This is a genomic window from Lachnospira pectinoschiza (genome assembly GCF_900103815.1).
GTDB classification, from domain to species: domain Bacteria; phylum Bacillota; class Clostridia; order Lachnospirales; family Lachnospiraceae; genus Lachnospira; species Lachnospira pectinoschiza_B.
This window is the reverse complement of record NZ_FNHZ01000001.1, coordinates 230,686-346,028: the sequence shown is the minus strand read 5'-3', so window position 1 is coordinate 346,028 and position 115,343 is coordinate 230,686. Positions and strand designations below refer to the sequence as shown.

Here is a 115,343-nt window from a genome sequence, read left to right as displayed (position 1 = left end):
CAAACATTAATACTGCAAATCCAAGTAGAATATTTCCAACAATCTTTTTCTTTTCACCATTCTTGCTAGTCATTACACAAATTATACCAATGGCTGCAAGTATTGGTGAAAAAGAACTTGGCTTAAGCAAGTTAATAAATACATTTCCACCACTAATTCCTGTTAATGATAAAATCCAAGATGTGATTGTTGTGCCGATATTAGCACCCATAATGATTCCAACGGCCTGTGTAAGCTTCATGATTCCTGAGTTTACAAAACCTACTACCATTACTGTTGTTGCTGATGATGACTGTATAACTGCTGTAACAAAAGCACCGAGTAAAAGTGCCATAATTCTCTTTTTAGTTAACTTCTCTAGTATCTTTTCTAGCTTTCCTCCTGAAAGCATCACAAGACCATCGCCCATTGTATTCATTCCGTAAAGGAAAAGAGCGAGGCCACCAATCATAGTTAATACTCCAAAAATATCCATATAAACTACCTCTTTTTCTTTCTACGATTTGATTTTAATTCTCTTCTGTAAACAAAAAGGGGTGGTCTATGTAAAATCTATGTAAAATTTCTGGGGTTTGTGCCTGCTTGCTTTAAAATCTATCGATAAAGGCACAGGATCCGGAGGAATCTGCAACTCACGGCTGCTTCCAACTTGCTTCTTTTTGACTTTATTACTTAGATTCCTATGTTATAGCCAACAAAATCTCCAATTACACAATTCTAGCTTTTAAAGCTTGTGCTTTAATTTCCGCTAGCCCTTAGAAAAGGCACAGGATTACTAATTCCCGTAAAGTACTATTTGATTTCTTGTGACTATACTGTTCTTAATCTCTTCTTCTAGCCACAAATCCTTATTATTTTCCTAAAAGATAGGAAAAAGCGTGTGCCCTAGATTTAAAATACATATCATAACAGGCACACAAGATGCTTTTCCCAACTATTTATTAACTTTTTCTCTTTTGTTTCTTCTTCATTCCAACTAATCCCTATAGACTATAGTAATTCCCTGAACATCTTTCTTATCCCTTTTATATCTAGCGGGCTATCCTCTGTTTCGTAAGTGAATAGCAAATTCTTACCTAAATAAATTCCATTGTTTCTGTACTCATCAAGCTTTAAAAGATTGCTGCTTAAATACAGCTCATCGTCTAACAAGCCAAAATGCTCAATGTAAACTTCTTGTCTTGTCTTTTTATTTAACACAGTGAAATCTGGAAATTTGATTGTTCCATTTTTAAGGACTAAAGCCTTTTCGTACTTGTATGGAATTTTCAATTCATAAAGAATATCAGCAATTATTGCTTCGGATTTAGAACGTACCATTTCTCCTCTTTTTGTTGAATAAACCTTGCATTCCGGCAAGTAATTACTTGTTTTATAACTTTCTTCCTGCCAGTTTTTAGCATAAATATTGTCTGGTAAAATGTAGGGATTTACTAGATTTTTTCTAGTAAGGGATAATTTGTCATAGGACATATCAGAATTGTTTTTTGATAAATGTGTGATTACACTTTGTAGATAAAGGATTTCAGATTCTGCCATTTTTATAAATTTTCTATTGTAACTTTTCTGGGCTAGTTCTCTAGCAAATTGGTGGTTATCTTTCTTGATGTACTCACCTAAATCGGAGGCCTTTTGATTCATCCAATAATATCTAACTCTTTTGTTACTTGTTGAAACTCTGAGTGAACCCTCGGGAAAATCTTGATCTTTCTTTGCCAACCTTAATGCGCAGTTTAAGTTTGCTAATCTAGCCTCTAGCATCATTAGTAATTCATCCATAGTGAATCTCCTTATTTAGTTTCTTTAGTGATGGGATTAATCGGCAATGAATTTTGCCTTTGTTTGTATTGGTTTTCTTTTGTCTAATATCTTTTTCTCTTTTGTAAAAAATTTACCTGACCATGGTTTCTTCTTTTGTAAAAATTTCTTGGATAGTGTAACATGCTTTTTTTCATTTGTCACGAAAAACTTTGCTTAAAGTAAATTAATTATACTAATAAACGTAGAATTTCTCTAGCTTTAAGACTTGAAAAAAAATTTTGATTTCTAATTTTTCTCTTGTGCCCGATATATCACTTTTCAATTTATTTAGGCACTAACTTTTGAAAATGCGACATCGCCACTCAACTTTTTACAAGCCCAATTTTGGCTACAAGACCCACAAACTTATCAAAAAGGCACAAGAATACTATGAATCAAAGGCCTCCTAAAAAAGCTTGTGCTCTATTATCTAGATTAAATCAATAAAGGCACAGGATCCGTAAGTTCTTCTTAAACTCACAAAATATCCTGTGCCTTATATTAGTGGAATGTATTGTTATAGCCAATTTTAAAAGATTTCCTAGCAGCGTCCCAGAAATTTCTTGTGCTTAAATCAAGAGGTAAACTCCCTCACAGGCACAAAAGCCTGAATTCTGGCAAGCTTAACGCACTCTCCGGGATAAAACTCCCTATCTATAACGGCAATTTGCACCACTCTATCATAAATTTCCAATAACCCCGCCCCACTACATAAACACTATCTCATACTCTTCAAAGTCCCCTAAGAACTTCTCAATTAAGAGCTTTAGATTGTCCTCTGCTTTTGTATAGATTCCATCGTTTTCAACTTCTTCAAGTCCTTTTTCTTCAATTTCAGATATCAACTCCTGATACTGAGAAAAGTCGATAGGGTTTAGAATGTTGTTCTCTTCGCTACAATTCATTGTGTCCCAAATCACATAGTTATCATTAACTCTAGCTTCTGGGATGGAGATAAAAATCTTTTTGTCAGCTTCTGCCACCTCTACATTTATAGAATCAAGATCGTAACCTACCTTTACAACGCCTTCACACTCTATTGTTATGTTGTTGCTGGTAAATGGAATTGCGAATTTCTCCAACAATTCTCTTGTCTCTTTTTTTCCATAAGTTATTGAATAAGTTCCTTGGTATGTGCTAAGCTCTCCAATTTCCTCTAACTTTACCTTTACCTCTTCCACGGTTACCTCTCTTACTTCTGTTTCCCCTGGAAGGCTTAAACCATCATCACTAGTTGTTGAAACCGTCTCTGATTTCACCATCTTAAAGCCAACTGAAATCATAACTATAAAAGTTACAAGACAGCCTAGTACAAAGCAGATAATTCTTGTTAGAATTCCTATATTCCTATTTTTTATATTAATTTTAATAGTTTCATTATTCTTAGTTTCAACAGTTTCACCAGCTTCATTATTCTTATTATCAACTGCTGCATTAGCTTTATTTCTTTTAAACATTCTGCCACCTCCTAGTCAGTCTAATCTATATATCGTGTCTCTTTTTTACAATTCTAATACAAGCTCTGATAACATAGCCTATGCATCTTCAAACCAAAAATTCCAGTTACCTCTTCAAGATAAAAGCCATAGCTTAAGTAACAAGCCTTATCATAAATCTTTTTTGTTGTATCAATTGTCTCTGTTCTTCCGTCGCTATATTCAAAATCAACTTCGTAAACTCTAGAACGATGCCTACCGCCTCGAATATATGTGTCAGAACCGGTAACTGTAACATTTTCATAAGAATATGTAGCTGTTATATTAACCAAAGAAACGGTTAGAATCACTGATACAAATAACACAACTATAAAGGCTGTAAAGTTAACCCCAAACTTCTTTGTATCTAGGATTTTTACTAGATGCAAGAAAACCAGAAAAGCAACAGATATGGCAAGGACGACAATTGCCCATCTTAATAAATTGGAAAAACTATAAAGATTTATCATAGCTAAAACTATAATCATTGCCAAAGCTAGTTCTAATAAGAAAATGTCACAATTTATGCGATTTTTTCTCACTTCGCCTTCTTTTTTATATTTTCTTTTAGTACTCTCTTTTGAATAAATTTTACCTCTATAAATAATGCAGAAAATCACATCTACAGTCACAATCATAATTGTTATTGCTGAAACGCCGAAAAATATTTGATTGTAGCTAATATTTATATCAAATTTTTTTGAAAATACAGTGAATATGAAAAATGCAACATAAGCAAGTACGCCAAGTAAAGCTAGAATATATGCAAGTCTTTGGCCATGTTCAGCTTCCTTAACGTCTTCATAGTACTGCTTACTAAAAGGTATATTCGTATTCTTATCTTCTTTCTTATTTTTATTATATTTAATTTTTTCTTTCCTATTAAAAGTCATCTGCCAACTTCTCCTTTATATCCAAGCTGTGATCAACACAAGTAAATAAAATAACGCAATCACTGCCACTAAAGTAATAACTATCTTCTTTAATAATTTCATGCCTATCTCCCTTCGCCAAATCACTAACTAGAATAATATAAAAAAGCGAGTTAGACAAGCATTTATCTAACTCGCAGCTACTAAGCTCCATGTCTTGCAAGCTTCACCTCTCGCAAACTTAACCTCTCACAAGCCTTGGCTATTCATATTAAATTATTAGATAATCTGTCATGCCATCTAATTCCACAGTCTTTATTTTGCAATCAAAGACTTTCTCAATTACCCCTGATTCTATGCAAGCCTTCGGACTATTAGTCGCTACTATTTTTCGATTCTGCATAATCACAAGTTCATCAGCTATTTTAAGGGCCTGACTAATATCATGCATTACAATAACTATGGTCTTTCCCTTGCCTACTAGCTTCTTAATTAAGGAATACATATCCCTTTTGCTTGAAAAATCCAGGAAATTCATAGGCTCATCCATTACCATATATTGACTGTTTTGAGCTAACTGCATACTTAAAAAAACTCGCTGTCTAAGACCTCCTGATAATTCTGAAACCATGCAATCCTTATAGTCTAAAAGATTAGTATAATCTAGGGCTTCCATAATAGCCTTCCTGTCTTCGCGACTCATTTTCCTAGAAAAACCCATATAACAAAATCTGCCATGCTCCACTAGCTTTTTAACAGATATGTTAAGGCTGCTGTCTCTAAACTGAGGCATAAAGGAAAGCCTCTTTGCCCTTTCCCTAAAAGCAAGGCTTAAAAAATCCTCGTCATTTAAAAGAATCTGTCCTGAAGTAACCTTACTCATACCATTAAGGGTTTGTAAAAGTGTGGTTTTTCCACATCCGTTTGGACCAATAATTGCTGTGATTTTTCCCTCTTTAAAGGAGACGGAAATATCCTCAAGAATCGGAGTTCTAGAGACTTCCACATAAAGATTTTCAAATTTAAGCATTAAGTCTTCTACCTCCTTTTCTCATAAGTAAATACAAGAAGAATGGGCCACCCGCTAAGGATAACAAGATTCCTACTGCCATTTCGTATGGTGAAAATATTACTCTACCTAAAAGATCAGCAAATAATACCAATACTGCGCCAATAAGCATAGATGTTGGTATAAGCACTCTTGCATCATTTCCGAAAATGTTTCTAGCTATGTGAGGCACAATTAAGCCCACAAAGCTTATTAAACCTGCAAAACTAACAACAAGTCCTGCAAGAAAACTTGCAATTAATACAAAAAGAATTCTAAATACATTTACCGGTAAGCCAATAGAACAAGCCACTCCATCCCCTAAGGCAAGTATATTTAAGCCCTTAGATAAAAGGATTGTGATAATAATGGCTAAAATAATTCCTATTGCTGGTAAAAAGATGGAATTCATTGTTACTCCTGAAAGTGAACCAATTAGGAAATCCGTTGCATTTACATTAATATCTGAATCTAGAATTTTAATCATACTCATACCTGCAGTTAAAAAACTAGAAATTGTAACACCTGCAAGAATTATAGTAATTCTTGATTTCTCAGCCACATAAGCCAAGGATAATATTACAAGTGATGTTATGAAAGCACCAAGGAAGGCCATTACTGGCTTTAAAAATAAATTGCCTGGTGCAAGTAACATTGACAGCATTACAAAAAAGCCAGCACCTGAATTTACACCTATTGTATTAGGACTTGCTAAAGCATTATTCATAACGCTTTGCAATATAACACCAGAAACTGCCAATCCAGCCCCTGCAAGTATTGCCCCAATTACTCTTGGTAATCGCACTGACCATATGATTGTTGCAAACTTTGAGGACTTATCTTTTAAAAATAATACCCCAAATACATCTTTTAAAGGAATGTTTACGCTTCCATAAACCAAACCTAAAATCGATAAAAGTAGCAACAAAATCACAATAAAAATAATAATTGTCCGTTTACAAATTTTAGTTTTGACCATAATAAAACCCTATGCATTAAATATTTTATTTAGCTAACACCCTATTTGTCTTTATCTAATAATGAATTTGCTAAGTCGATTAAATACTTACGTCTCTTTGCAGGATCTTTTATTGTCTCCTTTGCCTCAATCCTTGCTTTAGCTAGAATATCTAGAGTTTCCTCTATATCACTAGGAATTGTTTCTTCTATTTCCTTTCTAAGTCTGATAGCAACTTGAGGGCCAGCCCCACTAGTAGAGACCCCCACGACTAGTTTCCCTCTTTTCATAACAGAAGGAAAGATAAAATCGCACAAATCCGGCACATCCACTACATTTACAAGCAAATTTAGTTTTTTAGCATCTTTATATATTAGCTCATTTAATTCAGTATTGTCTGTGGCCGCAACCACATAATCTGCATTTTTTAAAATGTCACTATAATACTTTTCTTCTACTAATTGGATTCTATCTCCATATTCCTTAATTTCCTCACAGATTTTATCTGCAATAACTGTAAGCTTTGCATCAAAGGCAAGTAATCTTTCCACCTTTTCCAAGGCGATATTACCGCCGCCAATTACTAAGCCCTGTAAATTAGTTACATCTACAAAAAATGGAAAATATGCCATTTACTCTACCTTTCCCCTTTAATCATTAGGATAAATAATATCTGCTAAGCCTTGGTAAGCCTCACCCCATCTAGCATTAGGCTTAGCATTATATAACATTTTATCTAGAACATAATAATTATTATTCTTAACGGCTGTAAGTGTACTCCAGGCCGGATTGCTAATTAAAAGCTCATTTACATTTTCAAGAGCTGCATCTACATCCGAGCCTTGTACTGTTACAAAAATGTAATCAGGATCTTCAAGTATAATTGCTTCCATGCTTAAATCCTCGAGACTTGAATTCGAATCTGCAATATTTACTGTATCTAGATCCTTTAAAATTTCGCCAGCCACAGTTCCTGTACTAGTTTTTACCTTAACAGAAGAGGCTGCTGCACGAATAAGTAAAACCTTTGGTTTTCTGCCATCCACCTGATTTTTTGCCTCATCAATTGTTTCCTTAACCTCAGTCACATTCTGAGTATATAAATCACTTCTTCCAGTTATTTTTGTAAAAATTTCCATGGTCTTTGAATAATCTTCAAAATTATCCACATTAAAATAAGCTACTGTAATGCCAGCATTCTCCAAGGTTTCTTTTATTTCCACCTGACCATCTAACTTACTTGAAGCAATAACCAAATCTGGCTCTAAATTTATAATAGTTTCCACGTCAGGTTTTAGATTACTGCCTGTATTAGCTACATTTTCATCAAAATCAAAATCATAACTTGTAAAGGTATCGCTAGCAGTTCCAACAACGCTGCCACCTGCTGCCATCCACTCATCACAAAAACTTCCTAAAAGTGTTACGACCCTTTCGGCCTTAGTTACTGTAAGCTCTCGTCCAAGAGAGTCAGTAAATGTCACGCCTTCCTCGTTATCTATAATACTAATATCCTCTTTATTAGAGCTAGTTTTACCCGTGTTCTTGCCACATCCAGCCAATGCCACAACTAGACATAGTGCTAGAGTTAAAAATATCTTTCTCTTCATAATTCTCCTTTTTAATTGTCTCTAATCTTTGTTATAATTTTATCACTTTAAAAAGCTTATGTAAATAAAGGAGAAATATGCTGCTAAAGTAAAGCGGACATTCGGACATTCGGAATCCGCTTCGCTACTTACCTATGAACGCAGTGGCACTGCGTTCAAGCTACCCCAAAGAAGGCTTTTAGTTTATCAAAACCATTTCCATCAAGCTCATAATTTTCTTTTAGAGCACCCTTCTCGATTCTAATTATTGAGTCGCATACATTTGCTATAAACTCGTAATCATGAGTGACTATTAAAATGTAACAATCCTCCTTGGATAACTCTTTTATTAAGCTAGCTGTTTTACACATATGATAATAATCTAGACCACTTGTTGGTTCATCAAATAAAAGAATCTTCTTATTACTATATTTTGCAGAGGCTATTATTACTCTCTGTTTCTGACCACCAGATAAAGTCATAGGATGTCTATCTTCAAGGCCTGTAAGATCAAGATGATCCATTAGATTTTTAAAATCCTCTTCGGATTTATCTCTTTTATAAGCAGAGGCTACCACCTCTTCTTTAACAGAATCCATAAATAGTTGGTGGTTGACTTCCTGCATAACGATATAACTTTCCTTTAAACGCTGTCGCTTTGTTATAACATTTGACTCTATTAGAGAATAGCCGTCGCTTTTTTTAATAATGCCTGATAGAGTTGATAAAAATGTGGACTTTCCCGCACCGTTATGGCCTATGATACCATAAATTTTTCCAGAACTAATTTTTAAATGATCAATCTCTATTGCCTTTCTTTTACCATAGTAACCAGAAAGATATGTAAGATACATGTCTTTTTTATTCAAAAGATTCTCTGTATTTTCCAATTCTACCTTTCCTAAATCAAGCATTCTAATACCAGTTTTTATATGTTCCTCTTTTGACATATTTTTCAAATCTTCCCTAGAATACTCACGATTTATTTCCCCATCCTTCATATAAATAGCTCTATCAAAAATCTCTGCTAGATAAAATAATCTGTGTTCAGCAATTATAATAGTTTTGCCTGCCTTCTTTAAAAGCTTTAGAATTCTTTTTATCTTATTTATTGCAAAAAAATCAAGATTAGCTGATGGTTCATCAAGTAAGTAAACATCAGGGTTCATAGCATAAATTGAAGCAAAGGCAATGATTTGTTTTTCACCACCTGAAAGTTCAAAGATGCTTCTATTCATTAGATTTTCAATATCTAAATCCTTAGCAGTTCTTTCAACTCTTCTCTTTATTTCCTCTCTATCAAAGCCCATATTTTCAAGTCCAAAAGCAATTTCACTTGTAGTATTTACTGTATAAAACTGAGTTCTAGGATTTTGAAATACAGTTCCTATGCCCTTTGCAATTTCATACATAGACATTTCTGTTAGTCGCTTTTTTTCAAAAAATAAATCTCCTGAGATTTCACCTTCATAAAAGCTTGGAATCATGCCGTTAAAAAGTCTAATTAAAGAACTTTTGCCACAGCCACTTTTTCCGCACAAAATAATACACTCGCCAGCCTTTATAGATAGGTTGATATTTTTTAGATTTGACTTTGATGTCTTACTAGATGCACTCAACTCCTTAGCTCTAGAAGTGTTATCTTCATCAGAACTATCATCACTCCTACTGTATTCAAAATTTAAATTTCGAACTTCTATAATATAATCTTTTTCTGCATCATAATTTCTTTCTGCAGTTGATTTTGCTTTTACATTTTCAAAAGTCTTATTCATTAACTAATAACACCTACTCCCTTTAAAGTGCAGGTTAGACAGACTATGATTAGGAAAATGCCTAGAATTAGGTAGTCTATACCATGCATCTTAATTTCTATTAATGAACTATGTTTGCCAGGGTTATCAAGGCCTCGACAAAGGGCTGCAGCGGAGAGCTCCTCACTTACCATAACAGCAGAGAAAAGTAGGGGCACCATGACATGCTCGAAAGAAAGTCGAAAGCCCCTTATTTTCATAGCGCTGCGGATTGAATTCCACTCCTCTTTAATTGTAGGAAAATATCTAAAAACCACAGAAAGAGGGATAATTACTGATGTTGGAAGTTTTAATTTCCACATAGTTGCTACGAAGTCAGATACTTCTGTAGTTTCTAGAATCCATTTTCCTACAATTAAACAAGGTAAAAATCTTCTAAGCGCGTAAGCGATGAAATTGATTATAGTAAAGTAAAAACCTGATAAATACACTGATAAGCCCCTATCAATATATAATAAAACTAAAAAGATTATTAGATATTTCAAGGCGCTTTTATATTTTCTATCTATTAAAATTACTCCAAGGGAGAACGAAACTAGGATGATTTCAACTAATAAGGAGTGACTTACTAAAAATAGTAAGTTCACCCCTAGAAGTAATATGAATTTCGTTCTCGGATCTAGTCTGAGAGCCTTATTCATTATGCAATTCCTGCCTTCTTAAAATGTTTACTAAACATATTAGTGCTAATTAAATTTCCAACTAATGCAAGAAGAATTGTTGCAATGACAATGACGAATAAAATCCAAATTGGTGTCATGGCTTCAAGCTTGTCTACGAAGTCCTGGCTCATACCTCTTTCAAGAGTGCTTGAAAAATATTCATCTCTCATTATCCAAATTGGTAAAAAGCCACCAAGGAGATTAAGGGAAAATACTAAATAGCTAATTTTATTTCTTGTTGCATTTTTATAATTACCACTTGCAGCGATTGCTTCAGCTGCAACACCTGCAATGATTCCTGTTACTACTACAATCCAGATATTTCCCATAAGAAGTAGGAATAGACAAGGTAAAATAGCTGCGATTGTAATTGCACCACGAACTGGAGCCTTAATTAAAAGCATCTCATAAACTGGTGCAGCAAAAAGCGCAATAATAGGTAACATAGCAAGGTAAAGAGGTGGAATTGGCATACATATTGTTCCGATTACCGCAAATACTACGAAGTAAAGTGCGATAAAGATACCTGCTGATACTAAATTTTTTGATTTTTTTACATTAGATTGTTTACTCATATTTTTCCTCCCTTTAAGCAATCTTCCATTTTTTACTATCTTCTTGCAAGTTATAAAGTCTTGCATAAAGACCATTTCTTAATAGTAGCTGTGTATGTGTTCCAGACTCAGCTAACTCGCCCTTATCAAGCACTAGGATATTATCCACATCCACGATTGTGCTTAATTTATGAGCAATGACAATTACTGTCTTTCCTTCTACTAGACTACTAATAGCAGCCTGAATGTGTATTTCATTTTCCGGATCAAGAGCGGCTGTTGCTTCATCAAGTAAAATAATTGGTGCATCCTTTAAAATTGCTCTTGCAATGGAAATTCTCTGTCTTTCACCACCTGAAAGAGTGTTTCCGTTTTCACCAAGTACTGTGTTATATCCTTCAGGCATTTTTTGAATAAATTCGTCACACTGGGCAAGCTTTGCGGCTCTCATAACTTCCTCATCACTTGCATTTACATTTCCAATTCGAATGTTATTTAAAACTGTATCGTTAAATAAGGTTACATCTTGGAAAACAATAGAGAATAAACTCATTAAATTTTCAGGATCAATATTTTTTATATCCTTACCACCAATACAAATCCTTCCTGCATCTACATCCCAGAATCTGGCAATCAACTTAGTTAAAGTACTCTTTCCGCTTCCTGAAGGTCCTACAAGGGCTGTAACTTTTCCCTCTGGAATTTCAAGGGAGAGATTGTTTATTACCTTTGTTTTTTCGTAGGCAAATGTTACATTTTCAAGACTAATATCATAAGCATCAGGAAGTGTTTCTTCCCCTGTCATTGGCTTAATTGCAAGTAATTCCTTAATTCGTCTTGTTGATACCAAAGTGTGCTCTAGCATTGGAAGCAAAGTTAAAATTGAAAGAATCGGACCATAAACTCTGCAAACAACAACTAGAGATAAAAGCATTGGAAGTAGTGCAATACTTCCTCCTGTAAAGAGGTTTGTACCTACAAATACAGTAATTCCAATGCCTGCCTGTAAAACAAACTGGGCAACAGATATTACTACTCCTGTTTTCATCTCAAGATTAATTGAAGAATCCTTTAGGCTTCTAAGGGCTTTTTCAAGCTCAACTGACTTATTACCTGCAAGATTGTAGGACTTAATAAGTTTGATACCTTCAAGATATTCCTGAATTTTTTCTGAGGCCTTTAACTTATCTGTTAACTGTCTTTGAGATAATTTCTTCTGCAATTTTTTATTTGCCAAGATAATCAAGAAGGAAATTGGTAGTGTACAAAAGATTGAAACTGCCATTCGCCAATCAAAGAAAATAAGGCAAATACAGACAATTGTTGCCGAAATTGTGTCTGCAATTAATGGAGGCACAATATGGCTTAGGGAGTGTTCAATGCTTGCGCAATCTCCCATAATGTTAGTTGTAAACTCTGCAAGGCTCTTTGAATTAAATACGCTCATTGGAAACTTTCTAACAGTTTCTGCAATACGAAGTCTTGAATCCTCAGCCGCTGTATAACAAGAAACATAAGTTTTTCTATAATCATTTCTTGCAGCAAAATAATTTACAATAGCAAGTAGGATTCCAACTAAAAGCATTAACCACATCTTGTTCCAAGAAATTTCTTCATTATCCAAAGGTCTTAAAATTTCAGAAAAAATGTTAACTACTACCACAACAGATAACAAACTAACAATGTTTGTTAGCGTTACTGCAAGTATTCCCTTTTCTAGATTTTTACTTGCTTTATCTGATAACTGAAATAAATCTTTTAAAGTCTTCATCTATGCCCTTCCTTTCAGTTTCCATACATTTGCTGCATTGTAGTTTTCCCAAAGCTTATAGAAACGTCCATTTTTTTCTAATAATTCATTAAACTTTCCACTTTCTATTATCTTGCCATCTTCTACAACCAAGATATTATGGGCATTCATAATAGTAGATAGTCTGTGGGCAATCATAATGACTGTCTTGTTTTTCATTAATTCATTTAAAGCCTGCTGGATTAAGTATTCATTTTCTGCATCTGAAAATGAAGTTGCTTCATCTAAAACTAAAATTGGTGCATTTTTTACAATTGCTCTAGCAATGGCGATTCTTTGAATCTGTCCACCAGATAACTTAGTTCCCTTAGCACCGTAAATGCTGTCATATCCATTAGGAAGTTTTTCAATAAATTCATCACATCTTGCTGCCTTAGCGGCTGCCTTAACTTCCTCTACTGTTGCATCCTTGCGACCCATTCTTATATTTTCTAAGATAGAAGTCTCAAATAGGAAATTATCCTGGAATACAAAGCTTACTTCATCCATAAGCTTTTCCATCTTCATATCCTTAATATTTACGCCACCAATAAGGATTTCTCCATCCTTTGGATCATAAAATCTAGGAATTAAAGATGCTATTGTACTTTTTCCACCACCTGAAGAACCAACGATGGCTGTAACTTTGTTTTCCATAGCCTTAAAGCTAATGTTATTTAAAACCTGCTTTTTATCATCATAGGAAAATGTTACATTTTTAAACTCAATCTCATGACCCTTAGGAGATAGATTCTTTCCGCTATCCTTAATCTCACTCTCCATTAAAACTTCATCTATTAAATCCACATTACCTGCGATATTTGCAGCATTTGCCATGGCATAGATTAGCTTCATTAAAATGTTTCCAATGGCCGGTACAAATATTAAATAAAAGATAAAGGAACTAGCATAGCTACGGTAATTACCTGTATGCTGGCCTATTAAAATCCCCACTGGAATAAGGACGAGATACATTGCTGATAGAAGGGTTGTTAGGGTTGCTGTCATATTTTCCTGACTAAGTGAATATGGAATTACTGCTGCCATATATCGCTTAATTGCATCGTTTAAACGGTGGAAGGACTGGGCAGTTTGCTTGAAGGCTTTTACAACTGTAATACCTCTAACATACTCTGTTGCTGCATTTCCCATATCCTGTAGAGCTTCCTGATAATCCTTCATAAGCTTGTTTGTAAGCTCTTGTTTTTGAGTCATGCCATAACCCATGAAGGCTATGATGATTCCAAGAAAGGCTGCAATACCGAATCTAAAATCCACTGCAAATATCATTACAAGCATAATTAGAGGTGCTGTAAATGCTGATACCATATTGGTTAGATCATGAGCTATAAATCCTTCTATACTTTCAATGTTATTATCAAGAATTTCTCTTAACTTACCTGTTCCTGACTTGTAGAAAAAGCCTAAAGGTAGTTTTGTTATATGCTCAATAAAATCAATTTTTAACTGATACAAAGTTCCGTATGCAGCCACGTGAGCTAGAGCTACAGAAATTGTATAAAAAATAAGATTAATAAGTACGCCTGCCACAGCAAGCACTGCATATTGACCCATTGCGCTCTTATCTAATTCTGAAATGTTAGGATAAACCCTGACGATTTCCTTGATTACCATGTAAATTGCAAGATATGGTATAAAGGATGCAATTGTTGATAAAAAAGACATAAGCATGGCTGTTAGCATACATGCCTTTTTATACATGGCAAGTTCCATAAGTCTTGCAAGGCCAGTTTTTTGCTTGGCCTCTTCCTTAGGCAAGGCTTTCTTTTCTGTTTGAATTCCGCTTAATTCAACATTATCCATTTTTTAACCTCTTTTTGTCATAATCATTTTAGCTATATTTTTTGGTTTCTCGAAATCCTCTAGGTTTAATTCATCTAGATTAATTGTTATAGAAAATGTATCTTCTATCTTTTCTAACATCTTAATAACCTCATACGAATCCATAAAACCTGAGGCTATTAAAGATGTATCTTCTTTTAAATCAACATCCTCTAATTCTTCTACATTTTCCTTTAAAAGTTTATAAACTTCCTCTATCACAGACATTCCCTCCTTTCATAAGCTCTATATTCAATCCTAATTTGTCCAAAGATTCTTTTATTGCCGACTCAAATATTGGACTATTAGAAATTGTTAACGCTCTTTCCCTAGTCATTTCACCATTTCTTACTAGTTCGCTAAGTTCTACTTCATGCTGAGCAAAACCATATTCCTTCTCAACCATGTATTGGGAAACATGATTAAAAAGACAATTTGACGAATTAGTTGGCCAGCTTTTTGCCGACCTTTTAAACTTTAATTCTGACGTTAGAATTCTCATAATCTCCTCTTCATCCCATTGCACATATTTAAAAGGTGATATCTGTGCAATGTTTGGAAAATACTTTCTAAAATACAAAGTTTGGTTTCTAAAAAGTTCTAAAATGTCTTTATATTTAGGAATATTTTTTAATATCTCTATTGTGTTTTTATCTGATTCCTCATAAATCCAGAAAAGCTCTGATTTCTTTATATATTGCTGCCCCTTAGTGTAACCACCAAGAATTAAATCTATGTCATATAATTTTGCAATCTCATGAATCTTTAAATCCAAAAGTGCATGACATATTCTGCAGTAATAAACTCTTTTTTTAGACTTCAAAAATATTCTAAAAAGATCTGCAATATCTGAAATCTTAAAAATCATGCTATCCACTCCTAAATAATCAGTGGCATTAGATAGATTTTGCGGCATCTCCTTTAATGCAAATCCACTATCTATCATTACAGCTAAAGGGTTTAATCCTAAAATTTTCTTTGCAATATACAGCGTCATAATGCTATCTTTTCCTCCAGATACACTACAAACACAGTCATATTTATTTCCCTTTTTAAACTTATTAACCTTTTTTTGTAAAATAGCTAACTTCTTATCAGCACTAAAATCATCAAAAAGATTTTCTTGTTTTTCTTCTCTTTTTTCTCTGCAAATGTTACATATTCCATTTTCATCAAGATCTATAATCCCTGGTGTTTCAGGCATTACACATAACTTGCAGATTTTTCTTTCTCTTCTCTTTACTACATCACTCATTTTTCTATCCTATAAATCTACATATTTAGAAATTTCATTTCTTGTCTTCTCATCCCATTTATTAATATCAAGTCCCTTTTGTGATAAGAAGGCATATGTAAGTCTTTCAATTCCAAAGGCAAAACAAGCTGTATAACACAATTCTTCATCCTCATTTTTAATCTGATAAGGCTTAGAAAAATGTGTTCTATGGAAATTAATTGAACCACAAGAAATATATGTATCGTGGGCTGGAATGTTCCATTTAAATTCTCTCTTTGAATCTCCAATTACTTGGAAGAATTGTAACTTCTTATAATTTGAAGCAAAGAAAGAATCATTGGCTGTATCAAGTTTTGTCTTTGCTAAAAATGTTTTCTGCCAAAAATCCCATAATCCTTTAGACAATTCAATCATTTCTTTACACTGTTCTGGACTTCCCACAAAAACGTATTCCTTCATAAAGAACTCATTTAGTCTAGATAATTCAAAAGTATTTTTACCCTCGTTTCTAAAACAAGTACCTGAAACCAAAAACTTTAAAGGATCATCTTTTGGAATTGTCTTCCCTTCTAACATTTCATAAACTGGTACACAAGCTGCATGTCTTAGTACTTGTGAAGGAGCCTTCATTTCTTCAAGTAATGACTCATCATTTAAACCAACCTTTGAAAATCTATCAAGGATTTCAATATCATTTTTCATTGAAGTTCCAAACATAATATAGTGTGGAAATGTTTCAAAATAACCGCCTTTTTGGTATCTCTTTACAGGATGTAAAACTGGAAATTTATACTCATTTATATTGGCAAAGGTTTCTTTTCCATAGCTTTCTATTTTTTTATCAAAGTACTTGAAAATCTTAAGAAAGAGATTGCTATAAGAATAAACTCCTGGTGACATTAAAACTACGTCTCCATTCTCACATAGCTTGTCATATACATTTTCTTCATTAATAGTTTTCTCATCACTATGATCTTCAAGAGTTGTTATAGCTACCTCTTTACCTGAAATGTTTCCAGATTCCATCATTTTATAAAGAGATTCTATTTTATCTTTTACAATATCCTCATCAGCTACATTTACCTCTAGCTCAATGTCCTCACCATAAACTTTTACATCAACTATCTTTGGAGACACATAACTTAACATATCGACAAAGAAACTTTTGTTATCCTCACCTGTACGATTCTTGTCATATTGAATTATCATTTTCCTTTAAACTTCCTTTCCTAGCTTTTTTTCCCAACAATCAATCCAAGGTAGAGCAAGTATTTGAAATTCTGATAAACCTAACTTTTGACTAAAAGCTCTAAGATTTGTCTCATTTCCACCCATTTGAGTAAAACTCATTTCTCTTTCTATCTTGTCGTTATTAAAAAATCTTTTACACAGATTAAGTAAATCCTCATTACTTGTTTTTTGTCTTATTTTTTCTTCAATTATTGGAAGCCAATCCTTAATCTCTGGATTTCCCAATATGTCATATATATCAAGTTCCACCTTATATTTATGAAAAAGCTTTGATATTATCTGCATAGCATTAATAGAATCACCGCCTAAATAGTAATAGTTATCTTCTATATTTATGCCCTCGGCTCCTAAAACCTCTTGTAGGATTGCGACTAAATTAGATTCCAGGCTTTCATCTTTTATTACTTGTTGCTCCTGCTTAAATTCATAATTACTAAGTAGCTTTCTATCTGCCTTACCATTATGAGAAAGAGGTATCTTATCCAGCTTTACGATTTTACTTGGCATCATATAAGAAACTAAGCTAGCCTCTAATTTATCTCTTAAACTAGATTCCTTAATGTCTCCCTCGTAAAATAAAACTAGTTTTTTACTGCTATTATTAACTACACAGCAATTAATTTTGACTCCTTCTATTTCGTTGCATTTTCTCTCAATTCCAGCAAGTTCAATTCGTTTACCATTAATCTTTACTTGATTATCTTCTCTTCCCACAAAACGAATTGAGCCATCCTTTAATCGAAGACCTAAATCTCCTGATTTAAACATACACTTTGAATTTATATTCAAATATCGTCTGTTAGTCTCCTCCATATCAGATGCATAGCCTTTTGTTACACCGATGCCTTCAACATAAAGTCTAGCTACAACGCCTATAGGACTCTCGCTAAAATCATCTAAATAAAGATGATACTTTGTATTCCATATTGGCTTACCATAAGGAATGTAGTCTTTCTCTAAATCCTCATCTCTTACTTTATGAAAAATGTTCCAAAGAGTCGTTTCTGTTGGACCACCAACACTATATAAATCAAGTTTAGAATTTAGATTTCGAATTTCTTTTGCTGTTGCAACTCTTACCCAGTCTCCACCCAAAATTACTCTTCTCAAACTCTCTATATAACAAGATTTATTTGGCTCATTTGCATATAAAAGCATTTCGAAAATCGCAGGTACTGAATTCCAAATATTAACCCTATTGTTCTTAATTAAACTCATTAAATAATTGGGATCCTTTTGCTTGTCATGTTCAGGAATAACAAAGCTCCCCTCTAATACAAGCATTCCTAAATAATCAAACATAGACATATCATGACAAAAATTTGTTATAGCAATTGTCCTTAAGTAATCTAATTTAGAAAGTTCAAATGCCTCATAAGAGGCTAGCAAAGAATTTACTAATCCTTCCTCTCCAATTAAAACGCTTTTAGGTCTACCAGTAGTACCAGAAGTATTGATTATTACAGCTATTCCATCCTCATAACCATTAATGTCTAGTTCATTTTTTATATCTTCTTGCATTAATAAGTCACTTTTTAAATCCTCATATTTTAAATAATTAATGTTTAATTTAGCAGCCTTTTCTTCGTTATCTTTATCAGCAATAACTAAATTTATTTCTGAATTCTTAAGACAATAATTAATATCATCTACAGGTAAACTAGTTTCTAATGGCATATAAGTTAGATTTAAATAAATAGCTGCAAGAGCAGTAACTATCTGTTCTTCTGACTTATTCATTAGGATTGCTATTCTTTGTTTTTCCCCAACTTTAGAGAATTTTGCAAACTTCTCTTGTAAAGACAATGAAACTTTTTTTACTTTCTTATCCAATTCCTCATAACTAGTCTTTTGATCTTTATATACAATTACCGTTTTATCTTTATTTTTTTTGATACTTGTCTTTATTAGCTCTTTTAAAGACTTCTTAACTAATATTTTATCTGTCTTATTTACCTCTTCAATTAACTTCTCTTCCTTAAGCTGATAAATGAAATTATCACTTGTTATGTCTATTTTTTCCAAGGCAATAAGTTTAATTAGTCTTAAATAATTTTCCAATAAGTAATGCGCTAATTCAGAATTTATCTGATCTTGTCTAATAACAAAATGAAAATTTAACTCATCTTCATTTTCAACCAACAGCATTTCTGCATCCGTTGAAGCAGTACTTACTCTAATGTCTTTTCTTATAAAATTACTTGATATTAACTTTGGTCTATTAAGCATTGTAAAACTCCACTTAAGACCAAACTGCTTATCTAATTTAGACTGTAAAATTTTAATTGCATCCATACCAGAATTAGCTTCTAAATCCATAATTTCCCATAAGAAATCCTGAATTGCATTAGCTAAATTTAGGATGGAATCTCTTTTTTGGCGATATAAAAATGGTGTGAAATCTGTTAGCATACCTATGGTATTTTCTATATTTTCATGTTCATAATCTCTAATTGATCTTGGCAGAGATATAGCAAATTCTTCTTGTTTTGTATATCTTTCAATTGTTTTTAAATATGCTGCAAGATTTAACGCATATAAGGATAGATGATTTTTCGCAGCAACTATTTTTAGCTTATTTAAAATATCTCCTTCTAACTTTTCTCTTAAGCTAATCAATTTAATTTCTGTAGCATTAAGATTATTTGCTGGTTCAAAAGCTTCTATAGATTTTTTCTTCTTCCAAAAGTCTTCTACTCTAGTCTTATTTTCTTCTAGTCTATCCACATATTCATTGGCAAATTCAAAAAAAGAAAATTCATCCTTTACTTTAATTCCCTCATATATATACGCTAAATCCTTAAGCATAATTTCCTGACTTTCACCATCAATTCCTATGCCATCAGTCAAAGTTAGAATTGTAGCTCCACCATCATTATCTAGAAGCACTACTAATCTTTTTAACACACGATTGATACTACAATTTTCAGAAAATATTTTTTCTTTATAAGTCTCTATTACTTTCTTAGATTCTTCATAAGATTCATTAAGTAAATAATATTCAGGCTTTAATTTTTCCTCCGATTTATATTGTCTCTTTTTTTCAAAATCAAAAGCAGATAATAAGGCTGGATGAAGATTGCATAAACTATCTAACGAGTTTTCAAATCTGTCTTTTTCAAATCTTTTACAATAAATTTCATATAGTTCTCTATCTACTATGTTATTATCTATATTCTGTTTTCTTGTTTGACAATACATTTCCTGTATAGGTATCAATTTAGCTTCTCTACACATTTTTCTATCTCCTAAGCAACACTTTTGTTAACATACTCAGCAATTGCATTTATAGTTCCAAGTCCATATAAAGTTTTAAAATCTATCTTTACGCCAAATTTTTTCTTAATAGCGATTTGTAATTTCATTACATCAATTGACTTTGCTCCAAGTTCAAGAAAATGTATATCTTCCTTAGCTTCATCTAAATTAAAATTATCTATGAACATTTCTGTTAAAATTTTACTTGTCTCTGTCTCCATTTTTTTCTCCTTTACTTTTCTATTAACTCCTGTATCCTTTTTATATAATTCTCAAACCAGGTTTTTATATTGTCTATTCCATTAATTTCTTTTGGATAAACGAAACTTATTAATAATCCATCAAGCATATTAAATAACTGAACATCCAAGCAAACATTAGGAGTTTGAGATATCATATATGTTAATTTACCTATGTTATTTACAAATTCTTCATTTAAAAAGATTCCATTTTGGTTATAAGAAAAGACTAAAGGAACTAAGCCATTTTCTAACTTATAATCTTTTCTATCTTCACTAAGTCTCTTTTTTACAGTTTCTTCTATAGACTTAGCACTTGCACAATCTTTATCTATTCTCATCCAGAAAATTTTAGTATTATCTGCTACGTAGTCATAACCTTCCTTACATTGCATAAAATATGGAACATTTACTAGCAGTTCTTCACGATTACTTGCCTGCCATAATGTCGAAAGCATAGTTGCAAATAAGTCCCGACCAAAAATTTTCTTTAAGCTTTCATACTCTTCTTTATTAAATTTGTAATCAAAAGAAGAGTACTTACAACTATATAGACTTGTTGCATTATCCCCATAAGGAATCTTAGTATCTTGTTTAATCAAATTTTGACTAGGCAAAGTTTCATCATTTTGCTTATTTAATTTATAAGTCCTAAGGCGAAAATCTTTATTTACATAGCGATAGCCAAGTTCATTTAAAATTTCTTGAATTCCATTTACGTCTGTACACACTAGGTCAACATCAAAACATATTCTTATTTTTTCATTCTTTAATAAAAATAATTCACAACCAATAGATTGTCCTCTTTTTAGATCCATAGCTCTATGAGATATGTTTTCTCGACAATCCATAAGCACTTCTTCTATCTTTATGTCTTCTAATTTAGATAAATTAAATACAAAAAGGCTTTTATCCATAACCTTATCTTCTCTTATTTCTCCATCTTCTAAAAGACAAGAATGAATCATTAAATGATTCTTTCTAACTGCTGCCCATGCTTTTTTAAAGCGCTCTAAATCTAGCTTTTCTCCTTCAAATTCAAAATAAGCATGACAAGGAACTCCGCCTAGATTATTCTTTAATTTTCTACCTACTAAATATGATTTTTGTAAATCTGATAAACTAAAATTTTCCATTATTATTCACTTTCATAGCTTAGACTTATCAATTTTTCCAACTGCTGTAAGTGGCCAATTTTCTACCCTTACAATCTTGTCTGGAATGCAATAATCTTCTACATTACTCTCTTTAAAGAATTTCCTTACACTGGTCATTGATAGCTCTTCACTACTTTCATAGAAAACACAAATTGCCTGACCTAATAAGTCATCCTTTTTGCCAACAGCTGCACACTGTTTTACTTTTGGTAAGCAAATAAAATATTTTTCAACTTCAGATGGCATAATCTTTTCACCTGCTCTATTAATCATTTCTTTTGCTCTACCTGTGATAATTATGTTTCCATATTTATCTTTTTTCCCCTTATCACCTGGTCTATAAAATCCTTTGTAAAAACTATCTCTAGTTTCTATAGGATTTTTATAATACTCCTTTATGGTATATGGGCCTTTAACAACTACTTCTCCTTCTTCTCCATCTGCTAGTTCCTCAAAGTTTTCGTCTACAATTCTAAACTCATCTTCTTTTGCACATGGTTTACCCTGTGTAAAGAATCTAACTTCATCCGGAGCATCTATACTTGTTAAAAATGTCATTCCCTCTGTCATTCCATAAACTTGAATCAAAGTTGACTCAAAACATTTTTCACAAGCTTTAGCCTGATTACTTGTAAAAGATGCTCCTCCTACCAAAACATATTTTAAAGAAGATAAATCATTGCTATCATCAAGTTGCCTATATTGAACACATAAATTTACAACTGAAGGCACTAAACTAATCATTGTTACCTTTTCTTTTTCAATACAATCAAATATTTCCATCGGACTTGGGTATTCACAATAAACATTTAAACCAGCTACATAAACAGTTCCAATCATGCCCGGTGTGCCAAAGGCAAAATTATGTGACACGGGAATAGCTGATAAATTAACTACATCGCTATCCATTGCACAATGTTTTGCACTAGAAATGGCATTATAGCTGTATTCTCCATGATATCTTGGAATTAACTTTGGAATTCCTGTTGTACCACCAGAAAGTTCTAGAATTGCTAAGTCTTTAGGACTTACTTCTTCAAATGTATTAGCTTCCTCTAGTAAAACATCAACATTTTCCCCTAAAGCATCCTTAGGCTTTTCTAGAATTTCCTCTAAATCCATTACTGTTAATACTTCCTCAAGGAAAGGATATTTAATTGCCATTTTATCTGCTATTTTTTTATAATCCACGCCATAAAAATCATTCATGGTAATATAAAACTTTGGCTTTGCCCTATCTATGATTGCATCAATTACATGCTCTTTATGAGCTGGCAATATTAAAATTGGAACGGCACCTATTTTAAAAAGAGAAAATATAACTATTTCAAACATAACCGAGTTAGCTATTTGAACCATTACGATGTCTCTTTTTTTCAATCCCATTCTTTTAAAGCTTGCAGAAAGGTAATCTACCTTCCCCTTTAATTCCCCATAGCTTAATCGATTACTAGCATCTACAGCTGCCAATCGGTCTGGAAAATTCTCACAGGTCTTATTAAACAATCTAATTAAAGTTTCCTTTTCCCATTCCTTTTCCATTTAGCTTGCCTTCTCCTGTAACTTACTCAAAACTAAATCTGTCATACTATTAACTGACACTGGCTCCATAAGATTTAACTCATCTGCTAAAGTTACTCCAAACTTTTCCTGACATGTTAAGAAAACCTGAACGATCATAATGCTATCTGCGCCAAGATCTTCATAAAAGAAATCATCATCTCCGATTTCAATATTCTTATCCTCCATCATGCCTCTTAGTGTTTCTTTAATTGTTTTTTTAATTTCTAATACGTCCATTTTTACACCTCTAACTTACAAATTTGCTTAGGCTTCTTAAGTTATATTTTCTAACACTTTCCTTATCAGCCTTCATTCTTAATCTAAGTGTCTCCTCAATTGCCTTTCGATCAACTTCATTTTTTGATGTTACTGGCAATTGCTTATTAACTAAGTAAGCATTCTCAACTCTCTTGTAATGTGGAAGCTTCTTATTAACATTTACAATCTCTTTTAATAAACTTTCATCCTTCTCATCATGTCCATAAATTACAAGAATTGGTTTATTATTAACTCCTACTGTTGCATATTGCTTTGTCTTATTCTTTAAAAATGAAAAATCTTCCTCTAGTTCTTCAACATAAATATTCTCTCCTGCATCGTTAATGATCATATTATCTGCTCTACCCATGCAGTAATAATCATCTCCCTCTATAAAGAACATATCTCCTGTACGCTGAAGCTTTCCATACTCAGCTTCTCTACTATAATATTTGCCATCCTTTAGAAATCCGTCATAAATATTTAAACCAGCAACAGCAAGTTCACCCTTACCGCTAGCTACCCACTCACCATTGGCATTAATCACTCCTGCCTTATGTCCATTAAATAGCTGTCCTGAGTAACCAGCTAAACCATTCATGGATTTTGGTTCAGTTAGATATCCTAAGCTAATTGCTCCACCAGTTTCAGTTTGTCCATAGGTATTTCCCATCTTAAAGCCTACCTTAGCAAGGAATGGCTTCATATCTTCATCAAATTTAGCACCACCTATAAGACCATTCTTAAAGGACTTACCAAAAAATTCTTCAAAAGTTTTTTGATTAATTTCTTCAGTACTATTTTTATAAACATTAAAAATTGTCTTCCAAAGAGCAGGAACACCATATGTCATCCAAATGTTATCTTCCTTAATAACTCTTACAAGCTCAAGAACACCTTGGTTTTTAGGGAAAACTAAAGTACAACCAAAACCCCAGTAAATAGATGGAACCTCAAATCCAAAGATATGTCTCATTGGAAGAGTAGCTAATACCTTCATCTTGTCTATTCCAAGCTCATAGCAGCTATCTAAGCTATAAAGATGTCCAAGAAGTGTTGCTCTTAAAACTCTCTGAATTCTAGTTATTGTTTCTGCTTTAAAAACTACGCTTTTGCAAATGCCTGTAGTTCCTGAAGTGCAAAGACAAATCATCTCACCCCAAATCTTGTTTTGAGGTTCTCCCTCATTAGCCTTTACAAGCTCTTCAAAGTTTATAGTTGGAATCAAGCACGCTTCCTTCTCCTTACCAATTACGGCTGCTAGATTTCCCATCTTTATGCAGTTATTTAAAACGGTTTCATTAGCATTTTCATCCAAAAACATTACATTAAAGCCGCACATACCTAAGGCATAAAGTGTTGCAAACCAAAAAGGATGAGTTGCATGCTTAATTCCAATAAAGCTGCCTTTTTTTAACACTCCTAATTTCTTTTCAAGAACTGCTGCAATTGCCTTAGTCTTCTTTTCAAAATCTTCTCTATAAAGAACCTTCTTATCATCTCCCTCGTAGTACTCTAGGAAGGGATAATCAGATGGAAATCCACAAACCACATCTCTATATAAAGCCTCTAATGTTATCATTACATCACCACTGACATTACTCCCATGTTAGCGCCCACTGCACCACCTAAAAGCAAAGTCTTACTCCCTTCTCTTAAAATTCCAAGTCTTCTAGCTTCGCAAGCCATAATAGGTATATTAGCTGCGCCCATATTTCCCATAGTTTCAACTATTTCAGGCATTATTTCTTTCTCTACACCTATAATGTTTCTAATATTCTTAGTAATCCACTTTGCAACCTGACTTACTAATACACAATCTATATCCTCTGTTTTCCAACCACTGTTTTTCATAACTGGAGGAATGTAATTTTTTGATACTTCCTGATGCATATCAATTAATGCCTTTGTTGTACCTGGAATATAGAGCTTACTAGCATCCTTAGGGTAAACAACGCCACCACCCCAAATTACATTGTTATTCCAAACCTCTGGCATTGTATGGAATCTTGAATTTACAATACCTCTATCTTTATCTACACTAGTTGCTTTACTTACTACAAAGCTTCCGCCTCCATCACCTACGCTAAGGGCTGCAGGAGCTCTTTTTAACAATTCTTCTTTATCGTCATAATCAAACTTTGTCCAGCGGGATAGTGCTTCGCCCGATACAACCAATACATTTTCAGCCTTACCTGCTTTAATAAGAGCATCTGCCACATCTACGCCACTAATAAATGCATTACAAGCATTCTTAATATCAAAAGAATAAGCATTTCTTATATTCAACTTATCCATTACAACATTGACTGTAGCTGGTTCTGCAAAATCCTGTGTAATTGAACAAAATAAAACCGCATCAATATCTGAACTTTCAAGACCTGCATCTTTAAGAGCCATCTCACCAGCTCTTGCAGCTAGATCTGATGAATGCTCATTATCTCTTACATAGTGTCTACTTTCACAGCCAGTTAGCATTCTTACAAGTCCCTTTTTTATCTTGAACTTATCATAACCTGCTCTTTCCTCAATCTCTTCGCTTGTAAATGTCTGCTCTGGTAAATACATACCCATTCCTTTAATGATACTTCTTTCCATAACTTCCTCTTTCTAAATACACCCTAGTTCTAGTTCATTATTTATAAAGCTAATTAAATCCTTTTGTTTATCATGCAGATAAAAATGACTACCTTCCACCACTTTTATTGTTGGTTTGTTTTTAAAATATGGCTTCCAATCCTTAAGTTCTTCTACCGAAACCTCAGCATCATGATCTCCACAAATTATACTTCCGTAGGCAGGTAAATTTTCTTCAAAAGCCTTATGGGGAACATAGCTTTGCAACACTCTTAAATCTTTTATGCAAATATCAAGAAAATACTTAGCTATTTCATCGTTTTCCAAAATAATATCCGGAACTCCACCTAGTTCTTTTAAGAATTCCATCCCATGCTTTTCACAGTTTTCATAGTGTCCCTTAACCACTCTTATTGGTGGCTTTTGACCTGAAATAAAAACGTGATAAGGATATAAATTGTATTCCTTTTGAAGTCGGCAAGCTGTCTCATAAGCAACAAATGCTCCCATACTATGTCCAAATAATACAAATTCTTTTGTTTTTACATTTGCCTTAACAATCTGTTTACATGCATCTTCTACACATTCGTCAAAGCTTTTATATCCTTCTTTTTTACATTTTCTACCTCGGCCTGGATATTCAAATAAGTACACCTCATCTATTCCCTTTAAACTCTGAGGCTTTAAAAAGGAATAGTAAGTCGACATACCTCCTGCATGACAAAAACAAAACATCTTCATAGATATCTTTAACTTACCTTCTTTTCATAATTTTCTACGATTCTATTTATGATTGGTATGCAATTTTGATAACCATCTATTAGAATCAAATGGCCTCCATCAATTACCTCTAAATCAAACTGTTTTCCACTAACTCTTTCCCAGCCCTTAACTTCTGATAAGAGAGTCATTGTATCTCTGTTTCCTGCAAAAACTGTCATGTCTGATTCGATTTTGAAATAATCATTTTTCTGACCTTGATACTTTTGAACTATTTTTTGATCTATGTCTAAAAGATCCATTGTATGATTAGCAAATTCCAATGCCTTACAACGATCAAAATAGATTTCTTTATTATTTTCATAATCCTCAAAGAGTTCCTGTGGAGTGATTTCCAAAATTTTCCCAGCTGTTTCATAATTCTTATAACAAATGCTAGTAAACTTTCTTACAAACTCTTCCATTTCTTCCTGACTCCTAAATAAAGCAGGATGAAAATATCTCTTTAAAGTTTCTTGTAGTTCTTCTTCTCTATTTCTATCTGAAAAAATAGAAGTCTTATAAGTATTTCCATCTGGTGGATCACTTGCACAAAAATACACTCTAAATGGAAGCTTCATACCTGAGGCTTTTATTCTTCTATATAATTCATAACCTGCTACTGCACCAAAACAATAACCTAAAATCATATAGTCATCTCCTTCTTCTAGCTGACTTTGGAGATTTCTTAATAAATCATCTGCAACTGCTTCCATGTTATCTAGCGACTGTTCTTTTCGTCTTAGGCCTCTTCCTGGCACTTCTAATAGACAAAGCTTTATTCTTTTGTCTAATAACTTCATCCAAGGAAGATATGCTGTTGCAGAAGCTGCTCCACCTGGAATGCAAAATAACTTAACCATAATTTTCCTCTCTTTTTATTTATACTTGACTATAAACTTCTAAATATAACTTGAAGTTGTCATTCCTCCATCAATAGCTATACACTGCCCTGTTATGTAAGAAGCTATATCCGATGCAAGAAACATTATTGGATAAACTACTTCTTCAAGTTTTCCAAATCTTGCTATAGGAATCTGTTTATTATATGTAGCAACCACTACCTTATTTTCCATAATGTCTTTTGTCATCTCGGATTCAAATAAACCTGGGCATACTGCATTTACTGTAATTCCATCCTTAGCATATGTTGATGACATACCTCTTGTAAGGCCACACACACCTGCTTTTGATGCATTATAAGCATGTCTCGCAAGGGTTTTTGATGCCACTAAGGCATTAACAGATGCTATGTTTATTATTCTTCCATATTTATTTTTCTTCATATTAGGGATAACTTGACCTGAAATATACGCAGTAGCATTTAAATTTGTATCTATCTGTTTACTCCATTCATCAGTTAAGGACTCTTCAACAGATAATGGATTAGCAAGACCTGCGCAATTAATTAGAACATCAACCTCTCCAAGGTTTTCTTTTAAAAAATATAATAAAGCATCTACTTCAGCTTTTTTTGTTATATCAGCCGAATAGCAATAGCATTGTTCATTATTACAAGGCATTAGATTTTTTGTTTCTTCTAACTTTTCTATTCGCCTACCTACTATGCAAACTTTTGCACCAGCTTCTATCATTGCGATAGCCAATGCTCTTCCTATTCCTGAACCTGCTCCAGTTATTAATACATTTTTACCGCTAAAATTAAATACTTCCTTCATATCTTTTTAACTCTTTTCCCATAAGATATTCTTTTAATTCTTTCCTATATAATCCTTTTAATTCTCCTTGTTTTTTATAACCTTGTCCCACATACAGCTTAGTAGCTTTTTCATTCTTCTCATTAACTAATAAAAACACTTTGTTCTTAATTAATGATTTGCCATTATCTTCAAGAGCTTCTTTTTCAAATAGTTCTAACAAAGCTCTACCATAACCTTTAGCTTGAAATTCCTTTTTAACAACAATTAAATGCAAATAAGGAAAAGCATGGAAAATTCCTTTTTTATTAAACCAAAGTACACCAATATCTTCATTGATATCTTCATCTTTAATCAAATATATCTCATCGATATTCTTTGCTTCTTCTAATTCCTTTTCCAAGAATTTTCCGCTTGGATAATATAGGTCGGCTAACTCAGTATCCATTATGATACTCAAAAACTGATCTAGATTTTCAAAATTATACTTTTGTTTCTTGAGTTTCATGCAACTACCTCCAGTTAGTTTCCTCAAATATGTTAGACGTTCCTAACCTATTTGTCAATAAAAAATGTCAGCATTTTTATTTTAATTTTATTATTGATATTTTTTATCAATTAAATAACTTTATTTTATTTTCTCAGTGTAATAATATTAAGAAATGGAAACTATTTTTTATTTATGTAAATGCGAAACTAAACAATGGTCTAAAACGGAAACTCTTCTTTTGACACATCTTTCAGATGAAAGACAAAACAAAATTTTAAATTATAGACAAGATAAAGATAGAATTCGTTCTCTTTATTCTAGTATTCTTATTAGACTCACTTTGATGCGAATTTATAAATGCAAAAATACAGATTTAAAATTTAAAATTGGAAAATATGGGAAACCCTTTTTATCAAATGATAATAAGATAAAGTTTAATCTATCTCACTCTGAAGATTATATTTTTCTTGGAATATCGGAAAAGCTTATTGGCGTAGATATTGAAAAAATAAGACATTATGATAATGCAATAATCTATAATTGCTTTCATCCTTTAGAAATTGACTATATACAGAAAGCTAGAAACAAAGATCTAGCTTTCTGTATTGTTTGGACTAGAAAAGAAGCATATTTTAAATGTATCGGTACGGGACTATCAAAAGAGATAAAGCATATTAATACACTTAACCCAGGTAAAAGCTTTACAATAAAAACTAACCTTATTGATAGCTATGCCTATTCCATATGTTTATATGAATCAAATTAGGAATATTTAGCATTAATATCCCCCTATATTCTCCTTATTATCAATTAGAATCTTACAGCCCGGGCCCACGTTTCTTATAATTGTAAGCATATTTTCCTCAGGCACCGCTATGCATCCTGCTGTTGCTCGTCCATTGCTTACATGAACAAAGAAGGCAGAGCCTTTGCCTGGGATGCAACTTGCATTGTAATTAAAGGCCAAAACGTAGCTATAAACAGCTACTTCAGAAATGTGCTCAGCACTTGTCCAATCTGGGGTCACCTCATTAGTTGTGACAAATTTGTTGTAATATGCAGAGTTTACATCATCCACCCAGTAGTAGCTGTCATCACATTGGGTGTAGGAAAGTAGGGCTCCCGGATTTGCTGCATTTCCAAAAGCAAAGGTAAAATCATAGACTCCACTTGGGGTCTTTTTCATTCCCTCTGCGGTTTCGCCTACTCCTGCAGAACCTACGTAGCCATTACATACTAGAATCTGCTGCCAATTTCCAGAGGCATCCTTATTATGAAGTGAAACTTCAGCTCTTGAGCCACTTGCAGATACTACTAACAACTGATTAGTTGTAGATGCAATATTTAAATAGCTTACGAAATCTTTAGTCTCCTCCACTGTACTTTCTTGAACTGCTACTGTTTCTTCAGCAGGTGTAATTGTATTATTAGCTAAATAAGCATTTTCACTTGCTTTTGTTGTAGCCTCTGTTGTTTCTTCCTCTTTAGTTTGTGCTTCTAGCGCTAATTCCTTTGCCTGACGATTCAAGGCATAGTTATGCCTTTCGCCCTCCCTATTAAGGTGCATTAAATCCACTTGTTCTTTTTTCATCTCTTGAAAATTTAAATTGTAAGCTAGCTCCTCGTTTACTCCTTCAGAGTCCACTTCTCCCTTACAAGCTACTAAATTAGGGACAAAAAGCCCTATGATTACTAGCATTTTAAAGTGTTTATTCATATTGATCACGCTCTTTCCTTAAACTATATTAATTATAGTATATATTTAATATCAATACAATTAATTCTACAGCTAAAAAATGCCAGAAATTCCTCAAAATCCCCTTGACTTTATCCTCAAATATGGTATTCTATTAAACGTCGCTAAAACAGTAAATAAGCACACTTACGGGGTGTGGCTCAGCTTGGCTAGAGCGCTTGATTTGGGATCAAGAGGTCGCAGGTTCGAATCCTGTCACCCCGACTATAAAAAAGCCGTGAACATTAACATGTTCACGGCTTTTTTTGAATCATTAATTATTTATTTGAGTCTTTTACTTATACTGTCTTACGAAATCTACTGCAGCAATAATATCATTGGCATTAGGTCTACCCTTGTGGATTCCCTTAAATTCGCCTTTGCAGTGGAATTCCTTAGTATCCATTGCTACGCCAACCTTATCAGCTTCTGCCTTAACTTTCTTATAAGTTGAGTTTAACATAGCTGCTGAACCAAAGTTTACAATCTTTCCTACCTTATCCTTAGATAATGTTGAAATAAATTTCTTTACCTCAGGATCTATGTTAAATGCATAGTATGAATTTCCTAAAAATAAATAATCTACTGCTTCTTTTACAGGTTCTGATATTGGAAGAGCCTCTACTCCTAATTCCTTAGCCATTGCTTCTGCCATTCTCTTAGTATTACCTGTTCTAGTATAATATCTTACTGCATACTTCATAAAATAATCTCCTTTTAATTTAAATTGCATACATTCTTATTGCGTACAATGTATATATTTATAATATCACTTTTTACTAATATTTCAAGGCTTAAATTCTAAAAAATTTATTAGAGATAACCGGCATAGATACATTTTCATAAAAGAAAAGGCGCTATCTACCGGGCCTAAAGCCTTTCGATAACGCCTCTATCTCTAAATCATAAAGATCTATATTCTTAAATTATGCATCAGCATTAGCTTCGTCTTCTTTAACGTTAGCTGATACTGTATCTGAATTCTTTGCCATCTTCTTCTCGTAGCGAGTATACATAATCCAAGCAACGATACCAAAGATTACTGGACCACTAAGTGACCAGAATGTTGTTAAATAATCACCGTCAATAGCTGGCTGGATGATAGCGAATACATTTGCTAAAAGAAGTGTGATTGTTACTAAATATCCCCAGAAATTAGCTGATTTCTGTGACTTGTAAACTTCGAAACTTCTATCTACATTCTTTAACTTCTTGAATGCAGGGAATGCAAATGAGATGAACATATATGGTACTGTCATACCTACGTTAACCATTGCAGTTAAGATTAAGAAGAACTGCTGCATATTGTCACCACCAAAGGATACTAAGAGGATTAATGCACATACGATTACACACTGAATCCACATAGCATGTCTTGGCATACCGTCTTCATCAACAACACCCATCTTACCAGGCCATAATTCCTTAGGAGTACCATCGATAATCTGCTTGATTGTTGAATAAACAAGTGTAAATAAAGCACCTAAAAGGGCAAGTAACATAATAAATGCATATACTCTAGCAAAAATGTTAGCAAGTAAAGCCTGAGTTCCTACTGACATACCAAATGCCTTACCAAATGCTGCTGCAAAGTTTGACATAATTACATATGATACGTTACCAAGTGTAATTGAGTCAGAACCAAGAATTTCATTATAGTTAGTAAATGAACCTACTAACATAATAAGAAGTGCATAACCAACTACGATTACCATAGCTGCTGTAATAATTCCCTTAGGGAAGTTTTTCTTAGGATTTTCTGTCTTATCAACAAGTCCACCTACAGCTTCAATTCCGCCGTATGCAAATAATGCATATACAATAAATGATAAAATCATAATTGGGCTACCCTGATATGCTGCATTAAGTGGAGTCTTAAGTGACTCTAAGCCAGCAAAAGGCTGCTCTAACTGACCATGACGAGCAATGATCATTACGATAGAACCTACAACTACTAAAATGTTAATTGTAAGAACTGCTGTACCACCAATTGATGTAACCTTACTAATCTTATCAATACCCTTTGTTACAAAGTATGTGATTAAGATAAAGAAAATTACTGCCATTACACCAAGTAATCTTGTACCTGATAATAAATCAATACCAAATAAAGACCATTCGCTTGTGCAATCCTTACCAAAAATTACGTTAGATACTGGTACCCAAATACCAGAAGATACATTAACCATCCATAATACATAAGATGTGTACCACATAAATGTACCGATAAATGCGTACTTAGGTCCTACGGACTTACACATCCATGAGTACATACCACCTTTTTCTTCTCTGAAAGTTGAACCAAATTCTGCCACCATAAAGGCAAAAGGAATGAAAAATAAGATACCTGCAACTACAAACCAAGGAATTGCTGCATATCCCATTAGATAATAAGATCTAGGGATGTTATTAAATCCATAGACTGATGTGAAAATCATCAAGATTAGGGCCATGAGCCCAAGTTTTTTCTCTTTCATACTTTACATATGATGCATAACCAACTCGCACCATATCTCCTTCCTTGTTTTTATTTAGTAATAACTTATTCTAATCTTTGCAAATGCAACTCTTAATCAAAATCAGAATAAGACTATTATTAAACCAATTTGAAAATATAATACTATCGATTTACATCATTTACTACATAACCACTTTAGCGTACAAACGCGTTTACACATTATACATTAAAAACAAAATTCTTGCAAGTTAGCTATTTAAAGCCAAAACCTGCAAGAATTTTAGATTTTAAATATTTAGGTCCTTGTAAAAGCTTCTTATAACTTCAGCTGAATGAGCCAATTCCTTAGCTTCTTCATCACGAAGTCTAATTTCTACAATTTCTTTAGCACCATCTGCATTAAGTATTGTTGGTACGCTAAAGTATAAATCCTTAATTCCATATTCACCATTTAACTTTACTGATACAGGTAGGATTCTGTTCTCATTAAAGAGAATAGACTTAACAATAGCAGTTGTTGAAGCTGCAATACCATAGCAAGTATTTCCCTTTCTTGTAAAGATTTCCCAACCGCTCTTCTTAGACCAATCAAGTAATTTTTCCTTAGTAATATCGCTAGATCTTTCGCTATTATCTGATAATACATCAGCTAAATGCTTACCGCCAATAGTGGCGCTTTCCCATGCCATTGTTTCTGTATCTCCATGCTCTCCAATAACAAAAGCCTCAACACTCTTAGCATCTAGGTCATAAGTCTGTGCTAATTTACAGCAAACTCTTGCTGTATCAAGGGCTGTACCTGAGCCTATAACGTGATTTGCTGGAAGCTTTGATAATTTCTGTACATAATATGTCATAATGTCCACAGGATTAGAAACTACAATAAAGATACCATTAAATCCACTCTCCATTACAGATGTTACAATGGATTTTATAATGTTCATACTTGGAGCTAACATCTCAAGTCTACTATTGCTATCCTTAGGCATTGGTGCTGCAGCTGTAATAATTACAATATCTGCATCCTTACACTCACCATAATCTCCTGCATGAATATTAATATTTCTATTAAGGAAATACATTGCATGCTGCATATCAAGTGCTTCAGCATAAGCCTTTTCCTTATTAACATCAATTAAAACAACCTCTCCACATATGCCCTGATTTATTATACTATATGCTGTATTAGCGCCTACATTTCCTGCACCCACTACAACTACCTTAGAAGTCTTAAAACTCATGAAATCCTCCTTTAACAACTAATTCTTGTAAATGTATTTTTCATGCCCCATTATAACACTTCAATATTTCTTTCATATGCTATAAAGAAAAGAACTAAGAATATTAGTTAATTACTGGCTCTAGCATTAATTTTATAAAACCAATTATGCTGAAAGCTTAAGTCTTTTCTTTTCCTTTTTACTTTCTATAAGATGTTTTAGACACATAACAGGATGAACAAAAAGCATTCTAGGTCCTGAATAACGCATTACAATTCGTATCTTTTCACGCATTTCAGGCTTATAGCAATGCACTTTACAATTGCTACAGAAAGTCTTCGTCTCCATAAAAGGACAGTTATTAACACGTGAAATTGCGTAATTTAATAGACTTTTACATTCAGGGCATAATTCATCATTATGCTTTTTATGATTTTTCTTACAATAAAATCTTATCATTTCTGTTACAGTTTCTTTTTCTCTTCCTCTTTTTTCCTCTGTCTTATTCATATTTTCCTCCAACTTATGAGTAGGCTATCCATTAATTTAAATTCCCACAAGGATTAGCTTTAACAACTAGAATTATATCACTAAAAACTTCAATAAAAAAACCGACCTTTAAAATTAGATTATATATCTAACTTTAAAAGTCGGTTTAAATTTACTTTTATATTATTTTTTTATTCTAGTATAACTTAGCACCAGCTGGAATGTGGTTATCAATCATAAGAAGGTGAAGTTCTTCATCCTCTGAATTCTTAAGGTTATTAACAGCTGATAATAACATGCCGCATGATTCAATACCCATCATCTTTCTTGGTGGAAGATTTGTAATAGCTACAAGTGTCTTTCCAACAAGTTCCTCTGGTTCATAGTAAGCGTGAATACCAGAAAGGATTGTTCTATCTGTGCCTGTACCATCATCTAATGTAAACTGTAATAACTTCTTAGACTTTGGAACTGCTACACAAGCCTTAACCTTAACTGCTCTAAAGTCTGACTTGCTAAATGTATCAAAATCAACATCTTCTTCAAATAATGGCTCAACAGCTACATTGCTAAAGTCAATCTGCTTGTTTGGTGTAAAGAAACCGTTATTATTATTAGCTGAAGATGAGCTAGACTTTGTTGGGTTCTGGCTCTTAAGTGTAGGGAAGAGAAGTACATCTCTAATAGCTGGGCTATCTGTTAAGAGCATTGTTAATCTATCAATACCATAACCGATACCGCCTGTAGGTGGCATACCGATTTCAAGGGCATTTAAGAAGTCCTCATCAGTATGTTCAGCTTCGTCATCACCAGCTGCTGCATTAGCATCCTGAGCTGCGAAACGTTCACGCTGATCAATAGGATCATTTAATTCTGAATATGCATTACACATTTCCCATGTATTACAGAAGAGCTCGAAACGCTCTACCTTAGAAGGATCTGTAGGCTTCTTCTTAGTTAATGGAGAAATCTCAATTGGATGATCTGTAATGAATGTAGGCTGAATTAAGTTCTCTTCAACATATTCCTCGAAGAATAAGTTAAGGATATCACCCTTCTTATGGAATTCTTCAAATTCAATTCCTCTTTCAGTAGCTAAAGCCTTAGCTGCCTCATCATCAGCAACTTCATCAAAATCAACACCAGCATACTTCTTTACAGCTTCTGTCATAGTCATTCTTGCAAATGGCTTGCCAAGGTCGATTTCCTTACCCTGGTATGTGATCTTAGTTGTTCCACAAACCTTCTCAGCTAAGTAACGGAACATAGACTCTGTAAGTTCCATCATACCTTCGTAATCTGTATATGCCTGATATAACTCCATAAGAGTAAATTCAGGGTTGTGACGTGTATCAACACCTTCATTTCTAAATACTCTACCGATTTCGAATACTCTCTCTAAGCCACCAACAATAAGTCTCTTTAGGTAAAGCTCAAGAGAAATACGAAGCTTAACATCTTCATCAAGTGAGTTATAGTGAGTTTCAAATGGTCTAGCAGCAGCACCACCAGCGTTGTGAACAAGCATAGGTGTCTCTACTTCCATGAAATCTCTATCAGCAAGGAAGTTTCTGATTTCTCTAATAATCTTAGAACGCTTAACAAATACTGCTCTTGAATCTTCGTTCATAATTAAATCAAGATATCTCTGACGATAAATTGTATCTGTATCTGTAAGTCCGTGGAACTTCTCTGGTAGAATCTGAAGTGACTTAGATAAAAGTGTCATCTCTGTAGCGTGAATAGAAACTTCTCCAGTCATAGTTCTGAAAATGTATCCCTTAACGCCGTAAATATCACCGATATCTGACTTCTTAAAATCAGCATAAGCTTCATCGCCTAATGCATCCTTAGATACATAAACCTGAATCTTACCCTTTAAATCCTGAATATTAGCAAAAGAAGCTTTACCCATGACACGCTTGAAAAGCATTCTACCAGCGATAGAAACATTAATTGGCTGTGCATCAAGTAAGGCACGACGTGCATTATATGCTTCTTTCTTTGCCTGGCGATAAGCACTGATTGTCTCATTGTCTGCACCTTCTGCAGGTTCAACAAGTTCAGGCTCTGTATAATCTTTTAAAATTTCCTTTTCATGTTCTTCATAAAGACTCTTTACTTCATCTGTGTGATGTGTCTGATCAAATTTAGTAATCTGAAAAGGATCCTTTCCTTCTGCCTGTAAATTGGCTAACTTTTCATGACGAACCTTTACTAACTGGTTTAAGTCCTGCTGCTGTTCGCCCTTATTCTGACTATTATCTGCCATGGTTACTCTCCTTTATAAATTTATATATTAACCGAAAACATGCTGTCCTCTCCTATCAGAGAAGACAGCAATTAAATTCAGCTTAATTAGCATTTAGTAAATAGTAATTAGTTGTTCTTTACTGCAACAATCTTGTATTCAATCTCACCAACAGGAGCTGCAACCTTAACTGTTGCACCAACCTTCTGTCCCATAAGAGCTGAACCAAGAGGTGATTCATTAGAAATCTTATTGTTTAATGAATCTGCTTCAGAAGAACCAACTATTGTATAAACAATATCTCCGTCTTCTGGGTAATCAACATCCTGAAGTGTAACTTCACTTTCAAGCTTAACTACCTTCTTACCACCCTTAGTATCATCCTGAATTACTTCAGCGTTACTAAGAATCTCTTCGAGTTCTGCGATCTGAGCTTCGATATCTCTTTGCTCATCCTTTGCTGCATCATATTCAGCATTCTCTGATAAATCGCCCTGTTCTCTAGCTTCCTTAAGCTTCTGAGCAACTTCTTTTCTTCTAACAACCTTTAATTCTTCGAGTAATGCTACTCTCTCTTCATATCCTTTTTTTGTAAGTAACTGTTTCTCTGCCATAGTTCTCACCTTTCGTAATCACAAAATTAATATTTATTGGCTCCTATCCCAAAGCTCGTCACAACATTATAAACTATGCTATTCTCATTGTCAATCACATAGCCTATAACCTAACTTTGTAGGCTCTAAGATTAAGCAATTATCTCTTTTCTCATTTTCTCTACAAGTTCAACCATTGCATCAAGACTAGTCACATGATTAGCCTCATTTCTTAAGTACGCTGCATGCTTAATTCCAGCTGTATACCAGGCAAAATGTTTACGCATCTCTCTAATTCCTGTAAACTCGCCCTTATACTCGCACAGACTTGTGGCATGTTTAATTATCATATCGCAGATTTCATCATAACTTGGCTTAGGGATTATCTCACCTGTTTCAAGATAAGTCTTTATCTCTTTAAAAATCCAAGGATTACCTCTTGCTGCTCTACCAATCATTACACCATCACAACCGGTCTCTTCAAGCATTTTCTTAGCACTAGGCCCAGATACCACGTCTCCATTTCCCCAAACAGGAATGGATACTCTATCCTTAACAGCCTTAATAACGCTCCAATCTGCCTTGCCGGAATAGTACTGAGCTCTAGTTCTACCATGAACTGCTACAGCCGCACCCCCACACTCTTCAATGATGTGGGCAATTTCTGGGGCATTGATACAAGTATCATCAAAGCCTGTTCTGATTTTGAAAGTCACAGGAATCGGACATTTCTTAGCCATTACTGTAACAATCTCCTCTACAAGCTTAGGATTTTTCATAAGGGATGAACCCTCACCGTTATTAACTACCTTTGGTACAGGACAACCCATATTCACATCAATAATGTCAGGCTTTTTCTCCTCTGCAATTTTCAAACTCATCTCCGCCATAATATCTGGGTCTGAGCCAAAAAGCTGAATTGCAATAGGATGCTCACTCTTGTCCATAACCATCAGCTCATCTGTATTTTTATTATTATATAAAATGGCTTTCGCGCTCACCATCTCAGTTACAAGATAGCCACAGCCCATCTCCTTACTTAGGAGTCTATAAGGCAAATCCGTAACACCTGCCATTGGCGCAAGAGCCACATTTGTATCGATTTTTACATTGCCTATTAACATCTTAAACCTCACCTAAGAAGAACACCTTGTAAAACATCTCAAGGGACTCTAATAACTCAGCCTTCTCCTTTTGAGCTCTGTTAACTAGCATTCCACAGGCAATATCATCGTATAAAAGGTCGCCTTCGTCAGCTTGTGACTTAAAAAGAAGGTTACCCTCTTCATCAAATTCCATGCTTAAAATTCCACCGACCTCTTCAGTGAAAAGCACACACATAATCTTTAAATCATCCTTAACATCGTCAGGAAGTTTGTCAAATTCAGGGTTAAAATAATATTTTTTATCATATGAATTTGAAACACATAAAACAATATTCTCATCAAACATAACCGTATAAACCTCTTACCGACACCTCTCCGGCTCTAATAACCTTAAGGTCGCCGTCCTTTAATTTTATTATTAATTCCCCCATTGAATTTATGCCAACGGCAGTGCCGCTAATAGCAAGCTCGCCAGATGTCACAACTTCTCTTCCCTTGTTTATTAACATAGCGTCATATTCAGTCACCAAAGATGAAAGGTCCTTTTCTTTCATAAACTTTTTGTAGAAGTAATTGAATTCTTTTGAAAATGCAACGACCAATTCACTTCTCTTAACCTTGACGCCAGTCTCTTTAAGTATTGAACTTGCTATATCGCTTAACTCCTCTGGGAAATCAAGAGTATTAACATTAAGTCCAACACCTATTACCACATAGTGAATATATTCTAACTCAGCACTCATCTCTGTTAGAATACCGCAAATCTTCTTGCCATTTAAAACAATATCGTTCGGCCATTTAATCATACAATCCGACTCTGGCAAGACATCTGTAATAGCTGCCTTAACTGCCATAGCTGTTACGATTGTAAGCATTGAAGCACTTGCAGGTGTAATGTCTGGTTTGAATAAAAGCGACATCCAAATTCCAGACCCACTAGGTGAAACCCAGTTTCTACCTCGTCTGCCACGACCTCCCGTCTGACTTTCGCAAATAAATAATTTAGCCTTATCCCTAATTGTATCGCCTTGTCTTTTGGCTTCGTTGTTAGTAGAATCAATCTCATCAAAAAAAACTACTTCGTCTACAAAGCCCTCCTTAAACATTGGCTCACTTTCAATCTCATAGTCTGTTAAAATATCCGGCGCTGAATTAATATGATAACCCTTATTGCTTACAGATTCAATATCATATCCTTCAGTTTTTAGCTGATTCATCTGCTTCCACACTGCAGTTCTAGAAACCCCAAGGCTTTCACAAAGTGCCTGTCCTGAAACATATGAATCATCTGCCTTTAAAACTCTTAGCACATCCTTCTTAGTCATTAAGCTATTGCTCTCCATGTCAAAATACAAAGAATTAATAATACCACAGCCACACCTGTAAGTATGCCGCCTTTTACTGGTTCATAAGTAACGTATTTCTTTACTGCATTGCTGCCATTAACAATAGCCCCTAGAAGAAACTCAATTGGGAAAAGCACCCCGCTTCTACCTCTAAGAAAAACAATGGCAATAAATATAACACATACCGCTACTGTCAAAATAATATTTAGATAGTCAATAAATTGCTTGGTTCTTGCATAAGAACCTGTTGTTGTAAATTGCATCTTTCCTCCTTAGGCTATTGTTACTAGTCTTTTTCTTTTATTTTTGAAAATGTATCTAACTCAATTAATCTGCGTAAGCACCAAGTGTTGCTGCCATAACAGCTTTGATTGTGTGCATACGATTCTCTGCTTCAGCAAATACCACTGACTTTTCTGACTCAAATACTTCGTCAGTAACTTCCATCTCATCAAGACCGAACTTATCATGGATTTCCTTGCCAATCTTAGTCTTAAGATCGTGGAAGGCTGGAAGACAATGCATAAAGATTGCGTCAGATGCTGCATTTGCAAAGGCCTCCTTATTCACCTGATATGGCTTTAAGGCCTTGATTCTCTCTTCCCAAACTTCATCAGGCTCACCCATTGAAACCCAAACATCAGTGTAGAGAACGTTAGCATCCTTTGTTGCCTCAGCTACTGACTCTGTAAGAGTTACAGAACCGCCGCTTTCCTTAGCCCAAGCTTCGCACTGTGCCACAAGCTCGGCATTAGGGAAATAGTCCTTGTTAGTGCAAGCAACGTAGTGAAGTCCAAGCTTTGCACAAACTATCATAAGGGAATTGCCCATATTGTAACGAGCATCACCCATATAAACAAATTTAACACCCTTTAATCTTCCAAGCTGCTCCTTAACTGTTAACATATCAGCTAGCATCTGTGTTGGATGATATTCGTTTGTTAAACCATTCCAAACTGGCACGTCAGAAAATTCAGCTAAAGCCTCAACTATCTCCTGACCGTAACCTCTATATTCGATACCTTCATACATGGATGAAAGCACTCTTGCTGTATCTGCAATACTTTCTTTCTTACCAATCTGAGAGCCTGTTGGATCAAGGTAAGTTGTTCCCATCCCTAAATCGTGGGCAGCTACTTCAAACGAGCAGCGAGTTCTAGTACTAGTCTTCTCAAAAATCAATGCAACATTCTTACCAAGAAGTGGCTGGTCAACAATGCCCTTCTTCTTCATGTCCTTAAGCTTTGCTGCAAGATCTATTAAATATAAAATCTCCTCCGCACTAAAATCCTTGAGGGTTAAAAAATCGCGTCCTTTTAAATTCATAAACCAATCCTCCATCAAATTTACACTTACTACTACTTGTCTTTAAAGGCAAATCCAATCACACCTATAAAGATTACACAATTATAACCCAATTCATAAATTTATGCAAAAAAAGAGCTATGAAAACCTTAGTCTTCATAGCTCCATGTTATATCTAGTAAAAAACGTGATTTCCAATAATCACATAATCCGAGATTGAACTTAAGTTCGCACTAGATACTGTTCTAAAGGATGTATAACTACCGATGTTATTAGTTCCTGAGATAGCTGCTAATGCTGCTGTCATACAGTCTGAATAATAAGGTCCAGTAGATAATCTGTTTGAAAATGCTGTTGAAGCACTTCCTGATCCAGTAGAAACTCCTGAAAATTGTGATCTTGCATAAACAACACTCTGAATTGTGCTGCCCCAGTAACCTGAACGAAGTCTATTTAAAACTACGTTAGCTACTGCAAGCTTTCCTTCATAGCTTTCTGTTCCTGCTTCCCAATCAACTATACATGCCAATATCCAAATTTCATCATCAGATAATGTTATTGTTGGGTTATAAGTAAAACTAGTTCCGTCAATTGTATTCGCTATAATTGCTGCTTTTCTTGCAGCCTCTGCCTCTTCTGCTGCTTTCTTTGCGGCTTCTGCCTCTTCTGCAGCCTTTCTTGCTGCCTCTGCCTCGGCTGCTTCCTGCGCTTCCTTAGCTTCAGCTTCTTCTACTGTGTAAGCTGTGAGAATCTGCGATTCATCAAGCTCCGATGCTATTGCTTCGGCCTCATCGCCGAACAATAAATATTGGGTCTGAACATAACCCTTTACGTTACCAGATGAGATCAATGTCCATCCATCTGATACTTCTTCTGTATCAACTGCAGTGTTCTCGTATAATCTTCCGACTAAGTCTGAATCTGCATTGGCCTCACTATAGACATCTAAGTAAGGACTTGTAATAGCAAGAGCTCTGTTATAAAAAGAGTTCTGCTCTGTCTCATATCCAGTTTCTACTTCTTCGCTAGTGTTAGCTGAATATGATGCGGTCTTAACCACGGTTTCAGTAATTGCACTTTTTTGTTCATAGGCAGTTCCAGCGTCTGCTATTACAGGTACTAACGGTGTTAAAGCAACAACCATTACTGCGCCTAAGTAACAAGCAGCCTTGGTACTTCTAAGTCTCATAAAGTATTTCCCTTTCCGGTGTTTTTTACACCTCAACAAAAATGTTACATAATTGTTACATTTTGTTACGGGATATGTTACCAAAATTACATTATTTTGTCAAATATGTTACAAATTCAGTAAAAAAGCGGCTTTGCGCCATATTGGAATTTTTAAGGTTTCCAAAAAATGTCACAAAACCGCTATACTTTTGGTTAATATTTTATTTTTTAACCAATTATTTTTCATGGTATTTTATAATCTTTGTCTTAATGCTTCATAGCTAAGAATTGTTGTAGCAATCGCTGCATTTAATGACTCAACTTCACCTTCCATTGGAATCTTTATAAGGGAGCTTGCTAAGGCACTAGCCTTATCTGTAAGTCCATTACCTTCATTGCCAATTAAAAAGGCTGTAGGCTTTGTAAAATCTGGGCCTGTGTAAACATTTTCCCCCTTAAGATGAGCCGCATAGGTATTGATACCTAAATCCTTTAGCTTTGAAATTGTTTCGTAAAAATCTTCCACATAAACGAAAGGCACACGATAAAGGGAGCCCATTGTGGATCTAATAGTCTTTGGATTGTAGACATCCACTGTGTTAGAGCTCATTATTACACCGGTTGCACCTGCTCCTTCTGCCATTCTAATTATGGTTCCAAGATTTCCTGGGTCCTGTAAATTTTCAAGACAAATAAGAAGAGGTGCTTTAATTTTATCATCACTTAAATCTTTATTAGTATTCTTTACTGATACTATATCTTCCAAGCTCTTATTTTCCATAGCTACTACTGCCATTATGCCCTGAGGTGTCTGAGTGTCTGACATCTTGCAAAATACGGTATTATCTACGATTTCTAGTTTATCTTCGTTTATTAAATCTAAAATTAACTTTTCATTATCCTTATAATAGTTCTCTGAGACATATACTTTTACTATTCTTTCCTTTGGAGCCTCTTTCACCATTCGAATTCCTTCTACAACAAATTCTTTAGAGGATTTTCTCTCCTTTGCCTTCTTATTTAAATTGATAATATGCTTAACTTGATTATTACTTGTACTTGTAATCATAGGAACCTCCTATTTTTTTAATACTTCTTACGCAAAACGCAGTTTTTTTGCCACTTTTTTGTGCCTAATTGGGGCAAATTATACGAAAAATTTTACTGCGTTTAAAAAAACGGTGCCGCATTGCGACACCGTCTAGTATAACATCTTAATAGAGTTTCTTCTATATTATATATGTTTTTCTTATTAGCTAAAATTATCTTGAAAGTAAGTTACTTACATCAAATTCATATTCGTTGATGTCCTTCTTCATAGCTAATGCTTCATCGATATCATAATCAATAAATGCACCATTCTTATAAGCTACTAATCTATTAGACTTTCCTTCGTTAAGAAGATCAACAGCATATGAACCCATGATTGAAGCATACATTCTATCCTTACATGTTGGAGAACCACCACGCTGCATGTAACCAAGGATTGTTGCTCTTGTTTCAATACCTGTTGCAGCTTCAATTCTTCTTGCCATACCAGTTGAATGACCGATACCTTCAGCATTAATAATTAAGTGATGCTTCTTACCCTTCTTACGACCTTCGATGATGTGGTTAATAATAGCCTGCTCATCACAGTCATATCTTTCTGGAAGTAAGATATCTTCAGCACCGTTAGCAATACCACACCAAAGTGCGATATAACCTGCGTTACGTCCCATAACTTCGATAATAGAACAACGCTCATGTGATGTAGATGTATCACGAATCTTATCGATAGCTTCCATAGCTGTGTTAACAGCTGTATCGAAACCAATTGTATATTCTGTACATGCAATATCAAGATCGATTGTACCTGGAACACCGATTGTGTTAATTCCATGTGCTGCAAGCTTTTGAGCACCTCTAAAAGAACCGTCACCACCAATGACAACCATGCCATCAATGCCAGCCTTTCTACAGTTCTCAACCGCCTTCTGAACACCTTCTTCTGTCATGAATTCTAGACATCTAGCTGTGTAGAGGATTGTACCACCCTTCTGAATAATATCAGAAACACTGTGTTTATCCATATCTACGATTTCATTATTAATAAGACCATTATAGCCTTTTTCTATACCCTTAACCTTAAGTCCCTTGTTGATAGCAGTTCTTACAACCGCTCTAATAGCAGCGTTCATTCCTGGAGCATCGCCACCACTTGTTAATACACCAATTGTCTTAATTTCCTTTGCCATATAATACCCTTTCCAATGGTTAAAAAAATATCAATCTCTATTTATAACTAACGCTACACCCTATAAAAATTTAATTTTTATAATTATTAGTTATCAACAAAATCTAACCATTTCACGTCCATTACCCTTATATGTTAACACATTAACAAAGATTTGTGTATATATTTTAATACATTTTTCTCAAAAGTTAATAATCTTAAGTGGTCTCAACATTCTTAGGTCCGTACTGTTTTCTAAGGTCTTTTATGAGTTCAGAATCTACGCCTATTTTAAGGTTATTGTCTAGGCTCAGCTTCTTTTTTTCTTCGCTACAGTAGATAATTACTGAATCTTTTCCAGGCTTATTTCTTAATTTATTAACGAGAGCATCTTTAACTCCTTCGTATTCATTAAGATCAGCAAAACGAATCCAGAGCTTTCTTGGTACGCTATCAAAGCTAATTACCTTTTCACAAATAAGCTTTCCGTTCTCGTCTACATTTGCCTGAACCTTACCTGTAATAAAGACTTTGTCTGAATTCTCAATAACTGCTCTATTGTTTGCAAAATCTCTTGGGAATACTACAACTTCCACTGTTCCTACTAAATCCTCAATTGTAAGGAAGGCCATTAGCTGACCATTCTTAGTAGTCTTGATATTTCTATTAACAATCATGCCACCAATAGTCTGTCTTGTACCATCAGTAACCTTTGTTTCTCCGCTTTCCTCATCAATCTCGAAATCAAGAGTTCTTGCAGAAATGTGCTTTTTCCACATTCCTTCGTATTCTTCAAGAGGATGTCCACTAACATATACACCAAGGACCTCCTTTTCAAACTCAAGAGCTAGCTCCTTATTAAAATCTGCCACCTTAGGCATTGGAATCTCATAACCTGTCTTATCTTCATCAGATACCATATCAAAAAGTGACATCTGACCTGACATAGCGTCCTTACTTTGCTTTGTAGCAGAATCAAGCATCTTATCATAAACTGTTAACATAGAATTTCTATTGTCATAAAATTCATCAAAAGCTCCGGCCTTGATGAAATTTTCCACAGCTCTCTTATTAAGATCTGTACACATTCTTGTAATGAAATCCTGCATGCTCTTAAATTCACCTGATGCCTGTCTATCTCTTAAAATCGCCATAATTGTAGGGCGACCAAGATTCTTAATAGCAGAAAGGCCGAAACGAATTGCTCCATTTTCAACGCTAAAGCCCATGTCCGACTTATTAACACTTGGTGCTAAAATGTCGATGCCCATCTGGCGTGAAGCATAGATATACTCTGCAACCTTATCAGTTCTATCAATTACTGATGTCATTAGGGCAGCCATGAATTCAACAGGATAGTAAGTCTTTAAGTAAGCTGTCTGGAAGGAAACCACTGCGTAACATGCAGCATGGGACTTATTAAAGGCATACTTAGCAAAATCAATCATTTCATCATAGATTTTTCCTGCAACTTCTTCGCTAATTCCATTCTTAATACAGCCCTTAACCCCTTCTTCTTCGTTACCATAGATGAAGTTCTTACGCTCCTGCTCCATTACGTAGGCCTTCTTTTTAGACATGGCACGACGTACTAAATCTGAACGGCCCCAAGAGTAGCCTGCAAGGTCTCGAACAATTTGCATAACCTGTTCCTGATAAACGATACAACCATAAGTTGGCTTTAAGATAGCCTCTAGCTGAGGGCAGTCATAGACTACCTTATCAGGATTATTCTTACCCTCAATATACTGAGGGATAAAGTCCATAGGACCTGGTCTATAAAGGGAAATTCCCGCAATTAAATCTTCAATATTCTGAGGTTTTAATTCCTTCATGAAGGACTTCATACCTGCAGATTCAAGCTGGAAAATACCGTCGCACTTTCCAGTTCCAATGGCCTCAAAGACACCCTTGTCGCTATAATCGATTTTATCTATATCAAAATCTGGATTCTTCTCTCTAACTAAATCAGCCGCATCCTTAATTACTGTTAAAGTTCTAAGGCCTAAGAAGTCCATTTTCAAAAGTCCAAGCTCTTCAAGAGTGGTCATTACAAACTGGGCAACCACTGCTCCATCAGAACCTACTGATAGCGGAACGTACTCCTCAACTGGCTTTCCACTAATAAGTACACCAGCAGCATGCATTGAAGCGTGACGAGGCAAGCCCTCTAACTTCTTAGATTTGTCGATTAGTTCTTTTACCGTTGCGTCTGTCTCATACATTTGCCTTAAATCAGGGTTACCCTTAATGGCCTTATCGATTGTGATACCAATCTCTCTTGGCACCATCTTAGCAATATTGTCCACCATGGCATATGGCAAATCCATAACACGACCAACGTCTTTAATAACCGCACGGGCAGCCATTGTACCGAAAGTTACAATCTGGCTAACACAGTCTTTACCGTACTTTTCAACTACATAATCAATAACGTCCTGTCTATGCTCGTAGCAAAAATCCACGTCTATATCGGGCATGGAAACTCGCTCTGGGTTTAGGAAACGTTCAAAGATAAGGCTATAGTGAATTGGGTCCAAATCTGTGATTCCCATACAATATGAAACAATACTACCTGCGGCAGAACCTCTACCAGGGCCTACCGGAATATTGTGAGTTTTAGCGTAATTTATGTAATCCCAAACAATAAGGAAGTAGTCAACATAACCCATTGAGTAGATGACAGAAAGCTCATAAGCTAGTCTTTGGAAAATGTTATTCGTATCCTCAGCCACCTTAATCACTACGTCCTTTCTATCCTCAACCGCTTCCTCTTCTGCCTTTTTAACGAAATCCTCCACGGATAAATCCTTGCACTGTTCAGGATATCTCTTCTTTAAACCTGAATAGCAAAGATAATTAAGGTATGTCCAGGAACTATAACCTTCTGGCACGTCAAAATGTGGCAACTTAGTTACGCCAAATTCAATATCTACGTTACAACGCATGGCAATCTTGTGAGTATTAGTTAAGGCCTCAGGCGCATATTTGAATAAATCCGCCATCTCTTCCTTAGTCTTTAAATAATACTGACCGCCTTCATAGCGCATTCTATCCTCATCAGCTACCTTCTTACCTGTCTGAATACATAGTAAAATGTCATGAGCCTCGGCATCTTCTGCCTTAATATAGTGTGTATCATTAGTACAAACTAGCTCAATACCTGTCTCTTTAGACATACGAAGCAACTGTGGATTAACCAACTGCTGCTCAGCTATTCCATGATCTTGTAGCTCTAAAAAGAAGTTTCCCTTGCCAAATATATCTTCATATTCTAGGGCAACATCCTTAGCCTGATCATACATTCCTCTTTTAAGATACTTTGGAATCTCTCCTGCAAGACAAGCAGAAAGTGCAATAATTCCCTTGCTATATTGTCTAAGTAATTCCTTATCAACTCTTGGCTTATAATAGAAACCTTCTGTGAAGCCTCTTGAAACAATCTTCATAAGGTTATTATAACCTTCGTTAGTTTCTGCAAGTAAAACCAAGTGATTGTACTTATCTTCGCTAGTTCCCTGACCCTTATCAAATCTTGAGCCCGGTGCTACATAAACCTCGCAACCAAGTACTGGTTTAATGTCAGCTTCCTTACAAGCTTTATAAAAATCTATAACGCCATACATAACGCCATGATCTGTTATAGCTAAACTGTCCATTCCAAGTTCCTTAGCTCTTGCCACTAATTCTTTTATCTTACAAGAGCCATCAAGTAATGAATATTCAGTATGAACATGTAAATGTGTGAAATCCATAAATATAAAACCCTTCTTAATGTCTAATAATCTATATTTGCTTGCGCATCCTCGCAAAGCGCTTTAACCCTAGGCAGAGCCTACTCTCTGACTGTGTTATTAATCAAATCATAGGACTTTCTACTTATTATAAAGAAATAGGCCTATGTAAAAATACATAAGCCTATTATAAATCAAATATTAAAATTTATCCACGAAATAAAAACATTTATTCGGCTGTTTCATCATGAGAATCATCTGTTGAAGTTTCTTTAGAAATTTCCTCTGAAATTTCCTCTGAAGTTTCCTCTGCCTTAGTTTCTGTCTTTACTTCTTCGTTAACATTTTCATCAGATTTAGCATCCTGCCAGATCTCTGTCTCGCTTGGACCACTAATTGTCGATGAGTATGTTCCATCTTCATTAAATGTTACAGACTCTGCAACCTTCTCAGATGTTGTAAAATCCGATGTATCTACAGGTTCTGGAATACCTTTAGCCTTTCTAAAGATTCTCATAAATTCCTTACCTGTAATTGTTTCATGATCATAGAGGTAATGAGCTAACTCATCCATTACATCTCTGTTATCACGAATAATCTGCTTAGCCTCTTCGTAAGCTGCCATAATCATCTTACGAACCTCTTCATCAACCTCAGCCTCTGTACTTGGAGCACAGTTCATACTTGAACGACCATTTAAGTACTGATCTTCAACAGTTGATAAAGCCACAAGACCAAATCTATCTGACATACCATACTGAGTAATCATAACCTTAGCAAGATTAGTTGCCTTCTTAATATCATCAGAAGCGCCGTTAGTTACTGAACCAATCACAATTTCTTCAGCAGCACGACCACCTACTAATGAAACAAGGTCTGTCATCATCTCTTCCTTAGTCTCTAAGTGCTTCTCTTCCTCTGGGAAGTTAAGAACATAACCAAGAGAACCGTTAGTGTGAGGAATGATTGTAATCTTCTGAACTGGATCTGAATTATTCTTAATAGCACGAATAATTGCATGTCCAATTTCATGGTAGGCAACAACTCTCTTTTCCTTCTTAGTAAGGACTCTTTCCTTCTTTTCCTTACCAGCAACTACCACATCGAAGGCCTTCATTAAGTCAGCCTGTGTAACCACGCTTCGGCCTTCCTTAACAGCTCCGATAGCAGCTTCATTTACCATGTTAGCAAGATCTGAACCAACTAAACCGCTAGTTGCAAGTGCTAACTCTTCGAAATCTACTGAATCATCCATAAGGACATCCTTTGAATGAACCTTAAGAGTCTCAACTCTACCCTTCTTATCAGGTCTATCAACAGTAATTCTTCTATCAAGACGACCCGGTCTAAGTAAGGCCTTATCAAGAACTTCTGGTCTATTAGTAGCAGCTAGAATAAAGATACCCTTTGAGGAATCGAAACCATCCATCTCTGAAAGTAACTGGTTAAGTGTCTGCTCACGCTCATCGTTACCGCTTCCGTATCTTGAATCTCTACTCTTACCAATAGCATCGATCTCATCGATGAAAATGATACAAGGTGCCTGCTTTGTTGCTTCCTTAAATAAGTCACGTACTCGAGATGCACCAACACCTACGAACATTTCAACGAAATCCGAACCTGCAAGTGAGAAGAATGGAACATTAGCCTCACCAGCAACAGCCTTAGCAAGTAATGTCTTACCAGTTCCCGGAGGGCCTACTAAAAGTGCACCCTTTGGCAACTTAGCACCAATCTTAACGTATTTATCAGGGTTGTGAAGGAAGTCTACGATTTCTGTTAAAGACTCCTTAGCCTCATCCTGACCAGCTACATTCTTAAATGTAACTCCAGTTTTTTTCTGAACATAAACCTTGGCGTTACTCTTTCCAACGCCCATTCCCATGCCCATGCCACCGCTCTTAGAAATTCTTCTATATACGAAGGCAAATACCACGTAAATTAAAAGGATTGGCAATACATAAGCTAATAAAAATTCAACAATAGCTGAATTTGAATCTGGAATATAGCCTGTAAACTCGATATCCTTTCTCTTTAATAATGAAACAAGAGAATCATCTCCAACATAACCTGTGTAATAAGTATATTCCATACCAGTTAAGTTTGATTCTTCCTTTGCATCATCTGTTGGATAGATGAGAATTCTGTCATTCTCTAGTGATACCGACTCAACCTTTCCTTCATCTATCATTTCAAGGAACTGATCATAAGTTATTTCCTTATAAGTAGCGTTCTGAAATAATGAATTAAGTAATGTTATTGCAACAAATGTAACAATAGCCGCAATTATTACAAACACTATGAGACTAGTATTCTTGGGCTTTTTGTTGTTATCACGCTTATTGCGATCATCGCGGTCATCACGATTGTTATCGTAATTATTCTCCATTTATATTCTCCTTAATATTAATATTGTTATTCAAATTCACAAATTGCGAAAAGCTTGCTAAAACACAAGTTTTATCGCGCTAACATAATTAATTATAAAGAAGGATATTTCATAAATCAATAAAAATCAAATTGATTTTCTTAAACTTATATAAAGGATTTATAGCTTTTAGAATTATTTATATTTTTTGAAAATGTAATTTCTTCCTCATGAACGCAGTGGCACTTTGTGCCACCTGTCAGAAGGGGCTTTAACCCCTTCTGACACTAGTAAGCTTTAAGCGGGGGCATAAAGCTTACACTGCGTTCAAATAATAATCTTAAGTCATTAATAAAAATAATTAGCTCTCTAAATGTTTTCACTTAAGATTATTAGTTTCTGATATTTTTTAGTAAATCTTGTGGCATTTAAACTTTGATAGGGTTATAATACCAAAGTTAATTTTTATAATTTAGTCGCATAGCGTGTCATTTTTTCCAAAGAAGGTACTAATGGCACGCTTGCGACTTTTGTTTTTTGAATCGGAGGTTAAAATGGCAGTTAAGTATGTATTTGTAACAGGTGGTGTTGTTTCCGGATTAGGAAAAGGTATAACAGCCGCTTCTTTAGGAAGACTTCTTAAAGCGCGTGGTTATAAGGTAACTATGCAGAAGTTCGATCCTTATATTAATATTGATCCAGGAACTATGAATCCTATACAGCATGGAGAGGTTTTCGTTACTGACGATGGAGCTGAAACTGACCTTGACCTTGGTCATTATGAAAGATTTATAGATGAGAGTTTAACAAAGAACTCTAACGTTACAACAGGTAAGGTTTACTGGTCTGTACTTCAAAAGGAACGTCGTGGTGATTTTGGTGGAGGTACAGTACAGGTAATTCCTCATATCACTAATGAAATTAAGAGCCGTTTCTTTAGAGACTACTCAAGCGATGAAACAAAGATTGCAATTATCGAAGTCGGTGGTACTGTTGGTGATATCGAATCTCAGCCATTCCTTGAGGCTATCAGACAGTTCCAGCACGAAGTTGGTAAGGAGAATGCAATTCTTATCCACGTAACACTTATTCCTTATCTTAAGGCTTCAGGTGAAATGAAGACAAAGCCAACTCAGGCATCAGTTAAGGAGTTACAGGGTATGGGAATCATGCCAGATATCTTAGTTTGTAGAACTGAGCATCCACTTGAACCAGGTCTTAAGGACAAGATTGCATTATTCTGTAACGTACCTAAGTCACACGTTTTACAGAACTTAGATGTAGATATTCTCTATGATGCTCCACTTGCTATGGAAGATGAGCATTTAGCAGAAGTTGCTTGTGAATGTTTAAATCTCCCATGTCCTGAACCAGATCTTACAGAATGGAAGCAGATGTGCTATAACGCAAAGCATCCAACAAAGAAGGTTAAGGTTGCATTAGTTGGTAAATATATTTCCCTTCACGATGCTTACATTTCAGTTGTTGAAGCCCTTAAGCACGGTGGTATCACAAACCTTGCTGAAGTTGATATTAAGTGGGTAGATTCTGAAACTGTTACTAATGATAATGTTGCTGAGATTCTCGGCGATGTTTCAGGTATCTTAGTTCCAGGTGGTTTCGGTAACAGAGGTATCGAAGGTAAGATTACAGCAATTAAGTTTGCTAGAGAGAACAAGATTCCATTCCTTGGTTTATGCCTTGGTATGCAGTTATCAATCGTTGAATTTGCAAGAGACGTACTTGGTTACGAAGATGCTCATTCAGTGGAATTAGATCCTAACACAACACATCCAGTAATTCACCTTATGCCAGATCAGGAAGGCATTGATGATATTGGTGGTACACTTAGACTTGGTTCTTACCCATGTGTATTAAATAAGGATTCCCTTGCTTATAAGTTATATGGCGAAGAAACAATTCATGAGCGTCACAGACATAGATATGAAGTTAACAACGACTTCCGTAAGGTTTTATCTGAAAATGGTATGCTCCTTTCAGGTATCTCACCAGACGGTAGAATCGTAGAAATGGTTGAAATCCCAACTCACCCATGGTTTGTTGCAACACAGGCTCATCCAGAACTTAAGTCTCGTCCAAACAGACCACATCCATTATTCAAGGGCTTTGTTGAGGCAGCTGTTAACTATCAGGAGAATAAGTAATTACAATATTAATTACATTTTCAAAGGGCTAAGGCCTAATATATAACAAACTTTAAGGACATGGTGACTACTATATTTCCCTTTAATATTACTAGCCAGCGAGCTTTTAAATATTAAATGATTTGTAGTAAGTCGACCCTGTCCTTTATTTATATCCTAAAATATGGTATAAAAAGGACATAGACTACAAACAACAGAAAGGAAATGAGAAAGACATGCGAACTTTTAAAAAATTATGTGCATGCCTTGTCTGCATGTGCTTATTTCTTGGCACAATGACAGGATGCTCACAATCATCCCAAAGAATGATGTTTGGTACAGGTGGAACATCCGGTACTTACTATTCTTATGGTGGAATAATTGCACAGTATATGAAAAACTACGCCGATGTTAAGGCAGTAGCAGTTTCAACTGGAGGATCTAAAGTTAATATTCAAAGTATTCACGACGGGGACTTCCAATTAGCTTTTACACAGTCCGACGTTATGACATATGCTTGGGAGGGAACTAGAGCTTTTGAAAATGATGGCGCTACCACAGATTTCAGAGTTCTTGCCTCACTTTATTCAGAAACAGTTCAGATTATTACAATGGATGACTCAATTACAAGTGTTGAGGATTTAAAGGGTAAGAGAGTTTCTATTGGACAAGCGGGTTCAGGCGTTTACTTTAACGCTATAGATATTCTTAATGCTGCCGGCATTGATATCGACGACATCAAGCCACAGTATCAGTCCTTTGAAGATTCAAAGGAGGCCTTAAAGGATGGCCGAATTGATGCTGCCTTTATTGTATCAGGTACACCAACAACAGCTATTACAGAACTTGCAACAACTAATGGTGTTAACCTAATTTCAATTGACGAAGAGTTACAGGAGAAGATCCTATCAGACTACTCTTATTACAAGGCTTATACAATTCCTGCTGGAACTTATCCAGATCAGGATGAAGATATTCAAACTGTAGCAGTTGAGGCAACTTTAATTGTTTCAGCAGATGTGGATGAAGAAACTGTCTATAATCTAACAGCAGCCATCTTTGACCACGTTGAGGACATTAAGCTAGAAAACTCTAAGGGTGCGGAACTTACTCTAGAGTCTGCAACAGATATTACTACTGTTCCTTATCATGCAGGAGCTGCAAAGTATTTTGCTGAAAAAGGTTACACAGTTAATACAGATGAAAACTAAAAGGGAGGATTAAATATTGAGCGAAAACTTAAATAAGATAAACTCCACTCCGGAGGTTTCTGAGGAAACAATAAACTCTGTTATGAAAAAATACGACAGAGAAAGTAACACTCGTATTTGGGAAGGAAAGCCAAAAATCGCCATTACACTGGTGCTTGTGGCATTTTCACTTTGGTGTATTTATGTAACACTTTTTGCAACCTTCCTTGAAGAAATACGACTTACTTCTTTTATGGGGCTAATTATCCTAATGGGATTTTTAATATATCCTGCAAAGAAGGGTGAACAAACACCGAATCACATTCCCGTTTACGACATCATTTTCATGATACTAGGCACTGCCTCATATATGTACTTTGCCTTAAATGCTAACACTATCGTAAACTTAGGAACAAAGTTTGAATGGTATCAGATTATTATTGGAATCATTGCTATTGCAGCCCTTGTGGAGGTTACAAGACGATGCGTTGGTATTCCTATCTTAATAGTAGCTGGATTCTTTGTAATCTATGCCCTTACAGTTGGTCTTACAAACCCAGAGTTTTTGGGACGTTTAAAGTACTTAGTTAGAAACCTCTTTTATACTAAGGAAGGAATTTTCTCAACACCTGTTAATGTTTGCTCGAAATTCATTGTAGTATTCATTATCTTTGGTGCCTTCCTTGAAAAGACAGGTATCTCAGAGTTCTTTATTAAACTTGCTAACAGTATCGCTGGTAGATTTGCCGGTGGTCCAGCTAAGGTAGCCGTTATCTCTTCTGCACTTTGCGGAATGGTTTCTGGTTCATCTGTTGGCAACACTGTTACAACAGGTTCTGTAACAATTCCTATGATGAAGGAAACTGGCTATAAGCCTGAATTTGCTGCGGCTGTTGAGGCTGCTTCATCAACAGGTGGTCAGATTATGCCTCCTATCATGGGTGCTGCCGCTTTCCTTATGGCAGATTTCGTTGGCGTACCTTACTCAAGCATCATTGGAAGAGCTATTCTTCCTGCTGCACTTTACTTCCTAGGAATTTTCATTTCAGTACACCTTGAAGCTAAAAAGCTCAGACTTACTGGAATCCCTAAGGAAGAACTTCCTAAGATGAGTAAGCTTATTAAGAAAATTTATCTCCTCCTTCCACTTGTAATGCTTGTGGTTTGGGTTTCAGGAAATTATATGACAATGCAGAGAGCTGCAACATTTGCAATTCTCCTCTCTATCTTTGTTAGTTTATTTGATAAGGAAAATCGAATTACACCTAAGAAGATTTTACAGGCCCTTGAACAAGGCGGTAAGAGCGCAATTACTGTTGGTGCCGCTTGTGGTGTAGCCGGAATTATCTCAGGTGCTATTACAATGACGGGTCTTGCAAATGACCTTATTAACGCCATTGTCGGTGTTGCTGGTAACCACTTAATCATCGCATTAGTGCTTACAATGATTTGTTGTATCATCCTTGGTATGGGTGTTCCAACAACAGCTAACTACTGTATCATGGCTGCTACAACAGCTCCAATCCTTGTTAGAATGGGCGTTCCTACAATGGCAGCTCACTTCTTTGTATTCTACTTTGGTATTGTTGCTGATATTACTCCACCAGTTGCCCTTGCAGCCTATGCCGGTTCAGCAATTGCCAAGAGTAACCCAATGAAGACCGCCTTCCAGGCCTCAAAGCTTGCCATTGCAGCCTTCATCGTACCATATATGTTCTGTTACAACCCAGCAATGCTTCTTATTGATACAAATCCGTTATCAATCGCATTTATCTGTGTAACATCAGTGCTTGGTGTATTTGGTTTAGCTGCGGCTCTTGAGGGCTACTGCTTCACAGACATGAACATAGTTGTAAGATTAATCATCGCCGTAGGTGGACTTATGCTTATTCATCCAGCAACCGTAACAGATCTATTTGGTCTCTTATTATTACTTGCTGGCCTAGTTTACCTATATATTAATAGCAAGCGTAATCCTAGAGATTTAGCTTCAAGTAATTAGTAACTAGTTATTATTTAATTTGAAATCAATTTTAAAAATGTACTTAAAAAGTGGCAGCCCATAAGGGCCGCCACTATCAAATCACATTTACCAGGAGGGGTTTTATGGAAAATTTAAAATATCCAGTAATCACTATCAGTAGAGAATACGCAGCCTATGGCCGTACAGTTGCAAAGCGCCTAGCTGACACTCTAGACATTCCTTTTTATGACAAGGATTTCGTAAAGGAAACTGCTAAAAGAAGCGGTTATTCTGAAGATGATATTAGAAGAGAAGGCGAGGCTATGAGCCGTGCTACTCGTTTTATGAACAGCCTTATGAACAACGCCATGGTTTATACAAGTTCTTATGATGGAATCTTCCATGCACAAAAGGAAGTTATTATTAACCTTTCAAAGAAGCCTTGTATCATCGTTGGTCGTTGCGCCGGCTACGTTTTAAAGCAAGCTGGAATTCCATGTTTTAACGTTTTCCTATACGCCGATAAAGAAGTTCGTACAAAGCGTACAGGTGAGCTTGAAGAAAATTTCGGCCTCAATCCTAAGAAGGCCCGTGAAAGACACGACATTTTAAGAGAAACATATTATAAGCAGTATACTCATCAGGAAATGGGTGACTACCACAATTACGACATCTGCTTAAATACTGGTGTTATTGGACCAGAAAGATGCGCAGATATCATTGCGGATATAGTTAAGAAGCATATTGATGAGTTGGATTAGTAAGATGCTGTAAGTGGTGTATTGTAAAACGGTCATTGCGTTTTACAATACACCACCACAAAATGCAAGCCCACTAATCTAACTCTACCGCTTATACCTCTTTTAGCAAGTTGGAATGGTCGTGAAGTTTTCACGTTCCGGGTTAAATTGACCTAGGATAGTTTTTTCTTCCCATTAGGTCAATGCTCTGGGCTTCCTACTTGCTTTTTTACTTTTATGAAGCCGGTTTGTTCTTGTTTGGCAAGTTGAAATTGACCTAGGGACTGTTTTTAGCTCCCGTTAGGTCAATGTTTGCTAGATTCAAAAAATTGCATATTTTTCAATTGTTGACCTAATAGCTAGATTTCTTCCTAAAAAGTCACAAAACTTCCTACTATTCCAACTTGCTTAATTAGGGATTTAATCCCAATCCATATAAACTAAGTCTATAGGGTCAATTTTAGCTTCTTGATTTCTAATTTTCATAGTACCTAGAAGCGAAAAATATCACCCTAGGTCAATTATTCCAATTTTGGCCCCGAAATCATCCTAATAATTCCTATTTATTTCGCCACTACAATTCCAAAATTTCCCAAAATAAACAGCCGCGCAATATCAAGCCACAAAAAAGCAGTGACTAGGCCTCCCTAATCACTGCTATTTTATATCCGTAATATTCTTGCTCTTCAATTAACACGTCTTGCTTTTCGCCATTAAAGATACATTCTACCTGGTCTGTGTCATGCAAGAATTCTAAATTGAGAATTGTTCTTGCAATGCCATCCCCACGCATCTTTGAAAAAGCTTCCTTCATAGTCCAGATATTAAAGAATCTATCTGACTTTCTAAGTTCATTTCCATAAACCCATTGAGCTTCTTTTTTTGAATAAAATTTATCTATCATTCTGTCGCTAAAATTTCTGTTGCCATCAATGTCGATGCCAATAGGCTTTCCAGCCATAACCACAACTACAATGTTAGCTGTGTGGGAAATGTTAAAGTAAAGGTCTGTTCTTTCTTTAAACACTGGCTTTCCCTGACCAAGCTCTTCGATTTCAAAATCATAAGCTGGATCATAAGCATCAAACAATTCATCTGAAGAAATCTCAGTTATTGAAGATTCAAGGAAGGCTGTATTTGCCTGAGAGATAGCCCCCAAGCCTGCAGCAGTCTCATCACTTCCTGCATTCAAATAATCTTTAGTGGCATAATTTAGCAAGAGCCCTGCAGTTATGCTTGTTAGTCTTGCTAGTTCTACGTGTAATTTGTCTGTTTTTTTCTTTCGATAGTTTGTAAGTTTTGCATAGGCCATGTCGCTGTAATCTGCGATTGTATCGGCCTTAGCTAAATATATTTTCATTAAAACACCTCGTTATCTATATAAACCAGCTTGGCAAAAGGATTGCGCTGATATATTTTGCCGCATCAATATAAAGAGAAATATTGATAAATACTGGACAGAAGATAAAGCAGGCAACAATTAAAACAAAAGTAATTGCTATGTAATTCTCGATTCTTCTAAAGATCATTCCAAGAATCCAGGCATAGGCTGTTACAAGGAACACATAGGCAATACCAAGTAAAACCGTCTTTGGACTTATCTTGCTACCTGCAATAAGCAAGGCAATGCTTGAAGAAATCCAAAAAAGAAAAGCGCCAATAAAGGCATATACAGGTCTTGCTAAAATCTTGTATCTCTTTGATAGGGTTACATAGCTTCCCTTGGCCTCGTCTTCTAAAAACCAAGCCACACCAAATAAACCACCGGCAAATATTAAAATATAAAGTATTGCTCTAAGTGGGAATTTTCCTGTTGTCTGTGTCATCTGTCTAGTGGATTGTCCATCGTTATCAAGTGTTGTAAAGGTTAAGTGGAAAGTCTGATCACTTGATAAATATTTTTCATAGCTAGCTTTTGCATTAACCACAGCCTTTGCTGCATCCAAAGAGAATACCTTGTTTTCCTTTATGAATTTCACCAAGATATCATCTGCAAAGCTCTTAAAAAGTTGAGAAAATACAATCTCGTTAGTCATAGAACTAACGTAATTAGATTCATTTATAACGCACTCAATGCAGCCGTTATAATCATCTTCCATAATTTTTTCGGAAATGTTCTCGCTAAATACATATCCGCACTCTGTCTTTTTGCTAACTATGTCATTTACTAAATCCTCTCTAGAATCGGCTATGTAAAAATCTACCGAATAGTCGCCAGAAACTAGAGCATTAGCAGCCTGCACTGTCATTTCATCTTCATCTAACAAACACAATCCTACTTGCATCGTGTCCGTTTTATTCAAAGCAGGAATGTTCTTTGCAATTAAAGTCACTAAAGGAATAGCAATTAAAAGTCCAACAATAAAGGGATTTTTTAGCTGCTTCTTTAGCATTAAATAAATCCAAAATAAAACCCTTTTCATAACTACTCCTTTCTAACTCTAAATTTAAGCACCAAACTTGCAAGTACTGTTAGAATTACCGCTATCAATACATTTTCAAAAAGCAAAATTGGACTAATGTTAGTAGTCATTATCTGTCCTATGAGTCTAAAGAAATAGTAAGTTGGAAGGCACTGTCCAAGGATTCTTACTGCGTTTGGAAGAAGGGAGCTTGGAATGATGCAGCCCGACATATACATAAATACTATTCCGATTATGAAAAGGCCAATAACCTTATAAATTGTGTTATCAATTAAGATAAAGATAAAATATATAAAGCTAAGAATTGCGTAATTAATCACTAAAAGTCCGATTAAAGAAGTGATTAAATCAAGAGGAGAGCTAAGCTCGTAGTAGTCAAAGACTGCTGGGAAACGAAGCCCAATTATTCCTATGAAAATGCATACAAGCCAGAAAAAGGCTGTGTAAACCAGGCAAATTCCTGTTATTCTAGAAAAACTTATATAGCCCTCTTTAATGCCTGAAATTCTTAGTACTTTAGTCAAACTATTATTGTTTACCACAAAGAGCTTTTCGCATACAATACCGCTAAACAAGAGAAGTAGCATAAAACCTGTGGCAATGTAAAATTGAGTTGTGGATAGGCCTTCTGTCTTTGAAACATCTGTTACGCTAAAGTAAATGCTTCTATCAAGGCCATAAGTGAAGTAGATTTCACTTAGCTTATTTTCTAATTCTACCTGCTTATCCTTCTGATCTCTAAATAGGGTATTTAGAACATCATCCATAGAATAAACTCCAGCCTCAGCTGTACTTACAACGCTTGTTCCTGCGCTTATCATCTCCTGATAAATATATGAGGAGTTATTTACACCAACGCTTGGGAATATAAGCTCTATGGTCTTATTTTGGCCATTCATGATGCTTCTTATTAAACCCTTTGGAATAATAACTGCCACATCTATTGTGCCATCCTTAAGACCTTTAAGGGCGCTGTCCTTATCTAACTCAATAAAAGTACAAACCGCTGAAACCGTGTCTTCATCTGCAATTAAATCAACTGCCTGTCTAATATATTTTGAACTATCTTCTTCATCGTAACAAATAGCCACCTTTAAAAGATGGGAATTATCTGAATCTGTTGTATAAGCTGAAATTCCAAAGGCTGCTGCCCCAATGATTATTGCTAAGATTAGCGACACCAAAATTATTTTAGGGACCCAAGTAAAACTACTAATAATCTGTAGTCTTAAATACTCTAATTTCTTTTTCATCGTGCTAGTCCCCTCATAATCTCATTGTGACTACCAACTGCCACTTCCTTTAGAACGCCATCATTTAATAGATACATTTTCGTTGCAAGATTAATCTCATAATCCTCATGGCTAGCTAGAATCACCGTTCCGCCAACTGCCATATATCTTTCAATGTATTCCTTAATTTCCTGCTTACAAACAATATCAAGAGAAGCCCCTGGCTCATCAAGAATAAGAATTGGTGGATTCTTTGCAAGGGCCGCACAAATACTAAGACGCTTCTTCATACCGCCAGATAGCTGCTCCACCTTCTTATCAAGAAATTTTGTGACACCAAATATGGCAGGAGCACCTGACTTTAGGTCCTCCTCCATATTTCTGTTAGTGCCAACATACCAAAATTTAAGATTATCTCTAACACTTAGTCCTTCAAGTAGTGGATTTTCCTGAGGGATGTATCCAATCATCTTATCAAAACTTTTGCTATTTGAAATCGCATTAACTCCGTCAATAATTATCTTTCCTGAACTAGCCTTATTACTTCCTGCAAGTATTGATAAAAGTGTTGTCTTACCGCAGCCGTTTGCGCCAATAATAACAGCACATTCACCCTTATTTACCTCAAGATTTATATCCTTTAAAATGTAATTCTTGCCATAACGCTTAGTCACATTTTCTACCTGAATAAATGCCATAAAATTACCTCTTTATTACTCTTCCTCTTCATCTGAAGCCTTAATAAACTGACTGTCGTAAAGCTTCTTATAGAAACCATTAGCCTTTAATAGCTCTTCATGATTTCCCTGTTCTAATATATTTCCGTCTTTCATAACCAAGATTACGTCTGCATTTTTAATTGTTGAAAGTCTGTGGGCTACGATAAAGCTTGTCTTTCCATTCATTAATTTTGCAAATGCATCTTGGATCTTTAATTCTGTTCTTGTATCAATTGAAGATGTAGCCTCATCTAAGATAAGCATTGGTGGGTTAGCAAGCATGATTCTTGTAATACATAAAAGCTGCTTCTGACCTGCTGAAAGACTTCCGCCATCTTCACCAATCTCAGTATCAAGGCCCTTTGGTAACTTCTTAATAAAGCCCCATGAATAAGCCTCTTTACAAGCATTAATAATCTCTTCTTCGCTGGCATCTTCCTTAGCCATAACGATATTATCTCTAATTGTACCTGACTTAAGCCAAGTCTCCTGTAATACCATACCAAAGCCATTTCTTAAAGACTCTCTTGTTATGTCTCTTAAGTCATGACCACTAATCTTAATGCTTCCTTCATTAACATCATAGAAACGCATAAGTAGGTTAATTAATGTAGTTTTACCACAACCCGTTGGACCAACGATAGCAATTCTCTGGCCTGGCTTAACATCTAAGTTAAAGTCTGTAATTAACTGTGTGTCTTCTGTATATGAGAAGTATACATTTTCCAAATCAACCTTACCAGAAACTTCTGAAAGCTCTAACTTGCCCTCATCTGAAATCTCTGAATCTTCTTCAATAAGCTCAAAAATTCTAGCGGCACAAGCAATTGAGTTCTGTAATTCAGTAACTACGCCTGAAATTTCGTTAAATGGCTTAGTATACTGGTTTGCATAACTTAAAAATGAAACAAGTTCACCAACGGAAATACCGCCGTTAATAGCTAAAATACCACCACTTACAGCAACTACTGCATAAACTAGAGAGTTAACAAAACGAGTTGATGGATTTGTTAAACTTGAGAAGAATACAGCCTTTAAAGAATAATCTGCAAGTCGTTCATTAATTTCATCAAATTCTTTAAGATACTTCTGCTCACTATTAAAAGACTTAATAATCTTTACGCCGTTAATAGATTCATCAATAAGCGCTGTCTGCTCGCCTCTAGTCTCTGACTGTCTCTTAAAGCTGTTAAAGGTCTTCTTTGCAATAAACCAAGCAATAAGAAGTGAAAGTGGTGTAAGTAAGAATACAAGCAATGTTATTCTAAAGTCAATAAAGAACATAAAGCCGAGAGTACCAATAATTGTTAGCACACCTGTAAAGAACTGTGTAAAGCCCATAAGTAAGCCGTCTGCAAATGTATCTACATCGGCAATTACTCTACTTACGATATCACCATAAGAATTACCGTCAATGTACTTTAGAGGGAGAGTTTCAATCTTATCAAAAGCCTCATCTCTAATGTCCTTTGTTACACCAAAGGTAATCTTGTTGTTACACATATTCATGATCCACTGAGATAAAAATACCCCAAAGATAAATATTCCAATCTGTCCTAAAACCTTTGCAATACCTGTAAAATCCACTTCTCCAGGACCTACAATTAAATCAATAGCTCTACCAATTAAAATTGGCACATAAAGCTGACAAGCTACTGTTACAATCGCCATAACAACACTAGTTGTAAGGGCTAATCTATATCTTTTTACTCTATCTAAAATCTTAAAAATTACTGTTTTCTTATTATTATTTTTACTCATTAGTGTGCACCTCCTACAAGTTTAGCCTGTGAGCTAAATTGAGAATCGTAGATTTCCTTATAAATTTCGCAGTTTTCAAGTAACTCTTCATGAGTTCCCTCACCTACCATCTTACCGTCATCAAGTACAATAATCTTTGTACAATTAAGTAAGGAAGCGGCTCTCTGTGAAATAATAACAGTTGTTACATCTTTTAAGTCTCTTACGATTGCGTTTCGAAGTGCTGCATCTGTTGCATAATCAAGGGCTGAAGAACAGTCATCTAAAATAAGAATTTCTGGACTTGCTGAAAGTGCTCTTGCAATATTAAGTCTTTGCTTCTGACCACCTGAAAGATTCTTAGCCCCTTGATTTATCATGTAATCAAGATAGCCTTCCTTCTTTGATAAGAATTCCTTAGACTGAGAAACTTCCACTGCCTTTTCAAGAACTTCCTCTGGGATATCCTTTCTACCCATTGTTAAGTTCTCTCTTACTGTTCCACTAAATAAAACAGCCTTCTGCATACAAACTGATACCTTCTTTACAAGCTCTTCTCTAGGGATATCCTTAACATCTACACCATCAATAAGTACGCTACCCTTTGTTGCATCATAAAATCTAGAAATAAGATTGGCCACTGTAGTTTTACCTGAACCAGTACCACCAATGATTCCAATCATATCACCTTTCTTGGCAACAAGATTTATATTAGAAACTGAGTCCTCGCTGTTTCCCTTATAGCATAGGGATGCATTGCGAAGTTCTAACTTAGGCTGATTATTAGATACATTTTCATCAAGACCTAATTCCTGTCTCTTTTCTACAAAATCCATAGAAGATTCAATAGCTAATACGCTTTCTACTCTACCTGCACAAGCAAGGGCCTTAGTAATAGTTACAATAAGGTTAGCAAGCTTAATTAACTCTACTAAAATCTGTGACATATAGTTATAAAGGGCAACAACCTGTCCCTGTGTCATAGAGCCTGTGTTAACCTTGATAGCACCAAAGTAAATCAAGGCTACAATAGCAGCATTTACAACCACATAAGTCAAAGGATTCATAAGACCTGATATTCTACCAACTACTCTCTGAAGCATATTGAGGTCTTCGTTTTCTGCCTTAAACTTTACATTTTCCTTAGCCTGCTTATTAAAAGCACGAATAACTCTAACACCTGTTAAGTTCTCTCTAGTAGTTAAAAGGACTTTATCTAACTTATTCTGAACATCGCGATACATAGGTCTTGTAATAAGCATAATTCCAAAAACAATAAATGCTAATACAGGAATTGTAACCACGAATACAAGAGCGATCTTTACATTAATTGTAAAAGCCATAATCATTGCACCAAATACAATGAATGGTGAACGAAGGAATAGTCTTAAAACTAAGTTAACACCATTTTGAATCTGATTAATATCAGAAGTTAATCTTGTAATCAATGTGGATGTTCCAACTTCATCATAATCTGTAAAAGATAATCCTAAGATATGCTCATACACGCTATATCTTAGTTTTGTTGCACATCCAATGGCTGCCTTCGCACTAAAATATTGAGCGGTTATTGAACTTGCAAGTCCAATTATCGCAAGGAATACAAGCATTACACTGCATTTTAAAATAAAAGCAATATCGTCGTTTGCAATACCCTTATCGATAATTGCAGAAACTACAATAGGAACAAAAAGTTCAAATACTGCTTCTAGCATTTTAAAAAGTGGTGCTAATACGCATTCTTTTTTGAATTTTTCCAAATACCTCATTATCATCTTCATACTAAAATTACCTTTCTTGTCATTCCAAACTAGTCAAACATTAAGCAAATTGCTTCTAGATTAGTTACGGAATATATTTCATTTGTTTCAAACATTTCGTTGTACACTTCAAAATTAGAATAGGAGTGTTCAAATTGTCTTGAGTATAAATGTGCTATATCAACTTGTTCTGTAAAGGATAGTGTCTTTCCATTGCAATACCAAACCGCAATGTCTGCTGCCTTTAAAACAATATACCAAACAATACAAATTGTAGTTTTTAAGAGTAAATCGTAGTCATTAACTGCATCTAATAGATATCTAAAAATTGTGTAGTTAAATAACTGGTCATACTCAGCAAGTCTATCCTTGTAGTATTCATTGAATTCGTCCTTTAATTCAATAGCTTTTCTACTTTCCTTGATATCTTCGTAGAACTTATCCACAGCCTGACAGACTTTATACCAATCAGGGTTGATAACTTCCATACCTTCAAAACTATCAAAGTAGTGTTTGATCTGCTCAAAATACTTAGCATCCTGAGGGAAACCAAGTTTTCTTGCCGAAAGAGTATCTGCATCAAGACGTCTCTTTCTAATGTTTTTAATGGCCTCATCCACCAAATCCTTATTCTCATAGGCCTTTAGCACGTTGCCTATCTTCTCATCTTCCTGAATATCAAGAAGTCGCTGAACATCCCTGCTCATTGCAAGGAAGGCCGCAATACGCTCGCCTAACTTATAATCCGTGTCATTAATTAAGTTAAAGCTTAGCTTTCTTGCCCTTCTAAGAAGCATATATACAAAAGGGTCGATGTCATTAAGAGCAATCTCCTCATCAATATCGGATTCGCTAAATTCCATCATTCCTCTTTTGGCAAATATAATTTCCCCAGCTGTCTTACAAGATGGTGCAATTCCCATCTCTCTTAAGGCGCCAAAATTGTTAATAAATCTTGGAAACTCTGCACAGGTATCGCAAAGCTTGTCCTCTCCTAACTCTGTATATAAATCACAAAGATTAGCATCATTTAAGAAGGGACATCTTTTTTCCTTTGTTAAGGTAAATGTGCAGCCGCCCTCTTCATCATCTACAGAAACCGCCTTTAGTCTATCCCCGAAAGGTCCTGTTACTGTCTTGTAAAAATCGTTTGATTTCTTGTCTACATCCACATCCCAACCTGCACAACAAGTATCTGTGCAGTCTCCCGCGATGCATTTAAATTCCTCATAATACTTAGGTGTTACTAGTTTCATTTTTTCCCACTTACTTCCTCATTTTCAATAATCTTTTACTTCTTCTTTTCTTCTATATTTATCTTTTAATCTCTTAATCTTCTATTTTTCTAGTTCTAAAGTAATTAATAATGTCAAAAATCGACTTAATTGCTAGTGGTAAAATAATCGCTACTGCAATCATGTAAATGTAGAACTCCTGCGGATTTGAGATAAGTAACTTAACTTCTTCTGACTCATAAATTCTTGCAAGCATATCCATATCGCCTAAATATCTTGCACAGCCAAGCATCATGACAATAAACACTGCCACTGAAGATGAACTTGTAATTATTACCGCAATGACCATATCAATGTTACGACTAAGATACTCCATATGCTTAACTGCTGCTTTAGCTCTAATACTTAAAATGAAGCTTATAGTTATAAGCACTGAAAAAAGCATATAATTTAGTCCCACTGAAGCTCCCATTTCAAAAGCTGAAGCATCTGATAAATCCTTATAATTTCCAATAAATGTTAACATATAAATAACAGATCTAATTCCTGTTAGTTCTCCAAGTAAAAGAACTATGCTAAATGCAAGTTGTCTTTTTCTATATACCTTATCCATAAGCCTCCTAATTTGCTATAAAGAACATAAGAGCAGGATTATTCCTGCTCTTTAATTTTAGTTATTATTAAATCCTGAAAAATCCTGACTCTGAACTGTAGACTCTGTCTGAACTACTGGAGCTACTGTCTCAGGCTCTATTGCAAAATCCTTAGCTTCTGTCTCAGGCTCTACTGCAAGATCTTTAGCTGCTGTCTCAGTTGTAGGCTTTACCTGCTCTACTGGAGTCCTGGCAACTTCCTCTAAAGTCACTTCTTCAGTTGCCTGTGCTGTATAATTCTTCTGTTGTGGCTGTGATGCATTTTCAGAAAGCTTATTATTCATCTTATGAAGTGAAACAATTGATGTAACACTTAAAATCAAATAAAAGATAAAAGCTGCAATTGTTGCAAATACAAGGATTGCAACTAAGGTTTCAAGCTTATCTACATCGTCGATATATGAATTAACTTCATAAACTTTCTTTACTGGTAAATATCCAAGAAGTACTGCGGCAACTACGTTAAATACATAAGCTACAGTGCATAAAATAATGTTAATCAAAGCTTCAACAAAGATGAAAATTGTTCTTAATACATAAGAAAGGGTACCCACTGCCTTATGTGAAACAAAATTCATAATAAAAGCTAAAACTGAAATTCCTGTAAGAACCATGAAGGCAATTGTCCAAATAAATAGGTTATTCGCCATGCCATAATAAATTACAGCGGTATTAGTTGAATAATTCTCTTTTAGTGCAATCAAGCACATCTCAACAATTCCTACAATTGATGCGATAAGGCCAAGAAAAATCACTATTCTGAAAAACACGTTGGCCACTTTAGTTTTCTGGGTCATCTTTTTAAAAACCTCCCTATATTATCAAGTCTTGTCTAGTTAGAAATTGCGACTCCAACTAAACTCATATTTATCTGCAAATGAGATAAACAACCTTTATTTTACATTATATAGGCATAAATTTCCATAAAAGATTGAATTTTTGATATCTATAACAAGTTTTGTTTCTTCTATTTGGCATAGTGAACTTTTAATAGAGTTAATCCCCTTGCAGGAGCGGTTGGTCCAGCAAGGCTTCTATCCTTAGCCTCAATCAAATCTATAATAGACTCTGGGCTTCTCTTTCCCTCTCCTACCTCAATTAAGGTTCCTGAAAGAATTCTTACCATATACTGTAAAAATCCCTTTCCATGATATGTTAGATACATATAGCCATTTCTACATGTAACATCTATAGAATAAATTTCTCGAACTGTGGACTTCTTCATCTTTGGGTTTCCACAAAAAGACTTAAAATCATGTTCTCCGACTAAGTAACTTGCGGCCTTTTTTATAGCCTCGACGTTAATTTTGCCCTCAAGGACTGTGACATATTTTCTATCAAATACAGGCTTCTTATCCCCGATATAACAAGCATACTGGTAAGTTTTACCCATGGCATTATATCTAGCGTGGAATCTATCCGAAGCCACCTTCACCTCATTAACCCCGATATCATCAGGTAGATAGTGATTCATATAATCCCTGATTTCCTTCTCTGACATTTCAGTTTCCATGTGGACATTGCAAATGTATGCCTTAGCATGAACTCCTGCATCGGTCCTACCACAACCAATAACCTCTACTTCCTGGCCTAGCATTTCCTTTAAAACCGACTCAAGCTTTCCCTGAATTGTCATCTCTATATCTGGCTGGTGCTCCCATCCGTAAAATCTACTACCGTCATAGCATACAGTCATTTTGTAATTCTTCATAAACTTAACCTTTACTTCCTAACTATGTTATTTTTCCCCTTGCCCTTAGCAATGTAAAGCGCCTCATCTGCCACCTTAAAGACCTCATCTAAATGCTGTCTTTCATAGGTCACAGTGATGCCTCCACTAAAGGAACAAGAGTTATTAGTTGGCCCCATAAAAGCATAATTTATAAGAGAAAAGCTCTCTCTTAGGGCATCAAGTAATGCCTCATGCTCGCTTATGTTGCCTCCTTCAAAAATAAATAAGAACTCCTCGCCGCCGTATCTGCCAACGATTGTATGTCTCTCATCAATAAGACTGTTTAGGAGAAGTCCCAAAGTCCTTAAAACCTTATCTCCATTTTCATGTCCATATTTATCATTAATTTGTTTAAAATCATCAATGTCTATTATAGCAACAGTTACTGGATTAAATCTATCAGCATTTTTAAGCATCTCCTCGCCACGCAAATCCATATAACCTCTTGAATGTACCTCTGTTAAAGGGTCGAAATCTAGTCTTCTTTTAAGCTCTATCTCTTTTTCAAGATTTTCCCTATTAAGCTTTGCCACATTTCTTGCATATTCCTCCATGGCGTTTGCTAATAAAAATGCAATCACTGTAATAATGGCACTAACTATAGCGCACTGCATGTAAAAGGACATATTCTCAGGATAATCCCCCACCACAAAGACGTAGGCTAGGGCAATAATGCCCATACTGTAGATAAACATTACCCTTATTAATTTAAAGTCATGGAAAATGCTACAAAAGATCATGGCTATTGCAGGTCCTGTCCAAAGGCATGGAAAATAGCATTGGAAAACCGCTAAAGCCCCTACTACTGTTGCAAAGGCCATAGCACATGCCCAATATTTTGACTTAGCTGTTTCTTTCTTAGAGTCATTAAAACGCTTCGCCGCAATTAGGGCAAGCACATTAATTGCAGTTGGCATTATAATGCGTTCCGACAAATACACAGATATTTCCGAACCTAAATCATCTGTAACTATATAATAAATTGTTAATCCAATATTGCTTATTATATCAAATATAATAGTTACTAATATAATTCGTAAAATAAGCGATCTAATTCTTGCTTCAAATTCACTCATACTGGCCTCTTTATTAAAAATCACGTTCAATAACATCTAATTAAATTTTAATTTCTAAAGAAACCTTTGTCAATATTATGCATTTTACTAAAGCTATTTTACAAATCCCAGTCACTATCATCTATCTTTTTGCCATCAAATTTTGCAATTTCTCTAGCAAATTCAAGGCCATATTTTTTATTCTTATTCTCACCAACACCAGAGATACCAAGCATTTCCTCGTAGCTTGTTGGACGATAGATACACATTTGCATCAAAGTCTTATCACCAAAGATGATGTAGGCCGGCATCTTCTCTCTAGCCGCAATGCTCTTTCTAACTTCCTTTAAGTTGGCAAGTAACTCTTCTGCCTCAGGGCTTAGATTTATCTTACTTGCAGAAGTATAATAATCTCTACTAATTCCTACAGGTCCACGTTTACCTCCTCTAGTTCCTGCTCTGCCGCCTAAGAAATCAGACTCTGACATAGAGCTTAGACTACGCTTTCTAGACCTTGTAAGTTCTCTCTTAAACTTGCTATCCTTGCCTTCATCACGAATACTAATCTTAATGTCACCATTATCAAAGACCTTTCGTCTTGGTCCCATTTGAAGAAGTGGATACTGACCTGTGGTCTTTACTAGAACTTCCTGTCTTATAAGTTCATTTATAATATCCTTTAAAGAGCGTTCAGATAAACTAGCTAGGCTTGCAAAAGAAGATAATTCATTAAGTCCCATTCTAATAATTCTGTCGTTGTCATCCCCTCGAAGAACAGATATAACCATGCCCTGGCCAAATCTTTCTCCTAGTTCATAGACGCAGTCCACTAGCTTACTAGCTTCATTTGTCACATCCACAAAATCCACTTCATTACAGCAATTGCAGCAATGTCCACAGGCGGTCATGGAATTAGCTCTGCTATCCTTATAGTCTGCCTGCTCCCCGAAATACTGTAAAATAAAGGTACGAAGACAAGCTGTAGTATTACAGTAATCAATCATAACCTGTAATCGCTTACTATCTCGTCTAGCAATTTCCTTTTGCGTTTCAATATCTATGTCATCCTTAGCTTCCTTGTTCTCAATTAGGAATCTGTTAATAATAATATCCTGAGGATTATAAAGTAATAAGCACTCTGACTCTTCTCCGTCTCGCCCTGCTCTACCTGCCTCCTGATAATAATTTTCCATAGACTGTGGCATGTTATAGTGAAGAACATATCTTACATCAGACTTATCAATACCCATACCAAAGGCGTTAGTTGCCACCACAACTTTAACCCTATCATATATGAAATCGTCCTGATTCTTGCTACGTTCCTTGTTTGTCAAACCCGCATGATATCTAGTTGCAGGAATACCCTTACTATTGAGTAAATCACATATCTCGTCTACATTTTTCCTAGTTGCACAGTAGACAATACCGCATTCATCTCTATGTTCTGAGCAGTATCTAAGGGCCTCTACAGGCTTACTTGTCACATGCTTCACTCTAAAGTATAGATTTGGTCTATCAAAACTAGTTATAAAAACTTGTGGATTATTTAGACCTAAAATCTTAATAATATCTTCCTTAACTTCCTTTGTGGCAGTTGCTGTAAATGCAGCAATAACTGGTCTTCTCTCAAGCATATTTACAAACTTTACGATATTTAGATATGCCGGTCTAAAGTCCTGTCCCCACTGAGAAATACAGTGGGCCTCATCGACTGCCACCATAGAAATATCCACTGCGTGAATAAGCTCGAAAAAGCGCTTAGTATCTAGTCTTTCCGGCGCTATATATATGATTTTATACTGACCTCTGCAAGCATTATCAAAGGCCATGGAAATCTGTCTTTCTGTAAGGGAACTGTTAATGTAGGCTGCATGAATACCTGCTTGATTAAGAGCAAAGACCTGGTCCTTCATTAAAGATATAAGGGGCGAAATAACTATTGTTATACCAGGAAGTTGTAGGGCTGGTACCTGATAGCAAATGGACTTACCAGCGCCTGTTGGCATAATTCCAAGACAATCTTTCTTTGCTAATATCTCATCTATTATTTCTTTTTGTCCGCTTCTAAATTCTTCATAACCGAAAACAGATTTTAGTATTTCATTACTTGTCATAGAATTCCTTTCAAAAAAAGAGTGTCACCCTTATGGGCAACACTCTAAATTCACTCATGTATTAATTATGGCTGAACTAATTCTAAATAACGATTAACATAAGCCTCAACGTCCTCTGGATCTAATCCATGAACTCTACTAGCTTCTGCTAAAGATTCACCCTGTGAAGCTGGGCATGAAATACAACCCATACCGCATTCCATTAAAGCATCAACTGCTAATGGATTCTGGGCAATAATATCAGCGATAATCATATCCTGTGTAACCTTTTTCTCCATATCTTCCACTCCTTATAAGTTGATATAACTATACTATCACATTAATTACTGGCAAAAAATAAATTTTATCCGATTTTTAGCTTAAATTTCTGTAAATCTCTCTCATTATCAACTTTCTCAATATTACCACCAAGGCTAGTTAACTTCTTCTCGAAGTTCTCATAACCTCTCTGAATATATTCAATATCATCAATTACTGAGAAACCATCTGCTGATAAAGCAGCTACTACAAGTGCTGCACCAGCTCTTAAATCAGGAGCACTAACATCTGCACCTGAGAACTTCTCAATACCTTCGATGTAAGCTGTGTTGCCTTCAACCTTAATCTTAGCACCCATTCTAGCTAATTCATCAACGTACTTAAATCTGTTCTCGAAAATGCTTTCAGTTACCATACTGTTACCTTCTGCAACAGCTAATGCAATTGCCATCTGTGGCTGCATATCTGTTGGGAAGCCTGGATATGGTAATGTCTTAACATTAGTAGCCTTAAGTGTTCTATCTGTAGCAATAACTCTAACTGAGTCATCACCTTCTATAATTGTACAGCCCATTTCAAGTAACTTAGCTGAAATAGACTCTAAATGCTTAGGAATAACATCACAAACTGTAATATCACCGTGTGTTGTAGCTGCTGCCATCATAAATGTACCAGCTTCAATCTGATCTGGAATAATAGAGTATGTGCAGCCGTGTAAGCTTTCAACACCCTTAATTCTAATTACATCAGTACCAGCACCCTTAATATTAGCGCCCATAGCGTTTAAAAAGTTGGCAACATCAACTACGTGTGGCTCCTTAGCAGCGTTCTCTAAAATTGTAGAACCCTCTGCCATACAAGCAGCCATCATAAGATTAATTGTGGCACCTACTGTAACCACGTCAAAATAAATATGAGCTCCTACTAAATGCTCAGCCTTAACATGAACCATACCCTTATCAATATCGTCCTTAGCACCAAGTGCTCTAAAGCCCTTTAAATGCTGATCGATTGGTCTTGAACCAATATTACAGCCACCTGGAAGTGCAACATTAGACTCATGCTTCTTTCCAAGTAATGCTCCAAGTAAGTAATAAGAAGCTCTAATCTTCTTAATATAATCATAATCTACAACTACATCATTAATAGTTGAGCCATTAATTTCTACTGTATTGTTATCTAAATATTTAACCTTTGCACCAATTCCCTGAATTGCCTGTAAAAGTACTCTTGTATCTCTAACATTAGGTACGTTCTCTATTGTAACTGTCTCATCACTCATAATTGCTGCAGCTAAAATTCCAAGAGCTGCATTCTTAGCACCACCAATAGACACACTACCATTTAGTGGTGATCCACCTTTAACAACAAACTGTTCCATTTATAAACCTCTTTATTTCTTGGCCTTCGCCTTCAATCCCTAGTTACATATCAAATTATCTTTTTTAATAATCCTAAAGAATTATATCACAAGAATTAATTTTGTAAAGGTTAGCACCTCCACTTTAAAAAAGCGTGAAACTACAAAAGCTTGTAACTTCACGCTTTAACCTGATGTCATATTTAATTTTTATTAACGTAATCTAATGGATTTAATGAAACTCCGCTCTTCCATATTTCAAATAGAAGTTCATTATCACTTGCTGCTCCACTATTACCTGTCTTAGCTATTACACTACCCTTAGTTACTGTATCTCCTTCAGAAACACTAAGCTCTGATAAATAACCATATCTTGTAATTGTTCCATCACTATGCTTAATCTCAACTACGTAACCATAGTCTGAATACCATCTAGCCTTTGTTACTGTACCGTCATTAGCTGCTAATACATCAGTGCCGCTATCAACGCTCCAAATAACTCCATTTAAAGAACCATCATCAAATAAGCCTGACTTATAAGTTCCAACGGATGTGGCAAGTGGTCTTGTAAAGCTTGATGATGATAAAGTACCAACAGAAATACTAGCTGGTGTAGCCTCTGTTGTAACATACATGCCAACTGTCACATAAGATCTTGTCATCTCTGTGTTGTTGTAGTAAACAATATTGGCTTCAGTGTATCTCTGGCCTGTTGTTCCCTCACTTGTAACAACATTATTATACTTTGATAGGCTATCATCATCTGTATATTCTGGGCTTACATCATAGTCCTGTTGGAAAGATAACTGCTTAGTTGTTACTACAGTAAGGATTGTCTCCTTAGCTGGAACTGTAATAATGTCACCCTCAACTAATATTGTATTAGCATTAATTAGTGGGTTTAATTTAACTAAGTCATCCACTGTAACCCCGTATTTACTTGCAATAAATTCTAAATCTTCAGCTTCAGCTACAATATAGCTTTCATTAACTGTCTTTTCTTCTGTTAACTGGCTTAACGCATCCTCTACAGAAGCTGTAGCTTCAATTCCTTCTGGAACTGCAATAATAGATACATTTTCCTTAAATTCAATTGCTGTAATACCGCCATTAGTAACGTCTGTTGCTTCATTAACGGTTGTTCCGTCGCCACCAATAGCTGCGGCAACAATATCACTTGACTGATTTGACTCTGATTTCTTCTCTAGGTTAACTACATATCCGCTATCAATCTTTTCTGAAGATGCGATTGTAACCTTATATTGTGAAAGAGTGTCGTACTGCTCTACTATCTGATTAAGTACGTCCTCTACTTCTTCTAAACTTGAAAGTGTAACTGTGTAATCATCTACTTTTAATGTATAATCGAAATTTCTCTCTACCTCTAAGACGTTATCAAAAAGATAACTATATATATCATCGCTTAATTCATCTACGCTTGATCTATTAGCAATCGCTCTAGTTTCCTCTACAATCTCAATATCAGGATTCATATAAACATCACTACTATACTGAGCTGAAAGCTTCTTTCTTGCATTGGCTAAAGCCTCATTAACATCGTTTACTGAGTTAGCAGCCCCTACTGTAACTCCATTAATGGAAATTGAATAATATCCTACTTTAGTGTCAAGCATACTTTTTGTATAAAAAGGAATTGAAAATGCAACTATGAATCCTGTAACTGCTGTAATAATAATAGCTGCCTTCTTGATTCCTCTTCCATATCTAGTTATATGCATAACTGTAATCCTACCTCTAAATCAAATACATAAAAATGTAATATTTTTGTAACAAATTAAATATTACCAAAAAAGCCCGAAAATGTAAACTCTATGTAATTATTTCTTCTTTTTTACAGAATAGCCAAACTTACCAATATGCTGGCCAAGACCATAATACTGACCGTGTGCATAGGCAATAAGCTCAGCCTTTTCTAAGTGAAGAGTTCCCTTTTCATCAAGCAAATCTTCGTTAACATTTACCGCTACTACTTCTGCTAAGAACATGTCATGAGTACCAAGCTCAATCACCTGCTTAAGCTTACACTCAATGTTTACAGGACTTTCCATAATGCCTGGTGCCTTAATCTGTGTGGACTTATATTCTGTAAGATGCATTTCCTTAAACTTATCCATGTCTCTACCAGAACGTACTCCACAAAAATCTGTAGCTCTAGCTAGCTTCTTAGTTGTAAGATTTACCACAAATTCGCCACTTTCCTTAATGATGTCATGGCTATATCTAGATTTTCTAACAGAAATTGAAACCATAGCTGGATCTGAACATACAGTTCCTGCCCAAGCTACTGTAATAATATTAGCTTTTTCATTTCCTCTCTTACAAGAAACCATTACTGCAGGCACAGGATATAACATATTTCCTGCTCTCCATGTCTGTTTTTTCATATCTAATACCTCAAAATAAAATCTATTATAGTGCAGATTTAATCATCTCATAGGCCTCTAAAATAATTTCCCCATGATCTGCTGCAAGTCCGATTTTTTCAATCGTCTTATATTCTTTTCCAACAATTCCAGCTATATTTACATAAGCCTTTTCAATATCTGCTGCAATGACTTCTTCCTTTTCCTTTGAAGTTAAAGTAAGTCTTGTAACATTTTCAGAAATATCCACTAAATTAATATCAAACCATGCTGCATCACTGGCATCATCGTCTGCCTTAGCCTTCTGAGAACCTTCTGGAATCAAAGTAACAAAGGCTGTTGTAATAATTCTTGTTCTTGGATCTCTATCATACTTTCCATAGGATTTAAGCTGAATTGCGTCGATATCACTAATTCCTGTCTCTTCCTTTAATTCTCTAATAGCTGCTGCCTTTAAGTCTTCCTTAAAATCTACAAAGCCTCCTGGAAGAGCCCACATACCAATACTTGGATGATTGCCGCGCTTAATAAGAAGCAATCTGTTGATTTTCTTATGTCCATCTTCTTCAATATAAGTAAAAACCAAAGTGTCCACTGTGTTACAAGGACTTTGATACTTAGTTGGATCATAATTATTTAAAAATGTTTCTAGGCTTTCACCTTTAGCATTCTCCTTGCCGTTCCCTAAAAATTGTTTGTTTTGTTCGCTGTCTAAATATGTCATCTTAAACCTCCTAAAGACATAAATCTTTTTATGGGCTTACATAAGCCCTCTTCACCCCATCTTTTGTCATTATATAATAAATCCATAAAAAAAGCGAGACCACTGGGGTCTCGCCTAAATTCACTATTAAATTCTAGTCATCTTATAATGTAAATAAAATGTTGATGATCATTGATGCAAATGCACCTGCTGTTGCTGCTAATGCATAAACAAGTGGTAACTTGTTCTTATCCTTAACAAGGAATGTTGCAAGTGTTACAACAACGATAATTTCAAAACCGTAAGAGAACTTATTAACTAAGCTTGCAAGTTTTGTAAAGAACTCAACATTGATTAAGTCAATTAAGTTAGCACAAACACCGATAAGATCTGAGATAATACCAGCAATTGAGAATAATAAAATACCCTGTGTAAAGCTGATTCTATTGTTGTTCTTCTTATCAAAATAGTTTGTAAGTAGTACAAAAACTAATGCTGCAAGTGAAGCATAAGCATAAATCTGAAGTAAATCAATACCAGAGTTTCTACCTACTGTAGCCCACTGGAATTCACGATTGTAAATAGGAGAGCTATAAGCAATAACTGATTCTAATTCACTTAAAATGTTATTAATAAAGCATAATACAACAGATACTGTAAGCATGATGTATGCTGCAGCTACTGAGTTTGAACGAAGATAATTAACAACTGCATCGTAAGGCTTTGTAAAAACCTGAGTAAAGAATGCAAGTACTGCTGCAACAGCTGGATTCATTGGCTTTGGAGCCTGATACTGTGGCTGCTGGTATTGTGGCTGACCCTGGTACTGTGGCTGACCCTGGTATTGTGGCTGACCTTGGTACTGTGGCTGACCCTGGTACTGTGGCTGACCCTGATTAAACTGTGCCTGATTGAACTGAGCCTGACCTGCATTAGCTGTCTGTGCTTGTCCCTGAGCTACATTTGATGTCTGCTGGCATGTACAAACTTCGTTATCCTGAAGCTGCTTGCCGCAATTTGGACAAAATTTCATATTGTAATCCTCCAATATTTTTATTTTATAGTTGTGAAAATATTTTAATATATCACAATGGAGAATATTATAACATGAATTAATATACCCGTAAAGGTAATTTAAGTTTCCTGTATCCAAAAAGTTCAGTATTATCTTGCTTTCTGGTTAAGTATTCTTTTTTTAGTTTTAAAGAATCTATCTAAAACTTCGCAAGAGGTAACAAATTTATCCACCATAATAATTACGTAACTTTCCTTGTAAGAAGGAAGAGTTAAAGTAAGTGGGAACATGTGCTTTACAATAATATCCCCTTCTTTTCTTGTAAGCTTAAAATACTTATGAGCATTATAAAGAGCCTTATTGGGATGCTCAAAACCGTGTAATCTCTCATTCTTTCCTGGTGTGTAATCATGCCAGTCATAAAGGAATAAATCATGAAGCAATCCGCCCTTCATTAAAGCCTTCTCATCCCAGCCAAGAATCTTTGCCAGCTTGTAGCAATAATAAGCCACATGTACGCAGTGCTGATAGCAGCTTGTCTGGCTGTGATGATTAAACTGCTTCATTTGTAAAACGATTGGATGCTCTAAAATTTCCTTAGCCTCCTCATAAAACTCCTTGCCATATTTATCCTGTAACTTATGGCCTTCATAGATCTTATCTAATAACTTCTTACTCATAATTTCCTATCCTTTTCTTTTTGAAAATGTATCTCTATATATTATCTACTTAGTATTCAAAATTTATAGCCAAGCAATATTTTATCTTAAATGAGGTCTAAAAAAAAGACCCACATTTAAAATATGGGCCTTTTGATTAATTATTTTCAATTATAAAACAGTAATCATTTTTGATAAATTTTACTGCTCGTCAATCTTAAATCTATGAACGATTTCCTCAAGCTCTTCAACATAGCCTTCACATTCGTCAACCATATTTAAGTTGCCGCTTGTTTCCTGAACAATTTCAGTTGTCTTTTCAGCAATGTCAGTAACGCCTCTTGCTGCCTCTTCAACTGTTGTAGAAATTGTTGAAACAGATTCTGTAACCATGTCGATAGAATCACCAAGCTCTGATAGAGAGTTCTTAATATCAATCATGCTCTCCTTAAAGCTATTAGCATCACTGTAGTACTGCTCACTTACTTCTGCAAATTGAGCATAGTCACTAAGTACTGTCTGCTCAAGGAAGCCATTGATTTCTTCTAAGCACTCGCTCATCTTATTAACTGACTTATTTACATCACCAATGATGCCATTGATGTTTCCTACTGCATCACTTGTCTGGTCTGCAAGACTACCAATTTCTGTAGCAACAACTGCAAAGCCCTTACCAGCTTCACCCGCTCTAGCAGCTTCAATAGAAGCATTTAAGGCAAGTAAGCCAGTCTGTGAAGAAATCGCCATAATAGTGTCTGTAAGTTCATTTACTTTATCCACAGCCTTTGAGCTTTCAATAGCTTCATCTGCCTTAGCCTTAACAGAGGAGTACATTGACTTAGTCTTATTAGTCGCCTGATCTGTGCTAACCTTTAACTTATCAGCTCTATCCATAATCTCTTCAGATAAGCCAACGCCAGAGTCTGCTAACTTGTCAATATTCTTAGCCTCGCCCTGCATCTCCACAACATTTTGAGCAATTGTCTCAGCAGTTGAAGAAGTCTCCTGCATAGCTGCTGCAAGCTCTTCACTAGTTGCAGAGTTATCGGTACATTTATTATTAACCTCATCCGTACTATTGCGAAGCTCTAAAACGTTACTATTAATCTTTTCACCTGCATCGTTAATATTAACAACAATACTTGTAAGATGCTTAATCATTTCATGGGCTGCTCTAGCAATTACGCCAATTTCATCTTTACGCTTGCCAAGCTTTTCACTATTGTTATTATCATCTGTTGTAAAGTCAAATCTTGCTGTCTTATTAAGTTCTTCAGTTACCACTCTTAATGGGTTAAGGAATAATCTAATAACCACATAAAGGATAATAGCCATAATAATAATACCTACGATTAAGAAGATTAATAGGTAATTCTGTAAATCGTCAATAGGCTTCATTACCTGTGAAAATTCACCAAGAACAACTACGATATTGCCACCGTTAGTAAAGGCATAACCTGCAAATTTCTTATAGCCATCAGCTGTGTAAGTTACAACACCATTACCGATTGAGCTTGTGCTAGTACCTGCCTGTAACTTTTTACAAATAGCATTAATAGCATCATTTGTAACAGCTGTACCAATTCTATCTTCCTTTGGATGATAAACCATAATTGCATTTTGACTTGAAAGGTAAGTATAACTTGTATCAATACCTTCAAGGGAAACAGAACCTAGAGAATCCTCAAAAAGCTCTGTAATTGTAGATGCATACTCAGATGGATTTGTCTCAGCCCAATTTGTAATGTAGGCTTCAATTGCTGCTGCACCTTCTTCATTTGATTCAAAACCATACTCAGGTGCTAGCGTTTCCATCTGAATATTCAGGGCAGTTGCAGCTGTTTCAGCCAGATTCTGTGCATATTTGTAATATGTATCTTCCATAGTATTTCTTGAACTTGTAATGGCAAAATACATCAGCACTGAGGTTAAAACACCAGCAATTATAAAAGCTACAACAGATAGCTTGAAAGCTAATGAATTTAAAATACCTACATTTGTTTCATTCTTCTCTGACATAAATAACCCCCTTAAACGGAATTTTTTTACGTTTTCTCTAAACGCATATTTATTTGTTCACGAAATAAAAAAGCAGCTACAAATCCTCTAAATAAGGTCTGTAAAACGAAGCTAATTTTGCTTAATTTCAAGGCTTTACTTAGGTATTTGCGGCTACCTTTTATATGAGGTCTTTAAAGGACCTTTCTCTAAGATATATTTTACCAAAAAAGTTAATATATTGCACGAATAATTTTACTTTTTTCTAAATAGATATCTAAACTTATCTATTAACTTTGCAAAAAGCATTAAACATGTGATTCCTACTACTACTTGAAGAGGATATACAAGTAATTTTTCTTCCGGTATTAGAAGCGCTAAAACCCCCATGGCTGCTGCCGGCGGAAGATACATTTTCATAAGTCTCATTATTAAAAATGTTACGCTTGCCACTAGGGCTGCAACTAAAGTTAGAGGAAGACCTGCCTTAACTGTTAATATAAAACGAAAGGCCATGCCTGTTGTGGCACAAAGAGAAATTAATAACACCGCTTTAACAGGGGCTTTAAGAGCTTTATTTCCCTTCCTTGTAAACTCAGTAAAGGCCACAAGAAGTGGAGGGGCTAGCATAAACTTTAAATCCTTAGGAATAAAAATTAGCATAAGTAAGCTAACCACTATAATTCTTTCAAGGGCAAGGACTATATTGTCCTTATTTAGGCTGTCCTCTGGCTTATAAACCACATTTAGTTTTAGTCCCTTTTTTACTAAAATCCATCTGATAAATACAATCAAGCTTGTAAGACCAATGGCAGCTAAAATGTAGACATAGCCTCTAGTTTGAAGCATAACAGGGAGCACTATTGCTGAAATCATTGGGGCCATTGTAGTTCTTGATAATAGGAAAATCACCTGACTTAGGGCATAAGCTACTATCATCTGGAAATATAGAGGACCTGGTAAAAACAATACAATCAATACACCACATACAGCAGAAAGGGAAATGTATAAAATCATACGTTTTCCATCCACAACCCATGGAAGAGCAGCTAACACAAGGCTTCCCACTGATAGGGCAGCCAGTTCTGGGAAAATTATTTCTTTTTCTCCTAAAAGTTCTGATAAGAATACCATAAATGTTATAACTAAAACTGCAAGTATATAGTTAACTAGATTTTTTCTATTCATTTCTTACTCCTAATAACTTGATAATCTAAAATAAAGTTGTATAATACAACTCTGTCCTTGTATTTATTAAAACAAAAAGACAATATAAAGTAAATGTTTAATTTTTGCTTTACTTTTTGTATATAATGTTATACTATCAGAGTATAAGTGTATATCTTTATGCATAAATATGGGAATAAACAAAAAAGGAGATTTTTATGGCTGAACGACGCGATGTTATCAGAACAAAGAAAGCTTTAATCACAGCGACTTATGAGTTAATTCAGGAGCCACACACAAAGACAATTACAGTCAACGACATTCTAGAAAGAGCAAACATTAGTAGGGGAACTTTTTATGCTCACTACAAAAACATTCCAGATTTAATTGATGCAGTTGAAGATTATATTCTAGACCAATTCAACGAATTATTCGATCACCTTACAGCAATTCCTAAAGATAAGATTGAAACACGTCAAGCAATTGTTCAATTAATCAATATCATTGAATCACGTCAAAGTGATTTAAAGTCAATTTTTAACTATGTTGACGATGTTAGATTACAGCATAAGATCAAGATTAGATTCACTTATAAGATTGCAAAGTCTTTAAGTGAAACAGCTAATGTTCATGATCCTGAATTCTTAAGCGTTTGCATTTGTTCAATTATATTTAACCCTATTATCAAGTGGTTTGATCACCCAGGTGATGTTACAAAGGAACATCTTGCAGATAACATTACAAGATTTATCTTTGACGGTTATAAGTCATTCTTTAACTAAGATAGGTCAAGAAGTAAAGCGGACATTCGGAATCCGCTTCGCTACTTCCTCATGAACGCAGTGGCACTTTGTGCCACCTGTCAGAAGGGGCTTTAACCCCTTCTGACACTAGTAAGCTTTATACCCCCGCTTAAAGCTTACGCTTTTGAAGCGGGGGATTGCTTACACTACGTTCAAAGATTTTTTAAAACGAAATAAGAAGATTATTAAAGGGAATCCGCTTAAATTTTTAAACCAGCAGATTCCCTTTTTTATTAATGACATCAAGCCCCACAGCTCTCACAATGTTCGTTTCTTTCTGGCATAGTCACCTTTCTAATATTCATGCTAAGTCCGTCTACTATTAACATTTTCCCAGTAAGAAGTTCGCCAATTCCAAGAAGATACTTAACAGCCTCAAGGCTTTCTAAACTAGCAATAACACCAACAATTGCCCCGATGGTTGCCTTTCGCTCCACGGCGTTATTTTCTTCTGATAAAGCTTCATCTGTGAAAATGCATTTAAGGCAGGGACTTTTATGTGGTAATACGGTCATTAACTGCCCCTTAAAGTTTGAAATTCCAGCATAGACAAAAGCCTTATTGTTTCTAACGCACACCTCATTTATAAGAAATTTAGCCTTGAAGTTGTCAGTAGCATCTACTACAAAGTCGTAGTCCTTTAGGATTTCATCTGCATTTTCATAAGTTAAAAATTCACAATAGGCAGTCACCTTAATATTAGGGTTTAGCTCTAACATCTTCTCCCTTGCAGAAGTCGCCTTAAACTCCCCTAAATCCTTAGTTTTATGAATAATCTGTCGATTAAGATTTGAAGGCTCTAGTCTATCCCCATCCATGACACCTATGTGGCCAATTCCCACTGCGGCTAGGTAAAAGCACACCGGAGAACCAAGGCCTCCTGCCCCAATCACTAAACATGATGATTTTTTTAACTTCTCCTGCCCTTCATTTCCAATCTCTTTTAATAGTATTTGTCTTTGATATCTTTCCTTTTCCTCATTATTTAAGCCCATTTTTTCCTCCTGCTGTATTCCTTTATCAAAAATTTTACCCTGAAGGATATTTGATTGTTTATGTGTAAATAGTCACATTTGCCTTCTAATTATAGTAAAAAAGTCACAGTTTTTACAGAAAATGTACCATATAAATATACTATAATACTAATAGAATTGTAATTATATTTATAGTCGCTTTACTATATCAGAGAAAATAACTTATAATAACTTTAGAAGTAATTTTTTTGTGAAAAACTGGGGGATAATATGGCATTATTAAACGAAGATTATAGCGGTTATTCCGCTGAGGAGCTTGAGGCCAAAAAGCGTCAGATTCTCTCGTTAACAGCAGCCGATGTTAGAGATGAATTCGTAGCCCAAGCTAATGAAATGCTAGAAGATGTAAGAATTGAGTTGAGGGAGAGTCTTAGCAAATCTATTGTGGCAGGATTTATATTTACAATCTGCCTATTACTTTCGGCTGTAGTTATTTACAATTGTTACAATTCACCTTTTAAGTTTGTCATTATCATAGGCTTGTCTTTAATATGTGTAGCACTACTTGTTATATTTATTAAGACCCTAGAGAAACTAAAATTTTCAAAGACTAGACTTAACAAGAGTGAATCAGAGGTATCTGCTCTTAAAAACACTATGCTTTCAGAGAAAGACTTAATCGTTTTTAAAATGCATTGCTTTGAAATGATTGAAGCAAGCATCATTGAAAGCAGCATGAAACCGTAAACTTTACATAACATTTAGTTCTTTCAAATCATTGCTTTTTATATTAGCCATTTATATAATCATTATTTCTGTTTGACCGAAAGTTTTCATAATGCTACAATTTATGGGAACTTTTTTCAAAAATGGAGGTTATAGAATGGCTAATACTAAAAAGCTCATGACTAATGTAGCCAATACATTAGGTCTTAATCTAGATCCATCAGGATATTTTTCAAGTGGAAACTATAACGGATATACAATTATTGTAAACACACTTTCAAGTTATGGTGCAGCAACTAAGGTTGAATTTAGAATTACTGCTTTTAATCCATCCACTAATACAACTCTTAATTCAGCTAATATCACAGAATTAATTAACACAATTAATAGCAACACAAGAAAGCATTTCTGTAATGCAACTATTCAGAACTGCCTTTTAACTATTAGCTTTGTACCAAACGGAAAGATGGAAGCACTAGTTCAGAACATCTGCAATAGTATTGCTTATGTGGTAAATTATCTTCAAAGCCAGAATTACATCCCTTGTGATGAAATTAGTGGTAGAACAGAAAATCTCGTTGCAGCAGTAATTGCCGGCAACTTCCACATTTTAGATAGCATTAGTTATAACGATATCAGCAAGAATTTCTCACAGGCACAGCAGTATGAACATTCAATTAAGGAAAACTTCGCTGCCGGTATTATTGGTGGTATCTTAGGTTCTTTAGTGGGTGTACTTTGTATCGTAATTATTGGACAGTTAAACTATGTTGCCGTAATTTCAGGTATCGTAATGGGTTATGCAACCTTTGCTCTTTATCAGAAATTTGCTAAGAAGATTTCTTGGGTCGGCATAGTAATTTGCTTTGTAATTATGTGTGCTATGATTTATTTCTCAGTTCAGATTAATTACGCAATTTGGCTCGTTAGAACCTTTAGTGATGTAAACTTCTTTGATGCATTTTCATATATTCCACAGATGAAGGAATATAGCTCTGAATTTGCTAGCGCTTACAACAGCGACCTTATACTTAACTATGTCTTTAGTATCGCTGGTGCAGCACTTACACTTGCTAGCCTACTTCAGGCTAACAAGATAAAGTATGAAACAAAGATTTTAAACTAAAAAAATAGGGACGGCAAACACCGTCCCTTTAATTATGTAAATTTATCTAGTTACTACTTCTGCATTACATTCAATAACTGCATCTTCTCTAATAATCTCACCGATTGAATCAGCAACAATCTTACCAGACTTTGGATTCTTAACAGATTCAATGTTACCAGTAACTGTAGCATTAACATCTGAGTATTCAAATGAAAGATCTGTGCCTTCCATTGTACAATCAATAAGTGTTAAATTCTCACAGTAGCAAAGTGGCTGTGTACCAATAATCTTACAGTTAATAAGTGTTAAACCCTTTGAATACCAACCAAGATATTCGCCCTTAACTACGCTGTTCTTAACTGTAACATTCTCACTATGCCAGAAAGCATCCTTAGTATCTAAGTTACTATCTGTGATTTCCATGTTCTTAACATACTGGAAGGAATACTTCCCCTTCATGTTAACCTTATTAAGCTTAAGATTAGATGAATCAAGGAAAATATACTCAGATGTAATATCCACACCATCTAGTGTAATCTTATCTGACTTCCAGCCAAATTCCTGTGACTCAACAGTTGAATCCTTAACTGTAATATTAGAACACTCTCTAACTGCCTTAATACCGCCAAGCTTAGAATTAGTAATTTCACCATTCTTAGCATACCAAATAGCAGCTCTAGTCTTGTCATCCATTGTAGAATCTAACATCTTAAAGCCATCCACATGCCAGAGAGGATATCTTAAAGAGAAGGATGTCTTATCTATGCAAATGTCTCTAGCTTCCTTAAGTGCAGACTCGCCATCAGCTGGTCCCTCAAACTTACAATTAGAAACTGTTGTATCTTTAACACCATATAAAGCTCTTTCTTCATCAAAAGACTGATTTTCAATAATTGTTACCATAACCAAACCCTTTCCTTTTTACTTTTTCTTTAATGTAAATATGTCTAAAACGCAAGTTCTGTGATAAATTGTATAAAATTAAATTTTGTACTTTATACTATAAAACAAGTCTTTATTTTTGTAAAGTAAAACTAAAATAAAACTTTATTACTTTTTTATAAACTGTCGTGAAAGTTAAGTATTTTCCCTAACTTGCCTTTTTTATTTTCTTATGTTAGCATTACTTTACTTAATTATTAATATATCTATTAATATATCTAGAAACAAGGAGATAATATGAAAAAAGGTTATTATAAAGATCATGCCTGTGAAGAGACTTTCACATGCGATGTTTGCGGAAGAACAATAAAACCAGATGGTGCAAGTAGTGATCACAGAAATCACTGTCCTTACTGTCTTTCAAGTAAGCACCTTGATATCGAACCAGGTGATAGAGAAGCTGATTGTGGCGGAGTTATGGAGCCAATCGGTGTTTGGGTAAGAAAGAATGGCGAGTGGGCTATTATCCACCGTTGCAAGACTTGTGGTGCCCTAAGCTCTAACAGAATCGCAGCAGATGACAATCCAATGAAGCTTATGTCAATTGCTATGAAGCCTATTGCTAACCCACCTTTCCCACTTGAGCGAATTGAAGAGATGAGCCGTATGATGGATGAAGAAGGAAAGCTTGGCCTAGACTAAGAGCTATATTTAACTAATCTAAAGCTTGTCAAGACTGAGTTAAAAAAGCTAAATAAGAATACTAAAAGGAAGTTCTAATTAGTTTATGGTGAAAACCCAAAAGTTAGAACTTCCTTTTTTATTATTTTAAAAATGTCGTTTTTTTACATAATTTACTATGTCCGTTTTTTACAAAAATACAATTGAGAAGTCAAGACTCGCTCGCGAGTCTTGCGCGCCGGATTCGGGTCTGCTGAAGCAGACAAATTCCTGTCCGAATCCGTGCGCATCCTCGCGGAGCGTTTAACTCAGTCGGAGCTTGTAATCCGACTGAGTTAAAGATCTGCATAAGCCACTAATAACTTCATTGTATTAAGAGCGCCCTCCTTGTGGCTTCTTTCATAGCCGTGAGAAGCATAAACACCAGCACCAATAAGACCATGCTTAATATCATAACCTGCTGATAGGGTAGCCTCTACATCTGAACCGTAATGAGGATATACATCTACTGCATAATCAGCGCCAGCTTTCTTTGCTGCCTCAATAAGACCCTTAACAATTGAAAATGCATAAGGACCACCACTGTCCTTAGCACAGATAGAAACCTGCTTTTCAGTACATGTAAGACCTTCACCAACACAACCCATATCTACAGAAATTGCCTCAGTAACCCCCTCTGGTACAGATGCACATCCGCCGTGGCCTACCTCTTCAAATACTGTAATGTGAATGTAGATTGCACGCTTAGGTGTAAGCTTATTGTCAGCAATATATTTTGCAAATCCAAGTAGAATACCAACGCTTAACTTATCGTCAAGGAATCTACTCTTAATATAGCCCGACTTAGTAATTCTTGCATTAGGTTCAAAGCAAACAATATCACCAACGCTAATACCAAGCTTTTTAGTATCCTCCTCAGACTTAACATCCTCATCAAGTACAACCTCACAACTATCAAAGGTTCTCTTAGTATCGTTATATTCTCCATTTACATGGATACTTGCATTGTTAAGCTGGAAAGTACCTTCATACTCACCATCAAACTTAGTGATTACTGTTACATTTTCAGTCTCAGCATTATTGGCATTCATGCCACCAAGAGGTGTAACCACTAAACGTCCGCTAGACTTAATAGAGGAAACCATGCCCCCTAGTGTATCTGTGTGAGCCTCAAGTAGAAGGCCATTTTCCTTATCTTTACCGCCAATATTAACTAATACGCCACCTTTATTAGTTAATTTAGCCTCAAAGCCAAGCTTTCTAAACTCCTCTAAACAGTAGTTTGCAGCATCCTCAGTGTAACCTGTTGGAGAATTGATGTTTAAAAGCTCAAGAGTCTTTTCCATAATGAAATCCTGATATTTTTCAAAGTTCATCTTCCTTGCTCCTTTATAAATGTATTTTGATTTATGTCTTATTTTTACAAATCTCTAGAATCTAGAATAATTGTAAAAGGACCATCGTTAGTTAATGAAACCATCATCTCTGCGCCAAATACACCCTTTTCTACCACTGGCACATGTTTTTTACACTCGCTAATGATGTATTCATAAAGTTCATTGGCCATTTCTGGCTTACCTGCATTTAGGAAGTTAGGTCTGTTGCCCTTCTTGCAATCTGCGTAAAGAGTGAACTGTGAAATAAGAAGTAATTCACCATTAACATCCTTTAGGGCTAGATTTGTCTTTCCGTTTTCATCTGAGAAAATGCGCATTCCAATAAGTTTCTTAATCATCTTATCTGCCACTTCCTTAGTGTCTTCCTGACCCACGCCTACTAAAACTAGAAAGCCTTTGCCGATTTCTCCCACTGTCTTTCCCTCTACTTTTACATTTGCATCTGTTACTACCTGAATTACAAATTTCACTTAAAATATCCTCCTAAAGTTTATAATCTTAGCCCAATTTTTTAGCTGACTAAGTAAACTAGAATAATTGTAGAACATCTAGATAAATCAAGTCAATTGAACTTTATATATTGTTTCAGAAGTCTAAAAGGAGTATAATTTCCTTATGTTGTGTTTTTAACAATTTATAAGTTTCCATGCTATATGGAATAAAAATAATTAGCTAAATGCTACTAATTTGGAGGTTTTATATGGTTAATTGGAGTAATATGGATACTCTAGGTGCATATAATGCACTTACTAAGGTTGCAAAAGTAGACTTAACTGAGGTTATGTCTGGTGAAAATGGTGCTAAAAGAGTTAAGGAAATGACAGTTCCTATGGGTGCTGGTCTTAACTATAATTATGCTTCTAAGCAGGTTAACGAAGAAGTTTTAGATTGCTTAGCAAAGTTAGCAGAGGAAGCTCAGTTAGTTGATAAGTATGAAGCATTATATAATGGTGAAGTTGTTAATACAGGCGAGAAGAGATTAGTTCTTCACCAGTTAACACGTGGTCAGTTAGGTAATGATGTTATGGCTGATGGAGTTAATAAGAGAGAATTCTATGCTAATGAGCAGGCTAGAATCGCTGAATTTGCTAACAAGGTTCACGCAGGCGAAATCACTAATGCAGCAGGCGAGAAGTTTACAACAGTAGTTCAGATTGGTATCGGTGGATCTGACCTTGGTCCTCGTGCTATGTATCTTGCCCTTGAAAACTGGGCTAAGAAGAACAACGCCTTTAAGATGGAAGCTAAGTTTATTAGTAACGTAGATCCTGATGATGCAGCAGCAGTTCTTAACTCAATCGATGTTGCTCATTCACTTTTCGTATTAGTTTCTAAGTCAGGTACAACACTTGAGACATTAACTAACGAATCCTTTGTAAAGGATGCCCTAAAGAAGGCTGGTCTTGATGCTTCTAAGCATATGATAGCTGTAACAAGCCAGACATCTCCACTTGCTAAGTCATCTGATTACTTAGCTGCATTCTTTATGGATGATTATATTGGTGGTCGTTTCTCTTCAACATCTTCAGTAGGTGGCGCAGTACTTTCTCTTGCCTTTGGCCCAGAAGTATTTGCAGATTTCCTTGCTGGCGCAGCAGAAGAAGACCTTTTATCTAAGAATAAGGATTTATTAAAGAACCCAGCTATGCTTGATGCATTAATTGGTGTTTATGAAAGAAATGTACTTGGTTATCCTTGTACAACTGTTTTACCATACTCACAGGCTTTAAGCCGTTTCCCAGCTCATTTACAGCAGCTTGATATGGAATCTAATGGTAAGTCAGTTAATAGATTTGGTGAAGCAATTAATTATAAAACAGGTCCTGTAATCTTTGGTGAACCAGGAACTAACGGACAGCATTCCTTCTATCAGTTATTACATCAGGGAACTGATATTGTACCACTTCAGTTCATCGGCTTTAGAAACAACCAGCTTGAAACTGATGTTGATATTCAGGGTAGCACAAGCCAGCAGAAGCTTTGCGCTAACGTTGCAGCTCAGATCGTAGCCTTTGCTTGCGGTAAGAAGGATGACAACGCTAACAAGAACTTCGCAGGTAACCGTCCATCAAGCATTATCGTTGGTGATAAGCTTACACCAAAGGCACTTGGTGCTTTACTTGCTCACTTCGAGAACAAGATTATGTTCCAGGGCTTTGTATGGAACATCAACAGCTTCGATCAGGAAGGTGTTCAGCTTGGTAAGGTTCTTGCTAAGAAGGTACTTGCTCACGAAACAGAGGGCGCTCTTAAGGTTTACAGCGATTTACTTAACATCTAATTTAGGTTAATAATAATGAAAATGTAACAAGAAACGGGACTAGTTTTTAACTAATCCCGTTTCTTTCTCTTTTTAAGGTTTTGTATAATCACATCAATGAAGATAAATATAATGGCATATTAATTATCTTAAATATTGTATTATGTCTTCTAATCACTAGGTCTTTATCTTTTTAAGCTAGTTTCTTTTCTAATTGTGAATTTAACTTTTCTACGGCTTCAAAGCCCTGCTCTAAATCCCAGATAATATCATCAATATGTTCTGTACCGATTGATAATCTAATTGTACTCTGGTAAATTCCAGCCTTTTCTAACTGTTCCTCTGTTAATTCTGCATGAGTTGTATCATAAGGATGAATTACCAAACTCTTTACATCTGCTACATTTGCAAGTAGTGAGAAAATCTTAAGGCCATCAATAAAGGCATAGGCTTCTTCTTGGCCACCCTTAATATCAAAGGTAAAGATAGAAGCTCCACCCTTAGGGAAATACTTCTTATAAAGCTCGTGCTGTGGGTGATTTTCTAGAGATGGATGATTTACTCTCTCTACTAATGGGTGATTTGCTAAGAATTCCACCACCTTTTTAGTATTCTCCACATGTCTATCAATTCTTAATGAAAGGGTCTCAATGCCCTGTAGTAAAATCCAAGCACTAATAGGTGAAAGTGTAGCACCTGTGTCTCTAAGTAGGATTGCGCGAATGTATGTTACAAATGCTGCCGCTCCTGCTGCATCTGTAAATGAAACTCCATTATAACTTACATTTGGCTCAGTAAACTGAGTGAACTTTCCCGAAGCCTTCCAATCAAATTTGCCGCTATCAATAATGACGCCACCAAGAGTTGTGCCATGTCCACCAATGAACTTTGTAGCGGAATGAACCACAATGTCAGCTCCATGCTCAATAGGTCTAATAAGATAAGGTGTGCCAAAGGTATTATCTATAACCAATGGAATCTGATGCTTGTGGGCAATTTCAGAAATCTTATCAATATCAGGGATATCTGAATTAGGATTTCCAAGAGTTTCTATGAAAATGGCCTTAGTCTTATCAGTTATGGCACTCTCCACCTCACTATGGTCGTGAATGTTTACAAAGCTTGTGTTAATGCCATAATTTTTAAGTGTGTTATCAAGTAAATTGTAGCTGCCACCATAAATTGTATTCTGAGCTACAATGTGATCTCCTGCTCCTGCTAGGGCTAAAAGCGAATAAGTTACTGCTGCCGCACCAGAAGAAACTGCTAAGGCTGCCGCGCCCCCTTCTAGGGCTGCAATTCTGTCTTCAAACACTGCCTGTGTGGAATTTGTAAGTCTACCGTAAATGTTTCCTGAATCTCTTAAATTAAATCTATCTGCTGCATGTTTTGCATTTTTAAAAACATAAGAAGTTGTCTGATAAATTGGCACTGCTCTTGAATCTGTTACTGGATCCGCCTCTTCCTGTCCTACATGTAATTGTAAAGTTTCAAATCTATATTTATGCTCGCTCATATTTAACTCCTTTCATACTATCCTATATTAGTTAAGATCCTCATGAGTTCTTTGCTTTCCTTAACTTGATTAAATCTTAACACTAGAAAAGCAGCCTGTATAATTCTTAAAATTAAGAGTTAGTTATAAGCTCTTCCTATAGCCTTGGCAGTAAAAAGGCCCTAGGACATAATATCCTAGAGCCTTATTTCTCATCTTTATTCTTACTTTATCTTTGCCCTTACGCATCCTATTTCAGAAGGAGCAAATCCCCTTCTGAAATAAGCAAGCCAATCTTAATTTAAGATAGCTTACACTGCGTTCAAAAAGCATATAACAAAAAACTAAAATAGTCATTAACCGTATTTCTTTAATTCTTTTATGAACTTTTTAGCTATGTCTGATAACTTACTATCAGATCTCTTAATATAGCCAATGCGCATCTTCTCCTCAGATTCAAGCGGCACCGCCTTATAGCCCTCACCGTTTAACTGCTCACATATAACGCCAGAACACAAGGTGTAGGCATCTAGTAAAGTCATCATATTCAGGGCAGTTGATCTATCATTTACATGAATCAACTTCTTATAGGGGTAAGTGCTTAAAACCTCCTCAGCATAGTAGAAAGAATTCTTATCCCCCTGGTCAAAGGAAAGACAAGGATAGCCATCTAATTCCCTAAAGCTAATCTTTTGCTTATTAGCAAGAGGATGATCAGCACTTAAATAGGCATAAGTCGAGCACTCAAAAAGCTCTGTAAATAAAAGGTTATTCTCCTTTAAATCCGCATTTAAAACCTTCTCATTAAAGTCGTTAAGATAGATAATTCCAAGCTCGCTTCGCCCATTTTTCACATCCTTAATAACCTCGTGAGTACGAGTCTCATAGATGGCAAAGTCGTATTCGTCAATGCCGGCATTTCTTATGGTTTTTGAAAATGCTTCCACTGCGAAGGTGTAGTGCTGGGTAGAAACGTAGAACTTCTTTTCATTCTCTGACTTTTGATTGTAGTGATTCTCAAGAAGGGAATACTGCTCTAAAATCTGTCTGGCATAGCCAATAAATTCACGACCTTCAATAGTTAAATCAATACCCCTATTGCTTCTTGAAAAAATCTTTACACCAATTTCCTTTTCTAGTTCCTTAATACTCTCTGATAAACTTGGCTGGGAAATAAATAGATATCTTGCTGCCTCGTTCATAGAGCCTCTCTCGGCTATTTCTATAACATATTTCATCTGCTGTAGTGTCATAATCTGTCCTCCCAAATGTTTAAGTCTATCGGAGCTAATTTATTAATTTCTTACTATATCAATGATTCGGCCACCGCCAACTACGTCCTCGCCGTCGTATAAAACAACTGCCTGTCCCTTAGTTATGGCTCTTTGTGGCTTATCAAATTTTACTTCTATTCTATTATCATCAAGCTGTCTAACAGTGGCCTCTTGTTCTGTCATGGCATATCTAATCTTGGCCTTGATTTTTCTTGGCTCATAAAGGTCTGGTACGGAAATTAGGTTAATGTTATCTGCAATTAAAGTATCATTAAATAAATCCTCGCTCTCGCCAATAACTACCTTATTCTCCTTAGGATTAATATCCACAACAAATACAGGATGACCCATGGCAATACCAAGGCCCTTTCTCTGACCTATTGTGTAGTGAACATAACCCTTATGCTTACCAATTACATTTCCCTTAAGATCTACAAAATCACCAGGCTCATAACTCTTCTTTCTAAATCTTTCCATAAATGCTACATAGTCACCATCTGGAACAAAGCAAATGTCCTGACTCTCGTGCTTTTTAGCGTTTACGAAATCATTTTCAAGGGCAATCTCTCTAACCTCTGACTTTGTGTACTCTCCAAGGGGGAAGATTGTGTGAGCAAGCTGCTCCTGAGACATGTTATATAAAACATAGCTCTGATCCTTTGAAAGGTCCACCGCCTTCTTTAAAACGTATCTCTTAGTCTCTTCGTTATAATAAATTCTTGCATAGTGACCGGTTACCACATAGTCCATGCCAAATTCTTCCATCTTATCTATTAAACGTCCAAACTTGAAACGCTTATTACATACGATACATGGGTTTGGTGTAAGACCTGCCTCGTAATTGGCAACAAAGTCTTCCATAACCTCTTCCCTAAAAAGATTCTCATAATGAAGAATCTTAAAAGGAATGCCAATCTTGTCACAGACTGATCTTGCATCATTAGTGTCCTTAAGAGAACAACAGGTACTAAGTAAGTCTTCACCTATCATATCATTTTCATAAAGACGCATTGTTGTACCCATGCAATCGTATCCTCTTTTTATCATTAAATGAGCTGAAACGCTACTATCCACGCCACCGCTCATAGCAATTAAAGCTTTCTTCATATAAGTAACCTCTATCTTTTATAAATTAATATCTATCTAAATATTCTATTCAGCAAAAAGTGCTGTTGAAAGGTATCTATCGCCTGAATCAGGTAAAAGAGCCACAATAGTCTTACCCTTGTTTTCTTCTCTTTGGGCTAGAATCTGAGCTGCCTTAAGAGCTGCACCTGAAGAAATACCTACTAATATACCTTCTGCTCTAGCAAATTCTCTACCTTCTGTAAAAGCATCTTCATTCTCAATAGTAATAATTTCATCATAAATTTCTGTATTTAATAATTCTGGTACGAAATTAGCACCAATACCCTGAATGCCATGAGGGCCTGCAACTCCCTTAGATAAAACTGGGCTTGATGCCGGTTCTACTGCTACAACCTTAACATCTGGATTCTGTGACTTTAAGTATTCACCAACACCAGTAATTGTTCCGCCCGTACCAACGCCTGCTACAAAAATATCTACCTTACCATCTGTCTGCTTCCAGATTTCTGGTCCTGTTGTTTCTCTATGTGCCTGTGCATTTGCCTGATTAACAAACTGACCAAGAATAATCGAACCCTCAATCTCCTTGTTTAATTCTTCTGCTTTTTCAATAGCTCCTGCCATGCCCTTAGCACCTTCTGTTAGAACAAGTTCTGCACCATAAGCTCTTAAAAGATTTCTTCTTTCCACTGACATTGTATCAGGAAGTGTTAGAATTGCTCTATAGCCCTTTGTTGCTGCAACTGATGCAAGACCAATACCTGTGTTACCGCTTGTAGGCTCAATAATTGTTGCACCTGGATTTAGAAGTCCCTTTTCTTCAGCATCCTTTATCATATAATAAGCTGCTCTATCCTTTGTTGATCCCGCTGGATTTAAGTATTCTAGCTTTGCAAGAATTGTTGCATTAGTAATTCCTCTTTTTCTTTGATATGCATTAAGCTGTAAAATTGGTGTGCCTCCAATTAATTCTGCTGCACTCTGTTTAATATCACTCATTTCCCATTTCCTCCATAAATTCTAAACTGTATTTCCTATCCTTATAGGATTGCATATATATTATCATCCTTTTTTTTGCTTGAAAAATTCTTAATTCTTATCTCTAGTAATAAGTTTTTCTTATTATACAGCTTTATTTATGTTTTCACAAAATCTATTAAACAATTTCCTTATACTTTAACAATTCCCCAATATAAAGCTTTGCAATATCAGATAAACTGTTATTTTTTCTTACTATATACCCTATAGTTAGTGGATCTTCTTCCTTTAATTTAACACTTACAAAGCCCTCTTTTAAGGCTTTACTATCAATCATAATGCCAGTACCAATAGAATAACCATTAAGGGCCTGCATAAACTCTACTGAACTAGCTCTATCATTAACTTCTATTCTCTTATCCTGATTATAATTAGATAATGCTTCCTCAGGTAAATAAAAAGCCTTATCACTATTTTGATTAAAAGAGACACAAGGATAATCCTTTAAATCTTCAAGTGACACTAATTCTTTTTTGGCTAAAGGATGTTCCTTCCACATATAGGCATAAGTATCCCTTTTTAATAATTCATTAAATTCTAAGCCATACTCTCTAAAAAGCTTTTTTATAAGTCTCTCATTGCTTTTAGTATAGGATATTACTCCAACTTCACTATTTAACTTTCCTACATTTAATAACACATCATCTGTTTTAGTCTCACTAAGGGAATAAATATATTTGCTTGCATCCACGCTTTTAATTGTATTAATAAAAGCATGCACTGCAAATATATAATGCTGAATAGACACATTAAAATGTATCTTATCCTTATTTTTATCTAAGTAGCGGTCTTCAATAAGACTATATTGACTTACTGCCTGCTTGGCATAGGTTAAAAAATCCTCGCCCTCTTTAGTTAAGCTAATTCCTTTATTAGTCCTATCAAAAATCTGTATATTTAGCTCTTCCTCTAATTCTTTAATAGACGCAGATAAAGCTGGCTGTGATATAAACAGTCCACTTGCTGCTCCTCTCATAGAACGAGAATTAGCTATTGCTATAACGTATTTTAACTGTAAAATAGTCATAATTTCTCCTATTCTAGCTCTTTTACCGCCTTCCTAATTCGCTCTAAAGCTTCTTTAAGAATAGCTCTATTGGATTTTGGAAATAGGGTGATAAAAATGTATTGTCAACGATTAGCAAAAGATTTTTTTGCATTTTCTAGACTAGCTAATATTTCTATTCTTCTTCCTCAAAATCAAAATCCTTAAAGAGATACTTTCTAATAAAGAATAGAACTGCAATTGCTGATACACGAATAAGGATAAATAGTGGCTCTTCGTGACCTGCCACAAGTCCTCTTGCAATAGCAAATATAAGAACCTCGATGATGGTACTCATAGAATGTTTAACCAACATTCTTACAAACTCGATTACTAAAACTACGTTAAAGGCTGCATTTAAAATATCTTCAAGATAACTCTCAGCACTTTCAGCGCTAGAAAAATCCATGGCTTCCATAATTAAATTAAAGCCACCATAAATAACACCAACCAATAAAATTATACCAATAATCTTTTCAAGAAAATTCGGTATCTTTGCAATTATTTTTCTTGCTAACTTTTTGCTTTTTTCCATTAATTTCTCCCTTTTGACTTTATTATTAGTTACTCTTTCTAAACTATGGCATCAAGGAAACGTTTAGCTAATTCCTTATCTGCTGAGTCCTCTCTATAACAAGCATATATATCCCATTTAGGAGCCTCATTAATCTTTATAGCCTTAATTTCTCCCTTGTCATCTAAAAACTTTGGGGAAATACCAATGCCTATCTTATTAGCTACTAGTCTGAAAATGGATTCCCCTTCTCCAAGCTTTGCCGAAATCTTAGGGTTAAAGCCCTTTAAATTACAAGCATCAATTAAGTCATTATAAATATGATAATTCTCATTCATGCTAATTAAGGACTCATCCTTTAAATCTTCTATATTTATAGACTTCCTATTCCAGAATTTGTGACCTTCATAGACGTAGGCAACTACTGGGTAGGATTTAACTAGGATGGACTCTAATACATTTTCCTTAACAGCGCCAATTACTAGGCCTAGTGATATCTCGTCGTTTAGCACTTGCTTTAAAATCTTCTTATTCTCATACTCATGCCAAAAGGCTAGAATTTCTGGGTTGTCCTTCATGAAATTATTGATTTCTTGAATATTCACCGCTCTTACTGTACCTGCCGCAAAGCCTATCTTAAAGCGCTTTTCCTTCTCTGACATAGATTCAATTGTGGCAAACATATCATTTAATTCTCTAGTTAAAATCTTAGATTTCTCATAGAAAATTTTACCTGTCTCGGTAGCTATTAACCCCTCCTTTGTTCTTGTAAAAAGTAAAGAACCACACTCTTCTTCTAGATTCTTTATAATCTTACTAAGACCTTGTGGAGATATAAATAATCTGCTTGCTGCTTGTTGTAAACTTTTTTCTTCATAAACTGCTTGAAAGCATTTAAAATTTCTTGTATTCATAACTTAATTTTAATATAAAACGAAAGACTCTACAACATGCATTAACACATTGTAGAGTCTATTTTTACAAGTCTCAAAGTGCGAGACTTATATATCTCTTATTTATAATATCAGTGAATTAGTCGATGTGGTTTGCAACCTCAAAGGCGTCCCAAATACCATACATGATATTTGATACATTTTTAGCATCACCAAGTAAATATGTCTCATCTAATTCATTCTTGTACTTTTCGTAAAGTGAATTCTCGCTTGAGTAACCTACACAAAGAACTACGCTATCTGCCTTAAGTTCCTTAGTTTCCTCACCAACTGTAGCGCTAAGCTTGCCATCCTTAAAGCCTGTAACTCTAGCAGATGTTACAACATCAACTCCGTTGAATGGAATTAATCTTTCAAGCATTTCCTTATTAGCTGAACATAGAGGTCCGTTAACAGCCATAAGTTTATCAAGGGCTTCAACGATTGTTACCTTCTTACCCTTCATAGCAAGGTCAAGGGCTAATTCACAACCAACAAGTCCGCCACCAACAACTGCAACATTATCGCCTGCGTCCTTCTTACCAAGTAATACTTCTTCTGCTGAGTAAACCTTTTCATCATCTCCTAAAGAGAACATCTTAGGTCTTGAACCTGTAGCAAAGATTACTGCCTTGTACTGGCTATCAAGGATTTCTTTCTCAGTTGCCTTAGTATTAAGATGAACTTCAACGCCTAAACGTGCTAATTCATCTTCATACCATTTAGCAAGGGCGATATCATCTTCCTTAAAGGATGGAGCACCACCAGGAATTAAGTTACCACCAAGTCTATCATTTGCCTCAAATAATACTGGCTCATGTCCACGTTCTGCAAGGACTCTAGCAGCCTCACAACCGGCAACACCACCACCAATAACTAAGATCTTTTTCTTCTTAACGATTGGATTTAACTTATTAAGTCTTTCCTTACCTGCCTGTGGGTTAACTGCACAGTTAAGTAATGAGTAAGTCTGAATTCTACCCATACAACCTTCCTGACAGCTAATACATGGACGAACCTGACTAAAGTTATCTCTTCTAATCTTGTTTACAATATCAGGATCAGCAAGAGTTGGACGACCAAGGGAAATCATATCGCAAATATCAGTCTTTATGCACTCTGTAGCTGTATCTGGATTGTCCACACGACCAGCCATAATTACAGGGATATTTACGTTTTCCTTAGTAATTCTAGCAAATTCCTTATATGGAGCCTTTTCCATATACATAGGTGGGTGATTCCACCACCAAGCATCGTATGTTCCAGCATCTACATCAAGGGCATCGTAACCAAACTTCTCAAGAAGCTTAGCTGCTTCAATACCTTCTTCAATGTCACGTCCTTTTTCTTCAAATTCTTCTCCAGGAAGAGCACCTTCTCTGAAATCCTTAATCATTGACTTAAGGGAGAAACGCATTGCAACTGGGAAGTCCCATCCACAAGTCTTAGCGATTTCTTCTCTGATTTCCTTAGCAAATCTTAATCTATTTTCAAGGGATCCGCCGTATTCATCCTCTCTATGGTTAAAGAAGGAAATAGCGAACTGATCAATTAAATAACCTTCGTGAACAGCATGAATTTCTATACCATCAAAGCCTGCTCTCTTAGCGTTGTATGCACCCTTACCAAAGCTTTCTACAATACCTCTAATTTCTTCTTTTTCAAGGGGACGACATGTCTTATCAAGCCATCTATGAGGTACTGCTGATGCAGAAACTGGTGGGAATTCACCTAAGTTTGTAGGAATTGTAACTCTACCAAAACCACCTGACATCTGTAAGAAAATCTTAGAGCCATAAGCATGTACTCTTTCAGTCATCTCTCGGCTAGTTCTTACAAACTGAACTGGGTTATATGTTGAGTTTGGTGTGTTAGGGAATGATGGCTTTTCAACCTCTGTATCTGAAAATGTAACACCAGTAATAATTAAACCAATGCCACCCTTAGCACGTCTTGTGTAATAATCGATACCTCTGTCATTCCATCCGCCTTCGCAATCACCAAGACCAAGTGGTCCCATAGGCGCCATTGCGTAACGGTTTTTGATTTCAAGCTTACCAATTTTAATTGGTGTAAAAAGTTCTTGATACTTCATCTAAAACCTCCTAATTTAATACCTTAATACTTTTGATTTATAAATTTAGAAAATGTATCTCTTTGTTAAATATTTATCATTCTCTATAATTATTTTATACCAACAAATTGTTGTAATCCATAAACTAAGAGTTGATTAAGCTAAACGAATTATTGATAATAATTTATCAATATCAAGTTAAAAATAGAAAAAACTCCCTAAAGATTAGCATCCACTCTAATCTTTAAGAAGTTTTTCCATCTGCTTCTAGGGTTTCATAAGCTGTATGCGCCTAAGCTGCCTTTTCTTCATTAACAGGCTTAAGCTTATTCTTTTTATCGCAAAATTCCATGTTAAGAGAGAGATATGGAATCAGCTTATCACATATAACTAATATTGCCGGGAGAAGTGTTATTGATAAGACAAATGCTACAACTGCGCCCTTACCTAGCATAAGGCCAAGTAATCTTACAATACTTTCTGATGAGGAAAGACCTAAACTAAATCCAGCAATTGCAAGGGTTGAAGCCGATACAAGTATGGACTTAATTGAACTTCCTAAGGTCTTTTTCATCGCCTCTAAAGGCAACAAACTCTTTCTATTTTTAATATATTCATCACTAATTAGGATGGAGTAATCAATAGTTGCGCCCATCATAACAGTGCTTACTACCAAGTAACCAATGTAACAGATTGCCTCACCTGTTACTGCTGACATTGCAAGGGTGATCCAGATAGAACCCTTTACCACTAATACAAGGATTAATGGAATAATCAAAGACTTAAATTCTACAATTAGGATAAGTGCAATGGCAATTAATGTAATAAGGGAAACTCTCTTATTATCTGCCTCAATACACTCCTTCATATCGTATAAGTTAACTGAGTTACCACACATGTAAGTCTCATCTTCGCTGTAATACTGTGCCACCATACCCTTTATCTGCTTGACAGCACTAAAACTTTCTTCACTTTCAGTTTCTAGACTTGTGCTAAGAATAATTCTTGCATAGTCCTCTGAATAGAATTTATCTGCAGTAGCTTCAGGTAAATATTCCATTGGAACATCAAAACCAATTACATTGGCATAAGACATAACAGATTCTACATAAGCTAGATTCTCAAATTCCTCTGCTAGTTTAGATTCTGCTTCTTCATTTCCTCTTGGAACAAGAATAGCTACCATATTAGATTTGCCAAATACATCCTCTATTTTCTGGCTATCCACTGCAAGTCTACTTTCCTTAGCTGGCTCTCCTGATCCGTAGATAAATGTGTTCTCTGACTGTAAATTAAAGCTTGGTATTAACATAATGCCAATAAGTGCAAGTAATACAAATCTAGATTTTACAAGGCCAGAGCCTAGCTTATTAAACTTAGGAAGGAAAGGTCTATGCTTACACTTATCATTTAATTTATAAGTTACTAAAATTAGAGCTGGTAAGAAAATCATTGTTGCCACGAAGCTTAAAACTACACCAGATACTAGGCTGATTCCCATATCAGGACCAATTTTAAAATTCATAAATAGTAGGGCTGCAAAACCAAAAAGTGTTGTTAAACAACTTGCTGAAATTGCCTTTAGTGAATCCTTCATAGCTAACTTCATGGCGTTAGTTACTGAAGATTCTGTATGTCTGTATTTTCCAAAACTATGGGATAGGAATACTGCATAGTCAAGGGAAACTGCTAACTGTAAGATTGGTGCAACGGCTAAGGTAACGTAAGAAATCTCGCCACGAATTAAGCAAAGACCTAAGTTAATACCTGTTGCAACACCAATTGTTGTTAAATAAAGTAGAGGCTCAATAAAGCTCTCAGTAGATAAAATTAATACAAGAATAATAAGTGGTCCAAGTAATGCAATAGCCTTAATAGACTGGCTAATAGCAAGATTTTGTGAAGAGGCCTGCTCAACAGCAGAGCCAATCATGGCATTGTCCTTACCAATTAAATCATAAATATCATTAACTGCTGCCTGCTCATAACCTGTTTCAATTGTTATCTGAAATAGTGCATTTCCATCTTTATAGAAACTCTTAATAGTTTCTGCACTTGTAGGATCAATTAAGCTTTCGTTTAAACTACCATCCTCATTGTAGAGGTACTTTAACTGCTCAATATCCATGTTATCATCGATCCAACCTACATTTTCTACATGGTTAATCTCACTAATTCTAGTCTTATAATCTAGTGCCTCATCAAGTGTTACATTGGAGAGCATTACATTTGCATTAGACATGCTCTCATTGAAGTTTTCAGACATCACTGTAATTGCCTTTGTAGAATTTGCATCCTCTGGCAAATAATCTGACATGTTGTAATTTATCTTAACAAAGGTTGCGCATATTCCCATTACAACTGCAAGTAACACAGTGATTATAATTATTTGTTTTCTCCATTTAATGACCTTATCAGAAATCCAATTCATCTTTATCTCCTTTCAATTCGCTAGGTCTGTCCTTTTGACTTGCTTATTGTAGGAAAGAATTGTTTAACTAATATTTGATTATTGTTTCTAAAATGTTAATCCTAAAATTAACTCAGTCGGGGTACAAGCTCCGACTGAGTTAAACGCTCCGCGAGGATGCGCACGGATTCGGACAGGAATTAGTCTGCAGTAGCAGACCCGAATCCGGCGCGCAAGACTCGCGAGCGAGTCTTGACTATTCCAGATCATATTTCATCTTGTTATAGAGATACACCACAAGATTTATCACATTTGAAATAACAAGATAAGTGCCTAAAACTATGAGTCTATTGCTATTGATGTCATTTGCTAACACCAGTGTTACTGAGCCTATTAAAAATGAGAACACAGCCTCCACTGAAAGAAATATTCTTCTTGCCTTAGTTATTTGACTATCAAAAATTACCCTATGTACATTTTGATAAACCTCTAAGAATAGTATTGCTGCAATCACCAAATTCATTAGGGTATTTAGCATTTCCTGTTTTAAAAAGAGGCAAAGGAATAATGCCTCAAGGACTAAAAATAAAATAAAACGGGTCTTTTTTATAACTATGACATTCTTGTTATTCTTCATTAACTTAAAGATTCTTGTAATCATAAATACGATGATTACAAGAATTATAAGTTTTCCAATATTTTCAAGGGCTTGGCTAGGGGAGGCTATTAAAAAGAAACCTACCACTACTAAGATAAGGCTTTTCCATACATTTTTATTCTTAATAAGTTCCCTTGGTTCCATGACCTTGCTGTTTTTATAAAGGGATTTCACCAGCTTAGCAAAGGCCTGCTTAGTCTTTGGGGCTGAATTTGAAAGACTTAGTAAAATGTCTTCAAAATTTCCAGGTCCCGACTTTTGTAAGTCATAAAAATCCTTGGAGCCGCCGGCTTTCAAGGCTTCAAAAAAGTCATTGGCAAAGGCCTTTCTTTGATCAAGGGTTGCATCCTTAATCCAGTCTCTAACGGAATCATTAAGAAACTGACTCTTCTTAGAGTGACTTGGCTTTTTATTTAAAGAACAACCCACCACCTGCCAGGTCATAATATCATGCTGCAAGATACCATCTACATTACTGCCAACGATCTTAGTTTCCACACTGTCATCTGTTGCTAGTAACATGCCTATTACACAGTACTCTGGCACAATTCTAATAATCCTATCCTTAATTGATTTATAATCCTCTGATTCTAAATAGGCGGGCAAAAATCCCGGCCCATCATTATCATAAATTCTATCTATTCTCTCTTTGGCAGTTGCCTCACACATAGAAGAGGCATAGATAGCTAAATTACCACCCTTTGAATGTCCGCCAATGATATATTTTCTTGTGGAATCTAACAAAGTATCAGATAGATACTTGGCCGCTAGTTTTTGAGCATAGACTACTTCTGAGGCCATCTTAAAATCCTCTTGCCAGCCAACTATAGTCATATCAGTTCCCCTAAATGCCACATAAGTTAGGCTATCACTGATTTCTATATGTACAGCCGCAAACTGAGTCTGCTTGTCCTCATCAATAATGTCCACGTAGTTACTAAGCCTCATGTCCTTGTATCTATTAGACTTAGCAAGCCATTTTAAAAGCTCCACCTTAGTAACTGAAATTATGCTATTGTTAATGAAATCTTCTTCGTTATATTTTTCAAAAAATAATTTAACAGCATCCGCTATTGAAATTGACTCTCCCTTTTTTTCTGGCACAATCCCCTTAAAATACGAATAGGAAATTGCGCAGCACACCACATTATCCACCTCATTAAAGGGGGCAAAGTCAATGGGTACATCCCCTCTCCAAGCTAAATAAGATTCAATATTATCCATAATAAATACCTTTCTTATAAGAGTAACTTCCTACTTTACACTTCTTATAGCAGTAACTTTCTGCCTTTGTCGCAAATTTCATATATCTCATTCATTTTCTTATCCACTAAGGGCCTTATCTTAGCCTCCTTTAACTGGACTAGTTTTCCATAGGTGAAGTTTGCCATAATTGCCATTACAAAGCCCGGAATGCTTAAGACCACTGAAACTAGCTGTAGCTCTGGGCTTCCCACTGCTATCATTACAGCCCCTGCAATAATTAGAACCCCCACAATTCCCATGGATACAGATAGCCCTGTAGCTAAATTTGTTTTAGAATTTTCTAGACTTGCAATCTGCTTCATATTGTCCTCGAAATTTCTCTGCAAGCGGGTAAGTTCTGCCCTATTAAGTATCTTCCTACTTCTTTTAAAATGTATCAAAGTCTTTCCAGCTTTGTTAGACTCTACGATTTTTACTTGATTTTCCTCTACTTCCCAGCCGAAATTCTCAAAACCATAGATGTATAGGCTAACTCTACTGTTATCCACTAATACATCCTTGTAGTCATATTCTCTGGGTTCTCTAGGAGTTATAGTTATGTAACTCATTTTTACCTCCTATTTCTTTCTTGGAAGGCTTACAACAAAGGTTGAACCCTCTCCAAGCTTTGAACTAACGCTAATGTCCCCGTCTAAAAGTTGCAAAATCCTTGAAACTAAGGCAAGGCCAAGGCCATTACCTTCTGTTTTATGAGAACTATCCCCTTGATAAAACTTTTCAAAAACTTTTTTCTTAGTCTCATCATCCATGCCGCAGCCACTATCAGACACTAACACCACTATCTCATCCTCATTTGATTCCTCTTTAATACTAATCTTGCCGTTATTTTCTGAAAACTTAATGGCATTACTTATTAAATTATTCCAAACCAAATCCATAAGTTCTGGATCAGAATTTACAAAAATACTATCCTCAATATCTAACTCCAAATCGATATTTTTTCTTTCCCACTGGTCTTCAAATAAAATCACACTATCGCATAACTGTCTTGATAAATCATAGTTTACAAGCTCAGGTTTTATTGCTTGTTTCTCTAATTTACTAAGCTTTAAAATATTAGTTATTAATGTAGATAGCTTTCTTGAGGCACTAATGATGTTATTAAGCTCAGCCTCCTGCTCCTCTGTTAGCTCTGTCTTTTTTAAAAGCTCACTAGAATTTTGAATAACTGCTATTGGGGTTTTAATTTCATGAGATACATTTGAAAAAAAGTCTGTCTTAAGAGTCTCAATACTTCCAAGCTCCTCAACCATCTTATTAAAATCTGCAATCATTATGTCTAAATAGTCGAGTTTCTCTGGTGTGTGAATTACTGGAATGTAGACGCTAAAATCGCCGTTTGCCACTTCATTAGTAGCCTTTGCAATTTCTTTTAAAGGCTCTTCATAGGACCTATTTATCTGCCATCTTGTAAAAAACGTAAAGCCTAGGGAAATAACTAGCCAATATTCTAATACAAAGATAACTACTAGCCACCAGCTCCAGTCCATATTTTCAATCATTACTATAATTGCATACTGCAACGCAGCCATTACAAGAAAGGCCACAAAAGTCATTATAAAAATTCCCACAGGAAAGTGGCTATTCCTGACTTTATAGCCATTCACCATCTTATAATATTTGTTTTCCATAAATCACCTCGTAGATTTTAGGGATAGATTCATTTAAAGTATTACGGCCTTGTAACCAAGACCTCTTATGGTCTTAATCTCAAAGCCATCGCAAAGGGAGAATTTATCCCTAAGCTTCGTAATATAGACGTCCACTGCCCTAAGGCTAGTGTCCGAGTCGATTCCCCAAAACTCATCCATCAACTGTGCTCTTGAAAATGTCTTATTAGGGTAGGATAACAACTTGAAAATTATATTGAACTCCCTTGTAGTTGTCTGAATCTCCATACCGTCATAAGTTGCCATCATGGCGTCTGCATCAAGGGTTAGCAGACCAATATTTATCTTTCGCTCCATTTCAATATTGGCTCTTCTAAGTAGGGCACGAACCCTTAAAAGTAGCTCATCAAGCTCCACTGGCTTCACCATATAGTCATCAATTCCAAGCTGGAAGCCCTTTTGCTTTGCAGGTAAGTCATCCCTTGCAGACATGAAAAGAATAGGAATTGTCTTATTGACCTTTCTAATAGTTCTAGCAAATTCAAAGCCATCAATTCCCGGCATCATAATATCTGAAATAATTAGTTCAAACATGTTGTTATACATGGTATCAAAGGCCTCCTCAGCATCTAAGCAGCCTACCGCCTTAAATCCACTTTTGCTCAAATATGAACATACAATCTTATTTAGATTTTCATCATCTTCTAAAACCAAAATATTAATCAAAACACTACTTCCTTTCCTTTAGCATTGCTTAAGATTACCATAGAAATGTTTCTAAATTGTTTACGGGACTTGTTATCTTTATTATAACTTTTATTCTAATAATTTAGCAATAAATAATTATTATGAAAATGCAAAAGCACCCGATAGTTTTATACTATCAGGTGCTGTATTTTTATATTTATTGATTAGCTTTTATCATCCTCTAGAGTTTATCATCTTCTAGATCCCATATCTTAATTCTTGTATAGTACTCTTCTTCATCTTCATGATGAATGTAGGCACCATTTTTAGTCTGAACCTTTAAGGATGCTGGATTAGTCTTTCTAACTGACAGATAAAGCTCATCCTCTAAAATAATATCTCTAGCCATATCAAGGGCTAAACTAAGACCTTTTGTGGCATAGCCTTTACCTCTATATTCCCTAGCAATTCCATAACCTATATGGCCTGCGTGCTCCTTTAAGAAATCATTAAGATAATGTCTCACTCTAAACAATCCAACGATTTTATCTTCATCCCATAGAAAATAACTAGTCTGTGGCACATATCCCTTCGGCAAATCAATACCTTTTGACATATTTATAAGTCCTGGTAAAATCTTGTCTTTAAAGTCCTCTAAACTACAACCAGTATCTGGATTAGTAAAGCCGTTCTCGTCTTCTGGTGTGTTAGTAATAAACTCATATTCTTTTTCCATGTCTTCCATGTTAGCTTCTTTTAGATAAATCATAGACTGTCTCCTAATTCTAGTTTTGATTAAAATACATCATCTATTACTTTTTGTAAAGTACTAGCTGATTCCTTTAAGGCCTTTTCTTCCTCTTGGCTTAAAGAGATAGGCACAGTGGCCTCTACACCATTTTTACCAACAATTGCTGGCATACTAAAGGCAATACCTGAAACTCCGTGATTGTCATGTTGAATACTTGAGATTGGAAGAATTGTCTTCTCATCTCTAATAATCGCCTCTAAGATTCGGCGAACTGACATGGCAATTCCGTAGTAAGTTGCACCCTTCTTATTAATGATTTCATAGGCGCTATTCTTAACGTCTTCAGCGATTCTTTGCATTGCTTCTTCGTGGTGGAAATGTCCACGCATCTCACAGAATCTATTGATTGGAATACCTGATACATTGGCACTACTCCAAACAGCAATCTCGCTATCGCCGTGCTCTCCAACGATAAATGCATGAACTGAACGGCTATCAACATCTAAATGCTGACCAAGTAAATACTTAAGTCTAGCTGTATCAAGGGTTGTACCTGAACCAAATACTCGATTCTCAGGATATCCGGATAGTTTCCATGCTGTATAAGTTAAGATATCTACTGGGTTTGCAACGATTAGCATGATTGCATCCTTGTTAACCTCAGATATCTGTGGAATAATTGACTTGAAAATAGAAACATTTTTCTTAACAAGATCAAGTCTTGTCTCCCCTGGTTTCTGGCCTGCGCCAGCTGTAACTACAATAACTGCAGCATCGGAAATATCCTTGTAATCACCTGCATAAATCTGCATTGGCTTTGAAAATGGAAGTCCGTGGCTTATATCAAGGGCCTCACCTTCCGCCTTGTCGTGATTCATATCAATTAAAACCATTTCTGAAAATAAGCCACTCTCCATAATGGCAAATGCAGAAGCAGCTCCTACAAATCCACAACCTATAACTGCAACTTTTCTATTATTTAATGTTCCCATAAAATATACCCCTTTCTAGGTGCATATAATCGTAGACTAAAACTAGTCCTTGCATCTGTTATAATTATAACGAACCATGCAGATAGTGTAAAGCGGACATTCTAAATCCGCTTCGCTACTTCCTCATGAACGCAGTGGCACTGCGTTCACCTAACTATTCAATAGTTTATAATTTACTTATATTAAAGAAAAGTGCTTAAAGGCCTTGTAAATTCCATCTTCATTTACACCATCTGTTATGTAATCTGCCATTGCCTTGATTTCATCTCCGCCAGATGCTACCGCTACGCCAATGTTACATTTTTCAAGCATTGGAATATCCACCTTGGCATCTCCAATAGCTATGGTATTCTCTATAGATTCCCCTAGATGCTCAAGTAAGACATCAATGGCCTTGCCTTTATCAATATCCTTAACTCCTAAATCCCCAAAGAGTGCAATCTCTCCTGCACCGCCCCAGGTTGAGGCCTTAAGCCCAGGAAATTCCTCAATAGAATCTAGGTGATCTTGATAACTTGAAAGAATAAAAGAAACTTTATTTACATCCTCTCTATAAAGATCTGCTCCAAAAATCATATCTGGAAATGCATCTCTAACTGTCATATTACTAGAATCTTTACCTTTTCGACTAGCATATTCTCTAATGGTTACTTCTCCCTTTTCTTCAAAGTTTTCTGAAGCATATAAACCACTATTACACTCTAAGTAAAACTCTAGTTCTCTTTTATGAAGCCAATCCACGATATGCTTAGTTTCTTCCTTACTTATCTTTTTGTGAAGAATTACTTTATCAGCATCCTTTACATAGGCTCCATTTCCGCCTATCATGCCATCAAGGCCAATATCCCAGATATAATCATAAACCTCTGCTTCTGATCTTCCAGTACAAATATAAACCTTGTGGCCATTGGCTCTAGCTTCTCTAATAGCCTTAGTTGCTGACTCAGGAAGCTTTCCTTCATAGTCAACAAGTGTGCCATCTACATCAATTAATACTATTTTTTTCTGCATAAAGCCTCCATTTCTTTTGCTTGCGTGACGGGCGGTGCCTAAATTAGTGTGCTAGGCAGTGGCTATTGTGGCGAATGCTTTAGCGCTGTCCCCGTGTGTGCTCTGACACCGCCATAGGGCAAGCAAAGCCTACTAAGCTAGCTTTTGCTATCTTAGTAGGCTTCTTTCTTATAAATATTTTACCATCTCATTAAGTGGTCTTAAATCTGTATGCATAGGAGATGGAACTACTCCTTCTTTAGCATAACCCATTGGCATTAAACACACTGGTTTAACTGATTCTGGTAAATTGAATTCTTTTGCTGTTAAAGTGTTAGGGAATACATCAACCCAAACTGAAGCAATACCTAAATCTGCTGCTTCAAGCATCATATGACAAGCAACAATACTTGCATCCTGCTGGCCTGATGAAACTCCTTCTTCCTTAGAATTAAAGTACTGCTCAGACTCTTCATAGGCAATAAGTAAGACAGTTGGTGCATTGTAGGCACATCTGCTAAGACTTCTAATCTTATCTAAGCCCTCTTTACTTTGAATTACATAAACTCTTGCACACTGGTTATTCTTGGCTGTTGGCGCAATATAACCAGCTTCGATAATCTTATCAAGAATCTCCTTCTCTATCTGCTTATCTTCGTAGTCTCTAACTGAGAAACGCTTCTTTGCTAACTCTAAAAATTCCATAAAGCCTCCTTAAACATATATATTTTTATTTTAACATAGGAAAGGGGGTTTGTGGGGGGAAACTATAGTTATCGTTTCTGTTCTTTCGTTGCTCCGTTCCACCTTTCTTCCGTTCCATATGTCGTCATAGTTTGTGATTTTACAGTCAATTTCCTAGTTTTATAAAATTACCCGTAGGCTGATTTTTAAGCCTACGGGTAATCACTTGCTTTTCTCTTATTTGACTGTATCAAAAAAAATTTATTTTTCAACTTATACAGTCAACTATTAAATTCTCTGTTTTTGCCGGTAATGTAAAAAATCACTTTTATGTGGTCGCTACATTCAAATTATAAATTTCTTGTGTTTGACCGTATCTTGCCCAAAAGTAATATTAAATAAAAGTTGATAACATACAGGCAGAACAGAAGAATTCTCCTTCTTACCTGTATGTATAAATAAAAAACAATTTTGATTTACCATCAATACTTATTTTTTTCTATTATACCCGCACAATGTGCAATTTGTTTAACTTGGTCTCTACAGGCAATTACTTAAAAACCTACTTTTACCTGTAACAGTCCTTAAAAGGTCCCTAACGCAGGCTTTTATTTCAGGTCATATAACCTCTGCATTACTAATTCTCTCCAATTCTACAATAAGAATTTCTTAATCTTATCTTCAATAGTCTTTACGTTAAATTTATATTCGCTAGATTCTAAGCTTAATATCAAATTGTCACCTGGAATATAACCATTCTTTTCATACATAAGAATCTTTTCAAAGTTCTTTGTTGCATAATCATCATCTGATACTAGTCCAAGATGTTCCCAATAATAGGTCTTCTTGGTTCTTACATTTAACGCTACAAAATCTGGATAATATGATTGATATTTATTAGATACGAATAAAGGTTCATATTCGTAGGGGACGCCATACTTGTCTAAAGTATCAGCAATAATTTTTTCAGATTTAGATCTTACCTTTTCACCTCTGTTTGTAGAGAACTGACCTTCTTCCGGATATTGATTTTGATTTCCAGGATGCTTATCTCTCCACTCTGCTATAAAATCTTCTTCTGTAATTACGATAGGGACAACACATCTTTTTCTACCTTCTGGTAGTTTTAAATACAAATTTGTAATGTCATCTACATCATAGTTTTTTATAAACTTTTCTAGTCGTTTCTCCATATCAATTAGCTTTTTATTAACTGATAACTCGTATTCTCTTTGAATAATTTTAGTTGCTATTTTACTATCTGCAACTGAAATATACTTCTTGCCTCCTTTTTTACCCCTATTAAAATAATACTGGGTATATCCTTTTCGTGTTGAAATATTGATATGCTCTTTAGGTGTACCCTTAAGTTTCTTAAGATTTCTTTCTGATTGTCTTAGAAGTTGCTTAATTTCATCTAATTGTTTTTCTAATTGCGATAAATAATTCTCCATTAATACCTTCTTTCTTTTGTTATAGAGTGAAACATATCTTTCACCTTTTAATTTTCTAGTAATCCTTTGTAATTGCATGTTTGTTTTTAAACTTGCCTACAATCAAATTTATCTTTTTCTTTTTTTACCTGTATGGGGATTTTTTTATTACTGCCTTATTCACTAGATGATACATTCACATTCTATAAATTTGCTATTTACCTGTACGATGATTAGTTGTTGTTTTTTAACTATTACAGTCAAGAAGAAATTTCTTGTAATTTACCGGCATGATTACAATTAATTTCAGATTGGATTTTAGAGAAGATACCAACAAATCTATTTTTTTCACAGATTGAATGTATTTAGATTTGTTTGATACAAAGGGGGATACAGCTAAATATCCTTTTTTTATGTTTTACCTGCATACACTTAGAAACATTTAAATAGCCCGATACAGTTAGATTTCCATTTTTCATCATTTGCATGTATAGGCAGCAAATCAAAAGACTCAAATTACCATCAAAACAAGTTTTTTTATGATTTACCTGTGAAATCCCCCGGATTCTGGGAAGAAATGCCCGTACGCCACGTAAGAAATGACCGTACGCCACATAAAGCCACGCCCCGTGCGCCACGTAAAGCTACGCCCGTGCGCCACGTAAAGCTACGCCCGTGCTGGCTCCCGCCACGCGGATAAAGAAAAAGATAGTTGTTTTCCATTGGAAAACAACTATCTTAATATATAACCTACGACATTATTATGTCAACCAATACACAGTTTCAACATTAAGCATTCTCATTCTTTAATGCATCAATTGTATTTTCTTTTTTTATCTTTGAGTTTGAGTAAAGCATACTTACAAAGACTACAATAAATACACTAATAGCTGCTATTAGGATGCTTCTATATGGGAGCATATAATTAAATACATTGTTCATTGAAGAAATCTTATAAAGTACATAAGAAAGTGCTATTGAAACTGGTAAGCCAAGTATTAAACTCTTAAAGCCGTAGTTGATGCACTCGTAATTAAGCATCTTTCTTACACCTGACTCTGACATACCAACGGATTTAAGCATTGCAATTTCTTTTTTACGAAGCATGATACTTGTTGAAATTGTGTTAAATATGTTAGCTACTGTAATTAGTGACATAAGGATAATAAAGCCATAACTAAACACGTCGACAATTTCAATCATCATCATTTCAGCTTCTAGAGTTTCCCTTGCATCTTCAAGTCCTGAACTTGTATAGCCCTTTGCAATCAAATATTGCTCAATATTACTATAAGCCTTTTTATGATCCTTTGCTTTTACATAAATTTCCTTACTCATCATCTCTGTATCATATAGGCCATGGAATTTCTGCTCTAATACTTCATTCAACATGCTATGAGGATAAACTAAAGCCATATTGTTATATAAAATGTAATCATCTAGTTCAATGCAAGCACCAACCTTAAAAGCCGTATCCTTCTTAATTTGATTAACGGCCATTTCTTCCTTTTCATCAGAAGCATTTAATTTATCAGCTGCAATATTTATGTCGAAATTTTTCAAATTCTTATCTATAACATTGTAGCGATAATTCTTTCCATTATGGGTTTCTGATAAATTATTCTTTAAAAGAGCCTTAATGTTGTTACTATCATAATATTCACTTGAATCAAGATTATATTTATTACAAAGCTCATTAAATTCTTCATCATCCATAAACTTACAGGCTACATATTGCTTATTAGCATAGACATTTAAATCATCACTATATTTCTTAGAATCCTTAGTTAAATAGTCATCATTAATATCAAAAAGTAAGGACTCTGTGTCATATAAAAAGCCTATTTCATCTACCTTATCAAGCTTTGAAAGATCATTAGCTAATGCTTTAACATCCCAATCCTGCCAGATATGATAGTAGATATCATTATGTAGAGTTTTAAATTGTGAAAATATAGCTCTATCAGCATATGCACAAAATGATGAAGTTGTAATAAATAGGATAATACTTGCTGCAATTGATATTATTGTAAAATTGTATTTCTTTTTATTACGCTTAAAATTTTTCTTAGCCATCATAGCTTCAAAGCCAAAAAGCTTTAAAGTTAATTTTGAGGTTTTAAGCTGCTTTGGACTTACCTTAATATCTGTTGTTTGACGAATAGCATCAAGGGCTGTAATCTTAATTGCTCTTCTTGCAGGAATCCAAGCTGCAATTAAAGTTGTAATGTAGCAAATAATTGCTGCAAGCAACAAGCCTAATGGACTAATTGCTAACTTAATCTGTGTTTTAGCATATTCATAACTTGTTGCACTAAAGTTATCTCTTAAGAAGTAAAGTGTAATTCCCATACCAAGACAACCAATAATAATTCCAATTGGAATTGCAATTAAACTAAGAACAGAGGCTTCATATCTAATGCAAGCTCTAATCTGCTTTTTTGTAGCTCCAACTGACTTTAAAATACCGATTCGCTTAGTTCTTTCACTAACTGAAATAGCAAAAGAATTGTAAATTAAAGACACCGAACCTACTACAATTAAAACAAGTAAGAATCCCGCAAATCCCTTAATAGTATCAGCTATAGCGCTTCCACCTAAAGCACCATATAAACCAAGTAAATCTCTATGTGAATAAACCGCATCAACTCCAAGATCCGTTTTAAGCTTAGAAGCAACTTTGTCATAATCAGATAATTTTTTTACAGTAAAAAAAGCATTTACATTTTCATAAATATTAGTCTTATTATCCACTGTAAGAGCTAGGTAAGAAGCTGATTCTCTGCTATCAAGCTCGTAGCTAAGACGATTATAAACGCCGACAATTTTGTATTTTTTAGACACAGTGTTTATTAATGTCTCTTCCACATTCTCTCTTATAGCCATGTCTGGATTTATAATCTCACCATCGACTTCTCTAGTTCCGAGGGAAAGTTCTATTTCTTCTCCTTCTGAAAATTCCATGCCGCCGTTAGTTAAAATGTTATCCGGAATTATAATTTCATTTTCATTTTCTGGCATACGACCTTGCTTTAATCCAACACTAGCAAGATTCTCTAAATTTTCAGACATACCAGCAATTCTAATGTATGGCTTATCTGGATTTTCTGAATCAAATTTAGCCACACCCTGATCTTCTAAATAAGCAACCTTATCTATGTCGCTATTATTCTTTAATTTTTCTAATTGTTCCTGATCAAGATTTGAAACAAAGCCATGATAAGAACCTTCAATTTCCTTTACCATATCTCTCATATAAACAATTCCTGAATTAGCGCCTTCTATAACTGCTGTAAATAGTGTCATAGAAAGAATGATACCAATAATTGTTACAAGAGTTCTTGTTCTGTTTTTCTTAAGGGACTCTCTAGTATATTTACGAAAAATACTCACGACTATGCCCTCCTAATTCTTTCATCTCTAACGATTTTGCCATCTTCAACGGAAATTACTCGATCTGCCTGTAGTGCTACATTTTCATCATGAGTAATTACAATTAAAGTCTGGTTAAACTTCTTGTTAGACTCCTTTAAAAGCTGCATAATTTCCTGACTGTTCTTTGAGTCTAGGTTACCTGTTGGCTCATCTGCAAGAACAACGGCTGGTGTGTTCATTAGGGCTCTACCAATTGAAACACGCTGCTGCTGTCCACCTGATAGCTGATTTGGAAGATTCTTTAATCTTTTATCAAGGCCAAGAGTATTAATTAGTTCGCTAAGCCTTGCATTATCTACCTTTCTGCCATCCATAAGAACTGGAAGTGTCATATTTTCAACTACATTTAAAACTGGGATGAGGTTGTAGAACTGATAAATTAGTCCCACATATCTTCTACGGAATATTGCAAGCTGCTCCTCATTTTGTGTGTAAACGTCCTGGCCATCCATATAGACTTTACCGCTAGTTGGTCTGTCCACGCCTCCTAAAATGTGTAAAAGTGTTGATTTACCTGAACCCGAAGGTCCAATAATTGCCACAAATTCACCTTTTTCTATCGAAAATGATACGTTATCAAGTGCCTTAACTTCGTTCTCACCCTTGCCATAAATCTTGGTGAGATTTTCAATCTTTAAAATTTCCATTGTTATCTCCTTACTAATACACTTTTAAAAACTTAAGTCTTTCATCAATTCACAAATAGAATAACAAACTAAAATGACACCTAAATGACAATTTAAAATTAATTCTGTCACTTAAGTGTCATTTTATTACACAACGCTTTTATAAAATCTCACATCAAAGCAAGCTCCAAGCACTTCCCCCGTTTCATGATTGTAAATGTTACTAGCCTGAATTGTACCATTTTGAGCCACAATTACTGAACGCGCAAGGGCTAGGCCTATACCTATGCTATTCTTTGATGCATTTTCACCCTTATAAAATCTATCAAAGAGATATGGAATGTCCTTTTTTACAAATCCTTCTCCGGAGTCCTTTACTAGAATCTGGCTATAAATCGCATTGTCACTAGTATCAATAGTTAAAC

General features: G+C 35.3%; 100 protein-coding genes and 1 tRNA gene (2 of these 101 only partly in view). 11 read left to right on the top strand and 90 right to left on the bottom strand.

All coding sequences use genetic code 11. The features are described from left to right. The 27 genes from BLQ66_RS01470 to BLQ66_RS01335 all read right to left on the bottom strand — a co-directional run. Nucleotides 1-475 carry the beginning of a Na/Pi cotransporter family protein gene (locus BLQ66_RS01470; RefSeq protein WP_074520592.1) on the bottom strand. The gene continues 1,316 nt to the left of window position 1, outside the view, so only the first 475 of its 1,791 coding nucleotides appear in the window; the start codon lies at nucleotides 473-475; its stop codon lies off the left edge, out of view. Between the two features lie 515 nt (nucleotides 476-990). Next, nucleotides 991-1,779 (bottom strand): PDDEXK family nuclease, encoded by a 789-nt coding sequence (locus BLQ66_RS01465; RefSeq protein WP_074520591.1) that lies wholly within the window; start codon nucleotides 1,777-1,779, stop codon nucleotides 991-993. Between the two features lie 728 nt (nucleotides 1,780-2,507). Next, complete coding sequence (locus BLQ66_RS01460) at nucleotides 2,508-3,257, bottom strand: DUF4230 domain-containing protein (RefSeq protein WP_074520590.1); 750 nt, start codon at nucleotides 3,255-3,257, stop codon at nucleotides 2,508-2,510. 53 nt (nucleotides 3,258-3,310) lie between these two features. After that, entirely contained in the window at nucleotides 3,311-4,168 is an 858-nt protein-coding gene (locus BLQ66_RS01455; protein ID WP_074520589.1) for a hypothetical protein, read from the bottom strand. A gap of 250 nt (nucleotides 4,169-4,418) precedes the next feature. After that, on the bottom strand, nucleotides 4,419-5,177 hold the full coding sequence (locus tag BLQ66_RS01445) for an ABC transporter ATP-binding protein (protein ID WP_074520587.1): 759 nt from the start codon (nucleotides 5,175-5,177) through the stop codon (nucleotides 4,419-4,421). Further along, nucleotides 5,170-6,129 carry a FecCD family ABC transporter permease gene (locus tag BLQ66_RS01440; RefSeq protein ID WP_242869305.1) on the bottom strand — a complete coding sequence of 320 codons (960 nt, stop codon included), beginning with the start codon at nucleotides 6,127-6,129 and terminating at the stop codon, nucleotides 5,170-5,172. The genes BLQ66_RS01445 and BLQ66_RS01440 overlap by 8 nt, the downstream gene beginning before the upstream one ends. 86 nt (nucleotides 6,130-6,215) lie before the next feature. Then, nucleotides 6,216-6,785 (bottom strand): precorrin-2 dehydrogenase/sirohydrochlorin ferrochelatase family protein, encoded by a 570-nt coding sequence (locus BLQ66_RS01435; protein WP_074520585.1) that lies wholly within the window; start codon nucleotides 6,783-6,785, stop codon nucleotides 6,216-6,218. An 18-nt stretch (nucleotides 6,786-6,803) separates the two neighbouring features. Further along, a complete protein-coding gene (locus BLQ66_RS01430) occupies nucleotides 6,804-7,763 on the bottom strand; it encodes an ABC transporter substrate-binding protein (protein ID WP_074520584.1) in 960 nt (319 codons plus the stop codon). 155 nt (nucleotides 7,764-7,918) lie between these two features. Then, nucleotides 7,919-9,517: an ABC transporter ATP-binding protein gene (locus BLQ66_RS01425; RefSeq protein WP_143452964.1), complete on the bottom strand. Its 1,599-nt coding sequence runs from the start codon at nucleotides 9,515-9,517 to the stop codon at nucleotides 7,919-7,921. Then, entirely contained in the window at nucleotides 9,517-10,197 is a 681-nt protein-coding gene (locus BLQ66_RS01420) for an energy-coupling factor transporter transmembrane component T (RefSeq protein ID WP_074520583.1), read from the bottom strand. The genes BLQ66_RS01425 and BLQ66_RS01420 overlap by 1 nt, the downstream gene beginning before the upstream one ends. Continuing rightward, a complete protein-coding gene (locus BLQ66_RS01415; protein ID WP_074520582.1) occupies nucleotides 10,197-10,793 on the bottom strand; it encodes an MptD family putative ECF transporter S component in 597 nt (198 codons plus the stop codon). The genes BLQ66_RS01420 and BLQ66_RS01415 overlap by 1 nt, the downstream gene beginning before the upstream one ends. Nucleotides 10,794-10,806: 13 nt before the next feature. After that, nucleotides 10,807-12,543 carry an ABC transporter ATP-binding protein gene (locus BLQ66_RS01410; RefSeq protein WP_074520581.1) on the bottom strand — a complete coding sequence of 579 codons (1,737 nt, stop codon included), beginning with the start codon at nucleotides 12,541-12,543 and terminating at the stop codon, nucleotides 10,807-10,809. After that, the gene (locus tag BLQ66_RS01405) at nucleotides 12,544-14,385 is read right to left on the bottom strand and encodes an ABC transporter ATP-binding protein (protein ID WP_074520580.1); all 1,842 of its coding nucleotides are present in this window, start codon (nucleotides 14,383-14,385) and stop codon (nucleotides 12,544-12,546) included. A gap of 3 nt (nucleotides 14,386-14,388) precedes the next feature. Continuing rightward, on the bottom strand, nucleotides 14,389-14,625 hold the full coding sequence (locus tag BLQ66_RS01400; protein WP_074520579.1) for a phosphopantetheine-binding protein: 237 nt from the start codon (nucleotides 14,623-14,625) through the stop codon (nucleotides 14,389-14,391). Further along, on the bottom strand, nucleotides 14,606-15,658 hold the full coding sequence (locus tag BLQ66_RS01395) for an adenine nucleotide alpha hydrolase family protein (RefSeq protein ID WP_074520578.1): 1,053 nt from the start codon (nucleotides 15,656-15,658) through the stop codon (nucleotides 14,606-14,608). The genes BLQ66_RS01400 and BLQ66_RS01395 overlap by 20 nt, the downstream gene beginning before the upstream one ends. A gap of 9 nt (nucleotides 15,659-15,667) precedes the next feature. Further along, a complete protein-coding gene (locus tag BLQ66_RS01390; RefSeq protein ID WP_074520577.1) occupies nucleotides 15,668-16,849 on the bottom strand; it encodes an aminoacyl--tRNA ligase-related protein in 1,182 nt (393 codons plus the stop codon). 6 nt (nucleotides 16,850-16,855) lie between these two features. Further along, a complete protein-coding gene (locus BLQ66_RS01385; RefSeq protein WP_074520576.1) occupies nucleotides 16,856-20,128 on the bottom strand; it encodes a non-ribosomal peptide synthetase in 3,273 nt (1,090 codons plus the stop codon). A gap of 11 nt (nucleotides 20,129-20,139) precedes the next feature. Next, nucleotides 20,140-20,370, bottom strand: coding sequence for an acyl carrier protein (locus tag BLQ66_RS01380; protein WP_074520575.1), 231 nt, complete (start codon nucleotides 20,368-20,370; stop codon nucleotides 20,140-20,142). Nucleotides 20,371-20,381: 11 nt separating this feature from the next. Further along, nucleotides 20,382-21,524: a condensation domain-containing protein gene (locus BLQ66_RS01375; RefSeq protein WP_074520574.1), complete on the bottom strand. Its 1,143-nt coding sequence runs from the start codon at nucleotides 21,522-21,524 to the stop codon at nucleotides 20,382-20,384. Between the two features lie 12 nt (nucleotides 21,525-21,536). Further along, a complete protein-coding gene (locus tag BLQ66_RS01370) occupies nucleotides 21,537-23,087 on the bottom strand; it encodes an AMP-binding protein (RefSeq protein ID WP_074520573.1) in 1,551 nt (516 codons plus the stop codon). After that, nucleotides 23,088-23,345, bottom strand: coding sequence for an acyl carrier protein (locus tag BLQ66_RS01365; protein ID WP_074520572.1), 258 nt, complete (start codon nucleotides 23,343-23,345; stop codon nucleotides 23,088-23,090). Nucleotides 23,346-23,355: 10 nt separating this feature from the next. Further along, nucleotides 23,356-24,948, bottom strand: coding sequence for an AMP-binding protein (locus tag BLQ66_RS01360; RefSeq protein ID WP_074520571.1), 1,593 nt, complete (start codon nucleotides 24,946-24,948; stop codon nucleotides 23,356-23,358). Then, nucleotides 24,948-25,964: a 3-oxoacyl-ACP synthase III family protein gene (locus BLQ66_RS01355; RefSeq protein WP_074520570.1), complete on the bottom strand. Its 1,017-nt coding sequence runs from the start codon at nucleotides 25,962-25,964 to the stop codon at nucleotides 24,948-24,950. The genes BLQ66_RS01360 and BLQ66_RS01355 overlap by 1 nt, the downstream gene beginning before the upstream one ends. A 12-nt stretch (nucleotides 25,965-25,976) precedes the next feature. Further along, a complete protein-coding gene (locus tag BLQ66_RS01350) occupies nucleotides 25,977-26,684 on the bottom strand; it encodes a thioesterase II family protein (protein ID WP_074520569.1) in 708 nt (235 codons plus the stop codon). An 8-nt stretch (nucleotides 26,685-26,692) separates the two neighbouring features. Then, nucleotides 26,693-27,565: a thioesterase II family protein gene (locus BLQ66_RS01345; RefSeq protein ID WP_074520568.1), complete on the bottom strand. Its 873-nt coding sequence runs from the start codon at nucleotides 27,563-27,565 to the stop codon at nucleotides 26,693-26,695. Between the two features lie 39 nt (nucleotides 27,566-27,604). After that, a complete protein-coding gene (locus BLQ66_RS01340; protein WP_074520567.1) occupies nucleotides 27,605-28,381 on the bottom strand; it encodes an SDR family NAD(P)-dependent oxidoreductase in 777 nt (258 codons plus the stop codon). After that, the gene (locus BLQ66_RS01335) at nucleotides 28,365-28,868 is read right to left on the bottom strand and encodes a GNAT family N-acetyltransferase (RefSeq protein WP_074520566.1); all 504 of its coding nucleotides are present in this window, start codon (nucleotides 28,866-28,868) and stop codon (nucleotides 28,365-28,367) included. The genes BLQ66_RS01340 and BLQ66_RS01335 overlap by 17 nt, the downstream gene beginning before the upstream one ends. A 154-nt stretch (nucleotides 28,869-29,022) precedes the next feature. Between BLQ66_RS01335 and BLQ66_RS01330 the strand changes: the two genes are divergently transcribed. Further along, the gene (locus BLQ66_RS01330; RefSeq protein ID WP_083330218.1) at nucleotides 29,023-29,616 is read left to right on the top strand and encodes a 4'-phosphopantetheinyl transferase family protein; all 594 of its coding nucleotides are present in this window, start codon (nucleotides 29,023-29,025) and stop codon (nucleotides 29,614-29,616) included. Between the two features lie 12 nt (nucleotides 29,617-29,628). On the opposite strand, the gene BLQ66_RS01325 is transcribed toward BLQ66_RS01330, so the two are convergent. Further along, complete coding sequence (locus tag BLQ66_RS01325; RefSeq protein WP_074520564.1) at nucleotides 29,629-30,567, bottom strand: L,D-transpeptidase family protein; 939 nt, start codon at nucleotides 30,565-30,567, stop codon at nucleotides 29,629-29,631. A gap of 168 nt (nucleotides 30,568-30,735) precedes the next feature. Between BLQ66_RS01325 and BLQ66_RS01320 the strand changes: the two genes are divergently transcribed. Then, nucleotides 30,736-30,810, top strand: a tRNA-Pro gene (locus tag BLQ66_RS01320). Nucleotides 30,811-30,880: 70 nt separating this feature from the next. On the opposite strand, the gene BLQ66_RS01315 is transcribed toward BLQ66_RS01320, so the two are convergent. From BLQ66_RS01315 to ftsH, 16 genes are all read right to left on the bottom strand, one after another. Next, complete coding sequence (locus tag BLQ66_RS01315) at nucleotides 30,881-31,288, bottom strand: flavodoxin family protein (RefSeq protein WP_074520563.1); 408 nt, start codon at nucleotides 31,286-31,288, stop codon at nucleotides 30,881-30,883. 223 nt (nucleotides 31,289-31,511) lie between these two features. After that, nucleotides 31,512-33,062 (bottom strand): glutamate/gamma-aminobutyrate family transporter YjeM, encoded by a 1,551-nt coding sequence (gene yjeM, locus BLQ66_RS01310; RefSeq protein WP_074520562.1) that lies wholly within the window; start codon nucleotides 33,060-33,062, stop codon nucleotides 31,512-31,514. A gap of 268 nt (nucleotides 33,063-33,330) precedes the next feature. Beyond that, complete coding sequence (locus BLQ66_RS01305; RefSeq protein ID WP_074520561.1) at nucleotides 33,331-34,284, bottom strand: L-lactate dehydrogenase; 954 nt, start codon at nucleotides 34,282-34,284, stop codon at nucleotides 33,331-33,333. 144 nt (nucleotides 34,285-34,428) lie between these two features. Then, the gene (locus BLQ66_RS01300) at nucleotides 34,429-34,773 is read right to left on the bottom strand and encodes a nitrous oxide-stimulated promoter family protein (protein WP_074520560.1); all 345 of its coding nucleotides are present in this window, start codon (nucleotides 34,771-34,773) and stop codon (nucleotides 34,429-34,431) included. A gap of 175 nt (nucleotides 34,774-34,948) precedes the next feature. After that, on the bottom strand, nucleotides 34,949-37,024 hold the full coding sequence (lysS, locus tag BLQ66_RS01295) for a lysine--tRNA ligase (RefSeq protein WP_074520559.1): 2,076 nt from the start codon (nucleotides 37,022-37,024) through the stop codon (nucleotides 34,949-34,951). Between the two features lie 107 nt (nucleotides 37,025-37,131). Further along, nucleotides 37,132-37,617 carry a transcription elongation factor GreA gene (greA, locus tag BLQ66_RS01290; protein WP_074520558.1) on the bottom strand — a complete coding sequence of 162 codons (486 nt, stop codon included), beginning with the start codon at nucleotides 37,615-37,617 and terminating at the stop codon, nucleotides 37,132-37,134. Nucleotides 37,618-37,748: 131 nt separating this feature from the next. Continuing rightward, nucleotides 37,749-38,720, bottom strand: a complete 972-nt coding sequence (gene dusB / locus BLQ66_RS01285; RefSeq protein WP_074520557.1) for a tRNA dihydrouridine synthase DusB — start codon at nucleotides 38,718-38,720, stop codon at nucleotides 37,749-37,751. A 1-nt stretch (nucleotide 38,721) separates the two neighbouring features. Continuing rightward, on the bottom strand, nucleotides 38,722-39,048 hold the full coding sequence (locus BLQ66_RS01280) for a DUF6145 family protein (protein WP_027431753.1): 327 nt from the start codon (nucleotides 39,046-39,048) through the stop codon (nucleotides 38,722-38,724). Beyond that, entirely contained in the window at nucleotides 39,041-40,027 is a 987-nt protein-coding gene (locus BLQ66_RS01275) for a biotin--[acetyl-CoA-carboxylase] ligase (protein WP_074520556.1), read from the bottom strand. The genes BLQ66_RS01280 and BLQ66_RS01275 overlap by 8 nt, the downstream gene beginning before the upstream one ends. Further along, nucleotides 40,027-40,311 carry a DUF6637 family protein gene (locus BLQ66_RS01270; protein ID WP_027431751.1) on the bottom strand — a complete coding sequence of 95 codons (285 nt, stop codon included), beginning with the start codon at nucleotides 40,309-40,311 and terminating at the stop codon, nucleotides 40,027-40,029. Before BLQ66_RS01270 ends, BLQ66_RS01275 begins: the two co-directional genes overlap by 1 nt. A 64-nt stretch (nucleotides 40,312-40,375) precedes the next feature. After that, nucleotides 40,376-41,374, bottom strand: a complete 999-nt coding sequence (gene argF / locus BLQ66_RS01265) for an ornithine carbamoyltransferase (RefSeq protein ID WP_074520555.1) — start codon at nucleotides 41,372-41,374, stop codon at nucleotides 40,376-40,378. A gap of 154 nt (nucleotides 41,375-41,528) precedes the next feature. Further along, nucleotides 41,529-42,542, bottom strand: a complete 1,014-nt coding sequence (locus tag BLQ66_RS01260) for a cell wall hydrolase (RefSeq protein WP_074520554.1) — start codon at nucleotides 42,540-42,542, stop codon at nucleotides 41,529-41,531. Nucleotides 42,543-42,776: 234 nt separating this feature from the next. Continuing rightward, a complete protein-coding gene (locus BLQ66_RS01255) occupies nucleotides 42,777-43,592 on the bottom strand; it encodes a TrmH family RNA methyltransferase (protein WP_074520553.1) in 816 nt (271 codons plus the stop codon). Between the two features lie 193 nt (nucleotides 43,593-43,785). Continuing rightward, nucleotides 43,786-44,760 (bottom strand): 6-phosphofructokinase, encoded by a 975-nt coding sequence (pfkA, locus tag BLQ66_RS01250; protein ID WP_027431747.1) that lies wholly within the window; start codon nucleotides 44,758-44,760, stop codon nucleotides 43,786-43,788. A 196-nt stretch (nucleotides 44,761-44,956) separates the two neighbouring features. Then, a complete protein-coding gene (locus BLQ66_RS01245; RefSeq protein WP_074520552.1) occupies nucleotides 44,957-48,493 on the bottom strand; it encodes a DNA polymerase III subunit alpha in 3,537 nt (1,178 codons plus the stop codon). Nucleotides 48,494-48,701: 208 nt separating this feature from the next. Next, on the bottom strand, nucleotides 48,702-50,861 hold the full coding sequence (gene ftsH, locus BLQ66_RS01240; RefSeq protein ID WP_083330217.1) for an ATP-dependent zinc metalloprotease FtsH: 2,160 nt from the start codon (nucleotides 50,859-50,861) through the stop codon (nucleotides 48,702-48,704). Between the two features lie 533 nt (nucleotides 50,862-51,394). On the opposite strand from ftsH, the gene BLQ66_RS01235 reads away from it, so the two are divergent. From BLQ66_RS01235 to BLQ66_RS01220, 4 genes are all read left to right on the top strand, one after another. Beyond that, on the top strand, nucleotides 51,395-53,005 hold the full coding sequence (locus BLQ66_RS01235; RefSeq protein ID WP_074520551.1) for a CTP synthase: 1,611 nt from the start codon (nucleotides 51,395-51,397) through the stop codon (nucleotides 53,003-53,005). Between the two features lie 215 nt (nucleotides 53,006-53,220). After that, nucleotides 53,221-54,195, top strand: a complete 975-nt coding sequence (locus BLQ66_RS01230) for a TAXI family TRAP transporter solute-binding subunit (protein WP_074520550.1) — start codon at nucleotides 53,221-53,223, stop codon at nucleotides 54,193-54,195. Between the two features lie 16 nt (nucleotides 54,196-54,211). Next, on the top strand, nucleotides 54,212-56,176 hold the full coding sequence (locus BLQ66_RS01225) for a TRAP transporter permease (RefSeq protein WP_074520549.1): 1,965 nt from the start codon (nucleotides 54,212-54,214) through the stop codon (nucleotides 56,174-56,176). A gap of 104 nt (nucleotides 56,177-56,280) precedes the next feature. Then, on the top strand, nucleotides 56,281-56,898 hold the full coding sequence (locus tag BLQ66_RS01220) for a cytidylate kinase-like family protein (protein WP_027431742.1): 618 nt from the start codon (nucleotides 56,281-56,283) through the stop codon (nucleotides 56,896-56,898). Nucleotides 56,899-57,514: 616 nt separating this feature from the next. Here BLQ66_RS01220 and BLQ66_RS01215 read toward each other — a convergent pair. From BLQ66_RS01215 to BLQ66_RS01115, 21 genes are all read right to left on the bottom strand, one after another. Continuing rightward, the gene (locus BLQ66_RS01215) at nucleotides 57,515-58,237 is read right to left on the bottom strand and encodes a 4'-phosphopantetheinyl transferase family protein (RefSeq protein ID WP_074520548.1); all 723 of its coding nucleotides are present in this window, start codon (nucleotides 58,235-58,237) and stop codon (nucleotides 57,515-57,517) included. Nucleotides 58,238-58,253: 16 nt separating this feature from the next. Then, nucleotides 58,254-59,300, bottom strand: a complete 1,047-nt coding sequence (locus tag BLQ66_RS01210; RefSeq protein ID WP_074520547.1) for an ABC-2 transporter permease — start codon at nucleotides 59,298-59,300, stop codon at nucleotides 58,254-58,256. A 2-nt stretch (nucleotides 59,301-59,302) separates the two neighbouring features. Then, complete coding sequence (locus tag BLQ66_RS01205) at nucleotides 59,303-60,553, bottom strand: ABC transporter permease (protein ID WP_074520546.1); 1,251 nt, start codon at nucleotides 60,551-60,553, stop codon at nucleotides 59,303-59,305. After that, a complete protein-coding gene (locus BLQ66_RS01200) occupies nucleotides 60,550-61,230 on the bottom strand; it encodes an ABC transporter ATP-binding protein (protein WP_074520545.1) in 681 nt (226 codons plus the stop codon). Before BLQ66_RS01200 ends, BLQ66_RS01205 begins: the two co-directional genes overlap by 4 nt. Before the next feature lie 15 nt (nucleotides 61,231-61,245). After that, nucleotides 61,246-63,012: an ABC transporter ATP-binding protein gene (locus BLQ66_RS01195; protein WP_074520544.1), complete on the bottom strand. Its 1,767-nt coding sequence runs from the start codon at nucleotides 63,010-63,012 to the stop codon at nucleotides 61,246-61,248. Beyond that, entirely contained in the window at nucleotides 63,012-64,772 is a 1,761-nt protein-coding gene (locus BLQ66_RS01190; protein WP_074520543.1) for an ABC transporter ATP-binding protein, read from the bottom strand. The genes BLQ66_RS01195 and BLQ66_RS01190 overlap by 1 nt, the downstream gene beginning before the upstream one ends. Before the next feature lie 29 nt (nucleotides 64,773-64,801). Further along, nucleotides 64,802-66,007: a flagellin lysine-N-methylase gene (gene fliB, locus BLQ66_RS01185; RefSeq protein ID WP_074520542.1), complete on the bottom strand. Its 1,206-nt coding sequence runs from the start codon at nucleotides 66,005-66,007 to the stop codon at nucleotides 64,802-64,804. A gap of 73 nt (nucleotides 66,008-66,080) precedes the next feature. Beyond that, on the bottom strand, nucleotides 66,081-66,599 hold the full coding sequence (locus BLQ66_RS01180; RefSeq protein ID WP_074520541.1) for a hypothetical protein: 519 nt from the start codon (nucleotides 66,597-66,599) through the stop codon (nucleotides 66,081-66,083). Between the two features lie 57 nt (nucleotides 66,600-66,656). Then, complete coding sequence (locus BLQ66_RS01175) at nucleotides 66,657-67,436, bottom strand: hypothetical protein (RefSeq protein WP_074520540.1); 780 nt, start codon at nucleotides 67,434-67,436, stop codon at nucleotides 66,657-66,659. A 170-nt stretch (nucleotides 67,437-67,606) separates the two neighbouring features. Further along, complete coding sequence (gene truA, locus BLQ66_RS01170) at nucleotides 67,607-68,350, bottom strand: tRNA pseudouridine(38-40) synthase TruA (protein WP_074520539.1); 744 nt, start codon at nucleotides 68,348-68,350, stop codon at nucleotides 67,607-67,609. Between the two features lie 11 nt (nucleotides 68,351-68,361). Continuing rightward, complete coding sequence (locus BLQ66_RS01165; RefSeq protein ID WP_074520538.1) at nucleotides 68,362-69,447, bottom strand: GGDEF domain-containing protein; 1,086 nt, start codon at nucleotides 69,445-69,447, stop codon at nucleotides 68,362-68,364. A gap of 98 nt (nucleotides 69,448-69,545) precedes the next feature. Continuing rightward, nucleotides 69,546-71,540, bottom strand: a complete 1,995-nt coding sequence (locus BLQ66_RS01160) for a RecQ family ATP-dependent DNA helicase (protein ID WP_074520537.1) — start codon at nucleotides 71,538-71,540, stop codon at nucleotides 69,546-69,548. A 65-nt stretch (nucleotides 71,541-71,605) separates the two neighbouring features. After that, nucleotides 71,606-71,818 carry a DUF1858 domain-containing protein gene (locus BLQ66_RS01155; protein WP_074520536.1) on the bottom strand — a complete coding sequence of 71 codons (213 nt, stop codon included), beginning with the start codon at nucleotides 71,816-71,818 and terminating at the stop codon, nucleotides 71,606-71,608. A gap of 65 nt (nucleotides 71,819-71,883) precedes the next feature. After that, a complete protein-coding gene (locus BLQ66_RS01150) occupies nucleotides 71,884-73,179 on the bottom strand; it encodes a UDP-N-acetylglucosamine 1-carboxyvinyltransferase (RefSeq protein WP_074520535.1) in 1,296 nt (431 codons plus the stop codon). A 182-nt stretch (nucleotides 73,180-73,361) separates the two neighbouring features. Next, entirely contained in the window at nucleotides 73,362-74,897 is a 1,536-nt protein-coding gene (locus BLQ66_RS01145) for a M23 family metallopeptidase (RefSeq protein ID WP_074520534.1), read from the bottom strand. 99 nt (nucleotides 74,898-74,996) lie between these two features. After that, the gene (locus tag BLQ66_RS01140; protein ID WP_074520533.1) at nucleotides 74,997-75,563 is read right to left on the bottom strand and encodes a flavin reductase family protein; all 567 of its coding nucleotides are present in this window, start codon (nucleotides 75,561-75,563) and stop codon (nucleotides 74,997-74,999) included. A gap of 25 nt (nucleotides 75,564-75,588) precedes the next feature. Then, the gene (locus BLQ66_RS01135; protein ID WP_074520532.1) at nucleotides 75,589-76,266 is read right to left on the bottom strand and encodes an NUDIX domain-containing protein; all 678 of its coding nucleotides are present in this window, start codon (nucleotides 76,264-76,266) and stop codon (nucleotides 75,589-75,591) included. A gap of 142 nt (nucleotides 76,267-76,408) precedes the next feature. Beyond that, nucleotides 76,409-77,278 (bottom strand): hypothetical protein, encoded by an 870-nt coding sequence (locus tag BLQ66_RS11935; RefSeq protein WP_074520531.1) that lies wholly within the window; start codon nucleotides 77,276-77,278, stop codon nucleotides 76,409-76,411. A 131-nt stretch (nucleotides 77,279-77,409) separates the two neighbouring features. Then, a complete protein-coding gene (locus tag BLQ66_RS01125; protein WP_074520530.1) occupies nucleotides 77,410-77,940 on the bottom strand; it encodes an HDIG domain-containing metalloprotein in 531 nt (176 codons plus the stop codon). Between the two features lie 180 nt (nucleotides 77,941-78,120). Further along, nucleotides 78,121-79,938 carry a methyl-accepting chemotaxis protein gene (locus BLQ66_RS01120; protein WP_074520529.1) on the bottom strand — a complete coding sequence of 606 codons (1,818 nt, stop codon included), beginning with the start codon at nucleotides 79,936-79,938 and terminating at the stop codon, nucleotides 78,121-78,123. A gap of 234 nt (nucleotides 79,939-80,172) precedes the next feature. Beyond that, complete coding sequence (locus tag BLQ66_RS01115) at nucleotides 80,173-81,105, bottom strand: hypothetical protein (RefSeq protein ID WP_074520528.1); 933 nt, start codon at nucleotides 81,103-81,105, stop codon at nucleotides 80,173-80,175. 197 nt (nucleotides 81,106-81,302) lie between these two features. Between BLQ66_RS01115 and BLQ66_RS01110 the strand changes: the two genes are divergently transcribed. Beyond that, nucleotides 81,303-81,866: a TetR/AcrR family transcriptional regulator gene (locus tag BLQ66_RS01110; protein ID WP_074520527.1), complete on the top strand. Its 564-nt coding sequence runs from the start codon at nucleotides 81,303-81,305 to the stop codon at nucleotides 81,864-81,866. Nucleotides 81,867-82,129: 263 nt separating this feature from the next. Here the strand turns inward: BLQ66_RS01110 and BLQ66_RS01105 are convergent, their stop codons facing one another. Continuing rightward, entirely contained in the window at nucleotides 82,130-82,882 is a 753-nt protein-coding gene (locus BLQ66_RS01105) for a HesA/MoeB/ThiF family protein (protein WP_207645125.1), read from the bottom strand. Between the two features lie 249 nt (nucleotides 82,883-83,131). Here BLQ66_RS01105 and BLQ66_RS01100 point away from each other — a divergent pair, with 249 nt between their 5' ends. Next, a complete protein-coding gene (locus tag BLQ66_RS01100; protein ID WP_074520525.1) occupies nucleotides 83,132-83,608 on the top strand; it encodes an MFS transporter in 477 nt (158 codons plus the stop codon). Between the two features lie 136 nt (nucleotides 83,609-83,744). Then, the gene (locus tag BLQ66_RS01095; protein WP_074520524.1) at nucleotides 83,745-84,713 is read left to right on the top strand and encodes a hypothetical protein; all 969 of its coding nucleotides are present in this window, start codon (nucleotides 83,745-83,747) and stop codon (nucleotides 84,711-84,713) included. 42 nt (nucleotides 84,714-84,755) lie between these two features. Here the strand turns inward: BLQ66_RS01095 and BLQ66_RS01090 are convergent, their stop codons facing one another. Then, entirely contained in the window at nucleotides 84,756-85,598 is an 843-nt protein-coding gene (locus tag BLQ66_RS01090; protein WP_074520523.1) for a DUF3737 family protein, read from the bottom strand. A 276-nt stretch (nucleotides 85,599-85,874) separates the two neighbouring features. On the opposite strand from BLQ66_RS01090, the gene BLQ66_RS01085 reads away from it, so the two are divergent. Next, entirely contained in the window at nucleotides 85,875-86,279 is a 405-nt protein-coding gene (locus BLQ66_RS01085) for an RNHCP domain-containing protein (protein ID WP_027431720.1), read from the top strand. A 314-nt stretch (nucleotides 86,280-86,593) separates the two neighbouring features. On the opposite strand, the gene BLQ66_RS01080 is transcribed toward BLQ66_RS01085, so the two are convergent. Both BLQ66_RS01080 and dtd read right to left on the bottom strand, forming a co-directional pair. Next, on the bottom strand, nucleotides 86,594-87,634 hold the full coding sequence (locus BLQ66_RS01080; protein WP_074520522.1) for a M42 family metallopeptidase: 1,041 nt from the start codon (nucleotides 87,632-87,634) through the stop codon (nucleotides 86,594-86,596). 44 nt (nucleotides 87,635-87,678) lie between these two features. Next, a complete protein-coding gene (dtd, locus tag BLQ66_RS01075) occupies nucleotides 87,679-88,125 on the bottom strand; it encodes a D-aminoacyl-tRNA deacylase (protein WP_074520521.1) in 447 nt (148 codons plus the stop codon). Nucleotides 88,126-88,355: 230 nt separating this feature from the next. Here dtd and BLQ66_RS01070 point away from each other — a divergent pair, with 230 nt between their 5' ends. Then, entirely contained in the window at nucleotides 88,356-89,936 is a 1,581-nt protein-coding gene (locus tag BLQ66_RS01070; RefSeq protein ID WP_074520520.1) for a glucose-6-phosphate isomerase, read from the top strand. Nucleotides 89,937-90,108: 172 nt separating this feature from the next. Here the strand turns inward: BLQ66_RS01070 and BLQ66_RS01065 are convergent, their stop codons facing one another. From BLQ66_RS01065 to BLQ66_RS00965, 21 genes are all read right to left on the bottom strand, one after another. Then, the gene (locus BLQ66_RS01065; RefSeq protein ID WP_074520519.1) at nucleotides 90,109-91,431 is read right to left on the bottom strand and encodes an O-acetylhomoserine aminocarboxypropyltransferase/cysteine synthase family protein; all 1,323 of its coding nucleotides are present in this window, start codon (nucleotides 91,429-91,431) and stop codon (nucleotides 90,109-90,111) included. A 335-nt stretch (nucleotides 91,432-91,766) separates the two neighbouring features. Beyond that, nucleotides 91,767-92,663 carry a LysR family transcriptional regulator gene (locus BLQ66_RS01060; protein WP_074520518.1) on the bottom strand — a complete coding sequence of 299 codons (897 nt, stop codon included), beginning with the start codon at nucleotides 92,661-92,663 and terminating at the stop codon, nucleotides 91,767-91,769. 42 nt (nucleotides 92,664-92,705) lie between these two features. Beyond that, a complete protein-coding gene (gene mnmA / locus BLQ66_RS01055) occupies nucleotides 92,706-93,791 on the bottom strand; it encodes a tRNA 2-thiouridine(34) synthase MnmA (RefSeq protein ID WP_074520517.1) in 1,086 nt (361 codons plus the stop codon). A gap of 45 nt (nucleotides 93,792-93,836) precedes the next feature. Continuing rightward, nucleotides 93,837-94,772: a cysteine synthase A gene (gene cysK / locus BLQ66_RS01050; RefSeq protein WP_074520516.1), complete on the bottom strand. Its 936-nt coding sequence runs from the start codon at nucleotides 94,770-94,772 to the stop codon at nucleotides 93,837-93,839. A gap of 157 nt (nucleotides 94,773-94,929) precedes the next feature. Further along, nucleotides 94,930-95,838, bottom strand: a complete 909-nt coding sequence (locus BLQ66_RS01045; protein WP_074520515.1) for a LysR family transcriptional regulator — start codon at nucleotides 95,836-95,838, stop codon at nucleotides 94,930-94,932. Between the two features lie 154 nt (nucleotides 95,839-95,992). Beyond that, a complete protein-coding gene (locus BLQ66_RS01040; protein WP_074520514.1) occupies nucleotides 95,993-96,391 on the bottom strand; it encodes a hypothetical protein in 399 nt (132 codons plus the stop codon). A gap of 38 nt (nucleotides 96,392-96,429) precedes the next feature. Further along, nucleotides 96,430-97,284, bottom strand: a complete 855-nt coding sequence (locus BLQ66_RS01035) for a LysR family transcriptional regulator (protein ID WP_074520513.1) — start codon at nucleotides 97,282-97,284, stop codon at nucleotides 96,430-96,432. Between the two features lie 118 nt (nucleotides 97,285-97,402). Continuing rightward, complete coding sequence (locus tag BLQ66_RS01030; protein WP_074520512.1) at nucleotides 97,403-99,397, bottom strand: oxidoreductase; 1,995 nt, start codon at nucleotides 99,395-99,397, stop codon at nucleotides 97,403-97,405. Nucleotides 99,398-99,668: 271 nt separating this feature from the next. Beyond that, nucleotides 99,669-101,807 carry an efflux RND transporter permease subunit gene (locus tag BLQ66_RS01025; protein ID WP_083330215.1) on the bottom strand — a complete coding sequence of 713 codons (2,139 nt, stop codon included), beginning with the start codon at nucleotides 101,805-101,807 and terminating at the stop codon, nucleotides 99,669-99,671. 235 nt (nucleotides 101,808-102,042) lie between these two features. Next, complete coding sequence (locus tag BLQ66_RS01020; protein ID WP_074520511.1) at nucleotides 102,043-103,668, bottom strand: Mbeg1-like protein; 1,626 nt, start codon at nucleotides 103,666-103,668, stop codon at nucleotides 102,043-102,045. A 44-nt stretch (nucleotides 103,669-103,712) separates the two neighbouring features. Beyond that, complete coding sequence (locus BLQ66_RS01015) at nucleotides 103,713-104,258, bottom strand: hypothetical protein (RefSeq protein WP_074520510.1); 546 nt, start codon at nucleotides 104,256-104,258, stop codon at nucleotides 103,713-103,715. Between the two features lie 9 nt (nucleotides 104,259-104,267). Then, nucleotides 104,268-105,341 carry a sensor histidine kinase gene (locus tag BLQ66_RS01010; protein WP_242869303.1) on the bottom strand — a complete coding sequence of 358 codons (1,074 nt, stop codon included), beginning with the start codon at nucleotides 105,339-105,341 and terminating at the stop codon, nucleotides 104,268-104,270. A gap of 33 nt (nucleotides 105,342-105,374) precedes the next feature. Continuing rightward, nucleotides 105,375-106,046: a response regulator transcription factor gene (locus BLQ66_RS01005; protein WP_074520509.1), complete on the bottom strand. Its 672-nt coding sequence runs from the start codon at nucleotides 106,044-106,046 to the stop codon at nucleotides 105,375-105,377. Nucleotides 106,047-106,248: 202 nt separating this feature from the next. Beyond that, entirely contained in the window at nucleotides 106,249-106,776 is a 528-nt protein-coding gene (locus tag BLQ66_RS01000; protein ID WP_074520508.1) for a GNAT family N-acetyltransferase, read from the bottom strand. Nucleotides 106,777-106,802: 26 nt separating this feature from the next. Continuing rightward, entirely contained in the window at nucleotides 106,803-107,750 is a 948-nt protein-coding gene (locus BLQ66_RS00995) for an L-lactate dehydrogenase (RefSeq protein WP_074520507.1), read from the bottom strand. A 177-nt stretch (nucleotides 107,751-107,927) separates the two neighbouring features. Further along, the gene (locus BLQ66_RS00990; RefSeq protein ID WP_074520506.1) at nucleotides 107,928-108,761 is read right to left on the bottom strand and encodes an HAD family hydrolase; all 834 of its coding nucleotides are present in this window, start codon (nucleotides 108,759-108,761) and stop codon (nucleotides 107,928-107,930) included. 168 nt (nucleotides 108,762-108,929) lie between these two features. Then, complete coding sequence (locus BLQ66_RS00985) at nucleotides 108,930-109,445, bottom strand: nitroreductase family protein (protein WP_074520505.1); 516 nt, start codon at nucleotides 109,443-109,445, stop codon at nucleotides 108,930-108,932. Between the two features lie 632 nt (nucleotides 109,446-110,077). Then, nucleotides 110,078-110,878 (bottom strand): PDDEXK family nuclease, encoded by an 801-nt coding sequence (locus tag BLQ66_RS00980; RefSeq protein WP_074520504.1) that lies wholly within the window; start codon nucleotides 110,876-110,878, stop codon nucleotides 110,078-110,080. Nucleotides 110,879-111,646: 768 nt separating this feature from the next. Continuing rightward, nucleotides 111,647-114,250, bottom strand: a complete 2,604-nt coding sequence (locus BLQ66_RS00975) for an ABC transporter permease (RefSeq protein WP_074520503.1) — start codon at nucleotides 114,248-114,250, stop codon at nucleotides 111,647-111,649. 2 nt (nucleotides 114,251-114,252) lie between these two features. Next, entirely contained in the window at nucleotides 114,253-114,939 is a 687-nt protein-coding gene (locus BLQ66_RS00970; protein ID WP_074520502.1) for an ABC transporter ATP-binding protein, read from the bottom strand. 126 nt (nucleotides 114,940-115,065) lie between these two features. Further along, nucleotides 115,066-115,343, bottom strand: the final stretch of a protein-coding gene (locus tag BLQ66_RS00965; protein WP_074520501.1) for a sensor histidine kinase. It continues 745 nt past the right edge of the window; only the last 278 of its 1,023 coding nucleotides appear in the window; the start codon falls outside the window, past its right edge; the stop codon is at nucleotides 115,066-115,068.

What these genes read in the sequence shown, in the direction of transcription:
- BLQ66_RS01465 (WP_074520591.1), bottom strand. Translation starts at nt 1,779, where the DNA reads ATGGATGAATTACTAATGATGCTAGAGGCTAGATTAGCAAACTTAAAC.
- BLQ66_RS01460 (WP_074520590.1), bottom strand. Translation starts at nt 3,257, where the DNA reads ATGTTTAAAAGAAATAAAGCTAATGCAGCAGTTGATAATAAGAATAAT.
- BLQ66_RS01455 (WP_074520589.1), bottom strand. Translation starts at nt 4,168, where the DNA reads ATGACTTTTAATAGGAAAGAAAAAATTAAATATAATAAAAATAAGAAA.
- BLQ66_RS01445 (WP_074520587.1), bottom strand. Translation starts at nt 5,177, where the DNA reads ATGCTTAAATTTGAAAATCTTTATGTGGAAGTCTCTAGAACTCCGATT.
- BLQ66_RS01435 (WP_074520585.1), bottom strand. Translation starts at nt 6,785, where the DNA reads ATGGCATATTTTCCATTTTTTGTAGATGTAACTAATTTACAGGGCTTA.
- BLQ66_RS01430 (WP_074520584.1), bottom strand. Translation starts at nt 7,763, where the DNA reads ATGAAGAGAAAGATATTTTTAACTCTAGCACTATGTCTAGTTGTGGCA.
- BLQ66_RS01425 (WP_143452964.1), bottom strand. Translation starts at nt 9,517, where the DNA reads ATGAATAAGACTTTTGAAAATGTAAAAGCAAAATCAACTGCAGAAAGA.
- BLQ66_RS01420 (WP_074520583.1), bottom strand. Translation starts at nt 10,197, where the DNA reads ATGAATAAGGCTCTCAGACTAGATCCGAGAACGAAATTCATATTACTT.
- BLQ66_RS01415 (WP_074520582.1), bottom strand. Translation starts at nt 10,793, where the DNA reads ATGAGTAAACAATCTAATGTAAAAAAATCAAAAAATTTAGTATCAGCA.
- BLQ66_RS01410 (WP_074520581.1), bottom strand. Translation starts at nt 12,543, where the DNA reads ATGAAGACTTTAAAAGATTTATTTCAGTTATCAGATAAAGCAAGTAAA.
- BLQ66_RS01405 (WP_074520580.1), bottom strand. Translation starts at nt 14,385, where the DNA reads ATGGATAATGTTGAATTAAGCGGAATTCAAACAGAAAAGAAAGCCTTG.
- BLQ66_RS01395 (WP_074520578.1), bottom strand. Translation starts at nt 15,658, where the DNA reads ATGAGTGATGTAGTAAAGAGAAGAGAAAGAAAAATCTGCAAGTTATGT.
- BLQ66_RS01390 (WP_074520577.1), bottom strand. Translation starts at nt 16,849, where the DNA reads ATGATAATTCAATATGACAAGAATCGTACAGGTGAGGATAACAAAAGT.
- BLQ66_RS01385 (WP_074520576.1), bottom strand. Translation starts at nt 20,128, where the DNA reads ATGTGTAGAGAAGCTAAATTGATACCTATACAGGAAATGTATTGTCAA.
- BLQ66_RS01380 (WP_074520575.1), bottom strand. Translation starts at nt 20,370, where the DNA reads ATGGAGACAGAGACAAGTAAAATTTTAACAGAAATGTTCATAGATAAT.
- BLQ66_RS01375 (WP_074520574.1), bottom strand. Translation starts at nt 21,524, where the DNA reads ATGGAAAATTTTAGTTTATCAGATTTACAAAAATCATATTTAGTAGGT.
- BLQ66_RS01370 (WP_074520573.1), bottom strand. Translation starts at nt 23,087, where the DNA reads ATGGAAAAGGAATGGGAAAAGGAAACTTTAATTAGATTGTTTAATAAG.
- BLQ66_RS01365 (WP_074520572.1), bottom strand. Translation starts at nt 23,345, where the DNA reads ATGGACGTATTAGAAATTAAAAAAACAATTAAAGAAACACTAAGAGGC.
- BLQ66_RS01360 (WP_074520571.1), bottom strand. Translation starts at nt 24,948, where the DNA reads ATGATAACATTAGAGGCTTTATATAGAGATGTGGTTTGTGGATTTCCA.
- BLQ66_RS01355 (WP_074520570.1), bottom strand. Translation starts at nt 25,964, where the DNA reads ATGGAAAGAAGTATCATTAAAGGAATGGGTATGTATTTACCAGAGCAG.
- BLQ66_RS01350 (WP_074520569.1), bottom strand. Translation starts at nt 26,684, where the DNA reads ATGAAGATGTTTTGTTTTTGTCATGCAGGAGGTATGTCGACTTACTAT.
- BLQ66_RS01345 (WP_074520568.1), bottom strand. Translation starts at nt 27,565, where the DNA reads ATGGTTAAGTTATTTTGCATTCCAGGTGGAGCAGCTTCTGCAACAGCA.
- BLQ66_RS01340 (WP_074520567.1), bottom strand. Translation starts at nt 28,381, where the DNA reads ATGAAGGAAGTATTTAATTTTAGCGGTAAAAATGTATTAATAACTGGA.
- BLQ66_RS01335 (WP_074520566.1), bottom strand. Translation starts at nt 28,868, where the DNA reads ATGAAACTCAAGAAACAAAAGTATAATTTTGAAAATCTAGATCAGTTT.
- BLQ66_RS01330 (WP_083330218.1), top strand. Translation starts at nt 29,023, where the DNA reads ATGGAAACTATTTTTTATTTATGTAAATGCGAAACTAAACAATGGTCT.
- BLQ66_RS01325 (WP_074520564.1), bottom strand. Translation starts at nt 30,567, where the DNA reads ATGAATAAACACTTTAAAATGCTAGTAATCATAGGGCTTTTTGTCCCT.
- BLQ66_RS01315 (WP_074520563.1), bottom strand. Translation starts at nt 31,288, where the DNA reads ATGAAGTATGCAGTAAGATATTATACTAGAACAGGTAATACTAAGAGA.
- yjeM (WP_074520562.1), bottom strand. Translation starts at nt 33,062, where the DNA reads ATGAAAGAGAAAAAACTTGGGCTCATGGCCCTAATCTTGATGATTTTC.
- BLQ66_RS01305 (WP_074520561.1), bottom strand. Translation starts at nt 34,284, where the DNA reads ATGAGTTTTAAGACTTCTAAGGTAGTTGTAGTGGGTGCAGGAAATGTA.
- BLQ66_RS01300 (WP_074520560.1), bottom strand. Translation starts at nt 34,773, where the DNA reads ATGAATAAGACAGAGGAAAAAAGAGGAAGAGAAAAAGAAACTGTAACA.
- lysS (WP_074520559.1), bottom strand. Translation starts at nt 37,024, where the DNA reads ATGGCAGATAATAGTCAGAATAAGGGCGAACAGCAGCAGGACTTAAAC.
- greA (WP_074520558.1), bottom strand. Translation starts at nt 37,617, where the DNA reads ATGGCAGAGAAACAGTTACTTACAAAAAAAGGATATGAAGAGAGAGTA.
- dusB (WP_074520557.1), bottom strand. Translation starts at nt 38,720, where the DNA reads ATGTTAATAGGCAATGTAAAAATCGATACAAATGTGGCTCTTGCGCCA.
- BLQ66_RS01280 (WP_027431753.1), bottom strand. Translation starts at nt 39,048, where the DNA reads ATGTTTGATGAGAATATTGTTTTATGTGTTTCAAATTCATATGATAAA.
- BLQ66_RS01275 (WP_074520556.1), bottom strand. Translation starts at nt 40,027, where the DNA reads ATGACTAAGAAGGATGTGCTAAGAGTTTTAAAGGCAGATGATTCATAT.
- BLQ66_RS01270 (WP_027431751.1), bottom strand. Translation starts at nt 40,311, where the DNA reads ATGCAATTTACAACAACAGGTTCTTATGCAAGAACCAAGCAATTTATT.
- argF (WP_074520555.1), bottom strand. Translation starts at nt 41,374, where the DNA reads ATGAATTTAAAAGGACGCGATTTTTTAACCCTCAAGGATTTTAGTGCG.
- BLQ66_RS01260 (WP_074520554.1), bottom strand. Translation starts at nt 42,542, where the DNA reads ATGAGACTTAGAAGTACCAAGGCTGCTTGTTACTTAGGCGCAGTAATG.
- BLQ66_RS01255 (WP_074520553.1), bottom strand. Translation starts at nt 43,592, where the DNA reads ATGATTACAAGTACAAGTAATAATCAAGTTAAGCATATTATCAATTTA.
- pfkA (WP_027431747.1), bottom strand. Translation starts at nt 44,760, where the DNA reads ATGGCAAAGGAAATTAAGACAATTGGTGTATTAACAAGTGGTGGCGAT.
- BLQ66_RS01245 (WP_074520552.1), bottom strand. Translation starts at nt 48,493, where the DNA reads ATGGATTTCACACATTTACATGTTCATACTGAATATTCATTACTTGAT.
- ftsH (WP_083330217.1), bottom strand. Translation starts at nt 50,861, where the DNA reads ATGGAGAATAATTACGATAACAATCGTGATGACCGCGATGATCGCAAT.
- BLQ66_RS01235 (WP_074520551.1), top strand. Translation starts at nt 51,395, where the DNA reads ATGGCAGTTAAGTATGTATTTGTAACAGGTGGTGTTGTTTCCGGATTA.
- BLQ66_RS01230 (WP_074520550.1), top strand. Translation starts at nt 53,221, where the DNA reads ATGCGAACTTTTAAAAAATTATGTGCATGCCTTGTCTGCATGTGCTTA.
- BLQ66_RS01220 (WP_027431742.1), top strand. Translation starts at nt 56,281, where the DNA reads ATGGAAAATTTAAAATATCCAGTAATCACTATCAGTAGAGAATACGCA.
- BLQ66_RS01215 (WP_074520548.1), bottom strand. Translation starts at nt 58,237, where the DNA reads ATGAAAATATATTTAGCTAAGGCCGATACAATCGCAGATTACAGCGAC.
- BLQ66_RS01210 (WP_074520547.1), bottom strand. Translation starts at nt 59,300, where the DNA reads ATGAAAAGGGTTTTATTTTGGATTTATTTAATGCTAAAGAAGCAGCTA.
- BLQ66_RS01205 (WP_074520546.1), bottom strand. Translation starts at nt 60,553, where the DNA reads ATGAAAAAGAAATTAGAGTATTTAAGACTACAGATTATTAGTAGTTTT.
- BLQ66_RS01200 (WP_074520545.1), bottom strand. Translation starts at nt 61,230, where the DNA reads ATGGCATTTATTCAGGTAGAAAATGTGACTAAGCGTTATGGCAAGAAT.
- BLQ66_RS01195 (WP_074520544.1), bottom strand. Translation starts at nt 63,012, where the DNA reads ATGAGTAAAAATAATAATAAGAAAACAGTAATTTTTAAGATTTTAGAT.
- BLQ66_RS01190 (WP_074520543.1), bottom strand. Translation starts at nt 64,772, where the DNA reads ATGAAGATGATAATGAGGTATTTGGAAAAATTCAAAAAAGAATGCGTA.
- fliB (WP_074520542.1), bottom strand. Translation starts at nt 66,007, where the DNA reads ATGAAACTAGTAACACCTAAGTATTATGAGGAATTTAAATGCATCGCG.
- BLQ66_RS01180 (WP_074520541.1), bottom strand. Translation starts at nt 66,599, where the DNA reads ATGGATAAGGTATATAGAAAAAGACAACTTGCATTTAGCATAGTTCTT.
- BLQ66_RS01175 (WP_074520540.1), bottom strand. Translation starts at nt 67,436, where the DNA reads ATGACCCAGAAAACTAAAGTGGCCAACGTGTTTTTCAGAATAGTGATT.
- truA (WP_074520539.1), bottom strand. Translation starts at nt 68,350, where the DNA reads ATGAAGAATTACAAAATGACTGTATGCTATGACGGTAGTAGATTTTAC.
- BLQ66_RS01165 (WP_074520538.1), bottom strand. Translation starts at nt 69,447, where the DNA reads ATGAGTGAATTTGAAGCAAGAATTAGATCGCTTATTTTACGAATTATA.
- BLQ66_RS01160 (WP_074520537.1), bottom strand. Translation starts at nt 71,540, where the DNA reads ATGACAAGTAATGAAATACTAAAATCTGTTTTCGGTTATGAAGAATTT.
- BLQ66_RS01155 (WP_074520536.1), bottom strand. Translation starts at nt 71,818, where the DNA reads ATGGAGAAAAAGGTTACACAGGATATGATTATCGCTGATATTATTGCC.
- BLQ66_RS01150 (WP_074520535.1), bottom strand. Translation starts at nt 73,179, where the DNA reads ATGGAACAGTTTGTTGTTAAAGGTGGATCACCACTAAATGGTAGTGTG.
- BLQ66_RS01145 (WP_074520534.1), bottom strand. Translation starts at nt 74,897, where the DNA reads ATGCATATAACTAGATATGGAAGAGGAATCAAGAAGGCAGCTATTATT.
- BLQ66_RS01140 (WP_074520533.1), bottom strand. Translation starts at nt 75,563, where the DNA reads ATGAAAAAACAGACATGGAGAGCAGGAAATATGTTATATCCTGTGCCT.
- BLQ66_RS01135 (WP_074520532.1), bottom strand. Translation starts at nt 76,266, where the DNA reads ATGACATATTTAGACAGCGAACAAAACAAACAATTTTTAGGGAACGGC.
- BLQ66_RS11935 (WP_074520531.1), bottom strand. Translation starts at nt 77,278, where the DNA reads ATGAAATTTTGTCCAAATTGCGGCAAGCAGCTTCAGGATAACGAAGTT.
- BLQ66_RS01125 (WP_074520530.1), bottom strand. Translation starts at nt 77,940, where the DNA reads ATGAGTAAGAAGTTATTAGATAAGATCTATGAAGGCCATAAGTTACAG.
- BLQ66_RS01120 (WP_074520529.1), bottom strand. Translation starts at nt 79,938, where the DNA reads ATGTCAGAGAAGAATGAAACAAATGTAGGTATTTTAAATTCATTAGCT.
- BLQ66_RS01115 (WP_074520528.1), bottom strand. Translation starts at nt 81,105, where the DNA reads ATGAATAGAAAAAATCTAGTTAACTATATACTTGCAGTTTTAGTTATA.
- BLQ66_RS01110 (WP_074520527.1), top strand. Translation starts at nt 81,303, where the DNA reads ATGGCTGAACGACGCGATGTTATCAGAACAAAGAAAGCTTTAATCACA.
- BLQ66_RS01105 (WP_207645125.1), bottom strand. Translation starts at nt 82,882, where the DNA reads ATGGGCTTAAATAATGAGGAAAAGGAAAGATATCAAAGACAAATACTA.
- BLQ66_RS01100 (WP_074520525.1), top strand. Translation starts at nt 83,132, where the DNA reads ATGGCATTATTAAACGAAGATTATAGCGGTTATTCCGCTGAGGAGCTT.
- BLQ66_RS01095 (WP_074520524.1), top strand. Translation starts at nt 83,745, where the DNA reads ATGGCTAATACTAAAAAGCTCATGACTAATGTAGCCAATACATTAGGT.
- BLQ66_RS01090 (WP_074520523.1), bottom strand. Translation starts at nt 85,598, where the DNA reads ATGGTAACAATTATTGAAAATCAGTCTTTTGATGAAGAAAGAGCTTTA.
- BLQ66_RS01085 (WP_027431720.1), top strand. Translation starts at nt 85,875, where the DNA reads ATGAAAAAAGGTTATTATAAAGATCATGCCTGTGAAGAGACTTTCACA.
- BLQ66_RS01080 (WP_074520522.1), bottom strand. Translation starts at nt 87,634, where the DNA reads ATGAACTTTGAAAAATATCAGGATTTCATTATGGAAAAGACTCTTGAG.
- BLQ66_RS01070 (WP_074520520.1), top strand. Translation starts at nt 88,356, where the DNA reads ATGGTTAATTGGAGTAATATGGATACTCTAGGTGCATATAATGCACTT.
- BLQ66_RS01065 (WP_074520519.1), bottom strand. Translation starts at nt 91,431, where the DNA reads ATGAGCGAGCATAAATATAGATTTGAAACTTTACAATTACATGTAGGA.
- BLQ66_RS01060 (WP_074520518.1), bottom strand. Translation starts at nt 92,663, where the DNA reads ATGACACTACAGCAGATGAAATATGTTATAGAAATAGCCGAGAGAGGC.
- mnmA (WP_074520517.1), bottom strand. Translation starts at nt 93,791, where the DNA reads ATGAAGAAAGCTTTAATTGCTATGAGCGGTGGCGTGGATAGTAGCGTT.
- cysK (WP_074520516.1), bottom strand. Translation starts at nt 94,772, where the DNA reads ATGAGTGATATTAAACAGAGTGCAGCAGAATTAATTGGAGGCACACCA.
- BLQ66_RS01045 (WP_074520515.1), bottom strand. Translation starts at nt 95,838, where the DNA reads ATGACTATTTTACAGTTAAAATACGTTATAGCAATAGCTAATTCTCGT.
- BLQ66_RS01040 (WP_074520514.1), bottom strand. Translation starts at nt 96,391, where the DNA reads ATGGAAAAAAGCAAAAAGTTAGCAAGAAAAATAATTGCAAAGATACCG.
- BLQ66_RS01035 (WP_074520513.1), bottom strand. Translation starts at nt 97,284, where the DNA reads ATGAATACAAGAAATTTTAAATGCTTTCAAGCAGTTTATGAAGAAAAA.
- BLQ66_RS01030 (WP_074520512.1), bottom strand. Translation starts at nt 99,397, where the DNA reads ATGAAGTATCAAGAACTTTTTACACCAATTAAAATTGGTAAGCTTGAA.
- BLQ66_RS01025 (WP_083330215.1), bottom strand. Translation starts at nt 101,807, where the DNA reads ATGAATTGGATTTCTGATAAGGTCATTAAATGGAGAAAACAAATAATT.
- BLQ66_RS01020 (WP_074520511.1), bottom strand. Translation starts at nt 103,668, where the DNA reads ATGGATAATATTGAATCTTATTTAGCTTGGAGAGGGGATGTACCCATT.
- BLQ66_RS01015 (WP_074520510.1), bottom strand. Translation starts at nt 104,258, where the DNA reads ATGAGTTACATAACTATAACTCCTAGAGAACCCAGAGAATATGACTAC.
- BLQ66_RS01010 (WP_242869303.1), bottom strand. Translation starts at nt 105,341, where the DNA reads ATGGAAAACAAATATTATAAGATGGTGAATGGCTATAAAGTCAGGAAT.
- BLQ66_RS01000 (WP_074520508.1), bottom strand. Translation starts at nt 106,776, where the DNA reads ATGATTTATCTAAAAGAAGCTAACATGGAAGACATGGAAAAAGAATAT.
- BLQ66_RS00995 (WP_074520507.1), bottom strand. Translation starts at nt 107,750, where the DNA reads ATGGGAACATTAAATAATAGAAAAGTTGCAGTTATAGGTTGTGGATTT.
- BLQ66_RS00990 (WP_074520506.1), bottom strand. Translation starts at nt 108,761, where the DNA reads ATGCAGAAAAAAATAGTATTAATTGATGTAGATGGCACACTTGTTGAC.
- BLQ66_RS00985 (WP_074520505.1), bottom strand. Translation starts at nt 109,445, where the DNA reads ATGGAATTTTTAGAGTTAGCAAAGAAGCGTTTCTCAGTTAGAGACTAC.
- BLQ66_RS00980 (WP_074520504.1), bottom strand. Translation starts at nt 110,878, where the DNA reads ATGGAGAATTATTTATCGCAATTAGAAAAACAATTAGATGAAATTAAG.
- BLQ66_RS00970 (WP_074520502.1), bottom strand. Translation starts at nt 114,939, where the DNA reads ATGGAAATTTTAAAGATTGAAAATCTCACCAAGATTTATGGCAAGGGT.